We start from the raw sequence: 110,387 nt of genomic DNA on the forward strand, positions 1-110,387 counted from the left end.
GGACTCCGCGACAGTCGGTTTGATCCAGTACGGCGAAGAGACCGACCCGATGTACCGGCACGCGTCGATCGACATCTTCCTCGATCCGGCTGTACACGGCCGCGGCGTCGGACAGGACGCGGTAGGCACACTGGTGCGCTACCTGACAGTCGATCTCGGTCATCACCGCCTGGTGATCGATCCGGCCGCCGACAACGCGGCAGCGATAGCCTGTTACAGCGCAGTCGGTTACGAGCCGGTCGGGATCATGCGCAAGTACGAGAAGGGACCGGACGGCTGGCACGACAGCCTGCTGATGGACTTGATCGTCGAATAGCCGACATGTTCGGGGTTTCAGTGCTTCAGGTGTTCACGCGTTCAGGGGGAGAGTCAACCGGAATCGCGCGCCCGAAGGCCCTGCGAGGCAGACGAGTTCGCCGCCGTGGGCGCGCGCCAGTGTTCGAGCGATCGACAGCCCCAGCCCGACGCCACCGGATGCTCGGTCACGGGCGGAGTTCAGCCTGACGAGTCGTTCGAAGATGCGCTCACGGTCTGCCTCTGCGACACCGGGTCCTTCGTCGTCCACGGTGACGAATGCGTGGGTGTCCCGGCCGACCGCTACCCGAATCGTGCCGTCGGACGGGGTGAAACGACCGGCATTGTCCAGCACGTTCGACAGGATTTGTTCGATGCGTCCGACATCGATATGAACCATAATCGGTTGCGCGGCAGCGACATCGAACCGAATATCCGGCATGACCAGAGCTGCTCGCTCCACGGTGCGGCGGGTGATGTCGGCAAGGTCGGTATCGGTTGCGTCGAGATCCGACGTGTTCTCCGCACGGACGGAATCGAGCATGTCGCCCACCAAGCGTGACGCCCTGCTCGATTCCCCGACCAGCAGCTCGCTCCAGCGCGCGACTCGATCGGGGCGATGCTCGGCGTCGCGCTGCAGCGACTGCGCCAACGCCGAGATCCCGGCGACGGGAGTGCGCAGCTCGTGTGCGGCGTCGGCCAGAAAGCGCCGCATGTCCTCCTCGGCGAGGCGGGCTGTGCGCGCCGCTGCGGCCTCGCGGCGCTCGGCGTCCTCGAGGGCGTCGAGCATCTCGTCCACGGCCGAGGCGGTGCGGCCGAGGTCGGTGTTCGGTTTGGTGGGAAGCAGCCGTCTGCCCCTGTCGCCGTTGGTTATTCGGCGCGCGACCGATGTCATCGAGTCCAGCGGGGACAGTGCTCGCCGTACGGCAAAGGTGAGTGCTGCGGCGGCCAGTAGCAGCGTCACAGCACCCGCTCCCAGCATGAGGATGCGTAGTTGTCGCCGAACATCGGCGATGGCGGTGGTATCGCCGAGGAGAGACAGCGTCGAACCGTCGGGCAACGGTTCGGTGATCTCGAACGAATCGGACGGGGGCGCAGGAGGATCCGGCGGACCAGGGGGACTCGGAGTTCGCGACTGGCCCGCAGGCGGAGCCGGGGTGGCAGGCCGGATGTCCGGGCCAGGCGGTCCGCTGCCGGGAGCGCCGTACACCGTGCCGTCCGCAGCGGTGACACGAACTCGGATGGCGTCGCCCTGCAGGGCCTGGACCAGATCCCCGGGCCCGACGCCGCTCTCCACGAGCTCGACAGCCCGAGTTGCCCGGTCCGACAACCGCGCCTCCAGATCACGCCGAAGCTGTTGACCCAGAACGACATCCACCGACGAGCCGACAATCACCAGCAGTGCCGCGAACAATACGACGACGGTGGCGACCACCCGCATCCGAAGCGACGGAGTCGGCGTCCGCTTCACTGCGGAGCCCGCAATGCATAACCCAAGCCGCGGACGGTATGGATCAACCGCGGCCCATGCGCTTCCATCTTGCGACGCAACGCACTGATGTGAACTTCCACCAGGTTACCGTCGTACGCGCCGTAGCCCCAGACCGATTCCAGGATAGAGGTTTTGGAGACAGTACGTCCGCGTTGTGCGACGAGGAACGTGGCCAAGCGGAGCTCCGTTGCCGTCAGATCGAGAATCTGACCTGCCCGAGTGACCACTCCGGCGGGCTCGTCGACCAGTAGATCACCGACCTGGACCGCGTCGGACGAACGACCGCGACGCCGCAGCACGGATTTTGCGCGGGCGACCACCTCGTCGAGTTGGAAGGGCTTGACCACGTAGTCGTCAGCGCCGTCGCCTAGGCCCCGCAACCGGTCGGCCAGCTGATCTTTCGCGGTGACCATGATGATGCCCGCGTCGCTGCTCTGCCGGACGACGTCGATGAGATCGAACCCGTCCCGTGCACCGGGCAGCATGACGTCGAGGATCACCACATCGGGACGAAAGCCTGCCATCGTGGGCTCGAAGTCGTCCCCGTCGGGCAGGGACACGGCGGTGAACCCCGCGTCCTCGAACGCGGCCACCAGCGCTTCCCTGATGGGTAACGAATCCTCCACCACCATCACCCGGGGAGCGGAACTATAAGTCATGCCTCGATTGTCACCCACCAGCTGAAGTGATCCTGAAGATGCGCTCGGCTTCAGGGTGACTTCAGCTAACGGCGGCAGTGTCGGTGACAGACCGAAACGAACGACGCAGTCCGAACAAGGAGTGAACGTGAACGATCAGACCCAACCGATTCCCGCCGCATCGAACCCCGAGCCCACCCCGAGCGCCCAGGCAACTCGGGAGAGCAAGCCCAAGCGGTGGAAGGGACGGGTACCGCTGGCCGCGACCGCAGCAGCGGGACTTGCCATCGGAGCCCTGGTGACCGCGGCTGTGTTCGCAGCCGCCGGACCCGACGTCTCGCCAGGCGTGTCGACCGTGGCGTCGTCGTCTGCCCTCGGACAGCGAACCGACGGTGGTGGCGGTGTGGATGCATCGGAGGTGCCTGCGGCTCCTGCGGCACCCGATTCCGGTGACGGATCGACGGTTCCCGCAGTTCCGACCCCACCGGGTGATGGCGCAACACCACCGGCACCGGATAACGGCGCAACTCCGCCTGCCCCGCCCGCGGGTGGTCCGGGCAAGGACGGACCGGCCGATGGTGGTCCGGGTAAGGGTGGGCCGGGCGCAGGTGGCCCGGGAGCGGTGTGCGCACCAGAAGACGGAGCGACGCCGCCCGCGCCGCCGGCACCGGCCGATGGCACAACTCCGCCCGCGCCGCCGGCACCCGCTGATGGTGCGACGCCTCCCGTACCGCCGGCAGCGCCGTCCGGTTCCTGAACGCAAGCTAGGTCGGTCCCCGCACCGGATCGGTGCGGGGACCGGTGTGGGTGGACGCGCGACTTCCGAACGCGCCCAGGGTTTTATCTCCCGCGGTACGCGGACGCCAGCGCGGCGTACTCGTCGAGGATTTTCAACGATTCGTCGTGCGGCGCGGTGGGCAGCATGAGCGCAAGCTGCCCGAATCCCAACTCTTCGCAGGCGTGCCAGTACTCGGGATCCGCGGGGGTGCCGAACTGTAGCAACGGAACGTCGTGCCCGAGTCCTTCGCGCATCGCATCGATGCGCGCGGACATGACATCGACGGGCTGTGGGTTGGCTATCCACCCGGCGTCGTGCCGGATGACGCGCTTCACCGTCGCATCGGAGGCACCGCCGATGAATATCGGGGGGTGCGGTGTCTGCACCGGCTTGGGACGGAGGTAGGAGGGTTCGATATCGACGTGCTTGCCGTGATACTCGGCCGGCTCGTTCGTCCACAGGGCTTTGATTGCTTCGATCTGCTCGTCCAACAGTGCACCCCGTGTCTTCGGGTCGGTGCCGTGGTTGCGGATCTCCTCGAGGAGCCAACCCGCTCCCACGCCGAATACGAACCGGCCCCGTGAGATCAGGTCGATACTGGCGGATTCTTTTGCAGTGGTGATGGGATCACGCTGAATGAGCAAGGTGATACCGGTGACCAGCTCGATCTTCGATGTCACCGCTGCGGCCGCTGCCAGAGTGACGAAGGGGTCGAGCGTCCGATAGTAGAAGTCGGGCATCTCTTCGCCGGTGGGAAACGCCGTCTCCCTACTGGCTGGGATGTGAGTGTGCTCGGCAACAACCAGCGAGTCGAATCCACGCTCCTCGATGGCGCGAGCCAGCGACACCGGGTCGATCCCGTCGTCGGTGACGAAGGTGGAGATTCCGATTTTCAAGGCTGTTCCTAACGTCGGGTGTCGCCCGTGCACGGGGCGTGAAGTGGGATCACAGCCGGGGGCACTCCAGGATGAAGACGGGGAGTTGCCGGTCTGTCTGGGACTGGAATTCGGCGTACTGAGCGAAGGACTCGACGGCTAGCGTCCACCATTTCTCGCGCTCGGCCCCGTCGAGCTCGCGGGCCTGGAGGGTGAGAACCTTCGTCCCGTCTTGCACCGTGACGGTGGGGTTTGCCTTGATGTTGTAGTACCACGACGGGTTCGTGGCACCGGCACCGTTGGAACCGACCATGGCGTACTTGCCGTCGGCTTCGACGCGCATCAAGGGCACGTACCGCTTCTTGCCGGACTTCGCCCCGGTGATCGTGAACAGCACGACAGGCAGACCCTGATACTCGGCCCCCTCGGTGGTGCCCTGCTCGAGAATCTGCTCGGTCAGCTCGCGGACCCAGGACTTGGGGCTCAGCTCGGTTTCGGTGGCGGTCTCGTTGTTAAGCACGTGGGCGCCAACAATCGCCATGGCCGGAAATTCCTGACACGTCTCGCTCACCGAAACTTTGCCCCTCTCCTGGTAATTCCACCCCCTTCCACACCGGGGATCGTGGCATCGATGCGTGGGCAACGCGTGGTTGGCCGCGGGCGCAGATTATTGCCGAAGACATTTTGGGGTAAATCCGTGTCGGACGTGCATCCGATGCGCGATCGGGCAGGCTGGGGTCTTCGCTTCGATAGCAGGGGCGACACCGGTATCGAAGCTGCGCTCCGGGAAGGCCGTGAGAATCGAGAAAAAGAACGGTAGACGGACAGTGATCACTGCCCGGGATTTCCGCGCAGGCTGTCGTCGCGCTGAATCGGGTCATCGATCGCGGTTGGACAGGTACACCGCGAAAATAGCCGTCGAGCCGAAAATTGCTCAGTCGGCGGGACGGGCTTGATCAGCCTCTAGAGCAACGGTTTCCAACTCGGATCGGTACTCTGCCCACCATGCTGCGTCGCCGTCGGCCATGTTCTCGTTGCCGAGGCGCAGTCCGACGGAGTTGTCGATCAATTCGCGCAGTATGTCTGCGTGTCCGGCATGTCGATTCGTTTCGATGCACAGATGCACCAGTACGCGATGCAACGTCACTTCTTGTTTGTCCGCAGGCCAGTGCAGGACGCGTCCCGCTGCATCCAGGTCGAGTGAATCGATGGTCTTGTCGGCATACGTCCACGCCTCGCGGTACAGGGCGACAATGGATTCCGACGATTCTTCGGCGGTGGCCCACATGTCGGAATTCAGCCGGGCCATGCCCTCTGCTTCCAATTCCGCGAAACGAGCTGGAAACTCACGACCGAACGTGAGGCCGAAGTAGCCGTATTCGACGATGGCGAGGTGTTTGACCAACCCCAAGAGGTTGGTTCCCGTCGGCGTCATCGGTCGTCGCTTCTGGTATTCGGTGAGGCCGTCGAGCTTCCACAGCATGTTCTGGCGAGCGATCCGAAGGTATTGGTGCAGCTCGTCTTTCATGTCGCTCAGCTCGTCGATGCGTGCCACACGAGGGCTGCGGCCAGTGCGCCGAGTCCGTTCAACGACCAGTGCAGGGCGATGGGTGCGATGAGACTCCCGCTTCGACTGCGCAGCCAGGTGAAGACGACCCCGGCTGCTGCGGTCGCGACGACTGCGAGCGCGATCCCGACGATTTGCCCGAACAGCCCGCCGCCGAGAAATCCGCTGAGTCCCACGTTCCCGGCGGTCAGGCCGAGCGAGGACGCGATGTGCCACAGACCGAACAGTAGGGATCCCGCCGCGAAGACTCCGCGGGCACCGTAGATGCGGCCCAACGTGCCGTGCAGCACCCCACGGAACGCAAGTTCTTCCGGGATGACCGTCTGCAGCGGAATGACGATCATCGAGGCGACCAGCGCCGCAGAGATGGTGGCATAGCGATCGGCCATGAAGAAGGGCCGCGTCATCGGTAGCAATGCACCGATGGCGATGACCGTCAGGACGATGCCGACGGCACCGAGTGCGTAGAGCGAACCCGTCTTCCACTGCTTGGGTGACAGTCCCAGCTCGGCCCATCCGAGTCCGCGACGGTTCGACAGGATCACCAGGAGAACGGCGGCGATCGGAACCGTCGCGATACTCGCCCACACCGTGGTGAAGTGTGCGATGAGGTTGGTGCCCACGAGGACGAGAACGACGATGGCGACGTCGAGATAGGCGCGGACGGCCCGTCGGGGTGCCACGCTCCCGGCTGGATTGACGGCAAGCATTGGATCGAGTGTACCGGCGTCAGCTGATGACACCCGGAGAATCGAGGCTTCTGTCGAGGCCCTTACGGTCGTAGAGAAGGGTGAACACCAGGCCGAACACGAGCCCGATGAGCAGCCCGAGGGACGTCATACCCACCGAATGCAGCAGGCCGGCGTCGGGCGAGGCGTTGAAGTACAGGATCGATCGGGTGCCGAGGAAAATCTGATGCATCGGCTCGAACTGGGCCAGCCACGTGAAAATCGGCGGGCTTGCCTCGAGAGGAATCGTGCCACCCGAGGACGGCAGGGCCAGGATGATGAAGACGACCAAGTTGACCAGCAACCCTGCTGTGCCGAATGCGGACATCACCGCCAGCGCAGTGAATCCGACGGCGGTGATCGCGAACGCGCCGTACATCCACAGGGTCCACGCATGGGTGATGGGCATACCCAGTAGATGGCTGATCAGTAGGTACAGGGCAGATACGAGCATGGCCAGAACGAACATCACCAGCCACTTGACCAACAGCGTCTGGAACCGGCTGATCCGGGTGGGTCCGCGGTGGATGTACTTCGGGCCGATTTCGGTTGGAGTGAACCCCAACAAGCCGTCGACGAGGGTGCTGACGATGGTCGCACCGGTGAATCCCGCCAGGACGAGCAGTAGCGCGTAGTAGAACGCAGACAGGCCACCGCCGGTACCGTCGGGCAGTGGATCGTGCTGGGCAACAATCACATTGATCGGCTGCGCCAACGTCAGAGCGCTCGCGCCCGCCAGGGGAGTGTCGCCGAGCTGCTGGCGAACCTGATCGGTGATCTGTTGGCCCACGGTCTGATTCACCGATTCGAATGCAGGAGTGGCCACTCCGGTCACGAGCGACATTCCGAAGCTACCCGCCCGCGGATTGGTGTAGACGGTGATGATCGGCTTCTCGATATCACCGGGAACGATGCTGCCCTCGGCCAGGATTCCCATTCTCTTGGTGAAATCACTGGGGATGACGATGGAGCCGTAGACCTCGGCCGTGGACAGCAACGATTCGGCCTGCGCCGGGCCTACCTCGCGGAAAGCGACCTTCTCGGAGTCGACGTTCTGAATCAATCCGTCGACGATGTCGTTGCCGATATTGCGTTGCTCACCCGCAAGGGTGTCGCCCTCGTCCTGGTTGACGATCGCAATGGGCAGATCGTGCAAGTTACCCCGTGGATCGAGAACGCCGCCCAGATACAGGGCCGCGAGAAACGACATGAGGGTCGAGACGACAAGGATCGGAGCGAGCCAGAAGCGCGGCGAACGAAGGACGTCGGCCATCGACCGAGGGGTTCTGTCGGAGGTCACCGGATCAGTGTCGCAAGTTCGGCTGCTACGTGCGCGGTAGTTCTACCTGTGGACCGTCGGCCGTCCGGAATGGGCGTTACGCCCACCCATGTGAGTGGAACTTCGTAGCAGGCTACGAAGTTCCACGCACATGCGGCGCAGCCGCTCCTAGGCGGTTGCGCGACGCGGCAGCTTCCAGTCCGGGCGAACCCAGTGGCAGGTGTAGCCCTCGGGGTACTTCTGCAGGTAGTCCTGGTGCTCGGGCTCGGCTTCCCAGAAATCTCCTGCCGGGGTCACCTCGGTGACGACCTTGCCCGGCCACAGGCCCGACGCGTCGACATCGGCGATCGTGTCCTCGGCCACGCGCTTCTGCTCGTCGTTCAGGTAAAAGATGGCCGAGCGGTAGCTGGCTCCGATGTCGTTGCCCTGACGATTCTTCGTGCTGGGATCGTGAATCTGGAAGAAGAACTCCAGCAGATCCCGGTACGACGTCTGGGTGGGGTCATAGATCACTTCGAGGCCCTCGGCATGGTTGCCGTGGTTGCGGTACGTCGCGTTGGGGATTTCGCCGCCGGTGTAGCCGACGCGAGTGGAGACCACCCCGGGCAGCTTGCGGACGAGCTCCTCGGCTCCCCAGAAGCATCCTCCGGCGAGAATGGCGGTTTCGGTGGCTGCAGACATGTGCTCTCCTAGTTCTCTATCGAGCGATACGTGGGGTTCAACGAACGAGTTGTCCTCATAATTCCGAATCGTGGGTGCGTTCGCCGACCTCCAGGACGAGTTTGCCGGTATTGGCACCGTCGAACAACAGATTCAGCGTCGATCCGAACGCCGTGATTCCGCCGATCTCGATCTGCTCGCGCGCGGTCATCTTGCCGCTGGTGAGCAGCTCCGACAGAGCGTCGACGCCTTCCTGGTAGCGATCGAGATAGTCGAAGATGATGAACCCGGTCATCGACGCACGGTTGATCAGCAGGGACAGGTAGTGCGCGGGTCCGGGCTGCGGTTCGGTGGCGTTGTAGCCGGAGATGGCCCCGCACAACACCACTCGCGCACCCTTACGCAGGCGCGAGAGCGCCGCATCGAGAATCTCGCCGCCGACGTTGTCGAAGTAGACGTCGATGCCCTTCGGTGCAGCAGCCTTCAGAGCCTTGTACACCGACTCGTTCTTGTAGTCGATCGCCGCGTCGAAGCCCAGCTCCTCGGTGAGCCAGGCGCATTTCTCGGGTCCGCCGGCAATTCCGATCACGGTGGCTCCCTTGGCTTTCGCGATCTGACCCGCGATGCTGCCGACGGCACCAGCCGCCCCGGAGATGACGACGGTATCGCCCTCGGCCAGCTTGCCGACGTCCATCAACCCGAAGTAGGCCGTCAATCCCGGGAAGCCGAGGGCACCGAGCCAGGTGGGTGCCGGTGCGATCGATTCGTCGACCTTCTGCACTCCCGACCCGTCCGAGATCGCATGCTCGGTGACGCCGAACGAGCCCGAAACGACTTCGCCGACAGCGTAATCCGGATGCCGGGACTCGAGGACGCGGCCGACGGCATGAGCACGCATCACCTCACCGATGCCGACGGGAGGCACGTACGAGCGCGCATCGTTGAGCCAACCGCGCATGGCGGGATCGAGGGAGACGTAGTCGACGGTGACGACGAATTCCCCGTCGCCCGGGGTGGGGATGGGTTCCTCGGTGAGATCCCACGTCGACTCGTCGGGACGCCCCACGGGCCGCTGAGCCAAGCGGATCTGACGGTTCACGGATGTCATCTACCGTTCCTTCCACATCGAAGACGTGCATGTCGAAAACAGGGTCCTTCGACACTAGGGCAGAATGACGTCACGATGACCAACGCGCCGAACACCACCCGCCTCGCCCCTCGCCTCGTCGCCAGCGATGTCGACGGGACCCTGCTCGACCAGCACGAACGTGTCAGTGAACGCACCAAGCGAGCTGTCGCAGCCGTCGTAGCGGACGGAGTGCCGTTCGTGCTGTCCACCGGCAGGCCGCCGCGGTGGATCCACCCCGTCGTCGACGGTCTCGGATACGCGCCGATGTCGGTGTGCGCCAACGGTGCGGTCATCTACGACGCGGCCACCGATCGCGTGCTCAGTGCGGAGACCCTCGATGTCGAGACGTTGCAGTGGCTGGCCGACGTCGCGTACCGCGCGCTACCCGGCTGCGGTCTCGCCGCCGAGCGCGTCGGTCGATCGGCGCACGACGCGGCCACGCCGCAGTTCGTCAGCTCGCCCGGCTACGAGCACGCGTGGCTCAATCCCGACAACGTCGAGATGTCCGAGGACGACGTCGTCGACGTCCCCGCGGTGAAGCTGCTGATACGGCTGTCGGGATCGACCAGCGGCCACATGGCGAACATTCTCTCGCCGCTGATCTCCGGCCGCGCCGACCTGACCTTCTCCACCGACAACGGGCTCATCGAACTGTCGGCGCCGGGCGTCACGAAGGCGTCGGGCCTGGCGAAGGTCGCCGAGACGCTGTCCGTGGACGTCGCCGACATCGTCGCCTTCGGGGACATGCCCAACGACGTCCCGATGCTGTCGATGGTCGGCCTCGGCGTCGCCATGGGCAACGCGCATCCGGCCGCCGTCGCCGCCGCGGACGAAGTGACCGTCACCAACGCAGACGACGGAGTGGCGCAGGTACTCGAACGCTGGTGGTGATTCGCTGGTAGAGCGGCGCATCGAACACGACAAGGGCCGAGTCACCACGGTGACTCGGCCCTTGTCGTCTGTCGAAACTCAACCCGCCGGAGCGGGCTCGGCAACAGGTGCCGGCTCCACCGGCGCGGCGACCGGCTTCTGCATTTCTGCGTTGTAGGTGTCGTTGTACGTCTTGATCACCGTGGTCACGATGCCGGTGAGCTCGTTGAAGATGAGCGAACCGTTCTCGAAGTCCGTTCGGAAGCCCTCCGGCACCTTGAACTCGTCGGTGAGCGGCAGACCGAGGACGCCGTCGACGCCACCCTGCTGCAGGTACTGCTGGAAGATCTTGCCGATGACGGCCACGGCCTGGCCGGCCATGTTGGTGATGATCTCGCCGTTCTGGAACTGAGCCTTCTCGCGGCCTCCGCTGACCTGAACCAGGCCGCTGACCGGTACGCCGAGAGCGCCGGTTTCGCCGCCCGAGGACAACCACTTCTGCGCGACGGGGCTCGTCGACGCCAGGCGCTGCAATTCTGCGACCAGGGCCGGGATGTTCTCGCCCAGAGTCGAACTGACGTCCGTGCCCGGGCGTGACGGTGCCGGGTCGGTCACCGCGGTATCCGGTGCGGTGGCATCGGGCGCGGTCTCGGGTGCTGCCGGTGTGACGTCGCCGCCACCGCCGAGGTTCGCGGCCGCGATGTCGCGGATCTCCCCGAGCCTGGCGTATCCGGCGTCACCGGGGCATTCGGTGTTGCCGACGTCGCGGTGACCGAAGATCACCGGCAGGTCGACGGTCTTGCCTTTGCCGATGAACGTGAAATCCGTTCCCTCGGAGGTCATCGTCGTGGTCCCCTTGGGATCCAGACCTGCCTTGCCGAGTCGCCAGCCGAGGAACTTGCCGACCGAATCGACGGTCTCCTGCGACGGATCCTGAGTGGAGTAGTCGCCCATCATGGCCACTCCGACGGTGTTCTCGTTGAATCCACCGGCGTGCGCACCCTGGACCGGCTTGTCCAAGCCGCCGGCGCGACCCTCGAAGATCTGGCCGTACTTGTCGACGAGTGCGTTGTAGCCGATGTCGCACCAGCCCAGAGTCTGGGCGTGGTACGCGTAGATGGCGCGGACGATCTCGGCCGATTCGGACTTCGAGTAGTCGTTGCTGCCTGCGGTGTGGTGCACGGTGGCACCGCCGATGAAATCGTCGATTGTCGGGTTGGCACAACGGATCGACTCGTCGGCACCCCACTGGGCGCGGGTGATGACGTTGGGACCTGCATCGCCTGCCACCGGAGTAGCGAGGTCGCTCAACGCCGAATCGGCGGGGGACGTGCCGGGGGTGATGAGCACGGCGCTGATGTCGCTCACTGCCGACGCCAACTGCTCGGCCGACACCTCAGGAGCGGCTTCGGGCGCAGCGGGCTCTATCGGTGCCGGATCCTGTTGGCGCAGCGGCTTGCTCGACGACGCGGGTGTGTAGCCCAATGGCTGCTCCGCAACGGCGGGAGCAGGTGCAGTGGCATCGGAAGGCAGCGGAACAACCGGGACCTCCGGAACCGGCGGCGTTGCAAAGCTTTCGGGAGCAGCGCTGCTCGTCAGCGGAGTCAACAGCACCTGCACGGCCTTGGTGAGTCCCACGAAGATCGGTTCGGTGCCCTGCTTTTCCGCAGCGGGAACGGCGTCGCTCGCAGTGGTATCCACCGGTGCGGTCTGCAGCCACGGGCCCCAGGATCCGTCCTCGAGCTGACGTCGAACCTGTGCGCTCGCGCCGTTCAGCTGCTCGGAGGTCAACGCCACCATGCTGAACGGGGTGTCCTGCGAGATTTCCTTGACTGCCGCTCCGAGCGGCGGCCCGGTGGGGTCGGCAGCTTCAGGATTGACCGGTGCCGAGGCGTCCACCCTGGGGATCGGGGCCTGCGCGGTTGCGCCACCCGGAGCCGGCGTCGTGAGACCGGGGATGTCGGGGATTTCGATCGGCGGGATCACGATGGAATCCGGCAGCGGCAGGTATTTCAGATCGGAGAGCCGCAGATCGGGCAGCGGCAGGCCGGTGAGCTCCTGCAGCGGAACGACGATGTCCGGTGCTGCGCTCAGCGCGGTCTCGACGATCTTCGTCGGCACGGTGACCGGGGTTGTCTCGTTGGCCGGTCGAACTCCGGTGGTCGTGCTGTCTGTCAGCCCTGCGACCGCAAACGGGGTCGCGACGGCGAGTAGTGCGACAGCACCGAGAACGATCGACGGCTTCGTTCGACGGTTCGGCAAGGCGGTACTCCCTGGTTGGTGGTAGGTACGCGTCGTAGAATCTCCCACTGCTGAACAACAACATTCACATCAGCAACATGAGTCCCATCAGACACAAGGCTAAACCTTAGCTTGACAGTTAGCCACAGCCGGGAAGTTCCAATGGCGCGGCGCGTCGGGGCTTGCATTCCTGGGTCGTTCCGCAGGCTCCACTCCCGCCTTCATGGGTCATTCCGCAGGCTCCACTCCCGCCCCCCTACGCTTTCCACCTGTGACTGTGCACTTCATCGGAGCCGGACCCGGAGCGGCAGACCTGCTCACGTTGCGGGCCGTCGAGTTCCTGCGATCCAGTCCGGTGTGTGTCTACGCCGGTACCTACATCGACGACGCGATCCTCGAACATTGCTCGGCCGGTACTCGCCTGGTGGACACCGCGAAGCTCGACCTCGATGCCATCACCGCCGAACTCGTCGCCGCCGACCAGCGCGGGGACGACGTCGCACGCCTGTGCTCGGGTGATCCGTCCCTCTACTCCGCGATCGCAGAACAGTCGGCTCGACTCGACGCCGCGGGTGTGCCGTGGGACATCACGCCGGGCGTGCCCGCCTACGCGGCCGCTGCGGCCACGTTGGGCGTCGAGCTGACCGTTCCCGAGGTGACGCAATCGGTGGTCCTCACTCGCGCGCAGGCCCGCTCGACGGCGATGCCGGACACCGAGGCGCTGGCCAACTTCGCCGCCACTCGCGCGACGTTGGCACTGCATCTGGCCATCACTCGCACCCGCATCATCGCCGACGAGTTGGCGCAGTTCTACGGCTCGGACTGCCCCGCCGCGGTCGTCTTCCATGCCAGCAAGCCCGACGAGATGGTTCTGCGCGGCACTCTGGCCGACATCGCCGATCAGGTCGAGGCCGCCGGGCTGCGGCAAGCTGCGGTGATCCTCGTCGGTCCTGCTCTGGCTCGTCGCGTCGTCGCCGAATCCCACCTGTACGACGCGTGCCGGGACCGCTCGTGAAAATCCATCTGATCGGCATCGGCGGTGGACATCCGGACCAGGTGACCGTCCAGGCCGTCGAGAAGCTGCGGGCCGTGGACGTGTTCATCGTGGCCGACAAGGGCGCGTCCGTCGGGGATCTGGCAGCAGCCAGGCAGGAGATTCTCGAGCGCCACCACGGTGGCAGCTACCAGGTCATCGAGGTGCCCGACCCGCCACGCGACCGGTCTCCCCGGCAGTACGAGACCGCCGTCCTCGACTGGCACGACGCCCGCGCCCGGGCGTACGCCGACGTGCTCGACGGTCTCGCCGACGGCACCGTCGTCGGATTTCTCGTCTGGGGAGACCCCGCGCTCTACGACAGCACCATCCGCGTCGTCGAGCGGATCGCCCAACTGCGCGGCGACATCGAGTTCGATGTCACACCCGGCATCTCCAGCGTGTCCATGCTGGCGGCGAGTCATCGACTCGTGCTCAATCGCATCGGGGGCCCGATCGTCATCACCACCGGCAGGAACCTGGCCGGCGACGTCGCAGCCGGGCTGGACAACCTCGTCGTCATGCTCGACGGCAACCTGGCCTGCAGTGCGCTGACCGGCGCAGGGTGGGGCATCCACTGGGGAGCCAACCTGGGTACGACCGACGAGAAGCTCGTGGCCGGGCCGCTCGACGCCGTGCTCGACGACATTCGCCGCGCCCGCGCCGAGGTCAAAGAGGCACACGGCTGGGTGATGGATACCTACCTGCTCCGACGCCTGCCAGGTTGACACCGGACCGGCCGGGCGGTGCCTGGCGGGGTGGAGCCGTCACGATCGTCGGATACCCTGGTTGCCCGTGACTGCTGTAAGCCCCGAGACCACCTCTTCCGACGCCACCGCGACCGGCCGCTACGACCTCATCGTCGTCGGATCCGGGTTCTTCGGTCTGACCGTGGCAGAACGGGCGGCGTCCCAGCTGGGCAAGCGTGTTCTCGTTCTCGACCGGCGGCACCACCTGGGCGGCAACGCGTACTCGGAAGCCGAGCCCGAGACGGGTATCGAGATCCACAAGTACGGTGCGCACCTGTTCCACACGTCCAACAAGCGCGTGTGGGACTACGTCAACCAGTTCACCGACTTCACCGGCTACCAGCACCGCGTCTTCGCGCTGCACAACGGTCAGTCGTACCAGTTCCCGATGGGCCTGGGGCTGATCTCGCAGTTCTTCGGAAAGTTCTTCTCTCCGGCCGAGGCACGGGCCCTGATCGAGGATCAGTCCAGTGAGTTCGACTCCAAGGACGCGCAGAACTTCGAGGAGAAGGCGATCTCGCTGATCGGACGTCCGCTCTACGAGGCGTTCATCCGGGACTACACGGCCAAGCAGTGGCAGACCGATCCGAAGGAACTGCCCGCGGGCAACATCACCCGGTTGCCGGTGCGCTACACCTTCGACAACCGCTACTTCAACGACACCTACGAGGGGCTGCCGGTCGACGGCTACACCGCGTGGCTCGAGAACATGACACGCGACGAGAAGATCGACGTCCGCCTGAACACCGACTGGTTCGATGTTCGCGACGAGTTGGTCGCCGAGAGCCCGAACGCCCCGATCGTCTACACCGGGCCGCTGGACCGCTACTTCGACTATTCCGAGGGCGAACTGGGCTGGCGCACCATCGATTTCGAGACCGAGGTGCTCCCGGTCGGCGACTTCCAGGGAACGCCGGTGATGAACTACAACGACGGCGACGTGCCGTTCATTCGGATCCACGAGTTCCGCCACTTCCATCCCGAGCGTGAGTACCCGACCGACAAGACGGTCATCATGCGCGAGTTCTCGCGTTTCGCCGAGAGCGGCGACGAGCCGTACTACCCCATCAACACCCCCGACGATCGGCAGAAGCTCGAGGCGTACCGCAACCGCGCGAAGGCCGAGACGGCCTCCAACGGTGTGCTGTTCGGTGGTCGACTCGGGACGTACCAGTACCTCGACATGCACATGGCCATCGCGAGCGCACTGAACATGTACGACAACACCCTGGCCCCGCACTTCGAGACCGGCACCGCCCTGGCGGGGGACAAATGACCGCCAAGCATCTGCTCGAGGACGGGGTGGCAGACGTCGCGCCGGTCCTCGGAATATCGCTGTTGCAGCGTGTACTGCTGCCCCGTTCGGGTGAGCCGCTCGACGTGCGCACGCTGTACCTCGAAGAAGCGACCACCAATGCCAAACGCGCGCACTCGCTCTCGCGTACCTCGCTCACCATCGGCGGCGAGTCCGAGGTGTCGTTCTGTACCTACTTCAACGCATTCCCGGCGAGCTACTGGCGGCGCTACAGCATCCTGAAGTCCGTGGTGCTGCGCGTCGAGGTGTCCGGCCACTGCCGGATCGACGTCTACCGGTCCAAGGCCGATGCGTCGCGCATCCACGTCGAGGGCCGCGAGGCCGTGGACGGCGATGCGGCGCAAGAGTTTCTGATCGACCTCGGCCCGTTCGAGGACGGCGGGTGGATCTGGTTCGACATCACCTCCGACTCCGAGGTGGTCCTCGAGAGCGCGGGTTGGTACGCGCCGATCGAGGCTCCCGGCGAGGCGACCGTCGCCGTCGGCATCCCCACGTTCAATCGACCCACCGACGCCGTCAAAGCGCTTGTCGCCCTTGGCTCGGACCCGTTGGTGCTCGACGTGATCCAGGCCGTGATCATGCCGGATCAGGGCACCCGCAAGGCGAAGGACGAACCCGGCTTCGACGAGGCCGCAGCTGCGCTCGGTGGCCGTCTCGCGATCCACGATCAGGCGAACCTCGGTGGGTCCGGCGGCTACAGCCGCATCATGTACGAGGCGCTGAACAACACTGCCTGCCAACACATTCTATTCATGGACGACGACATCGAGATCGAGCCCGACTCGATTCTGCGGGCGTTGGCGATGTCGCGATTCGCCAAGGTGCCCACGCTCGTCGGCGGCCAGATGCTGAATCTGCAGGCGCGTAGTCACCTGCACGTCATGGGTGAAGTGATCGACCGCGGGAACTTCATGTGGACCGGCGCGCAGAACGTCGAATACGACCACGACTTCTCCGAGGATCCGCTGCGCACCAGCAAGCTGCTGCACCGCCGCATCGACGTCGATTACAACGGCTGGTGGATGTGCATGATCCCGCGCGTCGTCGCCGAGGAACTCGGGCAGCCACTGCCCCTGTTCATCAAGTGGGACGACGCCGAATACGGCTTGCGTGCACGCGAAGCCGGCTACCCGACGGTGACGCTGCCGGGTGCCGCGATCTGGCACATGGCGTGGAGCGACAAGGACGACGCCATCGACTGGCAGGCGTACTTCCACCTGCGCAACCGTCTCGTTGTTGCGTCGCTGCACATGCCCGGCGACGGCAAGGGCCTGGTGCTGGACACCATCAAGGCCACCGTCAAGCACTTGCTGTGCCTCGAGTACTCGACGGTCGCCATCCAGAACCTCGCGATTCGTGACTTCCTGGCCGGTCCCGAGCACATCCTCGAGATCCTGCCCACCGCACTTCCGACGGTGCATGCACTGCGCAAGGAATTCCCCGACGCCGTCGTTGTCGGCAGTTCCACGGAGTTGCCGCTCGCATCGGGTGAGGAAGTCGGAGCGGTCGGTCTGCCGACCAACCCGATCTCCAAGGTCCGTCGTTTGGCCAAGGGCTTGCTGCACAACGTCAAGCCTGCGCACGAGCAGCACCACGAGCGTCCGCAGCTCAACGTGCCGACTCTCGACGCACGCTGGTTCCTGCTGTCCCAGGTCGACGGCGTCACCGTCACGACCGCCGACGGCCGAGGCGTCGTCTACCGCAAGCGCGACCGCGCGCAGGCGGCGGCGTTGCTGAAGGAAGCGCTGTCGTTGCGCAAGCAGTTGGCAGCCGAATTCCCTGCGCTCAAGGCTCGATACCGTGATGCCGTGCCGCACCTGACCAGTAAGGAAACGTGGGAACGTGTCTTTCGTTACCAGGCGTAAAGGCCAGACCGAGGTGCCGACCGAAGTGCGCATCCTCGAAAAGGTGCAGGCCACGGTCGGCAGCGCCCCCGGTGCGATCACCGTTGCGCGCGGGATGTCGCATTTCGGCGAACATGCCCTCGGCTGGGTGGCGATCGCAGGTATCGGCGCTGCTGTGGACGCGCCGCGGCGACGCCAGTGGGCGTCGGTGGCCGTCGGTGCCGTCGGATCGCATGCCGCGTCCATCGTCATCAAGCGCATCGTGCGCAGGCCGCGTCCCCACGATCCGGCCGTCCTGATCAATGTCTCGACGCCGAGCAAGCTGAGTTTCCCGTCGTCGCATGCGACATCCACCACAGCGGCTGCGGTTCTCCTCGGCCGCGTGACCGGGCTACCGTTACCGGCGGTCCTCGTCCCACCCATGTTGCTCTCGCGCTTGGTGCTCGGAGTCCATTACCCCACCGACGTGCTGGCCGGATCTGCACTCGGCGCGTTGACGGCTGCTGCCGTCGTGAAGTTCGAAGGAGACAAATGAGCGAGGATGCCGCACCCGTAGGCGCACCGCCGAAGAATCTGGCGGACGGCATCGTCAAGGCGCTTCGCCCGCGGCAGTGGGTCAAGAACGTGCTGGTCCTGGCCGCGCCGTTGGCGGCAGGCTCGGTCACCGATCGCGACGTGCTGCTGTCCGTCGCGCTCGCGTTCATCGTGTTCTGCTTCGCCGCCTCCGGTGTCTACCTGGTCAACGACGCCATGGACGTCGAGGCCGACCGCGCGCACCCCACCAAGCGGTTCCGGCCGATCGCTGCAGGAGTCCTGCCCGTCACGATCGCCTACGCGATGGCCGTGGTGTCGCTCGGACTCGCCGTCGGCCTGTCGTTCTTCGCGAACTGGAAGCTCGCGCTGGTCATCGGCGTCTACATCGTCATCCAGCTGGCGTACTGCTTCGGCCTCAAGCACCAGGCCGTTCTCGACATCTGCATCGTCTCCTCGGGCTTCCTGCTCCGCGCGATCGCCGGTGGCGTCGCTGCCTCGATCCCGCTCTCGCAGTGGTTCCTGCTGATCATGGCGTTCGGCTCGCTGTTCATGGCGGCAGGCAAGCGCTACGCCGAGCTGCAACTGGCCGAACGCACCGGGGCGAAGATCCGTAAGTCGCTCGAGAACTACACCACGACATATCTGCGCTTCGTGTGGACGCTGTCCGCGACGGCCGTCGTCATCTGCTACGGCTTGTGGGCTTTTCAGCAGGACGCCGAAACGGACTCCAACTGGTTCGCCATCTCGATGATTCCGTTTACTATCGCAATCCTGCGATACGCAGTGGACGTAGACGGCGGCGAGGCAGGCGAACCCGAAGAGATCGCGTTGGGAGACAGGGTTCTCCAGCTACTCGCCATAGCGTGGATCGGAGTGGTTGGTGTCGCTGTCTACCTCGCCTGACCAGCGAGACACGCGAGAAGACACCCCGGCACCGGCGGTCTCGACCAGGGCGGTCTTCTGGGTCGGGACCGTCGTCACCGGTGCCCTGTTTCTGTGGGGTGCCTGGGAACGTCGCTGGATCGCCGACGACGGCCTGATCGTCCTGCGCACCGTCCGCAACCTGTTGGCCGGCAACGGCCCGGTGTTCAACGCGGGCGAGCGGGTCGAGACCAACACGAGCACCATCTGGACGTACCTCGTCTACGCGGGTAGCTGGCTCAGCGACGGCCGGCTCGAGTACGTGGTCCTGACGATCGCGCTCGTGCTGTCCACAGCGGCCGTCGTCATCGCGATGATCGGCACGTTCGCCCTGCGTGGGCGCACTGCGTCACGCACTCTCTTCCTCCCCGCCGGTGTACTGGTGTACATCGCGGTACCGCCGGCCCGTGACTTCGCCACGTCCGGACTCGAGACCTGCCTGGTCATCTTCTGGCTGGCGGTTTTGTGGCTGCTGATGGTTCGCTGGGGGCAGCGCCGCGGAGGTGGCGTCGAGCTGCTGCTGCTGGCCTTCTTCGCGGGCCTGGGCCCGCTGGTGCGCCCCGAGTTGTCCATCGTGTCGGTTCTGGCACTGGCGATGATCTTCCTCGCCCCACAGACGTGGTTGTCGAGGCTGCGCGTGTTCGCATTCGCGGGCGCGGTTCCCGTGCTGTACCAAATCTGGCGCATGGGCTACTACGGCCTTCCGTACCCCAACACCGCAGTGTCCAAGGACGCCGGCGGTGCCAAGTGGTCGCAAGGGTGGGCGTATCTGACCAACCTGATGGGACCGTACCTACTGTGGCTCCCGCTGGTGCTGCTCCTGCTCGGTGCCGCCCTGTCGATGACGCGCGTGCGCCCGACGCTGCCCAGAACAGTGGGCGGCCTGCTCGCCGCGTTGCGCACGCCGACCGCTGTCGTCGTATTCGTGCTCGTCAGTGGATTGTTGCTCGCGATCTACGCAATTCGAGTCGGTGGCGATTTCATGCACGGGCGAACATTGTTGCCCGCCCTGTTCACGCTGCTGTTGCCCATTTCGATATTGCCCGTCGCGCTCCCGCAACGATGGTCCGGTAATCGTGCGACTGCTGTTTTCGTCGCGGATGTATTCGTCTGGGGTGGGATCGTCGTCTGGGCTGTGATTGCGGCGAACACGACGGGAATGCCCCAGGGCTCGATCGTCGGACGAAGCGGAATCGTCGACGAACGAGCGTTCTATTCGCTCAACACCGGGCACGCTCATCCGATCCTGGCGTCGGACTATCTCGACTATCCGCGGATGCGGGCGATGGTTCAGGCGATCGACGACACCCCGGACGGCGGATTGCTGCTGCCGTCCGCGCAGTTCACCTACTGGGATGTCGTCCCGCCGCCCCTCCCGATCCCCGAGGGTGGATTCGGTCACACCGTCTACTTCCTCAACCTGGGGATGACGAGCATGAACGTCGGCCTCGACGTGCGGGTCATCGATCAGATGGGGCTCGCGTACCCGTTGGCATCGCACACCGAACGCCTCGAGAACGGCCGCATCGGTCACGACAAGAACCTCTACCCGGACTGGGTCGTCGCCGATCTGGGACTGGTCGGCGTCCATCCGTACCTGCCCTGGTACATGGACGAGGACTGGGTGACCGAAGCTCAGGTGGCGTTGACCTGCCCGGACACCCAGGAAATTCTGACGTCCTACCGAGCACCGTTGACGAAGGATCTGTTCGTCCGGAATGTGAAACGTTCGTTGTTCTATGCCGGTTATCGATTCGACCGGGTGCCGAGATACGAAATACAGCGATGTGATCTTCCGGCGCCTGTATTGAAGGCCGATAATTAGCTGACAGAACACGAGAAGATCACCGGGTTGCGCCGATTCGGTCTCGACGCGAAGATGAGCTGTCTCGATCCTGTAACGGACGACGTACTTCGTGCGATAAGTGCGGAGGATATGTATGCGCCAGACCCTGGGTCGGGCGCATACATGATGAACTTGCGAGATCAATCGTTGATTGCGTAACCGATGTGACGAAGCTGCTGAGAGGTCGAGTGCATGCTGGGTAGATGGAAGAGCCGGTCCGGGGACAAGCGAGCGGGCTCCTGGGGACGCCGCGCCGCAACATCCATGCTGATGGCAGTGGTGCTACCACTGGGATTGGCCGTGGCGGGCGGTGGCGCAACTGCCAACGCAGCGTTCGACGGCAACGCCATCGACGTCTGGACGGACTCGAGCATGGGCCCGATCAAGAGCCGGGTGTGGCGGGCAGCGGACGGTAACACCAACCGCGTCGTCTACCTGCTCGACGGCCTGCGCGCCACGACGGACATCTCGGGCTGGGAGCACGAAACCGACGCCGGAGCAGTTCTCGCCTCGTGGAACATCAACGTTGTCGAGCCGGTCGGTGGACAGTCGAGCTTCTACTCCGACTGGTACGCACCGTCCAACTTCAACGGTCAGAAGACCACCTACAAGTGGGAAACCTTCCTGACGCAGAACCTCCGCGAGAACCTGCGCGCGAACTACGGCTTCAACCCGAACCGCAACGGTGTCATCGGCATCTCGATGGGCGGCTCCGCAGCCCTCACGCTGGCTGCATACCACCCGGACCAGTTCAGCTACGCCGGTTCGCTGTCGGGCTACCTGAACATCTCCGCACCCGGCATGCGCGAGGCGATGCGCCTGGCACTGCTGGACTCCGGCCGCTACAACATCGACGCGATGTGGGGCCCGCCGTGGGATCCGGCGTGGCTGCGCAACGACCCGTTCGTCTTCGCGCCTCGCTTGCGTGACAACGGCACGCGCGTGTGGGTCTTCGCAGGCAGCGGTCTGCCCGGCGGTCTCGATCGCCCACAGAGCTTCATCGATTACTACAACACCGCGAACGGTATGGGCCTCGAGGCCATCGCCCTGGCGAACAGCCGTGCCTTCCAGATCCGCATGGCGAGCATCGGTGCCAACAACGTCACGTATGCGTTCCCGGCCGTCGGTACCCACCAGTGGGGCTACTGGGGCGAGCAGATCCGCGTCATGGCACCGGACCTGAGCGCCAACATCGGTAACTGATCCACCCGGCAGCGTTTGTTGTCGCAGTCCCCGCTTTCGGCCCTGTAGTGATATTTCACGACTTTTCAGGGCTGTTCAGCGGGGACCGCGCAGGATAGTCTCCTGTTTCAGAAACTCGCAGAGGCGAAACTGGGACGCTGATCACAGTTTTGCCTTGGAACCGCTCGATGGAATAACCTCCATCGAGCGGTTCGCCTGTTATGCAGCAGAACCTCAACGTTTCGACACACCACAGCTTCACCCCGGCCTCATGGGCCGTCAGTCAGCCCTGTTCGATTGCCGGGGGCCGCTACGACAGCGGAGACCGCGTAGATGAGAGAGAGCACGATTCATGCGATTTGCCGGCCTCAGCAGTAACCCGAAGGCGTCATCACGCTGGCGTCAGCGCCTGCTCGGCGTGGGTGCTGCCGCACTCGTTCTGCCGATCGCAGCCGGTGCCGTCGGCGGCGCAGTCGCAGTCGCTGCCCCCACTGCCGTCGTCCATCAGACTCCGGCCGGTGGCCGCGAGGACCTGATCGTCCCGTCCGAGATGGGTCCGATCAAGGTCCAGGTCCAGTGGGCGGCACGCGGCGGAAACGCTGCTCTCTACCTGCTCGACGGCCTGCGTGCCCGCGACGATCGCAACGCCTGGACCTTCGAGACCAACGCGCAGGATCAGTTCGCAAACGACGACGTGACGCTGGTCATGCCCGTCGGCGGACAGTCCAGCTTCTACAGCGACTGGTACACCTCGTCGAACTTCAACGGCCAGGAAGTCACCTACAAGTGGGAGACGTTCCTGACGCAGGAGCTCCCGGCGTTCCTGGAGAACTACGGCGTCTCGCGCAACAACAACGGTGTTCTCGGACTGTCGATGGGTGGTTCGGCTGCCCTGACGCTCGCCGCGTACCACCGCGACCAGTTCAAGTTCGCCGGCTCGCTCTCGGGTTACCTGAACATCTCGGCCCCGGGCATGCGTGAGGCGATTCGTATCGCGATGCTCGATGCCGGCCGCTTCAACGTCGACTCCATGTGGGGACCGCCCTGGAACCCGGCGTGGCTGCGCAACGACCCGTTCGTCTTCGCACCCAGGTTGCAGGGTCTGTCGCTGTACATCTCCGCAGCCAGTGGCCTGCCCGGCCAGTTCGACCGCCCGGCCGCTCCGATCGATTTCTACAACACCGCCAACGGCATGGCGCTCGAGGCACTCTCGCTCGCCAACACCCGTGCATTCCAGATCCGCATGGGCACCCTCGGTATCCCGGCAACCTACAGCTTCCCGGCCAACGGAATCCACGCCTGGCCGTACTGGGGTGCCGAGCTGTGGAAGGCACGCACCCAGATCCTGGACGCGCTGAACGCCTGATTCGGTTCCGTAACGTGCTCTCCGACAATGCCGCCCCACGCTCTCGCGTCGGGCGGCATTGTCGGTTCGAGCGCCGGCTCTTCGAGCCTCCCCAATTCACATTCGCACCACCAGTCACAGCGAGTCTGCTGTTCGTGGCCATCGGGCACGTGTAGAAAGACATACGAAGCATGTCTCGAGACGAGACCTTCGGTCGTCACAGGAAAGAGAGTCACCATCATGCGCACTGGGCTTGTTCGGTTCGGTCGTACCCCATCGGCCGGCACACGGGCTCGGCGAGCGGCAGCAGCAGTGACTGTTGCCTCCGCGCTGATGATTCCCTTCGCGACGACGACGTTGGCCACTGCAGCCCCGGTTGCTCATGCCGCCCCGATGGCGCAGACCGGCCCCGCCTACACCCAGACCGGTGGAGCAACCGTCACCTCGGTGGACTGGCTCTCCGATCGCCGCGTCGCGCTGTGGATCCAGTCGCCCTCGATGGGAACGCCCATCCAGGTGCAGCTGCTGCTCGCGCGTGACTGGAACATCAACCCGCAGGCCACGTTCCCGCAGGTGTACATGTTGGACGGCCTCCGGGCGACCGACCAGGAGAACGGCTGGACGGCCGAGACCGACGCCGAGGCCTACTTCGCCGACAAGAACGTCAACGTCGTGCTGCCGATCGGCGGACAGTCCAGCTTCTACTCCGACTGGGTCGATCAGGACAACGGCAAGAACTACCAGTGGGAGACGTTCCTGACCAAGGAGCTGCCGCCCATCCTGGCCAAGGACTGGCGCAGCACCGACAACCGTGGCGTCGTCGGGTTGTCGATGGGTGGCACGTCGGCGATGTTCCTCGCGGCCCGCAACCCCGGCTTCTTCAAGTTCGCCGGTTCGCTGTCGGGCATCCTGACCACCACCTCGCTCGGCATGCCGCAGGCCATCCAGTACGCGATGACCGACGCCGGCGGCTACAACTCCAAGGCCATGTGGGGCGCACCGTCCAACTCGCTGTGGGCTCAGCACGATCCGTACCTGCTGGCCGACAAGCTCAAGGGCGTCAGCCTCTACATCTCGAGTGGCAACGGCTCGACCGGCCCGTACGATCAGCCGTCGCCGATTCCGGGCGTCAGCACCAACTACGCGGGCATGGGGCTCGAGATCCTCTCGCGACTCACTTCCCAGACCTTCGCCACCAAGCTCAACCAGCTCGGAATCCCCGCGCAGGTCAACTACCGCCCGTCGGGCACGCACTCGTGGCCGTACTGGCAGTTCGAGTTGCACCAGCTGTGGCCGCAGCTCGCCACGGCACTCGGCGTCGAGGTCGACAAGCCCACCTGCAGTGTCGCGGGCATGATCGGCAATGCGAGCGGCGCGAACTCGTGGTTGGGTCCCTGCCTCACCGCGGAGTACAACGTGGCAGGCGGACGAGCTCAGGACTTCACGTTCGGTCGGGTCTTCTTCACTCCCGACACCGGGGCGCAGGTGGTTGCCGGCGCTATCGGCGGCATCTACCAGGGCAACAAGGGCCCCGAGGGTGCGCTCGGCTTCCCGAAGACCGGCGAGATCGCCACTCCCGACGGCCGCGGCCGCTTCAACGCCTTCCAGAACGGCATGGTCTACTTCACGCCGCAGACCGGAGCCCATGTGGTCAAGGGTGCCGTGCTCGACGAGTGGGCAGCCCAGGGGTACGAGGGCGGTCCTCTGGGATACCCGGTGCTCGACGAGGTGGCAACACCCAACAAGCCCGGCTCGGTGCAGGGCTTCGAGATCGGCGCGATCTACACCTCTCCCGACGCGGGCGTGCATTCTGTGCAGGGCATGATTCTCGGCAAGTACGGTGAATTGGGTTGGGAGAGTGGACCTCTCGGGTTCCCCAAGTCCAACGAGATCGGCCCCATCCGGGACGGCGGACGGTTCAATCAGTTCGAGACCGGCAACATCTACTGGAGCCCGGTCAGCGGAGCCTGGTCCATGCCGTACGGCCCGATCTTCGACGCCTGGGGATCGGTGGGCTACGAAGGTGGCCGCCTCGGCTACCCCACCAGCGATCAGTTCGACATCGACGGTGGCGGTAAGCAACAGAACTTCCAGTTCGGCATCATCACCGTCAAGGACGGCAAGGCCACGATCGCTCCGTGACCGGAGGCAGTCACGGCTTCAGAGTTCTCTCAGAGCGTGGCTGTACTCTCGCCTGCGACCCGACGACCGAAGGATTTCGATCGATGACGCGTAACTCTCTGGCCAGAACTCTGTCACTCGGCGTGCTCGCCGTGGCGGCGAGCTCGATGCTGGTGGCGTGTGGAAGTGACGACTCGACGGCCACCGGCGCGCCGACGAGCACCACCACGGCAGCTGCGACGACGACCGAGGCGAGTTCGTCGACGTCGGCGGCCGAGAGCACCACCACTACTGTCGCTCCTACCACCAGCCCGGGCGAGGCTGCGACGGCACCGCCGGAGCAACCCCAGGCCGTGCCGGACGACTTCCCGGGGCCGACGGAGAGCCAGATCGACAACCGCGGCCAGCGTTTCCTCGACGAGCTGAAGAGCAAGGGCGTCACTCCGGCGGGCAACGGCGACATCGCGGTGTCGACGGCCAACTACATCTGTGCCGCGCAGGCGCAGGGCGTCGCAGCCGACGAAATCACGACCTACGTCACCGCGAACGTCGGCGTCGAGGCGAGTGCAGCCGGAACGCAGATGAACGAGACGCAGGCCCAGCAGGCTGCCCAGACCTACATCGCCGCCGCGCAGGCGACGTACTGCACGCCGTAGTTCGCGCTGATGGCCAAACGTAAACGCAGAGTTCTACCGGTGATCGCCTTCGCGGTGATAATCGGGCTCGTCATCGTGGCCCTGTGGTACCTCCTCGCCGGGCGTCTCGGACCCGGACCGGGACCGGTACCGCCGCCGGGGCCCGAGCAGCCGACCTCGCAACCGGCGGACTGCCCGGACGTCCAGGTCATTGCCATCCCCGGTACGTGGGAGTCGTCGTCGACCGACGACCCGTACAACCCGACCGCCAATCCGGTGTCGCTGATGCTCAACGTCACCCGGCCGCTGCAGGAGCAGTTCCCCGGATCTCGCGCGGACGTCTACACGGTGCCCTACGTCGCACAGTTCTCGAACCCCATCGCGCTGCCGCCGGACGGCCAACAGTCGTACAACAACAGCCGTACCGAGGGTAAAAACGTTGCGGTACAGAAGATGTCGGACGTCGCGGCGCGATGCCCACTGACCAACTTCGTCATGGCCGGCTTCTCTCAGGGCGCAGTCATCTCCGGCGACATCGCGGCCGACATCGGCGCGGGTAACGGACCCATCTCCGCCGATCGTGTCCTCGGTGTCACCCTCATCGCCGACGGTCGCCGCGACGGAGTGTCGGGTACCGACGTGCCGGGACCGCTCGACGGCGTCGGAGCCGAGGTCGCCCTCGGGGGACTCGACCTCCCCGGCATCACCATGACGGGGCGTCGGGACGGCGGATTCGGCGCGCTCGACGACCGGACCAATCAGATCTGTGCACCCGGCGACCTGATCTGTGCGTCCCCGTCGGATGGACTGTCGCTGCGCAACATCCCGCAGAGCATCCAAATTCTGATCGGGGCGGCGGGCAATCCGGTGCACGCGTCGTACAACAGTTTCGTTGTCGACGGTTCCGGCACGACGGCCACCCAGTGGACGGCGGCATGGGCGGCCGATCTGATCGAGAATGCGCCGACGCCTCCGCACTCGTGATCGGGTCGTGTGGACGACGGCGTGATCGGGGTCGTGGGTAGCGCAGTGACCGGTGTCATCGATAACGGACAGGTCACAACGCGGCGTGTCGCCAACTGGTGCAGGGCACAAACCTGTGGTCTGCGACCCCCAGTCGGTGGGATCCGCTCCCGCGAGCGGCTAGAGTGACGCCTTGGACCTGCGCGGATCGGCCCCGGCCGACTCCCTCGCACGGTGTGCCCAGACCCCCGGTACCGACCACCTCAGACCCCAGGTGCCGGCCGCTCCAGACCCCAGAGGAGAGCAATAGATGAGTTCCGCCGAGGCCGCGACCCCCGGGCCGCGCAAATTCCGCTTCGCTGCAGGCGGAGAGGGAAACGCGGAGGAGGGCGGGGCTCGGAAGTTCATCAAGCTGGCTCAGCAGGCCGAGGAACTGGGTTACGACAGCTTCATGATTCCCGATCATCTCGGTAATCAGGTCGGGCCGATCGCGGCGCTCGGAGCTCTCGCCGTCGCCACCGACAAGATTCGGCTCGGCACGGCGGTGCTCGCCAACGGCTTCCGCCATCCCGCGGTGCTCGCCAAGGACGCGGCAACCATCGATGTGCTCTCCGGCGGACGGCTCGAACTCGGACTCGGCGCGGGCTGGATGCGCGAGGAATACGACAAGGCCGGCATCACCTACGACCGTCCCGGCGTCCGCATCGAGAAGCTCGCGGAGACCCTCGACATTCTCGACGTGTTGCTGCGCGGCCAGGAATGCAATTACGAGGGCAAGCACTACACGATCACCGGTCTCAAGGGCAGCCCTCGTCCGCGTCAGGGACCGCGTCCGCCGATCTGCATCGGCGGCGGCGGCCCCAAGATGCTCGCGCTGGCCGCCAAGCACGCCGACATCATCTCCGTGGTGCCGAGCACCTCGAAGGAAGGTAAGTTGCTGCTCTCGGGCATGACCATCGAGAAGACTCTCGAGCGCGTCGAGCTCATCCGGGCTGCCGCAGGGGATCGGTTCGACGACATCGAGCTGAACTGGGCGATCACCACCATCGTGGTCACCGACGATCGCGAGCAGATGGCCGAGATGGCATTGGCCGCGCTGGACAACGGTTATCCGCCCAACGTGGACGTCGATGTCAAGCTCACAGTCGAGGACATTCTGTCGTCGCCGTACCTCGCCTTCGGAACGTACGAGGAAATCGCCGATCAGATCCGTAACGTTCGCGCGCGGACGACGATGTCCTATGTCGGGGTTTTCCCCACACAAATGGAAGCATTCGCTCCGGTTGTCGACTTGCTGAAAGGCGAGTGACGCAGGCGCGTGTCGGTAGCATGGAGTCGGCCTCGAGGTCGACCGAAACCGCCACCGCTGGAGTTACCACTTAGTAACATAAAACGCTGTTCGGGGTCTGCATCGATGAACGTCGTCGATGCAAGGCCAGGTCACGCACGATGTGTGGCAGCGATTCGTGTCGGAGGAGATTGAAGCAAATGAGCCACACGTTCGATGATTTCATCGATGAGAACGGCCACATCACCATCGGTGAAGGGCAGACACTCGTCCGCCACGTCGAGGCGAACGTCGAAGAGAACGCCGACACGCTCGCGTACCGGTTCATGGACTACTCCCGGGAACGGGACGGTGAAGCGCACGAGTTGACCTGGTCACAGTTCGGCAAGCGGCTGCGCGCTGTCGCCGCCCGTCTGCAGCAGGTCACCGAGCCCGGTGACCGCGTGGCGATCCTCGCTCCCCAGGGCCTCGAGTACGTCATCGCGTTCTTCGGTGCGATCTACGCGGGCACCATCGCGGTGCCGTTGTTCGATCCCGACGAGCCCGGCCACACCGACCGCCTGCATGCCGTCCTCGGCGACTGCAAGCCCAGCGCGATCCTCACCGCCAGCAACTCCGCGGCGGGCGTTCGGGCGTTCTTCCGCGCGCTCCCCGCTGCCGAGCGGCCCCGCATCATCGCCGTCGACGCCGTTCCCGACAGCGTCGGCGAGACGTGGGTCGAGCCCAATGCAGGGTTGGACGACATCGCCTACCTGCAGTACACGTCCGGTTCGACGCGAACCCCGGCCGGCGTCGAGATCACGCACCGCGCGGTCGGCGTCAACGCGCTGCAGATGGTCGACAGCATGGAGATCAACTACGACTCGCGCGGCGTCACCTGGCTGCCGATGTTCCACGACATGGGTCTGCTCACCGTCATCCTCCCGGCCCTCGGTGGCAAATACATCACGATCATGAGCCCGCGCGCGTTCGTGCAGCGGCCGTGGCGCTGGATCAAGGAACTCGCCGCTGTCTCCGACGGAGCAGGCACGTTCGCCGCGGCACCGAACTTCGCGTTCGAGCACGCCGCCCAGCGCGGACTGCCCAAGAACGGTGAAAGTCTCGACCTGTCGAACGTCATCGGCCTGATCAACGGCAGCGAGCCCGTCACCACGTCGTCGATGAAGAAGTTCAACGAGGCCTTCGGTCCGTACGGTCTGCCGAAGTCCGCGATCAAGCCGTCGTACGGCATGGCCGAGGCCACGCTGTTCGTCTCGACGAGCAAGCACGCCGACGAGGCCAAGGTCGTCTACGTCGACCGTGTCGAGCTGAACGCAGGCAACTTCGTCGTCGTCGCACCCGACGCTCCCGGAGCCATCCCGCAGGTATCGACCGGAACCGTCGCCCGGAGTCAGTGGGCCGCGATCGTCGACTCCGAAACCGCCACCGAGGTGCCCGACGAACACGTCGGCGAGATCTGGCTGCACGGCGAGAACATCGGCAAGGGCTACTGGGGTCGAGAGACCGAGACCAGCGAAACCTTCCACAACAAGCTCGTCCACCGCGTCGCCGACGGTTCGCACGCCACCGGGGCCCCCGAGGGCGCCAACTGGATGCGCACCGGAGACTTCGGCGTCTATCACGACGGCGAGCTCTACATCACCGGCCGCGTGAAGGACCTCGTCATCGTCGACGGCCGCAATCACTACCCCCAGGACATCGAGTTCTCGGCGCAGGAAGCAAGCAAGGCTCTGCGGCCGGGCTTCGTGGCGGCGTTCGCGGTGCCGCTCAACCAGCTGCCGGACGTCGTGTTCGAGTTCAGTGGTGCCGCGTTGACCAAGGATTCGGACGACAGCTCCGAGCAGCTCGTCATCGTTGCCGAGCGCGCTCCCGGCTCGGGCAAGGCAGACCCGGCTCCGATCGCCGACGAGGTGCGCACCGCAGTCTCGGCGCGGCACGGCGTCACGGTCCGCGACGTCCTGCTCGTCCCGGCCGGTTCCATCCCGCGTACGTCGAGCGGCAAGATCGCCCGACGCGCGTGCAAGGCCGCCTACATCGAGGGCACCCTGCGCGGCGGTTACCAGCAGACGGCATTCCCGGACGCCGAACTACCCGACTGATCTCTGGGCCTCCCGTTCCTTCGATACATAGCTTGGTGAGTAATGGCTGAACAAGAGACAGACAAGATTCAGAGTGCCGACGGGACGGACCTCACGGTCGCCCAACTGCGGGATTGGCTACGCAACTGGGTTGCAGACGCGACGGGTCAACCCGCGTCGGCCATCTCCGACGACCGTCCGATGGAGGAATTCGGTCTGTCCTCTCGCGATGCCGTCGCACTGAGCGGTGAGATCGAGGAGCTGGTGGGGGTCACGCTGACCGCGACCGTCGTCTACCAGCACCCCACCATCGCGTCTCTGGCCAAGATCATCATCGAGGGCGAACCCGACGAGCCGGTGGGTACCGTCGACGACGCGTTCTACACCAGCGGAGTGCAGTCGGGCGACGCCCACGACATCGCGATCGTCGGACTGTCGTCGCGCTTCCCCGGCACCGGTCACACCCCCGAGGAGATGTGGTCGCTGCTCATCGAGGGCCGCGACGGCATCACCGACCTGCCCGAGGGCCGGTGGAAGGAATTCACCTCCGATCCCGTCATCGCCGCAGCCGTCGATGCGACGGTCACCAAGGGTGGCTACCTCGACGACGTCAAGACCTTCGACGCCGAGTTCTTCGCGATGTCGCCCAACGAGGTCGTCAACGTCGACCCGCAGCAGCGCCTCGCGCTGGAACTGACCTGGGAAGCGCTCGAGCACGCGCACATCCCGGCGAGCTCGGTCAAGGGCAGCCAGGTCGGCGTCTTCATCGGCAGCTCGTCCAACGACTACCAGCTCATCGCCGTCAGCGACCCGGCCGTGCACCCCTACGCACTCACCGGCACCTCCACCGCCATCGTCGCCAACCGCGTGTCGTACTTCTACGACTTCCGCGGGCCGTCGATCGCCGTCGACACCGCCTGCTCGTCGTCTCTCGTGGCCGTTCACCAGGCAGTGCGCAGCCTGCGTACCGGCGAATCCGATCTGGCCGTGGCGGGTGGCGTCAACATGCTGCTCGCCCCGCCGATCACCGTGGGCTTCGGCCAGACCGGTGTGCTGGCACCCGACGGCAAGATCAAGGCGTTCTCGTCCGACGCGAACGGCATGATTCGCTCCGAGGGCGGCGGACTCGTCGTGCTCAAGCGACTCGAGGACGCCGAGCGAGACGGCGATCAGGTGCTCGCCGTCATCGCCGGATCCGCCATCAACCAGGACGGCCGCTCCAACGGACTGCTCGCGCCGAACCCCGATGCACAGGCCGACGCACTGCGATTCGCGTACCGCGACGCCGGCATCAACCCGTCGGGCGTGGACTACATCGAAGCGCACGGCACCGGAACCATTCTGGGCGATCCCATCGAGGCCGATGCGCTCGGCCGCGTGGTCGGCCGTGGCCGCGACGCGGACAAGCCGGCACTGCTCGGCTCGGCGAAGACGAACTTCGGACACCTCGAATCTGCCGCAGGCGCAGCAGGTTTGATCAAGGTCGTGCTGGCGATGCAGGAGAACAAACTCCCGGCGTCACTGAACTACGTGGGCCCCAACCCGTACATCGACTTCGACAAGGCGCACCTGAAGGTCATCCCGGAGGCCACCGACTGGCCGCGGTACACCGGCAAGGCCGTCGCCGGCATCTCCGGTTTCGGCTTCGGCGGCACCAACGCCCACGTCGTCGTACGCGAGTACGTACCGGGTGAGACCTCGGCCGAATTCGACCCCGCTGCCGTGGATCCCGAAGCCGCGGTGGTGGAGGGCGTCTACGAGGAGCAGCTCGACGCCGAGACGACCAGCCCGGTCGCCGAGGCCGAGACCATCCTGGCGGAGTCCGACAGTGCGCCGGAGACAGTGATTCTCGCGGTATCGGCCGCGTTGCCGTCGCGTCGTAAGCGCGCGGCGTCGGAACTGGCCGACTGGCTCGAGACCGAAGAAGGCAGCACGACGCCTCTCGTCGATGTCGGCCGTACATTGGCTCGGCGTAACCACGGGCGTTCGCGCGCAGTGGTTCTCGCGTCCACCACAGCCGAGGCCATCGCCGGATTGCGCGCCATCGCGGCAGGCAAGCCCGGACCGGGCGTGTTCTCCGCGGACTCGCCTGCGTCCAACGGCGCAGTGTGGGTGTTCTCCGGATTCGGCTCGCAGCACCGCAAGATGGCATCGCGGCTGTACCGAACCAACGCCGTGTTCGCCGCCGAGGTGGACAAGGTGGACGAGCTGCTCGTCGACGAAGCCGGCTACTCCATCCGCGAGATCATCCTCGACGACTCGCAGACCTACGAGTTCGAGAACTCCCAGGTCGCTATCTTCGTCATCCAGATCGCCTTGGCCGCAACGCTTCGCGCACACGGTGCGGAGCCGTCGGCCGTCATCGGCCACTCGATGGGTGAGGTCGCCGCCGCGTACGTTGCCGGAGGCCTGAACCTCGAAGACGCCGTCCGCATCATCTACGCCCGCTCGCGGCTGCTGGCCGAGGGCCAGGACGGCCTCGGTGCCGCCTCGCAGGGTGCCATGGCACTCGTCGAGTACACCCCCGACGAGGTCAAGACCCTCACCGATCAGTTCCCGAACGTGGAGCCCTGCGTGTACGCCGCGCCCACGCACACCACGGTTGGCGGGCCCCGCGCCGAGGTCGAAGCCCTCGTCGAAAAGGCCGAGGCCGCAGGCAAAATGGCCCGGCTGCTCGACGTCAAGGGAGCAGGACACACCGCGGCAGTCGACGTACTGCTCGGTGAGCTCGCAGCCGAGCTCGCCGGAATCGAACCGAGCAAGCTCACCGCCGGGGTCTACTCCTCGGTCGATCGTGAGGCGCACTACCGCGTCGGACATGCGGCGATTCACGGCGTCGACTACTGGACCAAGGGAATGCGTCACCCGGTCTGGTTCACCCAGGCCGTCAATGTTGCTGTGGGAGACGGGCATACGACGTTCGTGGAGCTCGCCCCCAATCCCGTCGCGCTGATGTCGGTTGCCGCTACCGCGTGGGCTGCCGGCCTGGCCGACGCCACGTTGATTCCGACGCTCAAGCGCAAGGAAGACGAGGCAGACACGTTCCTCGCCGCGCTGGCGCAGCTGTACGTGCACGGTCACGCGCTGGAACTGGCGACGCTGTTCGAGTCGGGTCCGTACGCTGCAATTCCGCGAACGGCGTACTTGCGCAAGGAGTTCTGGCTCAACTCGCAGGTCAGCTCCAGCGGTAACTCTCGCGTTCCCGGTGCCCGGGTGGCGTTGCCCGACGGCCGCCACGTCTGGGAAGTTCAGGCCTCGGCCGTCTCGGGATTCGATGCGTTGGTCACCGCCGCTGCCTCGCAGGTGTTCTCCGATGTGGCTCTGGGTGCTTCGGTCTCGCATGCATCGGTGCCCGCGGGCGGCACGGTCGTCACCACATTGACCTCGCACCTCGGTGGGGCGTCGGTCCAGGTCCATGCACACGAGGGCTCGGCGTTCACCCTGCTGCACGAGGCTGTCGTCACCTCGGGCGATGTGCGGCCGGAACCCGTTGTGGCGGTGGAAGAGCGATCCTCGTCTCCGATGGAAGAGTTGCCCGAGGTCGTCGAGACGTTCGGTGACCGCTGGGATCCCAACGGCAATCAGAAGCTCGAAGATCGGTTGGCGATCATTGTCGCCGAGTCGATGGGCTACGCACCCGAGGACCTGCCTCCCGAGGTGCCGCTGATCGAACTGGGGCTGGATTCGCTCAGCGCCGTTCGGATCAAGAACCGCGTCGAGTACGAATTCGACATCCCCACAGTGCAATTGCAGGCCGTGCGTGATGCGAACCTGCGTGAGGTGGAGAAGTACCTGCGCTACGCGATCGAGAACCGCGACGAGGTGCAGGCGCTGGCAGACAAGCAGGCCGCCGAAAAGGCTGCCGAGCAGGCTGCCGAGAGTGGCGCGACTGCACGCGACGAAGCGTTGGAGACGGCCGTCGCCGCACCGGAGACCGCGGTGCCGAGTGCGGAATACCAACCCGCACCGGTGGTCGCAGCGCAGACCGACCTGGGCGGCAAGGAAGCGTTCGCCGAGGCCGCCGGATCCGATGTGCCCCCACGTGACAACGCCGAGCGGATGACGTTCGCAACGTGGGCAGTGGTGACGAAGGAATCGGCCAAGGGCATCTTCAACACCCTGCCGATCCTCGACGACGAGACGGCCGAGAAGTTGGCCGCGCGCCTGACCGAGCGGGCCGGCGGCGAGATCACCTTCGACGACGTACTGGACTCGGAGACCATCGAGCAGCTCGCCGACAAGGTACGCCCGCATCTCGAGGACGGCGAGATCGACGGTGTCGTGCGCAATCTTCGGGCCCGTCCCGAGGGCTCCACGGCCACACCGGTATTCGCGTTCCACTCGGCCGGTAGCTCCACCGTCGCCTACGAGCCGTTGCTGCGGAAGCTGCCGGCAGGCACGCCCATGTACGGCCTCGAGCGCGTCGAAGGACCCATTGCCAAGCGCGCCGCGGAGTACGTGCCGTTGATCAAGGCGATCCAGCCCGAGGGACCGTACGTGTTCGTCGGATGGTCGCTCGGCGGCATCCTCGCCTACGAGGTGGCGCGTCAGATGGAAGAGGAAGGCATCGAGGTCGCCTACGTGGGGCTGCTCGATACCGTCATGCCCGGCACCAAGATCCCCGACACCAAGGACGAAGTCCGCAAGCGTTGGGAGCGGTACGCGGCGTTCGCGAAGAAGACGTACAACGTCGACTACCCGATCCCGTACGACAAGTTGGTCGACTCCGACGACGAGGGCCAGATTCGGATCATCACCGATCTGGTCAAGCTCAGTGGGGCAAAGATCCCCGGCGGAATCATCGAGCATCAGCGGACGTCGTGGCTCGACAATCGGGCTATCCAGACGGCCGAGCTCAAGGAGTACGGCGGGCACGTCACGCTGTACCTCGCCGACAAGTACCACGACGACGCGATCGCCCTCGAGCCCGCATACGCCACCCGCGAAGAGCACGGTGGTTGGGGACCGGTGGTCAAGGACCTCGAGATCGTCTACGTCGGAGGCGACCACCTCGCGGTCGTCGACGAGCCGTACATTGGAAAAATTGCGGCCCATCTGTCGAAGACGCTCGAGAACATCGAGTCTGCAAGAACCGGAGCGTAGATTTTGAGTGGCACCACTGCGGAGAAGCTGGCCGAGCTACGGGCGAGGCTGGAACTGGCCAAGGAACCGGCCGGCGAGATCGGCATCGCCAAGCGCGCCAAGAAGGGCATACCCAGCGCCCGAGATCGCGTGAACTCGCTGCTCGACCCCGGCAGTTTCGTCGAGATCGGCGCGCTGGTGAAGGCCCCGAACGATCCGGGTGCCCTCTACAGCGACGGCGTCGTCACCGGGCACGGAACCGTCGACGGCCGTCCGATCGCAGTGTTCTCACACGATCAGACCGTGTTCGGCGGAACCGTCGGCGAGATGTTCGGCCGCAAGGTCGCCGGCATCATGGACTTCGCGATCAAGATGGGCTGCCCGGTCGTCGGCATCAACGACTCCGGTGGAGCTCGCGTGCAGGACGCCGTCACCTCCCTCGCGTGGTACGCCGAACTGGGTCGACGCCATGAGGCGCTCTCCGGCCTGTGCCCGCAGATCTCGCTGATCCTCGGCAAATGCGCCGGTGGCGCGGTGTACGCACCGATCAACACCGACATCGTCGTCGCCACCGAAGAGGCGTACATGTTCGTCACCGGACCGGACGTCATCAAGTCCGTCACCGGCGAGGACGTCAGCCTCGACGAACTCGGCAGTGCCCGCGTCCAGGCCATCAACGGCAACGTGCACCACGTCGCTGCCGACGAGAAGGCCGCATTCGACTGGATTCGGAACTACCTGAGCTACCTGCCGTCGAGCTGCCAGGAAGAGGCACCGGTGATCAACCCGGGGCTCGAGCCGGAGATCACCGAATCCGATCGCACGCTCGACTCGTTCATGCCCGACGCCGACAACGCCGGTTACGACATGCACGACATCATCCTGCGCATCTTCGACGACGGCGAGTTCCACGAGATCGCCGCCCAGACTGCACAGAACGTCATCACCGGCTTCGCCCGCGTCGACGGTCGTCCGGTGGGAATCGTCGCCAATCAGCCGATGCACCTGTCCGGGGCACTCGACGCGAAGGCAGCGGACAAATGTGCGCGGTTCATCCGCCTCAGCGACGCCTACAACATTCCGATCATCTTCCTCGTCGACACACCCGGCTTCCTGCCCGGCGTCGACCAGGAAACCCTCGGCGTCATCCATCGCGGTGGCCGCTTCATCTTCTCGTTCGTCGAAGCGACGGTGCCGAAACTGACTGTCGTCATTCGTAAGTCGTACGGCGGCGGATACGCGGTGATGGGCTCGAAGCAGCTCGGATCCGACATCAACCTCGCCTGGCCGACCGCCCGCATCGCCGTCATGGGTGCCGAAGGTGCCATCAACATCATGAGTCGCAAGCAACTCGCCGAAGCAGGCGAGAACGCTCCGGCGCTGCGCAAGCAACTGATCAACTTCTACAACGAGCATGTCGCAACGCCGTGGATCGCCGCCGAGCGTGGCTACATCGACGCCGTCATCGAGCCCTCGCAGACGCGCCTCGAAATTCGCAAGGCTCTGCACATCTTGAAAGACAAGGAAGTACACAAGAGTCCGCGTAAGCACTCTTTGCTGCCGATCTAGCCAAGCGCGCCCGTCCTGCGTCGGGGTCGCTTCGCTTCCTTTTGGGATCAATGTGGGTTTCAGTCGCTCTGACTGCAACAAAGCCGCATTCATTCGTTGGTCTCCCCGAGCCAGTAGCGAATGAATGTGGCTTTGTTGCAGTTGGAGTGCTTGCAAGAGACATTCATCCGGTCGACGTCGCGCTCCGTCGAAGAACGAGGTTCGGACGGGGCCGCGCCAGAGCCTGTTGATAGCCGGCCCGAAGATCCGCGAGCACGCGCTGGGGGTCGTCCCGAATGTCTTGCGGCAGATGTGACACCACGATTGCGCCGTGGCGTTGCAGGAGAGCTCGGCGAGCCATCGTGTTCGCATGATCGATCGGCGAGAGGTGATGAGCGAGGGAGTCGATCTCCCACCCGAAGCAGACTGTGTCGAGGAAGCCGTCGGGGCTACCGAGGAATATACCGTCCGAGGTGAACAGCCGGGCATTGTGAATCATTGGTGGGAGTCCGCTCGATCGGTAGAGCCGTTGAGCGTCCGCCTCGGCGACGGAGTGAGCGTTTCCTTCCAGATCCCGGATAGCCAACCGTGTCGATGCGCTGTAGCGTCTCGGCCCCTCCGCCAATTCGATTGCCAGCTCTTCGAGTGATGCCGCACCCCGTCTGATGATCTCCGCAATCAGAGCCGTGCACTGAGATCGTCCGCGTACTGCGCGGGTCGCGTCGACGACACTCCGGGATACCGGAGCGCAGCGCGGACCGTGGTCGAACACGGCTTCGGGCATGCGCCAGGTGCGTTCGGATCGGACGAATTTGACGGATGCTCGCTGCATCTCGTTCGGGACGAGAATGTGAACTTCATTCGACGGTGGATTCGGCCCCAAGCCATGCACACTCAATGCCGCGTTCCCAGTGAGGATGCTGTGTGGACCGCCGTACGCCAGGGCAGCAGCCATTCGCTGTCGGTGAGATGGGAAGCCGTTGTGCAGCAGCACCACCCCTGGCAGCAAGTGCTGCCAGGGTCCGCCGGCTGCGCATCGGCCGGCTACCGTCCCGTCCGCGACACCGGCCGAGCGAAGCTGTGCCCTTGTCACGACGCCGTGATCGGCGACGTCCTCGAGCATTGATAGGTCTGTGGCCCAAACTCCCCGTTTCATGCCTCGACTGTCGAACGCGACACTGACACTTCGACGTCGAAAACGGCCGTTCAGGGGTTCCCTGTGGATGGTCGACGAGGTTGTGCACAAATGTCTCGAGGGCGTGTCTTGTGCAGCGAAGACTGTCGGGGGTCGGTGGTAAGCCCCCGATCCATCGATCGTGCGCCAAACCCCGCTCCATCGGCCGTACGCCAACCCCCGTCCGAATGAATGCGGGATTCAGTCAGTCAGAGTGCAACAAAGGGACATTGATCCCAAAAAGGAGCGGGCGACACCACGCGGAGGGGCGGGCGAGGCTGGGTGGACTATTTCTCGAAGACTCGCAGCTTTCCGTCTTCGTAGAATCCCGATCGCGTGGTTTCTCCGGTTTGTAGGTCTGCGGGCACGGCGTTGGGGTAGTACTGCTCGTAGCGCTCGAGTGAGCCCCAGTCCCTGGCCCAGTCGTTTTTGAGGTAGGTGGGGACGGCAACTGGCTTGGCGAGTAGTTCGGACCATCCGAGCGGTCCGCCGTTCTCGCCGGATTGCCAGGTGTCGGTGGAGCTGACGGCCAGTGGGCGGTCGGGGAGGATGCGGTAGCCCGGTACCTCGGCGACGCCGTAGCGGTGGTCGAACGGCCGTTGGCACGGGAACTGGAGTCCGACGGCCCAGTCGAGCAGAACGGGCTGCTCACTGCCGATCATGGTGTTCAGATTCTCCATCACCGGTACTCGCGGCGGGGTGAATGCGAGCCACTGGTCGCCGGTGAGGTTGGGGTCGTTGGCGACGATGCGGACGGCGTCGGCGTCGGGTGCGATGTCTGCCAACGGAACTCGCAGGTTGCGCCACGAGGGTGCGGGTCCGATGTCCCGAGGCAGGTAGGTGCCCTGTGCCTGGACGCTTCCGTCGGGCTGGCGCTTGCCGTATTCGAGCAGCAGCGACTGGCCGTAGGTGAGGGCACCGGTGTCGTCGTAGGACCAGATACGTCCGGCTGCGGAGAACACGACAAGTGGTGCGTCGTCGCTGCGGGCGGGTAGCTGGTACCAGCTCGAGGTGGCCTCGGCCGGTTCCTGAATTCCTTCTTGGTAGGAGCCGAGGACGGGTGTGGTGGCGGGGTCGAGTCCGAAGGGCAGGGCGGCGGTGGAGCCGTTGACGCCCAGTGCGCCGGTGCCTCCTGCTGTGCCCGAGCTCTGGCCTTCCTCGAAGGCGGGGCCGACGGCTTGTTGGTCGGTATTGCCTTGTCCTGGTTTGACTTCCACGGCGTCGGCGCTGAGGTCGCTGGGGATTCCGTTGGCGGTGAAGTTGCGCAGGGTGTCGCTGGCTCCGCCGAGGGGGCCTGCGACGGGATCGAATTCACCTGGGAGGGGGCTCAATACGTCCGCGTTGGGATCGGCTTCGACGAGCACGTCGTTGGCGAGTCCGCACGAATTGCCCAGTACCGATTGCACATTGGAGCGTGCGAGCGAGTAGGCGGGATATTGGGAGACGGCACCCTTGACGAGGGAGAGGACCTCGAACAGCACCATGATTCCGGCGATGACGGTCAGTGGTGCGGCAGCGAACGTGCGAATGCGTCTACCGCGGGCCGACGTCGGTTTCGGTTGTGGCGGTGCGTATCCCTCACGTAGGTATTGGAATGCCGCGACGGCGAGAACCAGTCCGAAGAGGACGAGGAACAGCGAGCCGGATTCGTTGCCGCCGAGCGAGACCGTCTTGTCGAACCACGGCACGCCGTAGCTCGAGACGTACCAGTACCCGTTGATGCCCGAGAACGACAGTGCGAGTACGAACATCAGGCCGGCCGTGAACAGGGATCGGTTTCGGCGTGAGCGCAGTGCACTGGCCGAGACGGCCACTGCGGTCAGCGCGGCGAGCCCACCGGCGATTCCGGCGTAGGAACCGAAGTGGTGAGTCCACTTGGTGGGGTTGAACATCATGAAGAAGATGGTTCCGAGGACGACGCCGAGCAGTCGCCAGGCAGGCCCGTTCGCGATGCCGGGAATGCGCCGGCGGCGCAGGAGCACGAACAGCGTGGTGAACAGGCACAGGAGCATCGCGAGGAACGCGAAGCGGCGGGCCACGGAACCGTCGACGGTCTGGACGAAGAGGTAGTAGTACCGCAGGAAGTCTTGGTACCACGCCTCGTTGGGGCCGATGATGGTGCGCACTCGGGTGGATTCGATGACCGTCGCGAAGGTCTGGTCGGCGAACACGACGACGAGGACGAGTACCCCGGCAGCGGCCAACGGTGCCAGCATGGCGAGGGTGCCGACCTGCCGGTGACGTCGGACCACGATGCGAGCGATGGGCCGGGCTCCGGCGAGAAGCGCTGCCACACACATCAATCCGGTGGGTGCGGCGGCCAGGGTGAAGGCACCGATGAGGCAGGCCGCTGCGGCTGGGAGCAGTCTGCCGGTGGCGATGGAGCGTTCGATCGAGCACCAGGTCAGCAATGCGCCGAGGGCGACGATCGGCTCGGGACGCAGTCCGTTGTTGTACGGGAGCCAGAAGGCGAGGAACACCAATCCGCCGGTCCACAGCGCCACGTTCGATTTGCGCACCGCGCGTCCGAGTCGCGGCACCACCTCGCGGCTGATCACCATCCAGCACAGGACTCCGGCGATCAGGGCGGGCAGGCGCATCCACGGGCTTGCGGTCGAGATCTTGGCGAAGACGGCCAGGACGTCGTAGTACCAGCCGAACGGTGCCTCGGGGACGCCGAACCAGCGGAAGTAGTTGGCCATGTAGCCGGAATGTTCGGCCGCGCGGGCCATGGTGAGCAGGTAGCCGTCGTCGGAGGTGTTGGCTCCGACGAAGTGCCAGCCGACGAGGACTCCGAGAACCGTGACGTCGACGCCGGTGAACTTCCACCAGTGCGACGGGAAGAAGCGGCGGTGCGCGCGGCGGTCGGTGCCGTCGAGCCGTGCGAGCGCGCCCATGGCCAGCAACGTGCAGGCGATCGCCAGCACCATGATCAACGACTTCAGGATGGTCGGAGTCGACGAGAAGCGGGAGTCGACGTCGACTGTGACCGACATGTCGGCCGGGGCCGCGCCACTGAGATCACTGAAGATGCCGACGACCTGCGGACGGAGATCGCCGTCGAGCCGACCCTGGACGGGTTGGCCGCTCTCGTCGGTCAGTCCGGTAAAGGCCGCGGAGGTGTACTGGTCGTTCGAGGTGATCTCGATGGCGGCGCAGCGCGTGCTCTGGACGTCGGCGCGCGGTGCCGTCGCGACGACGACGTTGCGGTCGAGGACATCGACGTTCGACTCGCCGACGCGAACGAACAGGCTGTTGAGGGCGGCACCCTCACCTTGCGGGGGTGCGGTCGCCAGCAACAGCCCGCCCGACGCGGGTAGTGCGGCCACAGCAGAGCACGGGAGGGTTGCGGACAGTCGCAGGGGTGCCTGGGACACCAGTGGGGCGTCCACGTCCTGTAGGAGCCCGTTCTGCGGCCACTCGATACTCGCGGTGGTCTGCGTGACGGGTGCGAACGGAGTGATCAGTGCGAACAGCACGCCGAGTATGCCGGCCACCATCGCGATCAGCCGGGGAATCCGTACCTGAGCACGAAGTTCGTCCGAGGCTCCGAGCGGAGCGGGGACGGGGGGACCAGCTGATGAATCTGTCACGACGTCGGGCACGATTGTCGATGTTATGCGAGCGTGACTTCGAGGTCACACAGGCGCCGTCCCCGGATCCGATGGAGAAACAGGGAATCAGCCGGTCTTCATCGGTCCGTCGCTGGACAGTCCCGACCGAGACTGTTGCTCGACGGTGATCCGGGCGGTCGCGGCAGCCGGATCGAGTGGCGTGTATCTCTCGATCGACCCCCAATCGCGGGCGTAGTCGTCGGCCAGATACGACGGCAGAGTCTGGGCACCGAGCAGCAGTTCGGTCCACCCCAGCGGGCCGCCACCGAAAGAATCCTGCCAGGCGTTGGTGGATTCGGCTCCGGTTCGGTCGGGCAGGATGCGGTACTGCGGCACCTCGGCGACGCCGTCGCGATGATCGAACGGACGCTGGCACGGGAACGCCAGCCCGACCGCCCAGTCGAGCAGAACGGGGTCGGTGGACCCGACCAGAGAATTCAGCGTCTGAGTTTTCGGGACACGTGGGGGAGTGACGGCGAGCCACTGATCTCCGGCCAGGTCGTTGTCCTCGGCGACGATGCGAACGGCGTTCGCATCGTCGGGTAGGTCGCTCATCGGTACCCGCAGGTTGCGCCACGACGGGGCGGGGCCGATGTCGAGAGGCGTGACACGGCCGAGTGCCTGGACGTCGCCGCCGTCGCGGCGTCCGTATTCCAGTTCGACGCGTTGGCCCGGGGTGACGATGCCGTCCTTGTCCACCGAGCGAATTCGGCCTGCGGCGGCGATGGCGATCAGGTCGCCCTCTCCAGGCAGCGAATACCAACCGGAGGTCAGTGACGCGGGCTCGGTGGCTCCGAAGCTGCCGAGGACCGGGGTCGTTTCGGGGTTCAGTCCGAACGGCAGAGCGACTGTGCTGCCGTTGATTCCGACGTTCTCGTTGGTTCCGCCCGAGGTGCCTGCGGAGTTCGACGAGGTGGCCGACGCGCTCTCTTCGGAGTCCTCGGGGCGGATGGAGTTGGCACTGCCCTGGGCGGTGTCCTCGGAGTCGGCCGTGAGGTCTTCGGCGACGCCGTCCGGGGTGAATCCGGTGCTGCCACCTGCTCCCAGCGCGTCCGCGGCGGGGTCGATCGGCTGCAGGACGGACCCGTTGACGTCGGTCTCCACCTGCACGTCACCGGCGAGTCCGCACGAGTTGCCGGCGAGTGCGGAGAAGTTGGATCGCGCGATGGAGTACGCAGGGTATTGGGCCACAGCGCCTTTGGCGAACGAGAGCACTTCGAATGCGACGACACCGCCGGCGACGATGGTCAATGCGGAGGGGGCGAAGCGTCGACGCGTGGTGGTTTCTGCTGTGCGATAAGGCAATCGGACATGTTGGTACGCCGCATACAGCAGGGTCAGCACGGTCAGGCCGAGCAGGATGGTCGAGAAGCCCTTGCCGGCAATGGACGGCGGCTTGTCGAACCACGGAATGCCGTAGCTCGAGACGTACCACCAACCGTTCGAGCTGGTGAACGCCACCGCCGTCAGGAACAGCACTGCGGCGGTGAACAGCGTTCTGTTACGCGGGGATCGGACGGTGGCCGCCGTGACGGCCACCGCTGCCAGTGCGCCGAGAGACGCGGCGAGACCGGCGTACACACCGAAGTGGTGGGTCCACTTGGTGGGGGTGAACATCATCAAAGCCAGTGCGCCCAGCACGATTCCGAGTATCCGACGCGATGGCCCGGTGGCGGTACCGGGGATGCGTCCGTTCTTGCGGAGCATCACCGCTATGCAGACGACGATGCACAGCAGCATCGCGAACATGCCGAATCGTCGGGCGAGCGAGCCGTCGGGGGAGATGGTCATCAACGCGTCCCAGCGCACTCGTTCCTCGAACCACGGCACGTTGGGTCCGAGAGCCGAGCGCACCCGGGTCGCTTCGAGCACGGTGCTCAGAGTTTGGTCGGCGAAGATCGCGATCACCACGGCCAGTCCCGACGCGATCAGCGGCGCGAGGACCGCGAGCAACCCCACTTGCCGGGCTCGTTTGACGACGATCATCACGATCGGGCGGAGGCCTGCGAGCAGCGCGGCGACGGCGATCAGTCCGGTGGGTCCGGCGGCGAGCGAGAAGGCGGCGATCAGTGTGCCGACCGCGGCGGGCAACAGTCGTCCGGTGGCGATCGCACGCTCGATCGAGCACCACGTCAGCAGCGCGCCCAGGGCGATGACGGGTTCCGGGCGCAGTCCGTTGTCGTAGGGCAGCCAGAAGGCGAGGAACACCAGGCCTGCGGTCCACAGCGCGACGCGGTTGGTCAGTACCGCGCGCCCGAGGCGGGGGATGACCTCGCGGCTGATGACGAGCCAGCACAGCAGTGCGGCGATCGTGGCGGGTAGGCGCATCCAGATGCTGGCGGTGCTGACTTTGGCGAGGGCGGCCAGCATGTCGTAGTACGGCATGCCGAACGGTGCTTCGGGAACGCCGAACCAGCGGAAGTAGTTGGCCATGTATCCGGCGTGCTCGGAGACGCGTGCCATGTTGAGCAGGTAGCCGTCGTCGGAGGTGTTGGCACCGATGAAGTGCCACAACACCAGCACTCCGACGACGACGGCGTCGACGCCGGTCACCGTCTTCCAGCGCGACGGCAGGAAGCGGCGGTGACGCCGACCGTCCACGCTGTCGAGGCGATGCAATGCGAACAGGGAGGCGACGACGGCCAGCGCGCCGACGATCATCGCCAGCAGCTTGAACGTCGTCGGGGTCGAGGAGTAGCGGGAGTCGATGTCCACGCGCACGTTCAGACCGTCGACCGGCGCGGTGAGGTCGGTGAAGATGCCGACGACCTGAGGTCGGACGTCGCCGTCGACAGTGGTGGCCGCGCCGCCGAGGTCGACCACCGTGCGAGCGGCGTTCGAGGAGATGGTCAGCGCGCAATCGGAGGCCAGGTCGGACACGGGAGCCTCGGCGAGAACGCGATCGCGCAGCAGCACCTGCAGTCGATCGTCGTCGACCCGCACGGTCAATGCTCGCTGCTCGGTTTTCGCCGCCGCGATCGGAGCGGTGGACATCACCGTGCCGCCGCCGTCGAGCCGAGTGGCAGTACTGCACGGGATTGTCGCGTCCAGATCGAGCGGGGAGTAGCTCACCAGCGGAGCGTTGACACTGCCGAACGAGCTCTGCGGCCACGACAGCGTGGAGACGTCCTGCTGCACCGGCAGCAGCGGAGTGGCGATGGCCAGGACGGCACCGATGATGCCGGTGACGATCGCTATCAGCCGGGCGGTCGTGATGTTCGGAGCGGTCGCAGGCACACCGGCGATGCTATTGGACGAGCGAGCGCACATCCCACACCCATACGCCGCCGGTGTATTGCGGCTGGACGTCGAGCAGCTCGGTGACCGTGCTGCGCAAAGCGACGGTGTTCTTGCTCGGCGGAAGTACCACGACGTCGGCTTCCCAGAAGCTCATGTCCTGCGCCGCCTGGCTGCGCTGATCGGCGGTGATCTCGGGGACGGTGCCGGAGTCGTAGACCGAGCCGAGCAGCAGCGCAGTCGGGCGATCGACGGCGCCGTACTTGGCGACCTTCTCTTCCTGATCGCTCGGTCCGACGAAGTATCCGGCGGCCAGCGTGAAGCCCATGTCCGCGTCCATCTGCCAACGCAGCGGCCGGGCGTCCTCGGGCCGTGGGAGAGGGACGGTGACGACGGAACCGTCGTCGACGTAGTTCTGCCAATCGCCGTCGGCGAAGAACCGGGGTGTGGGGGATTTGTCGACGGTGACCAGCGGCGTCGGGATCAGCGGAACGAGGGCGAGGGCGAGTCCGGCGATCCAGAATGCAGGCAACGGCCGTAGTCCGTTGCGGAACGTCCGATCGGTGGCCAGGACGAGCAACAGAGCCAGTGCGGGGACCGCGCCGAGGGCGAAGCGGGTCTCGAGGACGGATTCGACGAGTGGGTATTCGGCAAGTTTCGTCCACGGCAGGGTGATGCCGGTGTCGTTCTTGCCGATCATCAGCGTTGCGCCGAGCGAGAGCACGCTCATGACAGTGGCCGTGGCAGCCGCGGCCCTGGCGCAGGCAACACGCCACATGCACACTGCCGCCACGAGGCACAGCACGAGCAGCGGCCAACCGAAGTAGGCGTTCTCCTCGGTGGCGTTGATCCGTACGTTCTGTCCCGGGGTGGCGACGCCACCGATGGATTGCGTCGGGAACTGGAAGAGGGCTTTGGCGTCGTTGCCCATCGGGCCGTGTTCGAGGAAGGAATACGACTGCGGTCCGAAGAACTGCCACCACAGCGGCAAGGCCACGATGACCAGCGCGATGCTCGCCGATACCGCGAGCCGGGGTACGGCATTGCGGACGGCCGGCCACAGCGATCGCGGCCGGGACAGGTAGTAGACGACGGCGAAGATGGCGAACGACATCGCGAAGATCAGCAGCGGTTCTTCGCCGAGCAGAATCTGCAGCGCGACGATCAGGCCGAGCCCGACGGTGTTCTTGGTGGTTCCGCCGCCGTGTGCGATGCGGGTGACCAGCATCGCGATGACCGGGAGCAGGAACAGCACCACGAAGTTGGGGTGGCCGTTGGCATGGGAGATGGCACCGGGCGCGAAGCCGCACAGTGCGCCGCCCATTGCGGCGGCACCCTTGGACGCGTTCAGCTGACGCGAGAACAGCCAGTACCAGGCGAACGAGGTGCCTGCGAGGCCGATTGTGAGGGCAATTGCCCAGGTCACCGTTGGTCCGAAAAGTAACGTGATCGGGGCCAGCGGAATGGAGATGCCGAACATCGCCGTGTTCGCCATCAGATTCACCCCGAGTGGGTAATTCTGCAGGTCACTGGACAGTGGATTGTCCAGATGCGCGACGGCATGGGCGGCGACGGAGAAGAACCACTCCCACATCGTCTGGTCCTGGCCGCTGTTGTAGAGGTAGCCACCGTTGAGATTGCGCCACTGACCCTGCAGGACGTACACGGCGGCGATCAGAAACCCGACGGCCGCCACGATGTCGCCTTGCCCGACGCCGGAGTGTCGAGCCGGTGCCGTGGTCGGCTGCCGCTCGAGAACGCTCTGGTCGTGGGTGGTCATCGCGTCGAGGTTACAGAAAGATCACGGTGGGCGAAAACTCGAACGTGCTGGGTCACACCGGCTGGAGTGCGACGCCGCCCCACCCCTATGTACGGATCAGTCACCGATCCAGGTGGCCACATTCGTCACGTCCGCCCGTTCGGTTCGGAACGAGTTGATCGGGTGCTCCAGGTCCGCGTATCCGAACGAGATGCCGAGCACGATGCGCCGGTGCTCCGGTATGTCGAAGTAGTCGTGCAGAAAATCGGAGTACGACGCGAGGGCGGCCTGTGGGGCGGTTGCGATGCCGAGGCTGTGTGCGCTGAGCAGAAAGGTGTTGACGTACAGACCGCAGTCGATCGCTCCGTACTCGCCGAGATCGGCCTCGGTGGTGATCACGGCGACGTGTGGCGCATCGAAGAAGTCGAAGTTGCGGAGCATCTGAGCAAGGGCGCGCGGATCCCCCTTCTCGATGCCGACACTGTCGTAGAGCTGCAGTCCGCACGCACGGCGACGGTCGCGATAGTCGCCGGCGTACTGGGTGGGGAAGGGGATGTCACTCTGCACGGGGCCGCCGCCGCGGACGTGGTCCTGGAGTGTCCGGCGGAAGCGGTCTGTCCCTTCCCCTTCCGTCACGATGACCTGCCACGGCTGGGTGTTGCACCACGACGGTGTGCGCTGGCTCAGCGCGAGCACACGCTCGATATCGCCGCGTGGCACTGCATCCGGCCGGAACTGTCGGCACGTCCAGCGTTCTTCGAGAATTCCGGCGAGTGCCGAGAATTGCTGCCCTCGATCGTCTGTCACAGCGTCCATGTACACCCCTGGTCTCATTTCGAGACTACAAAGTAGCAGCAATAGTCTCGTTTCGAGACTGCTGGGTAAGGTCGACGGTATGCGTCATGCGGAGCTGGCCGATGTGCCCTGCTCGATTTCGAGGTCTCTGTCCGTTCTGGGTGACCGGTGGACGCTGGTGATTCTGAAGTGGTCGTTCGCAGGGGTTCGCCGTTTCAACCACTTCCAGAGCGCCATGGGGATCTCACGAAGTCGGCTGCAGGATCGACTCGACCGCCTCGTCGAGCACGACATTCTCGCCAAGGTGCAGACCGATTCCACCTACGCGGAATACCGGCTGACCCGCAAGGGCCACGACATCTATCCGATTCTGATGGCCTTCAAGGACTGGGGCGACGCGTACATGGCACCCGACGGTGCCCCCGTGCACTACACGCACCGCGACTGTGGGGGCAACGCACATGTGAGGCTCGAGTGTGACTCGTGCGGCGATGAGATCACGGCTCGCCAGGTGCTGCCGACGCCTGCCGTGGGTAACCCGCTTGCGCCGTGACGTACTCGGCCTGCGGCCGCGGTCTCGATCCGGCGCGCGCAGCGATTATGCAGTGCGTACGACCAGTGCGAAGGGCCCGATATCGGTCACCGTGAAGCGTGGATCCTCGAACAGTGACTCGGGGAAGGTGACGGTGTAGCGCCGCACATTCGGATCGTTCGGGTAGACGTCCTCCGCCAGTCTCAAGGTGTAGCCGTCGGCACCGCGGCGGAACAGGAAGGCGTCGGGGGCGCGCCACTGGCTGGTGTCGAGTGCCTCGATCATCTGGTCGGGAGTCTCGAGCTCGGTCCACCGCTCGATGGCGTCGGCCCGCTGATCGAACTGCGCCAGCGGGTTGGCGTAGTGCGAGGTCAGTCCTTGGAACCCGAAGTACGGGTAGTAGCTCAGGAACGAGGTGTCCGCGGTGAGCAGGACGGTTTCGTCGCGTGGGCGCTGAGTCTGTTCGGTCAGGGCGTCGTCGACCTCGCGGTAGTACGAGACGGCGCTCGGCGGACGCATATCGGCACGGTTGCCGTCACCGTCGGTGTCGGAGTACGCGACGGTGATCTCGCTCTGCAGTACCTGGGGGATGTTCTGCGCGAAGGCCATTGCGCCGATGGCCGCGACGACGACGGCAGCGATGCGGAACTTCGGTGGCTCGTTGATGGCCTGGTAGATCGCGTGGCTGCCTTCGAGGAATCCGAAAACGCCTGCGCTGCCGAGCAATACGATGAGAACCGCTTCGAGTCGGAACGAGAGCAGTGTGGTGCCCGCAGCCGTGGCCGCCATCGACAGCAACGTCCACAGGTAGACCGCGACGACGCCGACTCCGAGTGCCTGTGCTCGACGCGACGACGAGAAACGTACTGCGACCCATACCGTTCCGATGAGGCACAGAATGCCCATCATCGAGAACTCGAACATCGGGAACGGAAGCGTTGCACCGGCCTCGGGCAGGTAGTGCAGTGCGGTGCCCGATGTGGACGGTGCGCCGCGGAGGAAGTCGACGAGATACGGCAGCCATACCGTCGCCGCTATGAGGCCCGAGATGACAGCGATCGCAGCCACTTTGAGTGCAATGGGAATCAAGGCCCGCCAGGTCTTGCGCTCGCGGTAGGAGAGAACGGCGGCGAACAAGGCCATCAGCACGACGGTGAAGGCGGCCAGACCCAGGTACAGGGTGTAGAACGTCGCGGCCAGACCGAGGAACAGGCCGGTACCGATTACCGCTCCCCAGCCGCCTGCTGCGCGTCCCCCCGTGGGGATGAATGTCCCATTCTTGCCGTCTGACCGACTGGATGCCACATTGATCCCGACGGGGGTGGCCGCTCCAGCCCCGTCGGAGACAGGAGTGACGGGGCGATGCAACGCGCCCAAGGCCAGGAGCAATGCCGGGGCGAACAGCAGCACGATGACGGCGCTGTAGGCCTCGGGGGAGGCGTAGGCGACAACCAATGCAGTCGTGACAGCGCTGACGGCGACGGCCCAGTCGCTGCGGATCAGGGCCTTCCACAGTACGAAAGCGACCACCGACGTGACGGCAAGCAGTCCGATTGCGTACGGCTTGAACACTTCCCAGCCGTCCATACCCAGCAGGTTGCCGACCCGTCCACCGAGCCAGAACCAACCGGCGGGGTAGAACGGTGGGATGTCGGCGTACGTCATGTCGCGCAACGACGCCGAATCCGTCAGCCGCGTCAGGTATTCGGTGCGAAACTCCTGGTCGACGGAGATGCCGAACAGGTACAGCTTGGTTGCCGCCAAGGGCATTCCGAGGGTGACGGTGACGAAACCGGAGAGCCCGACCCACGCCGAGAGTCGAGCGATCCACGGCCACTTGCGAATTCGGTACAGGTAGATCGACGACGCGAACAGTGCCGCGGCTACCACCTGGCCCAGAGTTGTCAGAGCGCGAGTGACGTTGGACGAGTTGAACGCCGGCCACTGAACCAGTGAGAAGGCGTACAGCCCGACCGTCGCCACCACGACTGCGACGAGCGCACCGAGAACGATCTCCCCGACGGCAGAGGCGGTTCTGCGAGCCGGTGCAACCCCGTCAGTCATCGAGATCAGATGGGCAGCTTGCGGAAGATCGGCCGCGGCACGTGTCGCAGCACCATCATCACCAGACGCCACGGTGCGGGAGTCCAGATGAGCGGGGTGCCCTTGCGCGATGCATTCACCGCGAGCTTCGCGATGACCTCCTTGTCGACGGTCATCGGCGCTTCCTTGACGTGGGCGCTGAACTTGGTGCGCACCATGCCCGGACGAACGACGGTGACCCGAGGACCGAACTCGCGCAACGCTTCTCCGAGTCCGAGGTAGAAACCGTCGAGACCGGCCTTGGTGGAGCCGTAGACGAAGTTCGAGCGACGGACCCGCTCGCCTGCCACCGAGGACATGACGATGATGCGGCCGTACGCCTGCGCCTTCATCTTCTCGCCCAGCAGAACGCCGACCGACACGGATGCGGTGTAGTTGATGTTCGCGGCGAGGACGGCCTTGCGCTGGTCCTGCCAGAGCTGCTCGGCATCGAAGTCGACGGCGAAGGCAACGATCGCCACGTCGACGTCACCCTTGGCCCAGGCCGCGTCGATGACCTTCGGATGCGACGCGGTGTCGAGTGCGTCGAAGTCGATGACGTCCACGGACTTCGCGCCCTTGGCGGTGAGCTGTGCAACGGCACTCTCACGCAGCGGATCGTTGGGCAGCGCAGCGAGAACGACGCGTGCCGGAGACTTCGACAGGTACTCCTCGGTGATCGCGAGACCGATCTCGCTGGTGCCACCCAGAACGAGAATCGTCTGTGGGTTACCTACGGCGTCTATCGTCACAGCAGTTCCAGCCTTCTAGCCATATCGGAGGCGAAAACGCCTGTAGGGTCAACAGATCGACGAACCTTGATCCATTCGTCGATCCGCGGGTACATCGAGTGGAACGTCTCGGCGTCGGTGCGCGAATCCTTCGCGGTGTACAGACGACCGCCGAACTCGAGCACACGCTTGTCGAGTTCGCGGACGAACTCGTTCAGGCCCGGCTTGATCGGGAAGTCCACGCAGATGTTCCAGCCTGGAATCGGAAAGCTCAGCGGCGCTTTGTTTCCCGGCCCGAACAGCTTGAACACGTTGAGGAACGAGTAGTGCCCCGACTTCTGGATGTCGACGATGATCTTCTTGAACTCGTCGACGGCCTCCGGCGGCACCACGAACTGGTACTGCAGAAATCCCTTGGAGCCGTAGGCGCGGTTCCACTCACTGAACATGTCGAGTGGGTGGTAGAACGCTGTCAGGGACTGAACCTTGTTCCGATAGTTGCCGGCCTTGCGGTACCAGGCCTCGCCGACGGCGGAGAACGTGTACTTGTTGGCGAGCCCGTTCGGAAAGATGTCGGGGAACTTCACGAGCGGCTTGGCGTTGAAGCGCAGCGGATCCTTCTGCAGCTTTTCGGGAAGCTGGTCGAGGCGCGCCAGCGATCCACGTGAGAGAGCTGCGCGGCCGAGCTTGGGGGGCGGAGCCACGGCGTCGAACCAGGCGCTCGAGTAGTCGTAGTTGTTCTCACTGCCGTCGCTGTGCAGGGCAATGGTCTCGTCGAGGGTGCTGGTGACGTCGCCGTCGGCGATGAAGTAGGCCGTTTCCGTGGGCGTCATCTCGATCGTCGCGCGCAGGATGATGCCGGTCAGGCCGTTGCCGCCGACCGTCGCCCAGAAGAGCTTGGCGTTCTTGCCGGTAGGCGTCAGGTGGCGGATCTGGCCATCGGCGGTGAGCAGTTCCATCGAGCGGACGTGGTTGCCGAAGCTGCCCGCGCTGTGGTGGTTCTTGCCGTGGATGTCCGTGCCAATGGCTCCGCCGATGGTGACCTGACGGGTACCCGGAAGCACTGGAACCCACAGGCCGAACGGCAGCGCTGCGCGCATCAGTTGGTCGAGGTTGACGCCACCGTCGACGTCGACGATGCGCGTCGACGCGTCGATGCTGTGAATGCCGTTGAGGGCATTCATGTCGATGACGAGTCCGCCGGAGTTCTGCGCGTTGTCACCGTAGGAGCGGCCGAGGCCGCGGGCGATGACGCCGCGTCGGAGGTAGGCCGGCTTGGAGTCGTTCTGCTCGGCGACCTGCTTGACCGCGTTCGCGATGAGCTCGGGGTCGGAGGTCGAGAGCACCTCGCCGGTGGAGGGCGCAGTGCGGCCCCAACCAGTGAGTGTGCGGGTCTGCGTGGGTAGCGGCGCAGTGTTCCCGGCCTGTGGTTCCAGGGGGAAGAGTGCGTCGTCGGCTGTCGTGGACATCGCTCAAGAGGGTACCCGCATTGCGGTAGCAGCTAATGTCAGTCCTCGTGTCCACCCCTGATCGCTCCATCGAAGACGGCTCCGGGAACGACGACTGGTCGCCCGAGGACGACGAGCTGCAGCATCACGTCCCGCTGCCCGTCGAGCTGCCACTGACCGAGAACATCGCCGACGCGGCCCTCGATCTCAAGACGCAGGTAGTGCGGTTCTTGGCGACGGGTGTGCTGTCGGCAATCGTCGACCAGGGCGTCAATCTGATCCTGCATTTCGTGTTCGGCGTCGGGGTGACTCTGGCCAAGGCGATCGGGTTCGTGCTCGGCACCACCACGGCGTATCTGATCAACCGTCGGTGGACGTTCAACGCGGCACCGTCCCGGGCCCGGTTCCTCGCCGTCGTCGCACTGTACGGGGTCACCTTCGCCGTCCAGGTCGGCATCTACACCTGGCTCTACCAGGTTCTTCCCGACGGCTTCTGGTACGCCAACGTGGCTTTCGTCGTCGCGCAGGGAACGGCGACGGTCATCAACTTCCTGGTGCAGCGGTTCGTGATCTTCAAAATTCGGTAACTGTTGTGGGGCGCTGAGTTTCCTTGATCCCGGGCCGATGTCCTGGTTCAATATGGCCTCAGGAGGGGAGTATCCCCCAGCAGCTTCGTCGTCACCACGGCCCGGCAATCCGGGCCCGGCGAGCGGCCCACGTCGGGCGGGAGAGACCTCCAGTTCACAGAACTGGAGGTTGTCATGTCCGTTCCATTCTGGGCTTGGGTGGCAGTACTCGGCTTCATCGTCGCCATGCTCGCGGTCGATTTGTTCGCCCATCGGCGAGCACACGTCATCGGAGTGCGCGAAGCGGCTGTCTGGTCAGGTATCTGGGTCGCTTTCGGCGTCGGATTCGGAGTACTGATCTGGGCCACTGCCGGTGCGGAGTTCGGCCAGCAATACTTTGCCGGCTACCTGATCGAGAAGTCGCTGGCGGTCGACAACGTGTTCGTGTGGGCCATCATCTTCACGTATTTCGCGGTGCCCAGGGAGTTGCAACACCGCGTCCTGTTCTTCGGCGTACTCGGTGCGCTGGTCTTTCGTGGCATCTTCATCGCCGGGGGATCTGCCCTCATCGCCAGCTTCAGCGCGGTGCTCTACCTCTTCGCTGCCTTCTTGATCTTCACCGGATACCGAATGGTGCGTCAGCGCAACGAGCATCTCGATCCCGAACAGTCTCGTACGCTGCGGTTGTTCCGTCGCTACGTTCCCATGACCGACGCGTTCTACGGGCAGAAGTTCGTGGTGCGCATCGGGGGCGTCGCGTTGGCCACTCCGCTGTTGGCGGTGCTGGTCCTCGTCGAAGTCACCGACATCGTCTTCGCTGTCGATTCCATCCCGGCCATCTTCGCCGTCACCGACATCCCCTTCCTGGTGTTCACCGCCAACGCATTCGCCATTCTCGGACTGCGCGCGATGTACTTTCTACTCGCGGACCTGATGCACCGATTCGTGTATCTGAAGGTGGGACTGGCGTTGGTCCTCATCTGGGTCGGCATCAAGATGGCACTCAAGGTCGACGTGTTCTACATCCCCACCGCCGTCTCGCTCGGTGTCATCTCGTCGATTCTCGCGGTCTCCGTGATCCTCAGTTTGCGAGCCACCCGAGGGCAGGATGCGCACCCGCAGGTCGACCAGTCGGCGTCTCCGTTCCGGACGGCGACGGAAACGGAACTTGCTGCGGCTCAACCTTTGTGGAGCACGCGCGGTCGACGGAAAGACCGTCTGTAGCCTTCGCATCGGGTGTTGGGGCGACGCCGCACGACCGCGGTGTCGCCCCAGCAACGACTTACTCAGAAGGTGGGCAGGTTTCCTGCTTCGAGGGCTTCGGTGAGGGTGGGGGCGGCTTTGTCTTTGGCGGAGAGCTCGTAGGTCAGGGGCGATCCGTCGCGGCCGGTGGTGGGCCAGTCGATGCCCAGGGCGGGGTCGAGGGGGTTGATGTCGCGGTCCAGTGCCGGGGTGTATTCGAGGCCGCACAGGTACATGACGGTGGAGTTGTCTTCCAACGACAAGATGGCGTGCCCGAGGCCTTCGGAGAGGAACACTGCTCTGCGGTCGATGTCGTCGATCAGCACGCTGTCCCATTGCCCGAACGTCGGGGAGCCGACGCGTAGGTCGACGATGACGTCGAGGAACGCTCCGCGGGCGCAGGTGACGTATTTCGCTTGCCCGGGTGGGTTGGTGGTGAAGTGGATTCCGCGCAGTACTCCGGCGGCGGAGACCGAGCAGTTCGCCTGCTTCAGGTCCAGGGCTCGCCCGGTGGTTTCCTCGAAGAGGCTCGCTTTGAACCATTCGAAGAACACGCCGCGGTCGTCGCCGAATTGGCGTGGGGTGTATTCGTAGGCGCCGGATATTGTCAGTTCACGAAAGGTCATCGGTTTCCTCGGTCGATCAGGTCCAGCAGGTAGCGGCCGTAGCCGGATTTGACGAGTGTCTCGGCGCGGGCGCGGAGTTCGTCGTCGGTGATGAATCCTCGTCGCCAGGCGACTTCTTCGGGGGATCCGATCTTGAGTCCTTGGCGTTGTTCGATGGTGCGCACGTAGTTGGAGGCGTCGAGGAGGGAGTCGAAGGTGCCGGTGTCGAGCCAGGCGGTGCCGCGGGGGAGGACTTCGACCTGTAGGCGGCCGGCGTCGAGGTAGTGGCGGTTGACGTCGGTGATCTCGTATTCCCCGCGGGCGGAGGGGGCGAGGTCGCGGGCGATGGCGATGACGTCGTTGTCGTAGAAGTACAGGCCGGGGACGGCGTAGTTCGATTTCGGGGCGGTGGGTTTTTCTTCCAACGAGATGGCTTTTCGGTTGTCGTCGAATTCGATGACGCCGTAGGCGGTGGGGTCGGAGACCTCGTAGGCGAAGACGGCGCCGCCGTCGATGGTGTCGAAGCGTGAGAGTTGGGTGCCCAGGCCGGGGCCGTAGAAGATGTTGTCGCCGAGCACCAGGGCGGCGGAGTCGGTGCCGATGTGTTCGGCTCCGAGGACGAAGGCTTGGGCGAGGCCGTTGGGTTCGTGTTGGACCTGGTAGGTCAGGGAGATGCCGAATTGGGAGCCGTCGCCGAGCAGGCGTGCGAACTGGTCGGCGTCCTGGGGTGTGGTGATGATGAGGATCTCGCGGATGCCGGCGAGGATCAGGGTCGAGAGGGGGTAGTAGATCATCGGTTTGTCGTAGACCGGGACCAGCTGTTTGCTCACTCCCATCGTGATCGGATGAAGCCGTGAGCCCGTGCCGCCCGCCAGAATGATTCCCCGCATGAGCCCGAAGTCTTCCAGACCCTCCGATCACCCGCTCGGTCGTGCACCTTCGTTTCCGGCGCGCGAGGTGGCAACTGCCCATAGACTCCGGCCAGCCCTGCCCCGTTCCGACGGAACCGCCCGTCGACCGAACAAAGGACAAGCCACGTGACGACGAGTAGCCAGATCGCCACCGGTGCCACTCAGATCACCGAATTGATGGCCGGAATGACCGACGCCGAACGCGCGTCGGCCACGCCCTGCACGGAGTGGACAGTCGCTGACCTGACGGACCACCTGGTGCACACCGCGGCCAACCTGGTGACGATGGCGCGAGGTGGGGAGATCGACTGGTCGGCCGCACCCGAGCCCTCCTCGGATCCGGTTCCGCTGTGGACCGCCCGGACCCGCGAACTGCTGACCGAGCTCGACGCAGGTTCACCGCTGCCGGCCGGCATGGTCGCTGCTGAACTTTCGGTGCACGCGTGGGACCTTGCGACCGCGCTCGGGCGTGGTACCGACGACTTCGACCAGACCGTGGCGGAGGAGGGGATGGTGTTCATGTCGGCCAATATGACCGATGAGCGCAGGGGTGGTGCCTTCGATCCCGAGCAGCCTGCACCCGACGGAGCAAACGCGTACGAGCGCATCGCGGCTTTTGCCGGGCGTACTGTTCGACGGTCCTACACGTCCAGCGGCGCTCACTCCCACGGGATTCGATAGGGCTGAGACAGGGCTTCGGTCGTCGATGTCGGCCATTCCGACGGCCACACGATCAGCGGATCGGCTGTGAGCTCGTCCACCTCCGGAGGCAGCGGATTCGCGTCCACCTGGATTCGTTCCCAACTGCATTCACCCGACGCGACGCGGCGTGCGTAGTGGATCAGGTCGGCCGACGCTCGCGGTGAGGACGCCACGCGGGCCAGTAGTTCCGTTGTGACGGTCCGGGTTTTCAGGTCTGCGTTCGAGGCGCGTGTACGCGTGGCTTCGAGCTCTCCGCAGGATGCCATCAGTCGGTCGTAGGCAGCGCGGGCGTGCGGAGGCAGTGACTCGATCATGCGTCCCGCCATGGTTCGTCGCCGGTGCCGACGGAGAAGTCCTCGTCCGGTGTGTCGAGTACCGGTCGGATATCCGCGGTCTTGCCCGCTTCGACGGCTTGCGTGCCGTGGTCGAGGAGGTCGTTCAGCGGTCGCAGTGTGTCGTCGATCTTCTGGCCCACCTGGCCTTCGGGGTCGCCGAGCGCGTCGAGGAACCCGCCGAAGTCGTCGACCACCTGCTCGATCTTCACAATGAGATCCTTGGTCAGATCCATTGCCGTCAAGCATATTTCGATGATGCTCTCCACCTGCCATGCAGTGCCGACCACCGGCACTTTCTTGAGCACGACCTTCAGCGCACCGCGGGCGTTGTCGAGGGCCACTTCGGACTCGAGCAATTCGACGATCTTGCGGACCACTGCCAGCGCTGCGCCACGAAGTTGCTCGGCGATGGCTGTACAGATTGCGGCGATCGTTCGGCCGGCATGCCCTTCCCATCGCATTGCGGCGAGTTGTCGGTCGGCATAGTCGGTGAATGCCTGTGCGGCTGCACCGTTCCAGTGACCGTCGACGCGGCGTACTCCTGCAGCCAACGACTCGGCTGCGGCTTCCATGGCGTCGCCCGCAATCTGGTAAGCCTGACCGATTCGACGGATTTCGTTCCAGTTGCCGGTGATAGGAATGGTCGCTTCGCGTAGCGGACTCCACCCGGAGAGTTCGAAGATCGTTCGGTCGATCTCGCCGAGCCACTCGGAGGCATCGGCGAGCACGTCGCGGATGTCGTCGATGACGGGATTGGTTGGAGGATAATCGATTCCGTGAGGATGACCGTAGTCAGCGGCACCGTCGAATTCGTCTACATGCCCGGCCGCGGCGTGATCCGAACTCCCGCGGTCGCTGCCGGGGAGCGGTGGCACAGATGTGTGGGCGTTGAGCAGGTCGTAATTCTTTCGATCTTGATCGGCATACAACCAGGCAGCTTTGTTCAGCTCGGCCCCCATCTCGCCGCAGTTGGCCGACAGGTGAATGTGTCGGGTGCGGGTCATCTCTTGGAAGCGCGCGATATACGGACTCAGCTTCTTCAGAATTTCTCCGACCACGTTCTCGCCGAGGCCCGCGTTGTCGAGTAGATAGTGGTGACTGGCCAGGGTATCGGCACCGATGCGATCGAGAAGATTACCGAGACCGGCGATTTCGGATGTTTTCGCCGCGAGCTGTTCGGTCATTCCGTCGAGCTCTTCCGTAGTGAGGAGATGAGGTCTTCGACGTCTTCGTCGGTCAGTGCGTTCTCGACATCACGGTCGGCAAGCACGACGAAGACCGCGACCTCTGCGGTGGCGAAACCGGTAGTCGTGACGACGTCGAATGTCGCGCGGGGAGGAGGGCAGTACGGCGAATCCGGTATGTCTTCCACCAGGGCTGTGTAGTGGACAGCCGGAGCTCCGTCGATCTGCAGATACTTGGGGTCCCCGATCCGAACGGTGGGTTCCAGAGACCCATCTTCGTTGGTGAAGATCATCGACGCTTTCTGCACTTCTCGATAGGCGAGGACAGTCAAGTCACCGGCACGACGACCGGTCATTCCGCTGATTGCCGAAGACTCGAACTCACCGCCTTCGCAATCGAATCGTCCGTGGAGACCCATTGCGCCGTATGTTGCGGTCGATCCGTCCTCGCCGACCCACTCCGAGAATCCGTCGTTCCAATTCTCCCAGTCAGCCGGAATGTCGTAAGTCCAGCCGAATTTGGTGGCGATGGGCTGCGGCTGCCCGTCGGGTACCTCGATTTGCGGTGGCGGGCGTTCCATCGACGGAAAACCCGGCGGCAGGGGCGGCGGCACTGTCGTCGAGCCCGTGGGTCTGGGTGACACCGGTGGAAGAGTCCGTACACCCTCGTACGGTTCCGGCACTTGCGGAGCCAGCTGCGGAATAGCCCACATGAACCCGAACAGCAGCGTTGTCAGTGCCGCGAGACGGACAAGAATTTTTCCCAGACCCATTGACGTACTCCCCCCGAAGTCGAACAGAAGCTAGCACGCGTGCCCGACAAGAACGGCCCACACGAGCATCCCCCGGTAAAGTGCCTGTTCATGAGAATTCTCGTCACGGGTGGGGCCGGGTTCATCGGCGCGAACTTCGTACATCAGACCCTCGCGCAGCGCCCCGACTCCCAGGTCACCGTGCTCGACAAGCTCACCTACGCCGGCAACAAGGCCTCCCTGGCCCCCGTCGCCGATCGCATCGACTTCGTGCAAGGCGACATCGCCGACGCCGATCTCGTCGACCGCCTCGTTCGCGAGACGGATCTCGTCGTCCACTTCGCCGCCGAATCCCACAACGACAACTCGTTGACCGACCCGTGGCCGTTCGTGCACACCAACGTCATCGGAACCACCACGTTGCTCAACGCGGTCCGCGAGCACGACGTCCGCTACCACCACATCTCCACCGACGAGGTCTACGGCGACCTCGAACTCGACGATCCGGCGAGATTCACCGAATCGACCCCGTACAACCCGTCGAGCCCGTACTCGTCGACCAAGGCGTCGAGTGATCTGCTGGTGCGCGCGTGGACCCGATCGTTCGGGGTCCGCTCCACCATCTCGAACTGCTCCAACAACTACGGCCCGTATCAGCACGTGGAGAAGTTCATCCCGCGTCAGATCACCAATATCCTCAGCGGCTCACGCCCCAAGCTCTACGGTGCCGGGCAGAACGTGCGCGACTGGATCCACGTCGATGACCACAACAGCGCCGTCTGGGCCATCATCGACGGTGGCCGCATCGGCGAGACCTACCTCATCGGAGCCGACGGCGAAGCCAACAACCGCACCGTCCTCGAAGCGATCCTCGAAGAGACCGGCAACGCACCCGACGCCTTCGATTTCGTCACCGACCGCCCCGGCCACGACCTGCGCTACGCCATCGACTCGACCAAACTCCGCACCGAATTGGGTTGGACACCAACCTATGTCGACTTCCGCGCAGGATTGAAAGCGACCGTCGACTGGTACCGCGACAACGAGCAGTGGTGGCGACCGCAGAAGGACGCCACCGAGGCCGTCTATGCGACGAAGGAATCCGTACTGCCCTGAAAATCCGAAACGCTAGCTGCTGCGCGACATCCGATGTCGCAGCAGCAGGTACACGGCTCGCCGCATGAACGAGGTCATGAGTGCCTTGGCGTTGCCGATGCGAACGTCACTGTCGGACAACAACGTCGGGTCGCTCGCCTGGAGGGAGCGGTGGAAGTCGGCGGCCTGACGGGCCTGCTGGGTGGCGAGTTCGACGCTCCACTGTCCCGAGTTGATGCGAAACGACGCCAGCGGCTGGGGAATGGCAACGATGTCGCCGCGCAGCGCTACGGCGATGAAGGTGGCCTGGTCGATCAGATACGGATGATTGTTGTCCCACAGTCCGACTGCGTGCAGTTCCGACAGCTTCATCATGACGCCACCGGGTTCACCGAAGATGTTGGCTCCGGCCCGAACTGCCGTTCTCGCGGCCACTCGACCCGACGTCTTTCCCTGTAGTCCGCCGAGTCCGCGCGCGGCGATGACGGTTTTGCTGTTGGCGTCGATCAACGTGCGTTGCGCGGCGACGAGTACCGCGGTCGGATGGGCGTCGAAAGCCTGTACCTGGGCGGCGAGAGCGGTGCGGTGGATGGTGTCGTCACCGCACACGAGTTTGATCAGCTCGCCCGATGCTTCCTCGGTGACGCGATTCCAGTTGGCCTGTGCCCCGCCGCCCGCGGGTGTGGTGAGGAGGCGAATGCGTGGATCGTCGTACTTCTGGGCAACGGCCAGGGTGCCGTCGGTCGACGAGTGGTCGGCAATGACCAGCTCGAAGTCCGTGAACGTCTGGGCGAGAATCGAATCGATGGTCTCGGCCAGGTATTCGGCGTTGTTGTACGCCGGGACGACGACGGAAACTCGGGGTGTCATGGTGTGGGGTCCTGGCTCTTTCTGCGAAACGAGAAGTCGCGGTAGCCGAAGAAGCTGACGACTGCCATCACTGCTGTGACGACCAATTGGGAAGGGATGGGCGGGAAGTGGAACACCGAGACGGCGAGGGTCATCAGTGAGATGTTGGCGAGGAACGCTCCGAAGTTGACCACGAAGAACCGGAGCAGATCTCTGAAGAAGTGCCCGCGAACGCGAAACACGAGGTAGCGATACATCGCGAACGCGCACAGTACGTTGCAGAGATACCCGAGCACGATGGCGGCGTGGTAGCCGTATCGCTCGCCGATCAGCAACTGCCACACGATGAACCATGCGGTGCCCAGTGCGGTGTTGACGCCGCCGACGAGCAGAAATGCGATCTTCTGATTCTTGACGATGCGCATCAGTGGTCCCGGTGCACCGTTCATGCCGGCCGGAGGCGCGGGAGTCTGCGGTTCGGTCATCGGCCCACCGCCAGTGCCTGACGCGTCGCGAACAGGGTCGAGGCGATACCCGCAGGCAGTGTGCGGTGGGTGCGTCGATCGATCTGCGGCCAGACGGTCGACCGCAGTCGTAGGTCGCGTCCTTGGAACGCCGCGAGGGGAGAGGCCGCAAGCACTACGTTGGGGCGTCGACGAAAGACCGTTCGGCAGGCACCGAGAATGGAACCGATGGTGACGGCCTCACCCGAGGCGAAGATCTTGACGGTCGGAGCGATACGTCGTTCGGCGGAGACGGCGAGGGCGTCGGCCACCATTTCGGCGGCGTCGCTGACGTAGAGGTAATCGCGCAGGGTGTCCATGGGGACGTAGATCGACACCGGTGAGGCCATCAGGTATCCGCGGCACAGGTGCGAGATCAACCCCTGAGGTTTCGCGAGATTCTGTCCCGGGCCGTAGAGGTTGGCGAATCGGCCGACGACAACGTTGACCCCGGTGCGGACGCCGAATTCGGTCGCGACCGACTCGGACTGTAGTTTCGCGAAACCGTAGTCACCCAACGGGATCGGCGGTGTTTCTTCGTCGTGTGGGGCTCCCGGTGCGCCGGCGTAGACGCCTCCGGCAGACGAGGCGAGAAACACCGTTCCGGTGTCCGCGCGGTCCGCAGCGACGGACTCGACCCGGGCCAGTACGGTCCGGATCAGATCGTTCTCTTCGGCGAATTGTGCTGCGCTGGTGCCGTTCACGCCGGCTCCGGCGGCCCAGACGACGTTCCACGCGCCGGTCCGGAACGAGTCGAAGAAGGCCGAACAGCGTTGCAGCAGAGTTTCTTCGGCCAGTGATCGGTCGGACCACGGGATTGCACTGGTGTGCACGTGATGTCCGCGTCGTCGAGCTTCCCGCGTCACCGATGCGCCGAGCAGTCCGCCGCTGCCGACGACCCAGGTGTGCGTCGCGTTCACGCCGGCGGTGCGGGATCGGTCGACGGTTCGGTGCGTCCGAGCGGCCCGTTTCCAGGGTCGGTCACGATCAGGTAGGGCGGCTTGCCCATGGCGGTCTTGACGTTGACGCCGACGTACTCGGCCACCACTCCGAGTGAGAACAGGGTGGCTCCGAAGCCGAACAGCAGGATCACCATCGTCGATGCCCAGCCTCGCACTTCGGCACCGGAATCGAAGACGAAGTACGACACCAGCACGTAGGCGACGAGAACGAGGCCCAGTAGCGCGAACGCGATGCCGATGAAGGACACCAGTCGCAGACCTTTGGTGCCGCTGGAGAGCACCATTCGCCAGAAGTGCGACAGAAGCGTCCGCAGCCGGTATCCCGATCGACGGTCCACTTCTTCTCGCAGGGCTACCGGGCTCGTCGTGACGTCGCCTGCAATCCACCCGAGTGCGATGTCGAGGTATGCCTCGGAGCCGGCGTAGGCGGCAACGGATCGACCGACTTCGCCGAGGACCAGGCGGTAGCTCTGGTAGTCGACGGTGTTGTCTCCGGCCAGAGCCTTGGCGATGAGCCACTTCGCTCCGCGTGAGGCGGCGTTGCGCCAGAGTCCGTGCGGTGCGACGTTCGTCGGCTTGGCGTAGACGACGGTGGACTGCCGGTCGAGGGCGGTATCGAGCATGCCGCCGATCGCGGCCGGGTCATGCTGGCCGTCCTCGTCCATCGTGACGATCCACTCGCCGCCGCTCGAAGCCATGCCGGCGAGGGTGGCGGGGTGTTGGCCGAAGTTACGACTGAGCCACACGCCACGAACGAACGTATGCGCCTCGGTCAGCTGCCGGATCACGGCTGCGGAGTTGTCGGGTCCGTGATCGAACACGAGGAGAACTTCTTCGACGATCATCGGCCGCCCGAGGGGCGTGTGGGTGACCTGCGTCAACGGGATGATCTCGTCCATCAGCGCGCTGAGCGTCCGTTCGCCCTGGTAGACCGGAACCACGATGGAGATGCGGTGCGGAGCAGCAGCGTCGGACGTCACGAGGTCTGACCCTATCTGCTAGACGTCGTACTGCCGAACTCCGGCGCGGAGGGGCGTCGACGTCGTCGAACATCGAGTACGACCAGGCCGATCAGCACCATCACCCCACCGGCCATGGCAGCGAGTCCCAGTCGTTCCCCGGGCGGCCGGAAGGTGAGTTCGAGGTCCGCTGCGTCGGTGCCGGGCGGCAGGTCGACGTACAGGAAGATATCGGCCAGGCCTTTCGTTTGCAGCGGCTCGCCGTTCAGAGTGGCGGTGTAGCCGGGCCAGGCCAACCGCGAGAAGACGACGCTGCCGCCGGCGGGGGCGGAGACGGTGACGTGCTCGGAGTCCGCGTCGGACGAGATCGGGTCGGCGGAGGCGTTCACCGTCGCTACGACGCGTCCCGACGCGGCAGGAATCAATCCATCGACGCGTTCGAGGACGTAGACCTGCCGAGCGGAGTCGGGGGTGGGCGCGGTGACCCACTGCCAGCCTGCGGGCGCGGCCTCCCTCTCGGCCAGCGGATACTGCAGTTTCTGCAGCACGACGCGGTCGAGCTGCATCAGATCGGCATAGGTCTTGCCGGTGTACGGCTCGATCTCGAAGAGCCGGTCGAAGGCGTCGGTGCAGGTCGAACCCTCGTGCTCGAAGCACAGCAGGTTTGCGAAATCGAGGTAGCCGACGGGGGTGTAGGCGTTGACGTAGTCCAGGCCCATCACCTTGGCGGAGTTGCCGTAGACCTGCGAGTGCCACGGCAACTGCGGGTCGTCGGGCCCGTCGGCTTCGGTCTCGGTCAGCGCACGACTGCCGAGCTGCAGCGTCGAGCCCTGCCACTGCGGGAACTGCGCCTTGGCCTCGGACTGCGAGGTGGGGAGCCACCATTTGGCGAACGGCGGTTGGTATCCGGCCACCTGGTACATCGCGATCGGCGCGATCGTGACCAGGATCAGCGCGGCGGTGGCCCGGGTGGAGAAGCGGTGGGCGAGCAGCAGGGCAAGTGCGCCGACCAGCAGGATCGCGAGCGCAGCAACGATGTGGCGGCCGAAGAACTCCGGACCCGACGAGCCGGCACGCAGCAGCAACACCAGCGTCAGCAGGCCGGCGGCGAGCAGTCGGGGCCGCAGCTTGTCCAGAGTTCCGTATCGGCTGATCAGGGTGACGACGAGGATCAACGCGACGATGGCGACGAAGGGGAGGATGCGCGCGGGCCAGCGGATGGGGCCGATGTCGCTGGGGCCCGCGGTGAAGATCAGCGCGAACGCTAACAGAATCAGTGGTGCGGCCAGCTCACGCAACGCCGTGGGCACCCGACGCCACGCGATGAACGCGAGCGCAGGGACGAGGAACCAGGCGATGTAGGTGACCGGGGCTTCGGTGGTCTCGCCTGCCCACGATTCGATGCTGGTCACGGCCGTCGGGATACTGGCGGTCAACGATTCCGACCACGGTGCCGTCAGGAAGTTGTCGTTGAACGTTCCCTCGTCACCGCTGCGCCACGTGACCGCGGAGGTCAGTACTCCCGGCAGGAAGGTGACGGCCCCGCAGGCGGCCGCGGCGATGCCGACGCTGCACACCTTCAGCGCCGGACGCCACAGGCGCTGGAACAACCGTTCGCCGATCGCGACCGAGCCGATCATGACGCCGGCCATGACCGCGGCGTGGACGTATCCCACGCTGATGGCCAGGTAGAGGAACACGAACGGCACGACGGGGCCGCTGTGGCCGCGGGCGTACTTCACCGAGCTCGCCCATGCGTTGGTGATGTACGCGGTGCCGATGAGGGCCGTCACCCACGAGGTGTTCTCGAAGAACAGGGTGAAGCCGACGAACGGTGCGCTTGCGCCTGCGACGGCGGCCCAGTTGGCGCGTGCCCCGTAGACGAGCGCGACGCGGTACACACCCCAGGCCAGCAGGATCGAGAAGCCCAGTTTGACGACCGTCGCGAGCAGGACCAGGTTGTCGATCGAGGGCGAGACGTAGTTGATCGCCATCTGCACCGGGTTCCACAGTCCGCCCTGGCCTTCGACGGGATAGTTGCCCGCCATCCACTGATCGAGCACGAGGGACGGGAAGTGACCGTCGCGCATGATGCGCCCGAGTTGAAGCCAGTTGGGGATGGCACCGGATTCGGTGTCGTCGATGTAGAAGAAGCGAGGGTCGACGCTGAGCACCAAGAGATAGCCCAACACGACGACGGCAGCAATTGCCGCTCCCCATACGAGGCGCTCTCGTCTGCTGTCGGGCAGGGAGCTGCTCGCGATCTGGGTATCCGTGGTGGGCAAGGGTCAACTCCGTGAGTTCGGGCAAAGACACCCGACTGTAGCTGTCGTCTTGCTCCCGAGCCGAAACGCCGACGCATGCATCACGCAGATGTCCGCAGGAAAGCGGCTATTGCGAGTGACCACTCTCTAAGTTACTGTTTCGTCATTCTATGACGGAGGTCACATGAACCCGAACATTCTTTTCGATGTCGTCATCATTGGCGGAACCGTGTACGACGGATCCGGCGGTCCTGGAGTTCGAGCGGATGTGGGCATCGTCGACGGCGTCGTGCGGGCCGTGTCGTCCACTCCTCTCGAGCCGAGCGCGACGACCGAGGTGGTCGATGCCACCGGCAAGTGGGTCACGCCGGGCTTCGTGGACGTACACACCCATTACGACGCAGAGGTGTTGGTCGGGCCGGGTCTCGAAGAGTCCGTCCGGCACGGGGTCACGACGGTTCTCCTGGGCAACTGTTCGTTGTCGACGCTCTATTCCACTCCGGTCGACATCGCGGACCTGTTCAGTCGGGTCGAGGCGCTGCCGCGAGATCATGTCCTCAAAGCCGTCGATGCGCACAAAAATTGGAACAGTCCCGACGAGTACATCGCAGCCCTCGAGCGCCTGCCTCTCGGGCCCAATATTGCTGCGTTGGTCGGTCATTCGGATCTGCGCGCGCACGTGATGGGGTTGGATCGCTCAACCGATCGCAGTCAGAAGCCCACTCGCGAGGAATGGCATGCCATGTCCGACGCGCTCGAGAAGGCGCTCGATGCCGGGCTGCTCGGAATGTCGACCATGACGAACCCGTGGGACAAGTTGGACGGCGATCGATACCGGTCTCGTTCGTTACCGTCCTCGTATGCGCGGTGGAGCGAATTCCGTTCTCTGCACAAGATTCTGCGTCGACGCGGTCGGTTGTTGCAGAGCATTCCGAACCTGAACACCAAGTACGACATGTTGTTCTTCCTCGCCTCGGCCACCGGGGTCGGCCGCACTCCGCTCAAGATCTCGTTGCTGGCGGCGGCCGATGCCAAGGCGTCGCCGTGGATCCATCGCGTCTTCGGCCCGCTCGCCCGGATGGTCAACGGCCCGGGCAAGGGCCAGTTCCGCTGGCAGCACCTCCCCACCACGTTCGACGTGTATTCCGACGGCATCGATCTCGTGGTGTTCGAGGAGTTCGGCTCCGGCCGCGCCGCGCTACATCTGCGAGAAGAGTTGGGACGCAACGAGTTGCTGTCCGACGAGGCCTACCGACGCTGGTTCCGTGCCGACTTCGAGAAGAAGTTCAGCTCGCGCGTCTGGCATCGTGACTTCGCCGACGCCGAGATCACCGAATGCCCCGACGCGTCGGTCGTCGGAAAGAACATCGCGGAGGTCGCAGCCGAACGTGGTGTGCACGTGGTCGACGCATTCCTCGATCTGGTGGTCGAGCACGGCCGAAAGTTGCGCTGGCACACGACGGTTGCCAATCACCGCAAGCGGCAGATGGACAAGCTGATCAATCAGCCCGGGGTGACCGTGGGTTTCTCCGATGCCGGCGCTCATCTGCGCAACATGGCGTTCTACAACTTCGGCATTCGGTTGCTGCACCGCGTGCACGACGCGCGAAACGATCGCCGGCCGTTCATGACCGTGGAGAAGGCCGTGCACAAGCTCAGCGGCGAACTGGCCGACTTCTACGGTGTCGACGCCGGTCACCTGCGGGTGGGGGACCGTGCCGATATCGTCGTGATCGACCCGGAGGGCCTGAACGAGGATGTCCTGGCCTATCGCGAGGAGACCATGCCGGAATTCGGTGGCCTGAGCCGCATGGTCAATCGCAACGACCGAGCAGTCACCGCCACTCTGGTCGCGGGCCGAGTGGTGTTCTCCGGCGGCACCTTTGCGCCCTGGTTCGGTGTGTCGGAGCGGGCCGGTAGCTTCCTGCGGGCAGGCACTCCCACGGCCCCGCGACGCCGGGAGCGTGTGTGAGTGGCGAGTCAACACCAGCGCCGAACCGAGACCATCGGAAAACTGCTCGACGCGACTATCGCATCGTTGTGCGAGAAGGGTTACGCCGCAACCAGTGTCAGTGAAATCGTCAGCCGGGCCGGGGTGTCGTCCGGTGCCATGTTTCGGCATTTCGACACCAGGCTCGACCTGATCGTCGCCGCAGCCGACGAGGTTCGTCGACGTCAGTTCGAGGAGTTTCGCCGCGGCCTGTCCGGTTTCGGTAGTGCGTCCATCGAGCACTGTCTCGAACTGCTCAGAGCAGCGTGCCGCGCCCCGATCAACGGGGCCTGGTACGAGCTGTTGACCGCCGCCCGCAGCGACGACGAGCTGCGAGAGAGACTGCAGCCGTTCACCGTTCGATATCACGAGCAGATCGCCGAACTTGCTCGTGCGCTTCCCGTTGCCGGCGTGATCGATCCGCAGCATCTGGAAACGGTGGTCTTCAGCGTCGTCCACCTGCTCGACGGCGAGGCGTTGGCAGCCGTGGTCCATCCGCAGCCCGAGCAGGAAGCCATGCGGCTGAAGATGATTGCTCACCTGTTGCGTGGCGGCGCACTGCATGCCCTGACCGACGCGGGATGACCCACTGGACGGTGCGCATCGCCGGTGCCGAGCTTCCCGTTTTCGAGTACGGGAACCCGACAGCCCGCTCGACGGTGTTGCTGGTGCACGGCTATCCCGATAACCATCACGTGTTCGATCCGCTGATCACCGCGCTCGGCGACACGGTCCGGGTGATCGCCTACGACACACGAGGCAGCGGAGCGTCCGTGCTGGAGCCTGCGGCAGACGTCGCCATCGAGCAGCTGGCGCGGGACGCCTTCGCGGTGGTCGAGTCGATTCCGGGCCTGACCGGCAAGGTCCACGTCTTCGCCCACGACTGGGGGTCGGTCCAGATGTGGGAGGCGATGGCCTCGCCTCGGGCGAGCACCGCATTCGCGTCGTACACGTCGGTGTCGGGGCCGAGTCTGGATCATCTGCGGCAGGTGGCACGGGCGCGGTCGGTTCGGCCGCATCGGTGGCCGTCACTGGTGGGGCAGTTGGCCAGGTCCTGGTACGTCTTCGGGTTTCACGTGCCCGTCCTGCGATCGCGAATACCGGCTCTGCTGGCCCGACTGCAGGCCGAGGGCGAGCCGACCCCGACGGCGGCCGACCAGCAGCGCGGCATCGCGCTGTACCGGGCCAACGTGCTGCGGCGGGTGTTCCGTGGACCCGATCCGCGGTGCTTCGTCCCGACCACCGTGGTGGTCCCGACACACGACCCGATGCTGTCGACGAACCTTACCGAGGGTCTCGATCGGTGGATCCCCGACCTGCGCGTCGTTCACGTCGAGGCGGGCCACTGGTGGCCGTACACGCACCCGGCCGATGCCGCTCGTGTGCTGCTGGAGAGGGTGCGGGAAGGGGAGTAGGTGGCGGGCAGTGCGGCGAGCGTCGGACGGATCGGCCTCGGGCTGTGCAACCATGGTCAGTGGTCTTCTTCTCGGTACGGCCACACCTGTGATCGCTCGAACTGTCACTACTCGAACTGGATGGGGTATTTCTCGGTATGGACGGCACTGCTCTCGATCGTCTCGGTTCCTCGGACGTGCCGGCTGCCGCCGGCGGTGACGACACGGCCGAACTGACAGTTCAGAGGCTTCTGTTCGACGGCCCGTCGCCCCTGGTCAGCGCAGACATGTACAGCGAGGTCAGGAAGGGCAACGCCGAGCGCACCCGCACCGGTATCCGGATCGCCAAGCGCAGCGTCGTACATACCAACAGCTACTTCGGACGGTTCCCGGCCAGCTACTGGCAGCGGTGGACGACGGTCACCGAGGTGGTGTTCCGGGCGACCGTCGCCGGTGCCGGCCGGATCGATCTGGTGGCCACGGACTACAAGGGTCACGAGCGCACGATGGCCAGCACAACGGTCGATTCCGCGAACGCGTCGACGCGATTGGCCGTTCCCGTCGCCACCACGCAGTTCCTCGACGGCGGCGCGCTGTACGTCCGCTTCACCACCACATCGAGCGAGTTGTCTGTGCAGGACGCGGAGTGGACCGTCGCCGCACCGGAGAAGTTGCGCCCCACCTCGGTGGTGATCTGCACGTTCAACCGCGCCGACGACTGCGCCAACACAGTCGCAGCCATGGCCGACGATCCCATCGCTCTCCTCGGTGTCGACAACGTCTACGTCGTCGATCAGGGCACCGATCAGGTGCAGACGCGGGAGAAGTTCCAGCGCGTGGCGGCCGAGCTCGGCGACAAGCTCGTCTACATCACGCAGCCCAACCTCGGCGGCGCGGGCGGATTCACTCGCGGGCTCTACGAGGTGCAGGGCAAGGGCGGCGATCCGGCCAACGTGATCTTCATGGACGACGACGTGCTGTGCGAGCCCGAGGCGATCGTGCGCATGAACTCGTTCGCCAACATGACCGTCGAGCCGGCGATCATCGGCGCCCAGATGCTGTACCTGCTGCACCCCGACCGCGTGCACGTCGGTGCCGAGGTGGCCAACCTGCAGAAGCTCGAGGCCGGAGTCCACGTCAAGAACGCGGTATCGGACAAGAGCGCATTCAAGCGCAAGCGTCAGCAGGACGTCCGCGTGGACGCCGGATACAACGGCTGGTGGTCGTGCCTCATCCCGTCGGAGATCGTCGGGCAGGTCGGCTACCCGTTGCCGCTGTTCTTCCAGTGGGACGACATCGAGTACGGATATCGTTCGCGCGCAAACGGATTCGCCACCGTCACGCTGCCGGGCGCAGCGGTGTGGCACGCCGACTTCGCGTGGAAGGACTGGGACGAGTGGCACCGCTACTTCAACCTGCGCAACGGCATGATCACCGCCGCCCTGCACATCGAACTCGACGGTAAGACGCTCGCCAAGCAGCTGTTCACCGACCTGCTTCGCTACCTGGTGTCGATGCAGTACGGCATGGCGTACACGCTGATCAAGTCCGTCGAGGACTTCCTGGCCGGTCCGGAACATCTGCTCGACGGCGGCATGGACGCGGCCGGTTCCATCCGGCGTGAGCGCGCGGCGTACGGAGAAACCAAGCGACACAACGCCAACGACGTTCCGGGGGTGCGTCCGGCCGATATGTTCATCACCCCGGCCGGCCCGCACCCGAAGAAGAGCATGGAGTTCGCCGTGCTCGCCAAGCGCGTCCTCAACCAGTGGCGCGGCACGGTCGATCCGGGCCCCGTTTCCATCTCCGCCGACGACGCGCACTGGTGGCACGTCTCGCTGTTCTCCCACGCGATCGTCACCGACCGCTCGCAAGAGGGCGTCCGAGTTCGCAAGCGCAACAAGGCACATGCCGTCGAGCTGCTCAAGCGCGGTGTGTCGGCACTCAAGCGTCTGCGCACCGAGACACCCGCAGTGGCGGCGTCGTACCGCGCCGCCGTCCCACAGCTGACGAGCCGCGAGAACTGGGCTCGTCTCTACGGGCAGTAGCTAGTTCGACCGGACCTTGGGTGCCGTGCGAATCCGTACGACGACCTGTTCGTTGTCGGCGGTGTACCCGAGGTAGTCGAATTCGGTGCCGGTGCGTGCGACGAATTCCGTCCACGCCCGGTACTCGTGGTTGCGCCAGCCGGGGAAGTTGAAGTACTCGTCGAACACGATGACGGTGCCCACTGCGAGTCGATCGGCCACGAGGTCCAGCACGGTGACCGTCGACGAGTACAGGTCGGCGTCGAGGTGCAGGAAGGCCAACTTCTCGTGGTGGCCCTTCAGGAATCCCGGCAGCGAATCCTCGAACAGCCCCGGGACGATCTGTGCGCCGGGCACTTCGGGGATGGTGTCCTGCTCGAACAGTCCCTTCGGGAAGCCCGTACGCCAGGTTTCGGGTAGGCCGGAGAACACGTCGAATCCGGCGACGACGGTGATGTCCTTACGCGACGCCAATTCCTCGGCGATGATCTCGAGCGTCGTCCCGCTGGCCACTCCGAACTCGAGCGCCATGCCGCGGATGGAGACCTCGCCGAGGGCGAATCGCAGCGTGGCGTGCGGCCGTAGGAAGGTCGGTGCCTCCGGCATCATCTCTTCGGCGAACTCTGCGCTCTGAGCGGCGGCCTCGACATCGGAGGCGTACGGAATGTCGCGACGCATCCGCATCTCGAGACCGCGAATGAAGGCGTGCAGATCGTCGATCTCACGTCGTTGACGTTCGAGGACGTCGAGCAATTTCGCTTGCTGATCGCTGGTCTGCTCGGCCAGCTGCGCGGTCTGCTGCGCCAGAACCTCACCTATTGCTCGTTGAAGTTTTTCTCGAGCCGACGACTTGATGCGATCCGCGAGCTTCCGAGGTTCCGTCATGGGCACACGGTAGCCGGTGAGGGCGCGTTCGCAAACACATCAGGGCTTGCGAAAGTGCTCTCGACGGCCGAGTCCGCGCAACCGGAACCACTCCGCCAGACCGCGAGGATTCCTGGTGGTGATCAAGAAGAACCAGGTGAAGCGAATCCACTCCTGCGGCAACAGCTTTCGCATACCAGGCTGCGACATCAAGTAACCGCGGTTGCGGTAGGTGAAGTACCGCTTGGTCGCATCCTCCGGGTACTGCGTGTGCATCCGGCCACCGAGGATCGGCTTGAACTCCTCGGCCCCGTTCGGGTGCACGTACGCGGCCGTGAGGCACGTGCCGAACTTCAGGCCCGAGCGCTGCAATCGGCGGTGTACTTCCACCTCGTCACCGCGCACGAACAGGCGCAGATCGGGCACGCCCACCGCATCGATCGTCGACGCCTTGAACAGGGCACCGTTGAACAACGATGCGATGCCTTCGAGCAGATCGTCTTTGGGATTCTCCGGGTCGATCAACTCCGAGCGAAGACGACGCCACTCGACGCCGCGTCGCAGCGGAAACGCCAAACGATCCGGATCCTCGATGTCACAGACGACCGGCGAGACCTCGTCCAGACCGTGCGCGAGCGCGCAGTCGTAGAGGGTTTCGAGAACCTTCGGGCCCTCGGGTCGGCCGTCGTCGTCGGCGAGAAACACCCAATCCGCACCGAGCGACAGCGCATACAGAATGCCGAGCGCGAATCCGCCTGCGCCGCCCAGATTGTGCTGCGAGCCGAGGTACGTCGTCGGCAGGGCCGTCGACTCCACCAACTCACGGACGTCCGGCTCGTTCGCATTGTCGACGACGACCAGATGATCGAGCGGACGCGTCTGGGCACCGATCACGTCCAACGACAGAGCCAACAACTCACGCCGCTTGTGCGTGACGATGACCCCGACAATCTTGTCAGGCACCGGTTTGCCCATCAGGTCCGTCTTCCCGCTCGATCTCTTTCAGGATCTGCGCGACGTGGTCACCGGCGTCGTCGCCGTCGTATGCCCGCACTACGTCCTCGATGCCGCCCTGCTGGCGAATCTGGCCGTGATCGATCCACATCGCGGTATCGCACAACTGAGCCAGGAATTCGTTGGAGTGGCTGGCGAACACCAGGATTCCCGAGCGCTTCACCAACTCCTGCAGCCGGTGCCGGGCCTTCTTCATGAACTCTGCGTCGACAGCCCCGATGCCCTCGTCGAGCAGCAGGATCTCCGGGTCGATACTGGTGACGACGCCCATCGCGACGCGCACCCGCATACCTGTGGAGTAGGTGCGCAGCGGCATGTCGAGGTAGTCGCCGAGTTCGGTGAAGTCGGCGATCTCATCCATCTTCGCGAGCATCTGCTTGCGCGTCTGGCCGAGGAACAGGCCGCGGATGATGATGTTCTCGTAACCGGAGATCTCCGGGTCCATACCGACGCCCAGATCGAACACCGGCGCGACGCGGCCGCGGATGGTGGCGCTGCCACGCGTCGGCTCGTAGATGCCCGAGAGCAGCCGCAGCAGCGTCGACTTGCCGGCTCCGTTGTGTCCCACCAGGCCGACGCGATCGCCGTCCTTCAGGTTCATCGTGATGTTCTTGAGGGCTTCGACGACGACGACGTCGGAGGAGTTTCGGTCGATGGCACCGCCGGCTTTACCGAGGAATGCCTTCTTCAAAGACCGCGTCTTGGCGTCGAAGATCGGGAAGTCGACGCATGCGTCATGGGTACTGATGCTGATGGACAACTGCTGACCCCTAAACCCAGTAGGGCACGCGGGCCCGGTACTTCTTGAGAGCGACGATGGCCAGCGCCCACCCGACGACGGTGAACCCGAGCACGATGTACCAGTGGTACGCCTGCTGGTCCTCGCCGATCAGAGGGGCCCGGATGATGTCCAGGTAGTGGAAGAGCGGGTTGATCTCGACGAGCTTGGCGCGTTTCGCGGCCTCGCCGCCCATCTGCACGAGTCCCGATGTGGTCCACACGATCGGCGTCATGAAGAACATCAGCGTGACGAAGCTGCCGAGGATCGGGGCGATGTCGCGGTAGCGGGTGGCGATGATGCCGAAGAGGATCGACACCCACACCGCGTTGAGCAGAATCAGGACCAGCGCCGGAATCGCGAAAATCACGGTCCAGTGCAGTCCGCCGGGCGGCCAGAAGATCGCGATGATGATCACGTAGATCAGCAGGTTGTGGCCGAGCAGCAGGAGCTGACGCCACACCAGGCGATACACGTGCACGCTGAGCGCACTGGGCAGCTGCTTGATCAGACCCTCGTTGGCGACGAAGACGTCTCCGCCCTCGAGAATCGCGGCACTGATGAGGTTCCAGATGATCAGGCCGACCGTGACGTGCGGCAGGAACTCGCGCAGATCGATGTCGAGAAGCACCGAATACAGCAGGCCCATCGCAATGGCCTGCACGCCGGTGGCGATGGTGATCCAGAACGGGCCGATCACCGACCGTCGATAGCGCTGCTTGATGTCCTGCCAGCCGAGATGCAGCCACAGCTCACGCTGGTTGAAACCGGTCCGCAGATCGCCGAACGCGCGCCGATAAGTCTGTGAGTCCGAAACCGGAGCAGGCATCTGTTCTCCTGCCTCGCTCTCGGGATCCTTCGCTGGTGCCGACACGACGGTCGACACTACCTGCAATCGACCATGCAGCTCATTTTGCAAGCGTGTGTGTGGTGTTACAGGTACTGGCCGGTACCGCTGCCGTGGCCGCCGCCCGGTGTGGGCATGACACCGGGAGGCAATGCGCCCTGACGCATCTGCTCGAGCTGGGCCCGTGCGGCCATCTGCTGAGCGAACAGTGCCGTCTGGATGCCGTGGAACAGTCCTTCGAGCCAGCCGACGAGCTGAGCTTGTGCGATCCGCAGTTCGGCGTCGGTGGGCACGACGTCGTCGCCGAACGGCAGCACCAGACGCTCGAGCTCGTCGCGCAGCTCCGGGGCCAAGCCCTGCTCGAGCTCCTGGATGGACGATTTGTGGATTTCCTTGAGCCGATTGCGGCTGGCGTCGTCGAGAGGGGCCGCGCGCACTTCTTCGAGCAGTTGCTTGATCATCGTGCCGATGCGCATCACCTTGGCGGGCTGTTCCACCATCTCCGAGAGGTCCGATCCGTCGGACGACTCCTCGTTGGCCGCCGAACCCGAAGCGCGGGCCGCGGCAGCGGTGGCTTCCTCGCGGCTCAGTGCGAGTGGCTCTCCGTTGGGGCCGATCACGACGACGTGATCGCCGGGTGCATTGTTCGACTCGGATTGCGTCATGCATCCATCTTTACGCGTCGCCTGCCGTTGCGCGATCGACAGGGGCGATTATCCTGGTTCGGTCGTTCGCAACCGGGGTGTCAGGAGGATCGAAGCGTGCGTTGTTGGCTGCCGTTCCCTGGGGAAACGGGACGTGAAACACACCCTCGGCGGGTCGGCGCTTAGAGTGTCCGGCATGGGGTACGACGTCGCACGGGTCAGAGGGTCCATTCCCTCCCTCGGCGACGGGTGGATTCATTTGGACCCTCAGCTGGGAATGCTGATTCCGGATCGCGTGTCGACGGCCGTCTCCACGGCGTTCCGGCACAGTGCGTCCAATCATTCGGCCGGCAACATCGCCGCCAAGCGGAGTGCTGCTCTGCTCGAATCCGCCCGCGTCGCAATCGCAGATCTGGTCGGTGCGTATCCGTCCGGGGTGGTCATCGGACCGGATCGGGCGACGCTGCTGTCGTGGCTCGCCGATTCTCTGAGCTCCCGGCTCGGGCTGGGAACCGGCCTGGTGCTCTCGCGTCTGGACGAGGAAGCCAACGTCGCGCCGTGGCTGCGGGTCGCCAGCCGAACCGGCGCACACGTGCGCTGGGCCGAGGTCGAGATCGATACGTGCGAGCTGCCCACGTGGCAGTTCGAGGAACTCATCACCTCCACCACCCGGCTCGTCGCGGTCACCGCGGCGTCGCCGATCGTGGGTAGCGCTCCCGACGTTCGCGTCGCGGCCGATCTGGTCCACGAGGTCGGTGGACTCATCGTCGTCGATGCCGCCGGAGCAGCCCCCTACGCACACGTCGACATCAAGGAACTCGGAGCCGACGTCGTCGCGATCGACGCGGCCGCGTGGGGTGGGCCGTCGGTGGGTGCGCTGATCTTCCGCGATCCGACACTGCTCGACCAGTTGCCGTCGATGTCGCTGAACCCGTCGGCGAAGGGGCCGGAACGGCTCGAGGTCAGTGGTCATCAGTACGCGCTGCTGGCCGGTGTCGTGTCGTCCATCGACTACCTGGCGAACCTCGACGACGCAGCGACGGGCACCCGTCGTGAGCGGCTCGAGCTGTCGATCGGGTCGCTGCAGCACTATCAGGATCGGCTCTTCGAGCATCTGATGGCTGCGCTCGCCACCCTCGATCACGTCATGGTGCTCGGCACTGCGCCCACGCGTATCCCGACCGTCAGCTTCACCGTCGACGGTATGCCCGCGGTGAAGGTGTCCGAGCAACTCGCGCAGGCTCGAATCGGCAGCGTCAGCGGGGTCCACGGTGGCAGTCGTCTGCTCGACGCCCTGGGCGTCAACGACGAAGGTGGTGCCGTCACCATCGGACTCGCTCCCTACACCACCCGGTACGAGATCGATCAGCTCGTGAAAGCTCTCGCTGCGCTCGCTCTATGAGAGCGGCTGCGCCGCACGTGCACGGAACTTCGTAGCCCACTACGAAGTTCCACTCACGACCCTTGGACGCACATCACTGCACGCGCAGGATGACCTTCCCGATCGTCTCGGCGTCATCGAGCATTCGATGCCCTTGTGCTGCTTCGGTTATCGGGATTTCGGCATGCACGACGGCGGTGACCCGGCCCTCGGAGATCATCGGCCACAGGTGTGCGGTCATGTCGGCGACGATGTCGGCTTTGCTCGACGGTCCGGTCTCGGGGCGTCCCCGCAATCCGGCCGCGTGTACCGAGCCACGCTTGGCGATGAGCTTGCCGAAGTTCAGCTCACCCTTCACTCCTCCCTGCATTCCGATGGTGACGACGGTGCCGTCCATGGCGAGGGCATCGAGGTTTCGGTCGAGGTATTTTGCGCCCATGTTGTCCAGGATCAGGTCGGCTCCGTGATCGTTTGTCTGTGAACGGATTTCGGTGACGAAGTCTTGGTTCTTGTAGTCGATGAGGATGTCGGCACCGAGGTCCGCGCACATGTCCAGCTTGTACTTGGATCCGGCGGTCACGGCGACGGTGACGCCTAGTTGTTTCGCGACTTGGATTGCGTGCGTACCGATTCCACTGCCGCCGCCGTGGATCAGCAGTACTTGGCCCGAACGCATGTGCGCATCCATCACCAGGTTGGACCATACCGTGGACGCGACCTCCGGAAGTGCCGCCGCCACATGGAGATCGAGACCCGCAGGGATCGGGAACAACTGGGTGGCAGGCACGGCGACCTGCTCGGCGTACCCGCCACCGGCCAGAAGCGCGCAGACCCTGTCGCCGACGTTCCAACCGCTGACGCCGTCACCGAGCTCGGAAATGATTCCCGAGCACTCGAGACCGAGGATCTCGCTGGCACCCGGGGGCGGCGGGTAGTTGCCCTGACGCTGCATCAGATCGGCACGGTTGACGGCGGTGGCCGAGACGTCGACGATCACCTGTCCGCGGGCCGGTCGTGGATCGGGAACCTCGGTCCACTCCATGACGTCGGGATCGCCGAATTCTTTCAGTGTGATTGCACGCATGCATCCATGATGCGCCACCACTGTCGCAGGCGCTTTACAGGTCCCAGAGGTTGATGCCGAAGTCGCCGGCGTGACTGTCGATCTGTTCGAGTTCGGCGTCGGAGAAGTCCAGATTGTCCAGCGCCGCGACGTTGTTCTCGAGCTGCTCGACGCTCGATGCGCCGATCAGTACCGACGTCACTCGTCGGTCGCGCAGCGCCCAACTCAGCGCGAGCTGAGCCAGTGACTGACCGCGGGCCGACGCGATGTCGTTCAGTGCGCGAAGGTGCCCGATGTGGTCGTCGGTGAGCCAGTCCGGGTTCAGCGACTTACCCTGTGCTGCGCGCGAATCCGCGGGAATACCGTCGAGGTACTTGTCGGTGAGCATGCCTTGGGCGAGGGGAGAGAATGCGATGACGCCTGCGCCGATCGCGTCGAGTGTGCCCAACAGTTCGGGTTCGATCCACCGGTTGACCATGGAGTAGCTGGGCTGATGGATCAGCAAAGGAACACCGGCGTCGGCGAGTAGGTCCGCCATCTTCTGCGTGCCCTCGGGCTTGTACGAGCTGATGCCCGCGTACAGGGCCTTCCCCTGTTGGACGGCGCTGATCAGCGCGCCGGCTGTCTCTTCGATGGGGGTGTCGTGGTCGGGGCGGTGGCTGTAGAAGATGTCGACGTGGTCGAGTCGCATGCGCGTCAACGATTGGTCGAGTGACGACAGCAGGTACTTGCGGGAGCCGCCGAAGCCGTACGGGCCGGGCCACATGTCCCATCCCGCTTTGCTGGAGATGATCAGTTCGTCGCGGTAGCCGGCGAAGTCCTCGGAGAAGATGCGGCCGAAGTTCTTCTCGGCGCTTCCGTACGGCGGACCGTAGTTGTTCGCCAAGTCGAAATGGTTGATTCCCAGATCGAAGGCGCGACGAAGAATTGCGCGCTGCTTCATCAGTGGAACGTCGTCGCCGAAGTTGTGCCACAGGCCCAGCGACACCGCCGGCAGTACCGGCCCACGCGATCCCACTCGGCGATACGACATGGATTCGTAGCGATCGGCGGCGGCAACGTACGGAGGGTCGATGTAGGGATCTGTCATAACTCGACCCTAGGTCGCATCGGCGAATCGGGCCCCGAACCACGGCAAGCTACTCGTGAGTAGATTTCCTGCCTAAGATGACTCGCGTGACGGCCGAATTAGCCATTGGTCCCGGGGGGGACCCGCAGTGGCTCGACACTGCGGAAATGAGAGCTTGGCGTGCCTATGTCGACGGCGGTCAACGATTGATGGAGGTATTGAACAGGGATCTACAGGACAGGCACGACCTGTCGATGGCGGAGTACCGCATCCTGGTGATGCTGTCCGAGGCGGACGACGGCTCCATCCGCATGAGCGAGTTGGCCGACGGGGTCCTGTCCTCCCGAAGTCGCCTCACCCACCAGATCAGGCGAATGGAAGTCCAGGACATGGTGCGCCGCAGTACCTGCGCGCACGACGGCCGTGGCGTCCTCGCCGTCATCACCGAGGAAGGTCGACGACGACTGACGGAGGCAGCACCCACGCACGTCCGCAGCGTCCGGCAACATCTGGTCGATCTCCTCACCCCGGCCGAACTCGAGGTCCTGGGCGACATCTTCCAGAAGGTGGACGCCGCAATGGATGCATCGGCAGCCCGACCCCGACGCTGACAGACCGGCAACGAGGGGCGATTGGGCCGGTGCCGCCCCGGCCGTTAAGATCGCACACGGAAGCGTGGCAGAGCGGCCCAATGCACTCGCCTTGAAAGCGAGAGACGTGTAAAAGCGTCCGGGGGTTCAAATCCCTCCGCTTCCGCCATATGTCGATTGATCGAGCCCGGTCCGCCCGCGAGGGTGGACCGGGTTTGTTCGTTTGCGAAGCAGCGAATTCTCGGCTGGCATCAATACCGGTTCAGTGGGTACTACCTGCCAATGAGCGAAGAAGCGCGGCGCAACGACGGCGACAACGAGGGACCTCTGGAAGAGGAGCTCGAGGAGAGTTTCGACGCTGTCGTCACCGAAGGCGGTGAGCGATTGCACCGCACCGTACGCACCGTGCTGATCACCGGACTCTTCGGCGGACTCGAGGTCGCTCTGGGGGTGATGGCGTACCTGGCGGTGCTGGACGAGACCGGCAGTCACCTGCTGGCAGGCCTGGCGTTCGGAATCGGCCTCGTGGCCATCTATCTCGCGCACGGTGAGCTGTTCACCGAGGATTTCCTGATGCCGATCGCCGCGATTGTGGCCCGCAACGGCACGCCTGCGCAGCTCGCGAAGTTGTGGGTCGGGACGCTGCTCGCGAATCTGCTCGGCGGTTGGTTCGTGATGTGGTTGATCGCGCACGCGTTTCCGCAGTGGCTCGAAGTGTTGTCCGAGTCGGCGCATCATTTCGTCTACGCACCTTTGGATCTTCAGTCGATCTGCCTCGCTGTTCTCGGCGGCAGCACGATGACACTGCTGACCCGCATGCAGCAGGGAACCGAATCCGACGTGGCGCGGATCATCGCCGCCATGGCGGCGGGTTTTCTGTTGGCCGGCTTACAGTTGTTCCACTCGGTCCTGGATTCCCTGCTGATCTTCGGGGCCATCCACGCAGGAGCAGATGTGAGCTACCGCGAGTGGATCGAATGGTTCGGCTACACAGTGCTGTTCAACATCATCGGCGGCGTCGTGTTGGTCACGGCGCTGCGCTTGGTGCGTACGAAGGAACTGGTGAAGTCCGAGCGTGACCAGAATTCTGAATAGCCAGCGGAGCCCGGGGTCACGGACCTCTGTTCTACACCCAACGCTCCAGGCTTCGCTGAGTCTCGAAGCGTCGTACAGCTTTCGAGATCGGGTCGATGAATTCGATTGCACTGGCCAGTAATTGGAGTGGAGCTGTGAAATCGTCGACGGCTCGGCCGGTTGCCGTCGGGTAGAGATCGTCACCCAGGATGGGGATGCCCAACGAGTTCATGTGCAGACGTAGCTGGTGGGTTCGTCCCGTCGACGGTGTCAGCCGGTACCGTCCGATACCCTCGCGGTGTTCCAGAAGTTCGACGACGGTGTGCGCGTTGGGTTCTCCGGCCACCTCGCGTGCAGTGAACTGGCCCTTGTCCGAGGCGATTCGACTGCGTACCTCGGTAGGCAGGGCGAGGGACGGTTCGTAAGCCGCGATGGCCTCGTACTCCTTGCGGACCTTTCGATCCTGAAACAACGTCTGATACGCCCCGCGGAGGGCAGGGTCGACGACGAACAGCACCAGGCCAGCGGTGACGCGGTCGAGTCGATGAGCGGGCACCAGTTGCGGCAGATCGAGTTCGAGGCGCAGTCGCACCAGAGCGGTCTGCAGAATGTGGCCGCCGCGCGGGATCGTCGGTAGAAAATGCGGCTTGTCGATCACCAGTACGGCGTCGTCTCGGTGCACGATCGAGATATCGAATGGCACAACGGTTTCCGTCGGCAGGTCGCGGTGAAACCAGACAGCCTCACCGGGGACATAAGAAGCATCCGCGGATAGAGGCCCGCCCATGTCGACGACCTCGCCCGCAGCGAGCATCTCGTCGATGCGTCTCGGCGAGATCCGTTGCTCGGTCGCCGTCAAGAACTCGCGGACGGTGTGCCATGTCCCGTCCTCGGGCATTCGGACGCGTGCGGGGTCGAGGCCGTAGCGCTTCGCCAGGGGCGGTTGCTGGCGTCGTCTCACCGAGCGAGCGTATCCGCCCGCCGAGATCGCACTTGTGCAGACGATCGATAGCGATTCACCTACACAAGTGCGAACTCGCTACTCGCAGCCGATGCCGTCGTTGTCGCGGTCGAGGTGGGGGCCGTAGCCATACTCGTCGCGGTAGACCGGTGCAGCTCCGGCGTCGCGGGCGGCATCGCAGTTCTGGTACTGGAACCCACCGTTGGGCCGGGGTGCGGGAGCCGGCGCACCCTGCGGTGCGGGCGGGGGAGCGAAAGCAGGCGGCGGCGGAAGGATGCAGAACTGAGCCGAGCCGGCACCGCACAGGAAATCGGTGATCGGATCAGCCGAAGCGAGGGCGGGGGTGGTGACCATGGCTGCCGCAGTGATCGCGCTTCCGATGCCGATTCTGACCAGCAGATTCTTCGTCTTCATGTTGCTCCAATTCGAGGGGGTGCGATGGAGCCTCCTCGCCGGATCCTTGAACTGTCAACGAAGTCATTCGCGCGACCGACAGCCGTGCTGAGCAGGGCGGCACCGAAATGCGCAGGGTCGATGCGTTTGGAAACCGGCAATAGAGCGTATTTACGAACGTATGAGCGAAAACGAGCAGGTCAACCAGAACCCCGAGAAGGATCCCGACGACTGGGTCACCGGCGACGAGCCGATGACCGGTCCGCAGAAGAGCTACCTGAGCACCCTCGCGCAGGAAGCAGGGGAGGAAGTTCCCGACGGCCTGAACAAGGCGCAGGCGTCGGAAATGATCGACAAGTTGCAGGGCGAAACCGGCCGCGGTTGAGCCTGCTCCGTCAGAAGTCCACTCGATGTGACATTGACCCCCAAAAAGTCCACCGAATGTCACATTGAGTGCCTTCCGAAGCACCTTCCGGTGGCAGCATCCGACCAGGTAGACCGTTATTTCTTCGGTACATGTAACAAAGGATTACGCAGACTTTTGTACCCGGGATTTCGCGGCTACTGTGAGCGGACCCACAGCCCTCGGCGTGTCTGCGTCGCGGTGGGTACGTTGTGGAACGGATGTTGTTTGTGTTGCGCCCGCGAGGGTGCGCCTGGGGAGGATGGCAAATCAGATGCACCGTCGTGTGTTTGCAGTAGCGGGGGCTGCGCTGGCTGTGTCCTTGCTGTCGTCGGGTATCGCCGGAGCGCAGCCGCTTCCGGGTACCGGCAGTGCCGATGGGGGCGGGGCGGCACCTGGCATACAGGCGCAATCGTTGCCGACGGCAGCGGCTCGTATCGACCGAGTCGACATGTTGACTCCGCGTCGTGCGGCCGTGTGGGTCGATTCGCCGGCGATGGGTCGGGCGATTCAGGTGCAGGTTCTTCTTCCGGCCGCGCAGGCCGTGTCCCGTCCGACGCTCTACATGCTCGACGGGGTCAGTGCCGGCAAGGAATCCGATTACAAGGAAAGCACCTGGACGCAGAAGACCGACATCGTCGATTTCTTCGCGGACAAGCCGGTCAATGTCGTGTTGCCGGTCGGTGGATCGAGTAGCTACTACACCGACTGGAATGTGCCCGACCCCGTCCTGGGCGTCAACAAGTGGGAGACGTTCCTGACGGCGGAGTTGCCGCCGCTGATCGATGCGCGGTTCTCCGGTAACGGCACCAATGCCATCGGCGGTGTGTCGATGGGTGCCCAGGCCGCGATGGATCTGATCACGCGCCACCCCGATCTCTACACCGGAGTAGCCGGTTTGAGCGGGTGCTACGACAACTCGCAGAACAACCTCAAGGACGCTGTGCGCGCCACGGTCGCCACCAACGGCGGCAACGCCACCAACATGTGGGGCGAGAACGCCGACGCGAAGTGGATCGAACACGATCCGTCACGCAACGCAGAAGCCTTGCGCGGCAAGGACGTCTACGTGTCCGTCGGCACCGGCCTACCCGGCCCGTACGAGCTGGGCCCCGGCGGCGGTGGTGTGCAGGAGGCTGCGATGGGCGGACCGCTCGAAGCTGCAGCGCTGTACTGCACCACGCTCTTCGACACACGCCTGCGCTCGATCGACATACCGGCCACCTTCACCTACCGCCCGTACGGCATTCATCAGTGGCCGTACTGGCAGGACGATCTCCGGGAATCCTGGCCGACGCTCGAGCGCGCGCTAGGACTGTAGAGCGAACTTCAGAAACGCGTCGTTCTCGTGCGGGTCGCCGATGGTGACCCGCACTCCGTCGTTTCCGTAGGAACGCAACAGCACGCCCTGTTCGGCTGCGCCCGAGGCGAATTCACCCGAACGCTCGCCCAGCGGCAGCCAGATGAAATTGGACTGGGATACGCCCACGTCGTAGCCACCCGAGACCAGGGCGTCGCGCACTCGATCACGTTCGGCGATTAGCGCATCGGTACGAGCCAGTAGCTCGGCCGAGGCTTCGAGCGACGCCAGAGCCGCCTGCTGAGCAATGGTGCTGACTGCGAACGCAATACGAACCTTGGACAGCGCAGTGATCACCTCGGGATCGGCCACCGCGTAGCCCACCCGCAGACCCGCGAGGCCGTACGCCTTCGAGAACGTCCGCAGCACGATCACGTTGCGCCGACCGCGAGCGATCTCCACCCCATCGGTGTGATTGCCTGCCGCGTCGGGGCGGGTGTACTCGAAGTAGGCCTCGTCGAGGACGACGAGGACGTTGGGCGGCACCGCGTCGAGAAAGGCCACGAGCTTGTCGCGCTGAACGACGGTTCCGCTCGGGTTGTTCGGGTTGCAGACGAAGATAAGTCGGGTGCGCTCGGTGATGGCGTCGAGCATTGCGTCGAGATCGTGCACGTGGTCCGAGGTCAGCGGCACCTGAACGGGCGTCGCTCCCGTCACCCGGACGATGATCGGGTAGGCCTCGAACGAGCGCCACGCGAAGATGACTTCGTCACCGGGGCCACAGGTGATCTGGACGACCTCCTGGCACAACGCGACCGAGCCGTTTCCGGCGGCCACGTTCTCCGGGGCCACTCCCAGCTTTTTCGCCAACGACTCGACGAGCGCCGTCGCGCGGATGTCGGGGTAGCGATTGACGCCGCCGGCCGCTTCCGCGATCGCTTCACGGACACTCGGCAGAGGGCCCTGTGTCGTTTCGTTACTCGCCAGCTTGATCGCACCGGGAAAGCTGCGGCCGGGTACGTAAGCGGGGATGGCGTCGAGGTCGGGGCGGATGTGCACGGTCACGCCCGTCATTATGCGCCGACCCTGTCGGCAGTCGACTTCTGCCTGTCCGTGTCAAAGCTGTGCAGGACGGCCGGAATCGTCCTATCTTCGTACAGTATGTCGGGAACTTTCAGCGACTTCGCAGTCCTTCGGTCCGCCCCCGCGCCCACAGTCGGCGCGGACGACGAGGTGGATACGGCCGCATCGAAACCCGTCTCGCAGGAGAAAGTGCCGTTGACGGCCGTCGAGCCCGAGGGGTCCCCGCGCGGCGGCATCGTCGTGTTGCACGAGGCCAGGGAAATACCTGAGTCCCTGAAAGATCTCCTGCGCGCGCTTGCGTTGGAAGGATGGCTGGCGGTAGCGCCCGACCTGTTCCATCGGGGGCACGGCGACGACAAGGAAGTGTTCGGCGACGACCTCTTCGCCGATTTCGACGCCACCTCCGACTGGCTCGTCCAGCGCGGGGTGTACTCCGATTGCATCGGCGTCATCGGATTCGACGATGCCGGAACGGCCGCGTTGATCGTGGCCACCAGCCGTCCGGTCGGAGCGGCGGTCAGTGTCGCCGCAGCAGGGATCGTGGAGCCGCTCAATGCGGACGCCATCGCATTGGTCGACGCCGCGCCGAAGCTGCAGGCGCCGTGGCTCGGCCTCTACGGCGAGAACGACCCCCACACCCCACCCGAACACATCGAAGCCCTTCGCGATGCCGCCACGCGCGCCTCAGTGGCCACGAACGTCGTCAGCTACTCCGGTGTGGAGCATCGCGCCGATCATCCTCGGGAACAGCCGGGCAGCAGCGACGACACCGACCCCGCCGAGGCCGCTCTCGTCGATGCGCAGACGCGCATCTTCGACTGGTTCGACAGCTTCATGCGTTGACGAGCAACAAGCATCTTTTACGCGAACGCCGCGCGAACCTGGGGCGTCGACCAGCCGTTTTGCCTTCTGGCCTCAGCCGTGTGTAATCTCTTTCCTCGGCGGTCCGAGAGGGCCGGCAGCCTAGGAGGCGTGCCAGAGCGGCCGAATGGGAGTCACTGCTAATGACTTGACCCTTCACCGGGTCCGGAGGTTCAAATCCTCTCGCCTCCGCCACGCTGATCCGCAAGGATCGGCACGTCGGTTCTTCGGAACCGACACAACTGAACATGCGCCCGTAGCTCAACGGATAGAGCACTTGACTACGGATCAAGAGGTTAGGGGTTCGAATCCCTTCGGGCGCACAGAAGAAAAAGCCCCGAACTGCAGCGATGCGGTTCGGGGCTTTTTCGTCGAGCATCCGACCTGCGGCCGGCTCGGCATCTGGTCTGTCTAGAACTCGATCCCGAATTCTCGGATTTTTCGGTAGATCGTGGCCCGTGACATTCCGAGGGCATCGGCGGCGGCCTGCTTGTTGCCTCCGTTTTCCTCGAGGCTGCGGACTATTGCGTCTCGGTTCATTGCCTCTATCGGGGTGAGGGTTCTGCGGCTCACCGCCCGGACGGACGGTGGCAGCTTGTCTGCCTCGACGACCCCTGAACGTTGACTCTGCACGACCTCCTGGAGCACGTCGCGGAGCTGTCCGACATTGCCGGGCCAGCTGTATTTGGTCAGCTGACGGACCGCAGCCGCCGACAGTGACAGCTCCTGACCGCGACTGACTTGGCGCAGTAGGTAGGGAATCAATTTGTGGAGGTCTTCGATGCGGTGTCGAAGGGCGGGTACGTGCACGGTGTGGCCGAAGAAGGGGAGTATCAGTGCCTCGCTTCCGGCGCTCTGCGTACCGGTTCCGATGGTGGCTCCCATCCATCCGGCGTGTTCGCGCCCTTGAATCAGGCTCGCGATCTCTTGCTGGACGGAGTTCGGAACGAGGTCGAGGTCGCGAATGATGACGCTGAATTCGTCCTGTTCGATCTCGGTTTCGAGCGCCCGCATCCCTGCGTCCCCGTCGGCGAGTTCGGTTGCGGTGACGAAGTGTGTGCGACTGGAAATATGCTGTTGCGCCGCAGCTTTGAGGACCGCGAATCGGCCCGAGCCGGATTCGCCTGCCACCACGGCCCATTCGTGCCTGCGGACGCACTGCGACACGTCTCGGGTCGCGCGCCTCCACGATGCGCTGTCTCCCACGATGCCGGGCAGCGACCTGATGCCCTCGATGGCTATCGCCGCCGGACCGGCTGTGTCGTTGAGGTAGGCGTGGTACACCGCCACACCGTGTCGAGGTGCAAGGGCGTCGTCGTGGAACGGCGACAACCTGACGGTCTGCCCACCGGGCAGGGTCAGCAGATACTTGCTGTTGTCGGTGTGGACGCTCAGATCGACTGCGTGCTCGAGCAAGGCGGCTTGGTCTTGCGGGGTGAGGGCATTGCGTAGCTTGCGATTGAGCAGGACGATGTCGTCGCCGAGTGCCAGAACTCCGACCTGTTGGGATCGCCGGCACGCTTTGAGATAGGTGTTGAGCAGAGCGGTCTGCTCCTGACTCGATTGGGACAGCAGTCGACCTTCGATCTGTGCCGTCGCCGATTGCGCAAGTGTCACCAGGAGTGGAGCTCCGTCGTCGATCCACCCGGTCACGTCGAGAACGCCGACGACGAGTCCGGATATGGGATGAACGATGGGGACGCCGGCGCACACCAACCCGCCCAAGCTCTCGACGTAGTGTTCGGCTCCGTAGACCAGAGTCGGTTTGCGAGTCTCGAGCGCTGTGCCGATGCCGTTGGTGCCGGCATATTCTTCCGAGTAGCTGAAGCCCGGTGCGAGATTGACGTTGTCCAAATTATCCAGCAGTGGCTTGCTACCGGCCACGCGGTCCAACACCACACCGTCGGCCGAGGTGAGGATCACCGAAATCGGCTCGTCCACCAAACCTGTTGCGAGCTGGCGAAGTACGGGCGCTGCGGCGACGACGAGAGGGCTGTCCAAGTCGGGTTCGCGAACGAAGGGCAGGTGCAGAATGTCGGGTTGGATGTTCAGTGCGCGCGATCGTTCCCACGAGAACGAGATCTGGTCTCGGACCGCGTCGTCGAACTCGTTCTCTACGAAGAACTTGTCACGCGCTTTCAAGAGATCGCGTGCGCCCTGTCTTGCCAAAGCCGCCACCTACCCACAACAATCGAGGAAACTCAATTACCGCCTGCGCGTGAATGATTCGGCGTAGGTGTTCTGCGGGGGTCGAGTCTACCCGTCGGAAAGCGTGGCGTCTGCGGTTTTTGGGACTCGGCTGCGACAGGTACCTCGGGACCGATATGAATGCCGGTCAGAACTCGCAGCACGACTCGAAGGTCGTGATCGGTCAGCTCGCGTCGCGGCTTCGATGAGGACATCGTGGTTGGCTCCTTGGTGCGGCTCGGGGATCGGCGTCCTCACTGCGATGCCGACCCCCGAGTAGCGCGAAACTCGTTGGGTTTCAGTAGATGTTCGAGGGGCGGACCATTCCTTCGGCGAGATCGCCGAATCCGGGGGCCACGATCGCGCCCGGGTTGCCGAATACCTCTTCCACCACTGCGGTTTCGGTGGTGATCAGCAGCGCTGCAATGGAAGCCGCACTTTCGAGCGCCGCACGCGTCACTTTGAAGGGATCGATCACTCCGTCGTCGAACATGTCTCCGTATTCGCCGGTGAGCGCATTGAAGCCATGGCCCAGTGGCAGTCCGGACACGATCTCCACGACGTCGTCGCCTTCGTAGCCGGCGTTGATGGCGATCCATCGAAGCGGTTCGGTGAGCGCTTTGCGGACCACTTCGGCACCGATCGCCTGGTCTCCGGTCAGCTCCAACTCGCCGAGGGCGCGATGGGACTGCGCCAACGCGGTACCCCCGCCGGAGACGATCCCGGATTCCAGAGCTGCTCGAGACGCCGCCAGGGCGTCCTCGACACGCAGCATGCGTTCCTTGAGCTCGACACTGGTGGCCCCGCCTACCTTGACCACGGCCACCCGGCCGGTCAGTCGTGCGATCCTCTGCTCGAGGCTGTCCCGGTCACCGTCGATCTTGGAGCGCTCGAATTGCGACTCGAGCTGAGCCACGCGCGCGTCGAGCAGCTTGGGATCGCCCCGGCCACCGACAATGGTGGTCGAGTGCTCGGTGACGGTGATGCGGTCGCACGAGCCCAGTTGGTCGAGCGAGACCTCGAACAATTCGAGGCCGGTGTCCTTGGCGATGACCTGACCCCCGAGCGACACGGCGAGGTCCTGGAGTTCTGCGACGCGGCGATGTCCGAAGCCCGGTGCTCGCACCACGACGGACTGCATCGTGTTGTGCATGTTTCCACCGACCAACAGCTGCAGCGCCGGTCCATCGACGTCCTCGGCGATGACCACCAGGGGACGATCTGCTCGCTTCGCGGCTTCGATGCTCGGCATGATGTCCTGGACTTGGTTGATCTTCTTGTTGGTCAACAGAATGACCGGATTTTCGTGGACGGCTTCTGCTCGCTCGTGATCGGTGATCATGTAGCCGGAGATGAACCCGTGATCGAACTCGATGCCGTCGACCACGTCGACCGACATCCCGAGAGTGTCGCTTTCCTCGGTGGTGACGATGCCCGACTTGCCCACGTACTCGACGGCTTTGGCCACGCACTGGCCGATGGCGTCGTCGTCGCTGGCCGCCAGTGTCGCGATGCGTTCGAGGTCTGCATTGCCGACCACCTCGACGGCTTGAACGCGCAAGGAATCGACGACGGCCGAGACGGCGGTCTCGATGCCTCGGCGCAGACGCATCGGGTTGGCACCGGCGTCCACTGCTCGCAGCCCCTCCCGCACCATCGCTTGGGCGAGCACGGTGGCAGTGGTGGTTCCGTCGCCGACCACTCCGTTTGTCTTCATCGCAACCTCTTTGACCAGCTGCGCACCCATGTTCGCAAACGGGTTGCTGAGCTGAATCTCTTTTGCGATGGTGACGCCGTCGTTGGTGATAGTCGGTGGGCCCGTGAGCTTCTCGAGCACGGCGTTGCGCCCCTTCGGGCCCAGAGTCACCTTGACCGCGTCGGCGAGTGCGTTGACGCCTTGCTCCAGTAAAGCGCGCGCCTCAGTGTTGAACCGCAGTTCTTTGGCCATGACGTATTCCCTTCGAGTGGTGTGATGTGCGGTCGGTTCGGTTCACGGGGTCGAGAGCGTGGACTGTCCGGACGAAAGTCGAAGCCCTCTTCGGTCGTCCGGCATCATGGGTTTGCCGCTCTCGTCCACGAAGACGCGACTGTTGGGACAGATGCTCAGCCCGAGCGCGCTCCGCCGTCGCAACAATGCTGTGGTGTGTCTTTCGCCCCTGATATCGCGGAGTGTCAGGGAACGAACACGATCGGTACCTTCTCCGGTGCGCGCCAGATGCTCCTCGATGGAACGCTCCAGAACCGCGAAATATGCTTCGAGACAGGCAGTCTCGTCGACCTCTTCGGTGTCCACCGCACCGAAGAGGTCTTGGTCGACGTCGGTTTTGTACATCTTCGAATCTCCCACTCGTGTCGGTTCGGGGCTGCGCATCGATGGCCGGCGCTCGATCGGCCGAAGCGAGGTCAGGGCCGTTCGGCGAGATCGAACCCGATGTACTTGGCGGCGTCCTCGGGGCTGGCGAAGAGCATCGTCTTGTCGTCGAGGTGCACCATGCGGCCGTAATGCGTCGAGCTGATCTCCTCGAAGACCGACCCGTCGAATTCCTGGCCGAGTGCATCGGTCAGCTCGTCGTAGTCGAACGAGAGAAGTTTGGTGCCGTCGACGCGGATCATCGAGGGATACTCGGTGAGCTCGACGCCGTCCTTGTCACCCATGACCTCGGCAACCACACGTCCGACCGGCGTGTTCATCAGCGTCACGCCGCACTTGTTGGAGAACTCCGTGTCCGATCCGAAATGCATGGTCATAGTGCCAACTCCTGCGGGATGTCGAGGCCGAGTGATTCGAGCAGAACGGTGAATTTGGCGATCGCCGCGTCCAAGCTGGTCGCGAACGTCACGGCCTTGTCCGCGGGCTGCGACCAGATGGGTTGCAATGCGCGTGCGGCGGCGAGGCATCTCGGTACCCACAGCGCCATCCATTCGCCGAACAGTGCGCGATTGGCTTCGCCGTGTTCCGGGTCGTGTGTGAGCAGCTGGAACAGCGTCCGGGTGTAGTTGAGGTCGCGGTCGTAGTCGTGCTCGCCGGTACCGACGATGGTCGGGGTGATGTAGTCGCCGTTGCGGGCGGAAATCTGCATCACCAGTTCGGTGCGGAACAGGGAGCCGACGAGCTGCTCGAAGACGATGTTGGTTGCGAAGAGCAATTCGCACCAATCCGGCACAGCCGTCAGCTGTTCCACGACCTCACGTGTCGGCTGCCACTCGGGTGCGCTCTTCCACACCTCCATGTGGGCCGAACCGTCGAAGGAGACATCGGCTTCGGACAGATCGAGATTGAACAATGCGAGATCCTGTGCGAACCGCATCTTGTGGGCGGCGTTCACCGCAACGGCCGTGTTGATCATGTTCGTCGGCCCCGAACGCTGAATGGACGTGAACACATGCAGTGCCAGTCCATTTTCCGCGTGCATCCAGGCCCCGACGTTCCGCTCGATGAACTTCAGCCACGGGGTGTTCCAGCCGGCGTAGGCACGGGCCCGCTTGGCGTTGCTCAGACACAGCTCGACTTGATGCACGACCGCGGAGTTGTTGCGGAAGATCGTCTGGTCCCATTCTTCGTTGGGATCGAGAAATTGGTGCCAGTTCGAGGATTTCGCGACCGTCCACTCCTGTGGGTAACCGCCCGGGCCGTCGCCGAAGCCGTAGATCCACCCTTGCGTGAGGTGCCGATCCGGGTCCGGCTGAACGTCGACGGTCACGTCCTCGTACATCGTGGCCCGACGTTTTGCCGGTGTGTAGTAGCTGTACGTACGGCTTCTCGAACTGGGGAACTCCTTTGCTCCGGCCTCGGAGTCGGTGAATTCGATTGTGGGGAAGCTGCGTTGCTTCGGCTCCGTCGTGGCAGTCGAGTCTGTGGTGGCAGTCATGTCTGGCCTCTCGGTTGAGGTAGGGGCTGGTGTTCGTGGTGCGCGTGCCCGGTCTCGGCGGTGAACTAGTCGAAGGCAGGGCTGGTGAACTTGTCGAAGAAGATCTGGTCCGTCGGCGTTCCGCACACGTCGAGGAGGTCCAACGCAGCGTCGACCATCGGGGGAGGTCCGCACAGGTAGACCTCGGCTTTGGCGATGTAGGGCTCGAGACGACGTACGACGTCGGTGACGTTTCCCTCTTCGATCGACAAGGATCCCGAGGATGCGACTCCCGCTGCGTCGGATACGCACGCCACGAAGGTGAAGTCGACCAAACCTGCACCGAGGGAGATGATCTCGTCGACGTAGAACAGGTCGGCCGGGGTTCTCGCGCCGTAGTAGAAGTGCACGGGACGGGTGTTGCCGGACTCGCTCATGTGCCGGACCAGCGACAGGACGGGTGCCATGCCGGCACCACCGCCGATGCAGACCACGGGCAGGACGTGACCGTCCTTGAGGGTCGAGGAGCCGTACGGGCCGGTCAGGGAAATGCTGTCGCCGACCGAAATTCCGTCGTCCAGCAAGGCTGCGAATACGCCGCCCGGATATTTCTTGATGAGGAACTCGACCTGGTTCGGCGTCGACGGTGTCGACGCCATAGAGAAGGATCTGAACTCGTCGGTGCCGGGGATCTGCAGATCGGCGTATTGGCCGGGTTTGAACTCGAACACCTCGGGCTCGATCGGTTCGAGGCGTAGGGCCACGATGTCGGCGGTGACCGACTCGACCGAGACTACGCGGGTGGTGACGTTCTGAATTGGAATTCCACCGAGTAGTTCGTCTTCGTCGAAATTGAGCAGCTCGATGGTGCAATCACTATAAGCCTTTGTGCGACAGAGTAGTACGAAACCCTCGTCCTGTTCTGCCTCGTTGCACGCGAAAGTGGAGTGGCCCTCCATCTGAATGTCTCCGTCGAGAACGAACGACTTGCACGCCGAGCAACGTCCTTCGCGACAGCCGTGCATCAGGTGGATTCCTTGTCGGAAGGCCGCGTCGAGAATGTGTTCGTCCTCTCGGACTTCCATCTCGATGTCGACCGGGTCGAACGTGATTCGGTGTGTGTCGGCCACGAGGGGTTCTCCTGAATCGAAAGAAAGTGATCGTGCTGGATGCGGTGGGCAGCGCCCGTGATCGGCCGCTGCCCACCGAGTCTGTGATCAGGCAGGCATGGTCGCGCCGGCTCGGTACGCGGCGATGTGTGCGTTCCGCTCCGATTCGGTCATCTGGTTCAGCAACACGTTCGGGCTCTGGAAGGTGTTCCCGCGGACATCGTCGAGTGTCCACATCTTCTTCGGATCCAGATCGAGATGTGGCTGACCGACGAGCGTCTTGCCGTCGTCGCGGACGTAGCCGAGATCGGAGACGATGTCGGCGAGATCCTTGCCGTGGTGCAGTGTCTCCCATTCACGGAAACCGGTGAGACGACCCATGTTCGGCGTCTCCTTGCCCTCGTACTCGCCGCGGAAGGCAACTGCGTCGGTCCAGTAGCACGTCTCCGAACAGTAAGTGCGCCACTGGTTGTCGACCTTCTCGAGCACCATGTCCTCGCGGATGAGGGCCGGCACCATGCACGTCCAGCAGCGGTGCGGGTACTGGTAGCCGACGTCCTCGAATGCGATCGGCTTGTTGATCCCCGGGTACGCGAGCCGGTTGTACTCCTCCCACCACTTGCCGTACTTGCTGTACCAGCCGGGGTACTTGTGCTCGAACCACTCGAAGTCCGTGTCGGTCATGGTGTCGATGCGCCAGTAGTTGACCGGCCAACCGGTGGCGAAGAATCGCGCAACCTCGTGCACGTAGCCCTTGTTCGTGATCCGGTTCCACGCTTCTTCGACCAAGTCGTGGGGGATTGTCAGGCCGTATTTCTCGAGCGGGATCAGGTAGCTGCGGTAGTAGTCGTCGTAGATCCACCGCTGCCACATCTCGGCGTAGCTTTCGCGGTCCTTGCGTCGATCCTTGGTGCCGTACTCGATGAACGTGCCGATGGCCGCGTCGACGACGCAGTGGTTGTTCCACCAGGCGTAACGCAGATCGCGTTCCAGGAGAGGACGATTCCGCTCGTCAGCGAGGGCCATGAGCAGAATCGAGTACCCGTTCGAGATGTGCCGTGATTCGTCGGACTGCACCGAGTGGAACACCGTCGGCAACAGGTAGTCGCCGTTGGCGGCGGCCTCGTCCGGCATGGCCACGAACAAGGTGTTGGTGAACGCCGTCTCCGCCACCACCGTCAGATAGATATTTGCCGCCGTGATGGCATCACCGGTGATGAAGCCCTCGCCGAACTGCCTGCCGATTGTGCCCGCATAGTTGTTCGCGAACGCCTTCTCGGTCATATCGAAGCCGGCCGGGTCGATGTAGTTGTTCATGTACAGCTTCTTGAGATTCATCTGAATCGTCGAGTGACGCACCTCGTCGATCATCTGAACGGCAAGACCGTTGTGGATCTCGGGGTTCGGCACGGCGTCGATCGCCATCGGCATCGCACGTGCCGCCGAAATCTCGGGGAACGGAATGATCGAGAGGAACAACTTCTGCCACTCGAGCCAGCGTTGCTGGACCTGGCGGAACATGTTGCCGCGAATGGCACCGTCCATCGCGCCGTACACGCGGTTGTCCTTCTCCTCCTCCATGGGGAAGTAGGACCGCATGATCTGCTTGAGTGGGTCCTTCTTGGGTGCTTTCTCGAACGTGTAGTCCGTGCCGAAGCGAGTAGCAGGGGTAGCGAACGTGGGTTCCCACGTCAGCTCCGAAATCTTCGCGTGTGCCTTGGTAAGGCTTTGCCTACTCAATGTGCGCCTCCTGGATGCGAGGTCGGCAGGGGTTGTCGACCTTCTCGGGAAGATGTGCACATGATTGAACACCGTGATCTACGTCTCATCTGTCTCAGTTTGAGATTTGTGGCACTCAATGTGCGGCCTGGTAGACGGCGTACAGATCGGTCGAAAGTGCACCCAATGGAAACAAACCGAACGTAAGGTGTGATTGTCTCGCCGAGGAGGGCACGTGAGTTTTAGATCAGGCAGAACGGCGACTGTGAGCGAGTCGGATGCTCAGGCTTCGCCGTTGTTCATCCCGCTGTTGTTCATCTCGGTGCTCTTCGTCGGTGCGTTGCCGTTCTACGTTCGGCAACCGGTCGTCAGCGGTGAGTCGGTGTCGGGTCCGGCGTGGTTCGGCGGTGCGCACCTCGGAGAACCAGCAGCCGGTGTGTACTGGCTGTGCGCTCTGCCGGTGTGCATCGGGGCCGTCGCGGTCTACTGCGTGTGGAGCGAACGTCGATCGGGCGTCGCCTTGCATGTTCGGCTGTGTCTCGTTGCGAGTCTCGGATTGTCTAGTGCAACAGCAGTTTTCGTGCAGAACGGAATGATGTTCTACGTGGGTAACATGACGATTCGAGGATTGTTGCCCTTACTGGCGATATCGATCGCGGTCCTGGTGTGGGGTGTCGGCCTGCGGTCGCGGTTGCTGGTGGCAATCGGTGTTGTCGCCGTTGCTGCGAGTCTGGTGTCCAACCTCTACAACGTCGAGAATCTCGTGCCGCGGGAGTGGGCACTGGACCCCCGCTTCGGTCTGTGGCCGAACATCGTGCTGACCGCAGCGGTGTTCGCGGTCGGAGCAGTGGGGTCGGGGTTTGCCGAACGGTCCCGGCGGTAAAGCCTGCAACGCAGCGTGACCCGGGCGATGGGGGTCGTCGCCGGCGGTGGACACTGGCAGGATGGCCAGCCCAGGTGACCCGAAGTCGGTGTGGACGACAGTCTCGGTGATCGTCGGCACCGTGGCAGCAGGCGTCGTAGTCGCCGGTCTTCTCCACGATCCGCAACCCGACGCCGTGTCGATACCCGGCTGTGCGGAGGTCGTCCAGCCCGAGGACATGCAGAGAATCAACTACGCCATTGTCGGACCGGATTCCGCCCCGGCGGGGTTCGCCGCAGCAGCCAAGTCGGCCGCTTTGGCGCGAGCCCTTCCCGCCGGGACCACGGTAGAACCCGATGCCATGTTCCCGCCGCTGACATTCGACTCCAGCGCCTCTGCGTATGGGCGTATCTCGCTGGGCGGAGCCGTGGGTGACCTGAACGTGAGGCTGTCGACATCCGACCAATCTGCCGGTCCATGTTTGGCCGGCTACGTCGATGAGCGTCGGACACTGAGTGACGGCACAGTCGTCGATCTGAGATCATCCGAAAGAGGCAGTCGCGTAGAGGTATACGGGACCGACGGCAGCATCGTCGATGTATCCGCCGACCCTGTGTTGACGGTCCAGCAAGTGACCGACATCGCGATGACGCCCTGTCTTCGCTGGAATCCTAGGCCCCCTTGACCGCCGTACCTTGCACGCCGGTGTCGGCACTGCCCCAACATGTCCGACCCCGCCGCAATGTCTGCGACGGGGTAGGGCACATCCGCGTGTTTCTACGCGCGGGCGACCAGCTTTCCTGCGATTCCCGACAAGATTTCGGTCGGCCTCTGCTGCTCACCCTGCTGAGCACCCAGCACCACGAGGGTTCCGGTCAGAACCGGCAATGCCCACTGGAGGTACTTCAATTGCTTCTGTGCTGCGGCGGCCTCGCGTGGGGTACCTGCTGACGGCTCGGTGGCCGAATCGATCGAATGGCCCTGAGCCTTGGTCGTTTTCGCGCCGAGAACGCCGCTGTACGCGGTGGCGGCGAGGGCGGCCCCGGTAACGGCGATCTTCAAGTTGGTGTTGGCGGTGACACCCTGCTGATGACGAGCACGACCGCGGTTGGCCATGAGTATGCCTGCGCCGCCGATGAGATGTGCACCGATGGCCGCGGCGTTGACCGGAGCCCATTTCGCCCACCCTGCCGCGGCAACCTGTGCGCGGTCTCGCGGATCCTGCACCGCAGTGGCAGCACCGTTGACGCCCACGGCACCCATGAGCGAGCCGCCGAACCAGGCAGCAGCACCGAGATCGTGTAGCGAACGGATGAGGGTATTTCTGTTGGACATCTGAGGATCCTTCGGTTGTGTGCGCTGCTCCGATCGCGAAACACGCGATATAACAGAGGTTTTGGCGGCCGCGTGAACGGCTCCTTCTACATCGGTTACCCGCGTGAGCGGTTTCCACACCTGGGCCCCACGCCGACTCGAACCGGAACGCCACGGATGCGCCCTCGCTCCTCGAACCCCGTCAGGCGTTCAGAGCAGTGAGCCGACCAGAACGAGGCTGCTCCCCGTGCACCACGACGACTGTTGCGATGCGAAGAACGCGACAGCTGCTGCTACTTCCTCCGGTGTGCCGTAGCGCCCTTGTTTGTCGGCGATGAGGGTGTCGAACCCTCCTTCCGGTAGCCCCAGAGCTGCCTCGAATTCGGGGGCTGCCGTGGTGACCAGTGCGGTGTCGATGAACCCCGGCAGCACAGCGTTGACTCGAACACCCTGCGTTCTGAACTCCGTTGCGGCGGTTTCGGTCAGATTTCTCACCGCGGCCTTGCTGGCGGCGTAGGGCGCGAGCAGCGCCGAACCTGCCGTCGCGGTGATCGAGCTGATGGTGACGATGGAGCCGCCGCCGGATGCTGCGATCGCGGGTGCGGCGTAGCGGATGGTCAGGAACACGCCGTCCAGGTTGACTGCGGTGGTACGCCGCCAATCGGCGTACGACATCTGTGCGATCGCTCTGACCTCGCCGACGCCGGCGTTGGGAATTGCTATGTGCAGGTTGCCGAAGTGTTCGACCGTCTGCTCGACGAGAGATCGAACCTGATGCTCGTCGGTGACGTCTGTCGCGACAGCGATCGCACCGTCGATCGACGACGCCACCTGGCGAGCGGCGTCGAGATCGATGTCGGAGACGACCACCTGTGCGCCGTCGGAGGCCAGTCGCCGCGCTATGGCGGCGCCGAGGCCTGCCCCGGCACCGGTGACGAGTGCGACCTTGCCGTGGAGAGATTCGTCGATTGGCATTGTGTTCGGTCCTTCCGTGGGAAAGCAGAGGTAGTGCCTTCTCGCTGACGACAGAGAAGACGAAAGATATTGCTGTGTCGCTGTTTCAGCGCTTCAGGAGGTCATCCAGAGCTCGTCGCGCTGCATTCAGTCCCGCCATGCCGTGTGCACCGGGTCCGGGGGGAGTTGCCGCAGAGCAGAGATAGAACCCCGGCGTACCCGTGCGGTACGGGTCTCGGCCGGGCCGTGGTCCGAGGAGCAATTGTGTCGGTGACGACGTACCGCACAGAATGTCGCCGCCGACGAAATTTGCGTTTCCTTCGGCGAAGCTCTGCGGAGACGTGCTGACTGTCTCCACAATTCGCGAACGCAGGCCCGGTGCGAACTGTTCGATGCGGTCGATCACGACGTCGGTGACATCGTGGTCGAGGCCGGCGGGAACATGGGCGTATGCGTACAGCGGTACGACGTCTCCGTCCGCGCGCTGAGGATCTGCGACGAACTGCTGCCCGACGAGGACGAACGGCCGATCGGGCATTCGTCCTGCAGCAACGGCCGCCTCGGCTGCGATGGTGTCCTCGGCGCTACCTCCCACGTGCACAGTGCCGGCCTGCGCGACCCGGGAGTCGGTCCACGGGACTCCGCCGCGCACCGCGAGGTCGACCTTGAACGCAGCCGGACCGTGCCGAAACCTGTTGTAGGAGCGACGTGTACGCGTCGTGAGTTCCTGGCCGAGTACGTCGGCCACCACGGCCGGCGTCGTGTCGAAGATCGTGATGTCCGACGACGGCAGATCGGCTCGCGAGGCAACCCGCGTCGAGGTCTGCACGGTTGCTCCCAGTTCGATGAGCGCGGAGTGCATCGCCCGTGAGATCGCCGCGGTTCCGCCCTCCGCCACCGGCCATCCGTTGTGGTGTCCGGCGGTCAGGATTCCCACCCCGATGGCGGAGGAGAACACTTCGGTCAACGGCCGCATCGCGTGTGCCGCTGCTCCGACGAACAGTGCCCGCGCCTGCGGCGTGGTGAACACCCGTGACAACATCGCAGCGGGCAGAGCAGTCGGCGCACCGAATCTCGCCAGCAGCAGTGGATGTCGGGGCAGGTGCACGACCGGTCCGAGTAGGTCTGCGGACAGTCTGTCGTACGACGACGACGGTTGCCCGAACAGTGCCTTCCATCGTTTGCCGTCCGCACCCAGGCCCACAGCAGTCTCGTTTATCGATCGATGGAGCAGCGCTGCCGCGTCGTCGAGAAGCGGATGTGCACAATCGATCTCGGGCCACCGCCACGTCAGTCCGTGTTGCTCGAGACCGGCGAGGGCGGGTGAACCCACCGCCATCGGATGGAAACCGGCACAGTGATCGACGAGCAGATCGACGGTGGTGAAAGGCCGGTGGCTACGGGTGCCGCCGCCGATCTCGCTCTCCGCCTCCAGCACGGTGACGTGTATGCCGTCGCGTGCCAGAGCAAGTGCAGCGGCAAGCCCGTTCGGGCCGCTGCCCACTATCGTCGCGGATCGCGTCATGATGTCGATTCTCCAGCACCGGCCGTCGCTGACGACGCCTCTGGTGCCGAGTGTCGAGCGGTTGTCGAGTCTGCGCGACGCCGCCACGTCACCGACATGGGGATGGGGCCGTCGGGTAGCCACGGCTGGGCGGACACCGCGTCGTCGACGTTCCACGTACCGGTTTCGATCACGCCGAGGGCGGCATCGATGAGCTTGTAGGACTGCGTCTTTCGATGGATGGGCTGCGATTCGACCCACGCCACCACGAACTCGCCCGGCTCGAAGTTGCAGCGTCGCTGAATCGCTGCGATGAGGGAGGCGTCGTGCAGGTGGCCGTCGCCGAAGTTGAAGCCGAGAATCGAGTTGCAGGCGAATTCGCCTTCACGCACCGTCCATCGATCGATGTCGGGAACGTTGCGGATCAGAAGCGAGAACAATCCGCGACCCTGACTGTGCATCGAGCGCCATGCGATGGTCTGTTGCATCGTGATCTCGGCGACGGCAGGCGGGTAACCCATGGCTTCGAGCTGTCGTACCTGATTGCGGGTGGGGCGCACGATCTGATCGAGCTTGTCCTCGGCACCCGGTGCGAACGCCCACAGACCGGAGGCCCAGTTGCCCGCGTACTGGCGCATCGAGGGCGTGAAGGCGACGAGGTCCGGTCGGAGGTTGCCCAGAACCGGGAAGAAGAACAAGCACACCAGCGCTGTCGCCACGAACCACGGGGAGGCGTCGAAGATCGAGAATCCCTGTCCTGCAGGATGTCCGACGAAGAGGAACACCGCTGCGTAGGCGAACAACAGATTCCACTCGAGCGGCACCGCCAGCGGGAACGTCGAGATGATGAACAGGTGGAATGCCACCATGAGAAGTGCTCCGACGAGTGCGACGGTCGTGTTGGTGGTGAGCAGCAACACGACCGGTACCGCGATCTCGACGGTGGTGCCCAATACGTGCGCGATCAACTTGGCCGTTGCCGAGGGGCGAATGTCGTCCGGGAAATTCCGGTAGTGCTTGCGCCTGGCCCAGCGCGTGGGAATGCAGGGGCTGTTCGAGACCATGGGCGGAACGACGTTGGCGAAATGTGCACCGAATTTCGAGATGCCGGCCCCGACCCACACCGAGAAGATGAGCAGCTTCAGTCCGACGACGAGGTCGACGATGGCGTTGTCACCGAGAATTCCCACGAGACCGAACAGGACTATCGCAGGACCGTACTGCTCGGCGCGGGCAGCGATGAAGATCGTCTTGTCACGAAGGCCCACAACGATGGTGAGCAAGACCGGCGCGATCGCCCAGCGTGGATCGACGAGGTTGCCGATGCCCTCGGGCAGGATCGAGGCAAATGCACCGGGCGGTGTTCCGGGCGCGATGACGGGGACGAACAGACTCACCAGGAGCGCGAGATACAGCACGACGTCCAGCGGCGTCCTGGTGTCACCCGAGGTGAACGGCACCTTGCCCGGCCACGGAGGCATCCGAACGGTCCCCGGTTTCGCCCAGAACAGGATTCCGCCTGTCATCGGCTTGAACTTGCCGGCGATCGGTCCCCATGACCCCGCGAGTCCGACGGTTTCGAGCAGCATCGTCCAGTAGACCAACTTCTGGTAGACGATCATGTCGTCCCACCACGAGCCGACGTCCCACGGCATCCCGACGCCGGAAGTCAGTGTCGCCAGAGTCAGGCCGATCCCGATGTAGAGCACCAGGAGCTTGACGACGTAGGTGGTGGGGATGACCTTCGGCGAGCCGAAGCCGTAGTCGACCCAATGCAGTGCAAGGGTTTTCACTCGTTCCAGCAGGGGCCGGTCGAGGAAGGTTTCGAGGTCGACAGGTGGAAACTGTCCGTTCTTGAATCCCATGAGTGAGCTTTCTGTAGCGAGCGCTGAGGATGAAGGAGCAGGAGTCAGCCCTGTCGCCCGAGGCTCGGGTCGCGGTGACGCAACCATCGGACTGTGTCCTGCACCACAGAAAGCTACGGGGTTCCTATCGGCGGTCCCAATGGTTCGCCGACCCGAGGCTCACCTTCGTTTTTGTGACGCCGACACAAAGTGCACTCTCAGGAGAGGATCCGAGCCCCGAGCCACTGACATGCGGTGAGGGCAACCTCGACGGCGAGTCGGTCGTCGGACAGTGGCCGGGGGAGCAGCTTCTCGGCATTGTCGACGCGGTAGCGAATCGAGTTCTTGTGCATCGTCATCACCGCAGCCGCCGCGGAGAGGCTCCGTTCGCACGCGAGGTAGATCCGCAACGTGGTGCGCAATCGTTCGGCATGTGTGGTGTCGGCGGCCAACTGCGGTCCCAGCACGGTCAGGACCCAGGCCTGTAGTGCCGACGGGTCGCGAGCGCACAGGTCCACCACGGCCAACCCGGGGTCGTCGTAGCGTTCGATCGTTCGGCCTCGGCCACCCAGAACGGCCACGTGATGGGCGCGCTGAGCCTGCCGGTGGGATGTGACGAACCCGGCCGCGTCGAGTCCGATGGCCCCGGCCGCCAACAGAGGTGCGTCCTCGGTCCGCGGTCGAGTGTTGATGCGATCGAGAACGACGGCGAGATCTGTGTCGTTCGATGGAACCTGAATCCATCCCCACGCGGTAGCGCCGTCGCGTCCGACCACCAGGGGAGGGGCCGGACTGTCCAAGTCCGCCGCCAGAGCGCGGATGGTGGTGGTGAACCTGCGCATCCGGTCGCCGCGAACGGCGGACTCGCCGACCCAGGCCACGACAGCCAGGTGTCGTCCGCGCAGTCGATACCCGGTCACTCGCTCGACGACATCCACCGACCCCTTGCCGTTCAGGAGATCGAGTACCGCATCGAGTCGAGCATTCTCGCGGTCCGCCAGCCAGGACTCCCGCTCGGTCTCGTACACCGCGGCCACCCGTTGCGAGATCCAGTCGATGTAGTCGAACACCGAATCGACGATCACGCGGTGCGCTTCCATCCGGACCGGGTCCGGCGCGGCCAGCGACATCGAGGTCTCGAACGCTCGATCGAGCAGAAATTGCTGTCCGAGTCGATAGGCGCGAACCAAGGCATTGACCGGCACGCCCCACTGAGCCAGCCGGCGCGCATATTCGATGGCCGCCGCCGGCGGCTCGAATCCGGCACCGCCGATGTCGTGCTGCAGAGCGTGCAGGATCGTGTCGACGTTGCCCTCGATACTCGATCCCAGCAGCTCGATCAGCGATGGTTCGTTGTTCAGTTCCGTGATGCGCGACGCGAGTGTCGTGCGCATCTGCGCCACGACATCTGCCAGCCGGGCATTGAGGTGCGCGGCAACCGCAGCCACGTGAGTGCGCACCGCCTCGGCGGAGGCGGGCGAGATGTCGGCAGGTGTCGGCACGGGTGTTCCTTTACGTTTCGGGCTACAAATAATCCGCGGTTTTTGTGCTGCTGGACCGAAGTCTTTCAAACGGGCAATCCGTAACCTACGTCACATGCTGCCAATTCTCGACGCCTCCTCGCCGGTTCTGCAGGCCATGTACCGCCGTATCGACAACGACCCGGACGGCGCGTGTCTGTCCGACGACTCCACTCGGTTGAGCAATGCCGAGTTCGGGCTCGACGTCGACGCGGTTGCTGCCGAACTCGTCGACGCGGGGGTGGGAGCGGGTGATGTGGTTGCAGTCTTGCTTCCGAATCGCATCGACATCATCACCACGATGTTCGCGGCATGGGTGCTGGGAGCAACGTTGACTCCCGTCAATCCCGCACTCACCGACGACGAGGTGCGCTATCAACTCGAGGACTCGACCGCCCGCGTGCTCGTCGGTAGCGAGCGAGCCTGCACTCTCGGCCGCGCGCAGGGTATTTCGTTCATCGACGTGGACTCCCGCGATCGTCGTCCCCGCACGCCGCAGTTGGACGGCACGCATCGTGGAGCGGGGCCTGCCGACAGCTCGGCCCCCGCCTTGATCGTCTACACCTCGGGAACGACGGGGCGGCCGAAAGGCTGTGTGCTGACTCATCGCAACGTCGACCGGATGAGCGCCGCGATCGTGACGGCCTGCGAATTGACCGATGCCGATACGAGCCTGCTGGTGCTTCCACTCTTCCACTGCAACGGACTCGTCGTCGGCTCGGTCGCTCCGCTACGAGCAGGCGGACGTGTGCACATCGCGCCTCGTTTCTCGCCGGACACGTTCTGGCACAACGTGGAGACCGTCCGGCCCACCTACTTCTCCGCAGTGCCCACCATGTACTCACTGTTGGCGGACCGCGGCTCGACCGACCGCGACATCTCGTCGCTTCGATTCGTCATCTGTGGAGCAGCGCCCATGCCTGCCGGCCTGATCGCGTCGTTCGAATCGATCTTCGGCGTGCCGGTCGTCGAAGGGTACGGCCTGTCGGAATGCACTGTGGCGGCAACGATCAACCCGCCGAACGGGATTCGCAAGCCGGGTACGGTCGGCATCGCGCTACCCGGTATCGACATTGCGATCGATACACCCGACGGTCCGAGCTCCCTTCCTGGCCGGACCGGTGAAGTGTTGGTGAGCGGAGAGACGGTCATGCAGGGATATCTGGGTCTGCCGGACGTGACCGCTAAGACCATTCGAGAGGGGTGGTTGCACACCGGCGACATCGGAGTCCTCGACGAGGACGGCTATCTCGTCTTGGTGGATCGACTCAAGGACATGATCATTCGCGGCGGCGAGAACATCGCGCCGAGCGAAATCGAACATGTCCTGCAATCCCATCCCGACGTCCTGGAAGTGGCCGTCGTGGGCGAAGCGCATCCGGTCTACGGGGAGGTGCCCGTCGCGCACGTCGTGGCACGAGCCGGTCGCAGTATCTCGGTCGACGAGCTGGACGCGCACTGCGCGCGGAGCCTGGCCAAGTTCAAGCGACCGACTCGGACAGTCGTCCACGACGCTCTACCGAAGAACTCCGTCGGAAAGATCGTGAAGAAGGAGCTCGGCGCGTAGTCCGATCCGACCTGCCCTGTCGCTACCGGGTCAGGACGGTCGCGGTCACATGGACGAGGCCGCGAAGGTCAGGAACACGACGAACAATCCGATGCCACCGAGCGCCGCACCGATCACGGCGTCGCGACCGTTGGACGCGTCGCCCTCGACTGCGCGGCCGAGACCGATCCAGCCACTGACCACCGCGATCACTCCGGCCGGGATGGTCACGAAGTCTCCGACGAACGGCACGAATGCGCAGACGACCGCGACGATGCCCGCAATCAACGCCAGGTTCCCGGCACCGTCTCGGAACATCGACCGAGAAGGGGACTTGCGCATCACCGGCACTCCTTCTCGCATGCAGTGCGGCAGCACCGCCCCGACCTGTTCTTCTGCAGGTAACCGGCAACGACGCCTCCATAGTAGAGACTCGATCATCTCTTCATCGGCGACGGTCAGTCGGATTTCATCGGAACGGGGTGGGAGTCGCGGCCAGTTGTATGCGCTGTGCCGTCGGGCAATCGCCGTCGAGCCTCGCACATACCCGAATGGTCAGGGCGTGGGCGTGCTTCTGCGAACGCGGTAGTTGTGCCATGCCTGCGCCGCCAGAGGCATCCCGACAGCGCCGATGCAGACGACCGGCAACGCGAAAAACCACGGTACGGATGCGCTCTTCGCGGCCACTGCAACACCGAAGACGACCATCGGAAATCCGAAGGTGTCCAGTAGGTCTACCTGCCGGGGTTCGATCGGCGGCCGACCGTTCCAGGGAATTCGGCGGCCCGCGTTCTCGCGCATCCTTCGGCGCGTCGACGCAACGGTCAGCGCCGCGCCTATCGCTGTCGTGCATATCCCTGCGACGACCATCCATGACTGTCCGTCCTCGACCAGAACCGCCGTCAGAACAAGTTCTACAAGGACGATGCGCGCACCCCACACCTCTTCCATCGAGGTGCAGCCTCGCGCTCGTCCCGTTGCACGTCGACCGGCCGCATCGGCTGCAGGGGCTCCATGTCTCGACCCTCCCATACCGCGGCTCTTGACCGGTCCCTGCGACTCACCGTACCCTGACCGACAGTTGATATATCAGAAACGCAGCGGCCCGCCGAACCGAGGAATCGAAAGTATGACCACAGCGCTCAAGATCGACGGAACCGCGGTCAGCGCGATCGTCAAGGACGATCTGCGATACCGCGTCGAACGACTCGCCCAGCAGAGGATTCGGCCCGGCCTGGGCACGATTCTGGTGGGCGACGATCCGGGGAGCCGTTCCTATGTCGCGGCGAAGCATCGCGACTGCGCCGAGGTGGGACTGCACTCGATTCAGGTCCGGTTGCCTGCGCCCGCGAGTCAGCAGGAGATCGAAGATGCCGTGCACGCTCTCAACGAGGATCCCGAGTGCACCGGGTTCATCGTTCAGTTGCCGCTGCCCTCGCACATCGACACCCATCGGGTGATCGAGCTGATCGATCCTCGTAAAGATGCCGACGGGCTGCATCCGACCAATTTGGGCCGGCTCGTACTCGGCATGGACGGGCCGCTGCCCTGCACCCCACGGGGGATATTGGAACTGCTTCGGCACCACGATGTTCCGATCACCGGTGCTCGCTTCTGCATCATCGGATGTGGAATCACGGTGGGTCGTCCGCTCGGCTTGATGCTGACGCGTCGCAGCGAACACGCCACCGTGACCATGTGTCACGAGGCGACGGTGGACACCGCCGCGCACACTCGGGCCGCCGACGTGGTCATCGCGGCAGCGGGTGTTGCGCATCTGGTGCAACCGGACTGGATCAGTGCCGGAGCCACGGTGTTGTCGGTGGGAATCACCCGTACCGTCGAGGGCATTCTCGGCGACGTGCACCCCGGCGTCGAGCACATTGCGGGGCGGCTCAGTGGAGCGACCGGCGGGGTCGGGCCGATGACCAGGGCGATGCTGCTGACGAACGTGGTGGAGTGCGCGGAGGCCGCTCAGGCCGAGGGGATGAAGGACTCCCGGTAGCACATCTTCTCGCTGATCTCTGCGGCGGCGGCCAGTACGTCGGGGACGATGGCCCGCATTCTGGTTTCGTCGAAGCGGTATACCGGTCCCGAGATGCTCAGCGCGGCGGTCGTCTTGCCGGTGTAGTCGAGAATCGGGGCTGCGATGGCGTTGAGTCCGGTCTCGAACTCTTCGACGACGACGGCATATCCGAGGGATACCGCGGCATCGAGTTCGGCAGTGAGACCGGCTTTGGTGGTGAGCGTGTGCTCGGTGTACCGGTGGAGGTCGAGTCCGTCCACAACGTCCTGACGCGTATCCGAGTCGAGGGCAGCCAGCAACACCTTGCCGCTCGCGGTGGCGTGCAGCGGTGTCTGCTCCCCGATCCAGTTATGAGTTCCCACCGAACTCGGCCCGCGGGCCTGGTCCAGGTGGACCGCTGTATTGGACCGCAGCACAGCGATATTGACCGTTTCGCCGAGCTTGCCGGCGAGGCGTTCACAGACCGCGTGGCCGTATTCGGTGATCTCCAGACGCTCGGGCACGGCCGCCGCGAGCCGGAGGACTCCGAGGCTGAGCCGGTACTTGCCGCGATTGTGCGTCTGCATCACCATGTCGTGTTCTTCGAGCGACGCCAGCAGCCTCGACACCGTGGATTTGTGCACACCGATCTCGGTGGCAATGGCGCTCACGCCGGCCTCTCCGAGCCGTGCCACGACCTCGAGCACCCGAAATGCGCGGTCGACGGACTGGACGCCACCCTCGGGGGCACGTGTCGAATCGTCGCTGGCCACCCCCGCGACTATACGTAACAGGCACTTGGCCGTGGTGTTGCCCCTCGGAGCGTGGCCCGAGCCGGCGATCTAGATGACAGCGCGCACCGCGTCGTCGAACTCGGTCACGTGTGCTCGGGCGATGGTCGCGGCCTTCTCGGCATCCCCGGCCGCGATGGCGCGCAGCAGCTCGGTGTGCGTTCCCACGTGGTCGGCCAGCGGAGGCAGACGATCCATGAACAACCAGAATATTCGCGTCGCGAGATTGTTGTAGCGAATCAATGCGTCTTCGAGAACCGGGTTGGCCGCCAGCCGGTAGACGGTGCGATGCACTTCGGCGTCCCAGTTGATCAGGTCGTGTTGGCTCGGCGGGGTCGCCTCGAACTTCTCGGTGCGGTCGGCCATGCCCAGCAGAACTTGGCGTTGGGTTGCGGTGGCCGCGGTGGCTGCCTTGGCGGCGGCCAGGGGCTCGAGCCGCTGGCGGATTTCGGAGATGTCGCCCAGATCGGCGACGTCGATGGCCGTGGCAAAAGTGCCGCGGCGTGCGTGCGAGATGACGAGGCGCTCGTACTCGAGCCGTTTGAGAGCTTCCCGCACCGGCGTGCGTCCCACCCCCAGCTCGGCGGACAACGCCGATTCGACGACGGCCTCACCCGGCTTGATGGTCAGCATGATCAGTTTGTCGCGGATAGCCGAGTAAGCGACGTCGGCCATCGTCGCTCCGGGTTCGCCCGGCACCCCCGACGATCCGGGGGCGCCCGGCGATGCGACCTCGACACTCATGGTTACCGATCCTATCGGCACCGAGTGCGGGGCAGCGTGCGGTCAGGCCTCGATGCGGTTCTTCAGCCAGTCGTGGAAGATGCCGATGTGGTGTTCGCTGCCCACCAGCACTCCGCCGTCGCGGTACTTCCGTGAGCTCATGGCGGGCTGGCAGCGTTCGCACGCCTCGAAGTCCTGCAGATTGACGCGGTGGAACAACTCCACCGATTTCTGCAGATCCCGTCCCGATGCGACGACGCCGGGCAGGTACAGCCAATCGCATTCCACCAGAGTGCGATCGGCGGCAAGTGGATACATCCGATGGATGATCACGTGATCCGGGACGAGGTTGACGAACACCTGTGGCCGGACGGTGATGGCGTAGTAGCGCCGGTCCTGTTCGGGTGCGATTCCGGGAATGGAGTCGTGTCCCTCGGAACCGTCGAGCGTGAATCCCTTGACGGATTCCCCGAATTCGGCCCCGTGGCCCACGTAGTACTGGGCGGCGTAACCGTCGGCGAATTCGGGAAGTACCTCGGTCAGCTCGGGGTGGATGGTGGCGCAGTGGTAGCACTCCATGAAGTTCTCGATGATGAGCTTCCAGTTGGCCTTGACGTCGTAGCTCACGCGGCGGCCGAGACCGAGGTCTTCGATCTTGTAGCGGTCGATCGACTCGACGTCGCCGAGTCGATCACGGATGTCCTGCACGACAGTGGTGTCGAAGGAGGCCGGATTGTCGCTGAGATTGACCCAGACGTACCCGAGCCATTCCTCGACCGACACCGACGCCAGGCCGTAGCGAACTCGGTCGATATCGGGCATCTTGGTGAGATTCGGTGCTGCGATGAGCTTTCCATCGAGATCGTAGGTCCAGGCGTGGTACGGACACTGGAACGATCGCTTGACTTCGCCCTTGTCCTCCATGCAGATTCGAGCACCGCGGTGCGCGCACACGTTCAGGTAGGCCTTGATCGCCCCGGTTCGGGTGCGCGTCACGATGACGCTTTCGCGGCCGATCTGCACGGTGCGAAAGGCGCCGGGCTTGTCCAGATCGGCGGCACGGACCGCGCAGATCCACAGTTCCTCGAAGATCTTCTCCTGCTCGAGCTCGAAGATGGCCGGATCGGTGTAGTAGCGACCGGGAAGGGTGGAGATGAGGCTTTCGGGCAGGGGAAGGGAGGTTGCGGGCGGCGTGGTGTCGGGAATGGTGGTCAAGGGGTCCTCCGTACGTGGCCGATCTTGTGGATCGGTGACGAGACGTCAACTGGGGTAATGGAATACGACGGGTGGAGCAGCGGCCTGGGTGATTTCAGACCGCGCGAGCGGGAGCCGAGAGCTGTCGGCGCCAGCGGGTGAACAATCGAACTTGATTGACACCGAGTACACCGACGGGAAGTCCGTCGGATCGATACACGGCGAGGAAACTCCCGAGTTCGGGCGAACCCTCTTCGATGGTGCATTCACTGTCCGGTCCGGCGGTGCCGGCGAACTGAATACGTGACCCGTACTGGTCGGACCAGAAATACGGAGGTTTGACGTGTTGGCCGCCGTAACTGCCCGAGAGCAGGGTGGCCACTGCAACGGTGGGCCGTTCGGACGCCCCGGCCCAATGCTCGACGCGTCGGTGGACACCGGTCGAATCCAGCCATGCGGCGCAGTCGCCGACCGCGACCACTCCGGGTACGGCGGTCGCGCCGCCGCCGTCGCACAGGATTCCGTTGCCCAGCGCGAGTCCGCTGGTGCCGAGCCAGTCTATGTTCGGACTGCCGCCGATGCCGACAACCACGACGTCGGCGTCGAGGAGTCGGCCGTCCGCGAGGCGAACGCCTGTCACTCGGTCGGTGCCGGTCAGGCCGTCGACGGCGATTCCGCAGATCAACGTGGTGCCGTTGTCGCGGTGCAGATTGCCCACCGCGCTACCCAATCGTGCACCGAGTGGCCCGGCGAGCGGTGACGGGGCGGCTTCGACGACGGTGACGTCGAGGCCCAACTTCCTTGCGGTGGAAGCTACTTCGGCTCCGATGAAGCCTGCGCCGATGACGACGAGACGTGCGCCGGGCGTGAGATCTGCACGCAGCCGGTCGGCGTCGTCGATCGTACGCAAAACGTGCACACCGGCGAGGTGATCGGTACCGGGAAGCGATCGCGCGCGTGAGCCGGTGGCGAGGACGACGCCGTCGGAGGTCAGCTCGGCACCGTCGTCGAGAGTGACGGTGCGACGCGATGGATCGAGGGCGGTGGCCGTGCGGCCCAGAATCCAGGTGGCGTCGAGGTTTTCGTCGTCGGGTTCGAGGGCGAGAGTGCTCACGTCCACGTCGCCGGCGAGGTATTCCTTCGACAGGGGAGGGCGGTCGTAGGGTCGATGGCTCTCGGCACCGACGATGGTGACGGAGCCGTCGAACCCGGCCGCCCGCAGTGCACGCGCGGAGCACAGGCCTGCCAGGGAGGCTCCGACGATGGTGACGCTCTTCATGAATGTCCCTCGGCGGCCAACCGGCTGCGAACGTCGGGCGGAAGATTGGGGGCCGCGGTGCTCAGCTCGACGTAGACGACGCCGTCCTCGACGACGACGGTGTGCGTGCGGACAGGCAACTTGGCGGGCGGAGCGTCGACAGCACCGGTACGCAGGTCGAAGGTGGACGCGTGGAGCGGGCATTCGACCGCGCACCCTTCGAGCCAGCCGTCGGCGAGCGACGCGTCCTGATGCGTACAGGTGTCATCGATCGCGAACAGCTCACCGTCCTCGGTGTGGAACACCGCCACGGGAGGGGTGGTGTCGACACGCAGAGCTTCGCCGCCGGGGAGATCGGCCAAGGAACACACCTTGAGCATTCGGATCCTTTCTGTATCGCTATGCGGAACACGTCTTACTTCCCGCAACAACAGTGTGAACATCGCCACAAGAGTGTGTCAATAGGTGACGGCACTTTTCATACATGCGAAACACGGCGTAACCGGAACCGGACAAACCACGCGTTGCACCAGCTGAGCAGGTGGTTAGCCCGTGCAAGGACATGCGTGGCCGGTGCCACATCCGCCCGACTCGATGATGCCCCCGACGTCGGAATACGTCGAGGGCACCATGAAGCAAAACGCTACCGACGGGTAAAAAGGCCCACTTTGATATATCAGAGGTGTCGAGCCGCAGCGCACGGGCTCGAGTCACCGGAAGCGGCCACCTTCTCGACCCGGAACTGCCCGCTCACAGGACCACCACCGAACGCAGCACCGTGCCCTGATGCATCTTCTCGAACGCCGCCTCGATATCACCGAGACCGATCCGTTCGGTGACGAACTTCTCGAGCGGCAACCGACCCTGCTCGTACAGATCGACCAACATCGGAAAATCCCGCTCCGGCAGGCAATCGCCGTACCACGACGACTTCAAC

At 64.5% G+C, this 110,387-nt stretch carries 95 protein-coding genes, 3 tRNA genes and 1 pseudogene (1 of these 99 cut by a window edge); 41 read left to right on the forward strand and 58 right to left on the reverse strand.

Going from position 1 to position 110,387, the window contains the following annotated elements; genetic code table 11:
- Window positions 1-316, forward strand: partial view of a GNAT family N-acetyltransferase gene (locus CH285_RS26595; protein ID WP_032388109.1) — the 3' portion only. It extends 170 nt beyond the left edge of the window; the window shows 316 of its 486 coding nt (coding positions 171-486); its start codon lies beyond the left edge, outside the window; its stop codon occupies window positions 314-316.
- 33 nt (window positions 317-349) lie between these two features.
- Here the strand turns inward: CH285_RS26595 and CH285_RS26600 are convergent, their stop codons facing one another.
- Together CH285_RS26600 and CH285_RS26605 are read right to left on the reverse strand one after the other, a co-directional pair.
- Window positions 350-1,765 (reverse strand): sensor histidine kinase, encoded by a 1,416-nt coding sequence (locus CH285_RS26600; RefSeq protein WP_237606128.1) that lies wholly within the window; start codon window positions 1,763-1,765, stop codon window positions 350-352.
- Window positions 1,762-2,445, reverse strand: coding sequence for a response regulator transcription factor (locus CH285_RS26605; protein WP_094643122.1), 684 nt, complete (start codon window positions 2,443-2,445; stop codon window positions 1,762-1,764). Before CH285_RS26605 ends, CH285_RS26600 begins: the two co-directional genes overlap by 4 nt.
- Before the next feature lie 127 nt (window positions 2,446-2,572).
- Here CH285_RS26605 and CH285_RS26610 point away from each other — a divergent pair, with 127 nt between their 5' ends.
- Window positions 2,573-3,181: a hypothetical protein gene (locus tag CH285_RS26610; protein ID WP_141215003.1), complete on the forward strand. Its 609-nt coding sequence runs from the start codon at window positions 2,573-2,575 to the stop codon at window positions 3,179-3,181.
- A gap of 83 nt (window positions 3,182-3,264) precedes the next feature.
- Here CH285_RS26610 and CH285_RS26615 read toward each other — a convergent pair whose 3' ends face one another.
- The 7 genes from CH285_RS26615 to CH285_RS26645 form a co-directional block, all read right to left on the reverse strand.
- Window positions 3,265-4,098, reverse strand: coding sequence for an LLM class F420-dependent oxidoreductase (locus CH285_RS26615; RefSeq protein ID WP_027494828.1), 834 nt, complete (start codon window positions 4,096-4,098; stop codon window positions 3,265-3,267).
- Window positions 4,099-4,147: 49 nt separating this feature from the next.
- Entirely contained in the window at window positions 4,148-4,618 is a 471-nt protein-coding gene (locus tag CH285_RS26620) for a nitroreductase family deazaflavin-dependent oxidoreductase (protein ID WP_094643120.1), read from the reverse strand.
- A gap of 393 nt (window positions 4,619-5,011) precedes the next feature.
- Window positions 5,012-5,605 (reverse strand): DinB family protein, encoded by a 594-nt coding sequence (locus tag CH285_RS26625; RefSeq protein WP_051365305.1) that lies wholly within the window; start codon window positions 5,603-5,605, stop codon window positions 5,012-5,014.
- Between the two features lie 5 nt (window positions 5,606-5,610).
- Window positions 5,611-6,354, reverse strand: coding sequence for a CPBP family intramembrane glutamic endopeptidase (locus tag CH285_RS26630; protein ID WP_027494825.1), 744 nt, complete (start codon window positions 6,352-6,354; stop codon window positions 5,611-5,613).
- A gap of 19 nt (window positions 6,355-6,373) precedes the next feature.
- The gene (locus tag CH285_RS26635) at window positions 6,374-7,672 is read right to left on the reverse strand and encodes a YhgE/Pip domain-containing protein (RefSeq protein ID WP_371829086.1); all 1,299 of its coding nucleotides are present in this window, start codon (window positions 7,670-7,672) and stop codon (window positions 6,374-6,376) included.
- A gap of 147 nt (window positions 7,673-7,819) precedes the next feature.
- A complete protein-coding gene (gene msrA / locus CH285_RS26640) occupies window positions 7,820-8,332 on the reverse strand; it encodes a peptide-methionine (S)-S-oxide reductase MsrA (protein WP_057473086.1) in 513 nt (170 codons plus the stop codon).
- A gap of 55 nt (window positions 8,333-8,387) precedes the next feature.
- A complete protein-coding gene (locus CH285_RS26645) occupies window positions 8,388-9,419 on the reverse strand; it encodes an NADP-dependent oxidoreductase (protein WP_032374181.1) in 1,032 nt (343 codons plus the stop codon).
- A 75-nt stretch (window positions 9,420-9,494) separates the two neighbouring features.
- Between CH285_RS26645 and CH285_RS26650 the strand changes: the two genes are divergently transcribed.
- Complete coding sequence (locus CH285_RS26650) at window positions 9,495-10,331, forward strand: Cof-type HAD-IIB family hydrolase (RefSeq protein WP_027494821.1); 837 nt, start codon at window positions 9,495-9,497, stop codon at window positions 10,329-10,331.
- A 78-nt stretch (window positions 10,332-10,409) separates the two neighbouring features.
- On the opposite strand, the gene CH285_RS26655 is transcribed toward CH285_RS26650, so the two are convergent.
- Window positions 10,410-12,572: an N-acetylmuramoyl-L-alanine amidase gene (locus CH285_RS26655; protein WP_094643119.1), complete on the reverse strand. Its 2,163-nt coding sequence runs from the start codon at window positions 12,570-12,572 to the stop codon at window positions 10,410-10,412.
- Window positions 12,573-12,822: 250 nt separating this feature from the next.
- Between CH285_RS26655 and cobM the strand changes: the two genes are divergently transcribed.
- The 16 genes from cobM to CH285_RS26735 all read left to right on the forward strand — a co-directional run bounded on the left by cobM (window position 12,823) and on the right by CH285_RS26735 (window position 37,056).
- Window positions 12,823-13,566, forward strand: a complete 744-nt coding sequence (gene cobM, locus CH285_RS26660) for a precorrin-4 C(11)-methyltransferase (protein WP_057473083.1) — start codon at window positions 12,823-12,825, stop codon at window positions 13,564-13,566.
- On the forward strand, window positions 13,563-14,312 hold the full coding sequence (gene cobF / locus CH285_RS26665; RefSeq protein WP_176458593.1) for a precorrin-6A synthase (deacetylating): 750 nt from the start codon (window positions 13,563-13,565) through the stop codon (window positions 14,310-14,312). Before cobM ends, cobF begins: the two co-directional genes overlap by 4 nt.
- Before the next feature lie 67 nt (window positions 14,313-14,379).
- A complete protein-coding gene (gene glf, locus CH285_RS26670) occupies window positions 14,380-15,609 on the forward strand; it encodes a UDP-galactopyranose mutase (protein WP_032366753.1) in 1,230 nt (409 codons plus the stop codon).
- Window positions 15,606-17,513, forward strand: a complete 1,908-nt coding sequence (locus CH285_RS26675; RefSeq protein WP_094643117.1) for a glycosyltransferase — start codon at window positions 15,606-15,608, stop codon at window positions 17,511-17,513. Before glf ends, CH285_RS26675 begins: the two co-directional genes overlap by 4 nt.
- Entirely contained in the window at window positions 17,491-18,027 is a 537-nt protein-coding gene (locus CH285_RS26680) for a phosphatase PAP2 family protein (protein ID WP_176458592.1), read from the forward strand. The genes CH285_RS26675 and CH285_RS26680 overlap by 23 nt, the downstream gene beginning before the upstream one ends.
- Window positions 18,024-18,929 carry a decaprenyl-phosphate phosphoribosyltransferase gene (locus CH285_RS26685; protein ID WP_027494814.1) on the forward strand — a complete coding sequence of 302 codons (906 nt, stop codon included), beginning with the start codon at window positions 18,024-18,026 and terminating at the stop codon, window positions 18,927-18,929. The genes CH285_RS26680 and CH285_RS26685 overlap by 4 nt, the downstream gene beginning before the upstream one ends.
- Window positions 18,907-20,772 carry a flagellar motor control protein ZomB gene (zomB, locus tag CH285_RS26690; RefSeq protein ID WP_303396226.1) on the forward strand — a complete coding sequence of 622 codons (1,866 nt, stop codon included), beginning with the start codon at window positions 18,907-18,909 and terminating at the stop codon, window positions 20,770-20,772. The genes CH285_RS26685 and zomB overlap by 23 nt, the downstream gene beginning before the upstream one ends.
- A 213-nt stretch (window positions 20,773-20,985) precedes the next feature.
- Window positions 20,986-21,996 (forward strand): alpha/beta hydrolase, encoded by a 1,011-nt coding sequence (locus CH285_RS26695; protein ID WP_174557192.1) that lies wholly within the window; start codon window positions 20,986-20,988, stop codon window positions 21,994-21,996.
- Between the two features lie 331 nt (window positions 21,997-22,327).
- Window positions 22,328-23,341, forward strand: a complete 1,014-nt coding sequence (locus CH285_RS26700; protein WP_094643116.1) for an alpha/beta hydrolase — start codon at window positions 22,328-22,330, stop codon at window positions 23,339-23,341.
- Between the two features lie 219 nt (window positions 23,342-23,560).
- The gene (locus CH285_RS26705) at window positions 23,561-25,462 is read left to right on the forward strand and encodes an alpha/beta hydrolase-fold protein (protein ID WP_094643115.1); all 1,902 of its coding nucleotides are present in this window, start codon (window positions 23,561-23,563) and stop codon (window positions 25,460-25,462) included.
- Window positions 25,463-25,545: 83 nt separating this feature from the next.
- Window positions 25,546-26,097 carry a DUF732 domain-containing protein gene (locus CH285_RS26710; RefSeq protein WP_032374174.1) on the forward strand — a complete coding sequence of 184 codons (552 nt, stop codon included), beginning with the start codon at window positions 25,546-25,548 and terminating at the stop codon, window positions 26,095-26,097.
- Between the two features lie 9 nt (window positions 26,098-26,106).
- On the forward strand, window positions 26,107-27,060 hold the full coding sequence (locus CH285_RS26715; protein WP_027494808.1) for a cutinase family protein: 954 nt from the start codon (window positions 26,107-26,109) through the stop codon (window positions 27,058-27,060).
- Window positions 27,061-27,349: 289 nt separating this feature from the next.
- Window positions 27,350-28,348, forward strand: coding sequence for an LLM class F420-dependent oxidoreductase (locus CH285_RS26720; RefSeq protein ID WP_027494807.1), 999 nt, complete (start codon window positions 27,350-27,352; stop codon window positions 28,346-28,348).
- A gap of 179 nt (window positions 28,349-28,527) precedes the next feature.
- Entirely contained in the window at window positions 28,528-30,426 is a 1,899-nt protein-coding gene (gene fadD32 / locus CH285_RS26725) for a long-chain-fatty-acid--AMP ligase FadD32 (protein ID WP_032382997.1), read from the forward strand.
- A gap of 42 nt (window positions 30,427-30,468) precedes the next feature.
- Entirely contained in the window at window positions 30,469-35,508 is a 5,040-nt protein-coding gene (gene pks13, locus CH285_RS26730; protein ID WP_094643114.1) for a polyketide synthase Pks13, read from the forward strand.
- Between the two features lie 3 nt (window positions 35,509-35,511).
- Window positions 35,512-37,056, forward strand: a complete 1,545-nt coding sequence (locus CH285_RS26735; protein ID WP_027494804.1) for an acyl-CoA carboxylase subunit beta — start codon at window positions 35,512-35,514, stop codon at window positions 37,054-37,056.
- A gap of 163 nt (window positions 37,057-37,219) precedes the next feature.
- Here CH285_RS26735 and CH285_RS26740 read toward each other — a convergent pair whose 3' ends face one another.
- From CH285_RS26740 to CH285_RS26760, 5 genes are all read right to left on the reverse strand, one after another.
- Window positions 37,220-38,191: a hypothetical protein gene (locus CH285_RS26740; RefSeq protein ID WP_094643113.1), complete on the reverse strand. Its 972-nt coding sequence runs from the start codon at window positions 38,189-38,191 to the stop codon at window positions 37,220-37,222.
- A 305-nt stretch (window positions 38,192-38,496) separates the two neighbouring features.
- Window positions 38,497-41,814 (reverse strand): arabinosyltransferase domain-containing protein, encoded by a 3,318-nt coding sequence (locus CH285_RS26745; protein WP_094643112.1) that lies wholly within the window; start codon window positions 41,812-41,814, stop codon window positions 38,497-38,499.
- 75 nt (window positions 41,815-41,889) lie between these two features.
- Complete coding sequence (locus tag CH285_RS26750; RefSeq protein WP_255032242.1) at window positions 41,890-45,060, reverse strand: arabinosyltransferase domain-containing protein; 3,171 nt, start codon at window positions 45,058-45,060, stop codon at window positions 41,890-41,892.
- Between the two features lie 10 nt (window positions 45,061-45,070).
- Window positions 45,071-46,840 carry a glycosyl transferase gene (locus CH285_RS26755; RefSeq protein ID WP_094643110.1) on the reverse strand — a complete coding sequence of 590 codons (1,770 nt, stop codon included), beginning with the start codon at window positions 46,838-46,840 and terminating at the stop codon, window positions 45,071-45,073.
- A gap of 96 nt (window positions 46,841-46,936) precedes the next feature.
- Window positions 46,937-47,635, reverse strand: a complete 699-nt coding sequence (locus CH285_RS26760; RefSeq protein WP_052053690.1) for a nitroreductase — start codon at window positions 47,633-47,635, stop codon at window positions 46,937-46,939.
- 79 nt (window positions 47,636-47,714) lie between these two features.
- Here CH285_RS26760 and CH285_RS26765 point away from each other — a divergent pair, with 79 nt between their 5' ends.
- Window positions 47,715-48,167 carry a winged helix-turn-helix transcriptional regulator gene (locus tag CH285_RS26765; RefSeq protein WP_094643109.1) on the forward strand — a complete coding sequence of 151 codons (453 nt, stop codon included), beginning with the start codon at window positions 47,715-47,717 and terminating at the stop codon, window positions 48,165-48,167.
- Between the two features lie 45 nt (window positions 48,168-48,212).
- Here CH285_RS26765 and CH285_RS26770 read toward each other — a convergent pair whose 3' ends face one another.
- From CH285_RS26770 to CH285_RS26780, 3 genes are read right to left on the reverse strand one after another with little or no spacing between them, the layout of a single operon-like run.
- Window positions 48,213-50,210, reverse strand: coding sequence for a galactan 5-O-arabinofuranosyltransferase (locus CH285_RS26770; RefSeq protein WP_094643108.1), 1,998 nt, complete (start codon window positions 50,208-50,210; stop codon window positions 48,213-48,215).
- Between the two features lie 5 nt (window positions 50,211-50,215).
- Window positions 50,216-50,980 carry a decaprenylphospho-beta-D-erythro-pentofuranosid-2-ulose 2-reductase gene (locus CH285_RS26775; protein WP_027494796.1) on the reverse strand — a complete coding sequence of 255 codons (765 nt, stop codon included), beginning with the start codon at window positions 50,978-50,980 and terminating at the stop codon, window positions 50,216-50,218.
- A complete protein-coding gene (locus CH285_RS26780) occupies window positions 50,977-52,428 on the reverse strand; it encodes an FAD-binding oxidoreductase (protein WP_027494795.1) in 1,452 nt (483 codons plus the stop codon). Before CH285_RS26780 ends, CH285_RS26775 begins: the two co-directional genes overlap by 4 nt.
- A 47-nt stretch (window positions 52,429-52,475) precedes the next feature.
- Between CH285_RS26780 and CH285_RS26785 the strand changes: the two genes are divergently transcribed.
- Together CH285_RS26785 and CH285_RS26790 are read left to right on the forward strand one after the other, a co-directional pair.
- On the forward strand, window positions 52,476-52,994 hold the full coding sequence (locus CH285_RS26785) for a GtrA family protein (protein WP_080729430.1): 519 nt from the start codon (window positions 52,476-52,478) through the stop codon (window positions 52,992-52,994).
- A 174-nt stretch (window positions 52,995-53,168) separates the two neighbouring features.
- The gene (locus CH285_RS26790) at window positions 53,169-54,197 is read left to right on the forward strand and encodes a TerC family protein (protein ID WP_032385366.1); all 1,029 of its coding nucleotides are present in this window, start codon (window positions 53,169-53,171) and stop codon (window positions 54,195-54,197) included.
- A gap of 62 nt (window positions 54,198-54,259) precedes the next feature.
- Here CH285_RS26790 and CH285_RS26795 read toward each other — a convergent pair whose 3' ends face one another.
- Entirely contained in the window at window positions 54,260-54,841 is a 582-nt protein-coding gene (locus CH285_RS26795) for a dTDP-4-dehydrorhamnose 3,5-epimerase family protein (protein WP_032388096.1), read from the reverse strand.
- Window positions 54,838-55,710: a glucose-1-phosphate thymidylyltransferase RfbA gene (gene rfbA / locus CH285_RS26800; RefSeq protein WP_032388095.1), complete on the reverse strand. Its 873-nt coding sequence runs from the start codon at window positions 55,708-55,710 to the stop codon at window positions 54,838-54,840. The genes CH285_RS26795 and rfbA overlap by 4 nt, the downstream gene beginning before the upstream one ends.
- A 147-nt stretch (window positions 55,711-55,857) precedes the next feature.
- On the opposite strand from rfbA, the gene CH285_RS26805 reads away from it, so the two are divergent.
- Entirely contained in the window at window positions 55,858-56,412 is a 555-nt protein-coding gene (locus tag CH285_RS26805; RefSeq protein WP_052066145.1) for a maleylpyruvate isomerase family mycothiol-dependent enzyme, read from the forward strand.
- Here the strand turns inward: CH285_RS26805 and CH285_RS26810 are convergent.
- Genes CH285_RS26810 through CH285_RS28115 form a run of 3 tightly spaced genes read right to left on the reverse strand, consistent with a single transcriptional unit; the run spans window position 56,391 to window position 58,725 of the window.
- Window positions 56,391-56,747 carry a hypothetical protein gene (locus CH285_RS26810; protein WP_032388164.1) on the reverse strand — a complete coding sequence of 119 codons (357 nt, stop codon included), beginning with the start codon at window positions 56,745-56,747 and terminating at the stop codon, window positions 56,391-56,393. The genes CH285_RS26805 and CH285_RS26810 overlap by 22 nt on opposite strands.
- The gene (locus tag CH285_RS26815; protein ID WP_094643107.1) at window positions 56,744-57,952 is read right to left on the reverse strand and encodes a WXG100 family type VII secretion target; all 1,209 of its coding nucleotides are present in this window, start codon (window positions 57,950-57,952) and stop codon (window positions 56,744-56,746) included. The genes CH285_RS26810 and CH285_RS26815 overlap by 4 nt, the downstream gene beginning before the upstream one ends.
- The gene (locus tag CH285_RS28115) at window positions 57,949-58,725 is read right to left on the reverse strand and encodes a hypothetical protein (protein ID WP_052066143.1); all 777 of its coding nucleotides are present in this window, start codon (window positions 58,723-58,725) and stop codon (window positions 57,949-57,951) included. The genes CH285_RS26815 and CH285_RS28115 overlap by 4 nt, the downstream gene beginning before the upstream one ends.
- A 90-nt stretch (window positions 58,726-58,815) precedes the next feature.
- Between CH285_RS28115 and rfbB the strand changes: the two genes are divergently transcribed.
- Window positions 58,816-59,820, forward strand: coding sequence for a dTDP-glucose 4,6-dehydratase (gene rfbB, locus CH285_RS26830; protein ID WP_032388162.1), 1,005 nt, complete (start codon window positions 58,816-58,818; stop codon window positions 59,818-59,820).
- 12 nt (window positions 59,821-59,832) lie between these two features.
- Here the strand turns inward: rfbB and CH285_RS26835 are convergent, their stop codons facing one another.
- The 5 genes from CH285_RS26835 to CH285_RS26855 are packed head-to-tail and all read right to left on the reverse strand — an operon-like array spanning window position 59,833 to window position 65,357.
- Entirely contained in the window at window positions 59,833-60,669 is an 837-nt protein-coding gene (locus tag CH285_RS26835) for a glycosyltransferase family 2 protein (protein WP_032388093.1), read from the reverse strand.
- A complete protein-coding gene (locus CH285_RS26840; RefSeq protein WP_032374162.1) occupies window positions 60,666-61,133 on the reverse strand; it encodes a GtrA family protein in 468 nt (155 codons plus the stop codon). The genes CH285_RS26835 and CH285_RS26840 overlap by 4 nt, the downstream gene beginning before the upstream one ends.
- Window positions 61,130-62,071, reverse strand: a complete 942-nt coding sequence (locus CH285_RS26845; protein WP_032388092.1) for an NAD-dependent epimerase/dehydratase family protein — start codon at window positions 62,069-62,071, stop codon at window positions 61,130-61,132. The genes CH285_RS26840 and CH285_RS26845 overlap by 4 nt, the downstream gene beginning before the upstream one ends.
- Entirely contained in the window at window positions 62,068-63,063 is a 996-nt protein-coding gene (locus CH285_RS26850; RefSeq protein WP_032367283.1) for a glycosyltransferase, read from the reverse strand. Before CH285_RS26850 ends, CH285_RS26845 begins: the two co-directional genes overlap by 4 nt.
- A gap of 41 nt (window positions 63,064-63,104) precedes the next feature.
- The gene (locus tag CH285_RS26855; protein WP_094643104.1) at window positions 63,105-65,357 is read right to left on the reverse strand and encodes a hypothetical protein; all 2,253 of its coding nucleotides are present in this window, start codon (window positions 65,355-65,357) and stop codon (window positions 63,105-63,107) included.
- 163 nt (window positions 65,358-65,520) lie between these two features.
- On the opposite strand from CH285_RS26855, the gene CH285_RS26860 reads away from it, so the two are divergent.
- The 4 genes from CH285_RS26860 (at window position 65,521) to CH285_RS26875 (ending at window position 70,768) form a co-directional block, all read left to right on the forward strand.
- The gene (locus CH285_RS26860) at window positions 65,521-67,308 is read left to right on the forward strand and encodes an N-acyl-D-amino-acid deacylase family protein (RefSeq protein ID WP_032388091.1); all 1,788 of its coding nucleotides are present in this window, start codon (window positions 65,521-65,523) and stop codon (window positions 67,306-67,308) included.
- Entirely contained in the window at window positions 67,309-67,911 is a 603-nt protein-coding gene (locus CH285_RS26865; RefSeq protein WP_032388090.1) for a TetR/AcrR family transcriptional regulator, read from the forward strand.
- Window positions 67,908-68,741, forward strand: coding sequence for an alpha/beta fold hydrolase (locus CH285_RS26870; RefSeq protein WP_032388089.1), 834 nt, complete (start codon window positions 67,908-67,910; stop codon window positions 68,739-68,741). Before CH285_RS26865 ends, CH285_RS26870 begins: the two co-directional genes overlap by 4 nt.
- Before the next feature lie 137 nt (window positions 68,742-68,878).
- A complete protein-coding gene (locus CH285_RS26875) occupies window positions 68,879-70,768 on the forward strand; it encodes a glycosyltransferase (protein WP_094643103.1) in 1,890 nt (629 codons plus the stop codon).
- Here the strand turns inward: CH285_RS26875 and CH285_RS26880 are convergent, their stop codons facing one another.
- Genes CH285_RS26880 through CH285_RS26900 form a run of 5 tightly spaced genes read right to left on the reverse strand, consistent with a single transcriptional unit; the run spans window position 70,769 to window position 74,915 of the window.
- The gene (locus tag CH285_RS26880; protein ID WP_032366779.1) at window positions 70,769-71,632 is read right to left on the reverse strand and encodes a TylF/MycF/NovP-related O-methyltransferase; all 864 of its coding nucleotides are present in this window, start codon (window positions 71,630-71,632) and stop codon (window positions 70,769-70,771) included.
- 39 nt (window positions 71,633-71,671) lie between these two features.
- The gene (glfT1, locus tag CH285_RS26885) at window positions 71,672-72,586 is read right to left on the reverse strand and encodes a galactofuranosyltransferase GlfT1 (RefSeq protein ID WP_032388086.1); all 915 of its coding nucleotides are present in this window, start codon (window positions 72,584-72,586) and stop codon (window positions 71,672-71,674) included.
- Window positions 72,567-73,379 carry a galactan export ABC transporter ATP-binding subunit Wzt/RfbE gene (wzt, locus tag CH285_RS26890; protein ID WP_176458595.1) on the reverse strand — a complete coding sequence of 271 codons (813 nt, stop codon included), beginning with the start codon at window positions 73,377-73,379 and terminating at the stop codon, window positions 72,567-72,569. Before wzt ends, glfT1 begins: the two co-directional genes overlap by 20 nt.
- A 16-nt stretch (window positions 73,380-73,395) precedes the next feature.
- Window positions 73,396-74,277 (reverse strand): galactan export ABC transporter permease subunit Wzm/RfbD, encoded by an 882-nt coding sequence (gene wzm, locus CH285_RS26895; RefSeq protein ID WP_027494775.1) that lies wholly within the window; start codon window positions 74,275-74,277, stop codon window positions 73,396-73,398.
- 59 nt (window positions 74,278-74,336) lie between these two features.
- Window positions 74,337-74,915 carry a bacterial proteasome activator family protein gene (locus tag CH285_RS26900; protein ID WP_027494774.1) on the reverse strand — a complete coding sequence of 193 codons (579 nt, stop codon included), beginning with the start codon at window positions 74,913-74,915 and terminating at the stop codon, window positions 74,337-74,339.
- Window positions 74,916-75,090: 175 nt separating this feature from the next.
- Here CH285_RS26900 and CH285_RS26905 point away from each other — a divergent pair, with 175 nt between their 5' ends.
- On the forward strand, window positions 75,091-76,296 hold the full coding sequence (locus CH285_RS26905) for a cysteine desulfurase-like protein (protein ID WP_032366782.1): 1,206 nt from the start codon (window positions 75,091-75,093) through the stop codon (window positions 76,294-76,296).
- A gap of 73 nt (window positions 76,297-76,369) precedes the next feature.
- Here CH285_RS26905 and CH285_RS26910 read toward each other — a convergent pair whose 3' ends face one another.
- Window positions 76,370-77,359 carry an NAD(P)H-quinone oxidoreductase gene (locus CH285_RS26910; RefSeq protein ID WP_048319190.1) on the reverse strand — a complete coding sequence of 330 codons (990 nt, stop codon included), beginning with the start codon at window positions 77,357-77,359 and terminating at the stop codon, window positions 76,370-76,372.
- A 34-nt stretch (window positions 77,360-77,393) separates the two neighbouring features.
- A complete protein-coding gene (gene mgrA, locus CH285_RS26915; protein ID WP_032366524.1) occupies window positions 77,394-78,428 on the reverse strand; it encodes an L-glyceraldehyde 3-phosphate reductase in 1,035 nt (344 codons plus the stop codon).
- Between the two features lie 77 nt (window positions 78,429-78,505).
- Here mgrA and CH285_RS26920 point away from each other — a divergent pair, with 77 nt between their 5' ends.
- The 3 genes from CH285_RS26920 to CH285_RS26930 all read left to right on the forward strand — a co-directional run bounded on the left by CH285_RS26920 (window position 78,506) and on the right by CH285_RS26930 (window position 80,092).
- On the forward strand, window positions 78,506-79,018 hold the full coding sequence (locus CH285_RS26920; RefSeq protein ID WP_052068638.1) for a MarR family winged helix-turn-helix transcriptional regulator: 513 nt from the start codon (window positions 78,506-78,508) through the stop codon (window positions 79,016-79,018).
- Window positions 79,019-79,076: 58 nt separating this feature from the next.
- Window positions 79,077-79,166 (forward strand) — tRNA-Ser (locus tag CH285_RS26925).
- 113 nt (window positions 79,167-79,279) lie between these two features.
- Window positions 79,280-80,092: a formate/nitrite transporter family protein gene (locus CH285_RS26930; RefSeq protein ID WP_027494769.1), complete on the forward strand. Its 813-nt coding sequence runs from the start codon at window positions 79,280-79,282 to the stop codon at window positions 80,090-80,092.
- A 31-nt stretch (window positions 80,093-80,123) separates the two neighbouring features.
- On the opposite strand, the gene CH285_RS26935 is transcribed toward CH285_RS26930, so the two are convergent.
- On the reverse strand, window positions 80,124-81,032 hold the full coding sequence (locus tag CH285_RS26935) for a pseudouridine synthase (protein WP_176458591.1): 909 nt from the start codon (window positions 81,030-81,032) through the stop codon (window positions 80,124-80,126).
- Window positions 81,033-81,110: 78 nt separating this feature from the next.
- A complete protein-coding gene (locus tag CH285_RS26940) occupies window positions 81,111-81,446 on the reverse strand; it encodes an excalibur calcium-binding domain-containing protein (RefSeq protein WP_032368911.1) in 336 nt (111 codons plus the stop codon).
- Between the two features lie 160 nt (window positions 81,447-81,606).
- Between CH285_RS26940 and CH285_RS26945 the strand changes: the two genes are divergently transcribed.
- Window positions 81,607-81,810 carry a DUF3072 domain-containing protein gene (locus CH285_RS26945; RefSeq protein ID WP_032368910.1) on the forward strand — a complete coding sequence of 68 codons (204 nt, stop codon included), beginning with the start codon at window positions 81,607-81,609 and terminating at the stop codon, window positions 81,808-81,810.
- A 292-nt stretch (window positions 81,811-82,102) separates the two neighbouring features.
- Window positions 82,103-83,149 (forward strand): alpha/beta hydrolase, encoded by a 1,047-nt coding sequence (locus tag CH285_RS26950; protein WP_032368922.1) that lies wholly within the window; start codon window positions 82,103-82,105, stop codon window positions 83,147-83,149.
- Here the strand turns inward: CH285_RS26950 and hisC are convergent.
- Entirely contained in the window at window positions 83,138-84,193 is a 1,056-nt protein-coding gene (gene hisC, locus CH285_RS26955; protein WP_032368921.1) for a histidinol-phosphate transaminase, read from the reverse strand. The two genes, CH285_RS26950 and hisC, sit on opposite strands and share 12 nt — an antisense overlap.
- A 96-nt stretch (window positions 84,194-84,289) precedes the next feature.
- Between hisC and CH285_RS26960 the strand changes: the two genes are divergently transcribed.
- From CH285_RS26960 to CH285_RS26970, 3 genes are all read left to right on the forward strand, one after another.
- Window positions 84,290-85,054, forward strand: a complete 765-nt coding sequence (locus CH285_RS26960; RefSeq protein WP_032368909.1) for a dienelactone hydrolase family protein — start codon at window positions 84,290-84,292, stop codon at window positions 85,052-85,054.
- 123 nt (window positions 85,055-85,177) lie between these two features.
- Window positions 85,178-85,267: transfer RNA gene (locus CH285_RS26965), tRNA-Ser, on the forward strand.
- A 55-nt stretch (window positions 85,268-85,322) separates the two neighbouring features.
- Window positions 85,323-85,395, forward strand: a tRNA-Arg gene (locus CH285_RS26970).
- A gap of 88 nt (window positions 85,396-85,483) precedes the next feature.
- Here the strand turns inward: CH285_RS26970 and CH285_RS26975 are convergent.
- The 7 genes from CH285_RS26975 to CH285_RS27005 all read right to left on the reverse strand — a co-directional run bounded on the left by CH285_RS26975 (window position 85,484) and on the right by CH285_RS27005 (window position 93,956).
- Window positions 85,484-87,250: a sigma-54-dependent Fis family transcriptional regulator gene (locus CH285_RS26975; protein WP_032368908.1), complete on the reverse strand. Its 1,767-nt coding sequence runs from the start codon at window positions 87,248-87,250 to the stop codon at window positions 85,484-85,486.
- A 307-nt stretch (window positions 87,251-87,557) separates the two neighbouring features.
- Window positions 87,558-89,207: a chaperonin GroEL gene (groL, locus tag CH285_RS26980; protein WP_032368907.1), complete on the reverse strand. Its 1,650-nt coding sequence runs from the start codon at window positions 89,205-89,207 to the stop codon at window positions 87,558-87,560.
- Window positions 89,208-89,249: 42 nt separating this feature from the next.
- Window positions 89,250-89,591, reverse strand: a complete 342-nt coding sequence (locus CH285_RS26985; protein ID WP_141215001.1) for a hypothetical protein — start codon at window positions 89,589-89,591, stop codon at window positions 89,250-89,252.
- Between the two features lie 71 nt (window positions 89,592-89,662).
- Window positions 89,663-90,007, reverse strand: a complete 345-nt coding sequence (mimD, locus tag CH285_RS26990) for a propane 2-monooxygenase effector subunit MimD (protein ID WP_027494759.1) — start codon at window positions 90,005-90,007, stop codon at window positions 89,663-89,665.
- Entirely contained in the window at window positions 90,004-91,128 is a 1,125-nt protein-coding gene (locus tag CH285_RS26995) for an aromatic/alkene monooxygenase hydroxylase subunit beta (protein WP_027494758.1), read from the reverse strand. The genes mimD and CH285_RS26995 overlap by 4 nt, the downstream gene beginning before the upstream one ends.
- A gap of 65 nt (window positions 91,129-91,193) precedes the next feature.
- The gene (locus CH285_RS27000) at window positions 91,194-92,237 is read right to left on the reverse strand and encodes an FAD-binding oxidoreductase (RefSeq protein WP_032368906.1); all 1,044 of its coding nucleotides are present in this window, start codon (window positions 92,235-92,237) and stop codon (window positions 91,194-91,196) included.
- Between the two features lie 87 nt (window positions 92,238-92,324).
- Window positions 92,325-93,956 carry a methane monooxygenase gene (locus CH285_RS27005; RefSeq protein ID WP_032368905.1) on the reverse strand — a complete coding sequence of 544 codons (1,632 nt, stop codon included), beginning with the start codon at window positions 93,954-93,956 and terminating at the stop codon, window positions 92,325-92,327.
- Window positions 93,957-94,200: 244 nt separating this feature from the next.
- Between CH285_RS27005 and CH285_RS27010 the strand changes: the two genes are divergently transcribed.
- Window positions 94,201-94,818, forward strand: a complete 618-nt coding sequence (locus CH285_RS27010) for a hypothetical protein (RefSeq protein ID WP_032368904.1) — start codon at window positions 94,201-94,203, stop codon at window positions 94,816-94,818.
- Window positions 94,819-94,879: 61 nt separating this feature from the next.
- The gene (locus CH285_RS27015) at window positions 94,880-95,482 is read left to right on the forward strand and encodes a hypothetical protein (RefSeq protein ID WP_052068636.1); all 603 of its coding nucleotides are present in this window, start codon (window positions 94,880-94,882) and stop codon (window positions 95,480-95,482) included.
- Between the two features lie 92 nt (window positions 95,483-95,574).
- On the opposite strand, the gene CH285_RS27020 is transcribed toward CH285_RS27015, so the two are convergent.
- The 5 genes from CH285_RS27020 to CH285_RS27040 all read right to left on the reverse strand — a co-directional run bounded on the left by CH285_RS27020 (window position 95,575) and on the right by CH285_RS27040 (window position 101,915).
- A complete protein-coding gene (locus CH285_RS27020) occupies window positions 95,575-96,132 on the reverse strand; it encodes a hypothetical protein (protein ID WP_032368903.1) in 558 nt (185 codons plus the stop codon).
- Window positions 96,133-96,321: 189 nt separating this feature from the next.
- A complete protein-coding gene (locus tag CH285_RS27025; RefSeq protein WP_094643102.1) occupies window positions 96,322-97,086 on the reverse strand; it encodes an SDR family oxidoreductase in 765 nt (254 codons plus the stop codon).
- An 85-nt stretch (window positions 97,087-97,171) separates the two neighbouring features.
- On the reverse strand, window positions 97,172-98,590 hold the full coding sequence (locus CH285_RS27030; RefSeq protein WP_032368902.1) for a phytoene desaturase family protein: 1,419 nt from the start codon (window positions 98,588-98,590) through the stop codon (window positions 97,172-97,174).
- The gene (locus CH285_RS27035) at window positions 98,587-100,434 is read right to left on the reverse strand and encodes a DUF3556 domain-containing protein (protein WP_032384759.1); all 1,848 of its coding nucleotides are present in this window, start codon (window positions 100,432-100,434) and stop codon (window positions 98,587-98,589) included. The genes CH285_RS27030 and CH285_RS27035 overlap by 4 nt, the downstream gene beginning before the upstream one ends.
- Before the next feature lie 197 nt (window positions 100,435-100,631).
- Window positions 100,632-101,915 carry a PucR family transcriptional regulator gene (locus CH285_RS27040; protein WP_051364922.1) on the reverse strand — a complete coding sequence of 428 codons (1,284 nt, stop codon included), beginning with the start codon at window positions 101,913-101,915 and terminating at the stop codon, window positions 100,632-100,634.
- A 94-nt stretch (window positions 101,916-102,009) separates the two neighbouring features.
- Here CH285_RS27040 and CH285_RS27045 point away from each other — a divergent pair, with 94 nt between their 5' ends.
- Window positions 102,010-103,500, forward strand: coding sequence for a class I adenylate-forming enzyme family protein (locus CH285_RS27045; protein WP_094643101.1), 1,491 nt, complete (start codon window positions 102,010-102,012; stop codon window positions 103,498-103,500).
- 45 nt (window positions 103,501-103,545) lie between these two features.
- Here CH285_RS27045 and CH285_RS27050 read toward each other — a convergent pair whose 3' ends face one another.
- Complete coding sequence (locus CH285_RS27050; protein WP_032366628.1) at window positions 103,546-103,821, reverse strand: hypothetical protein; 276 nt, start codon at window positions 103,819-103,821, stop codon at window positions 103,546-103,548.
- 213 nt (window positions 103,822-104,034) lie between these two features.
- The gene (locus CH285_RS27055) at window positions 104,035-104,430 is read right to left on the reverse strand and encodes a hypothetical protein (RefSeq protein ID WP_094643100.1); all 396 of its coding nucleotides are present in this window, start codon (window positions 104,428-104,430) and stop codon (window positions 104,035-104,037) included.
- 178 nt (window positions 104,431-104,608) lie between these two features.
- Here CH285_RS27055 and CH285_RS27060 point away from each other — a divergent pair, with 178 nt between their 5' ends.
- The gene (locus CH285_RS27060) at window positions 104,609-105,484 is read left to right on the forward strand and encodes a bifunctional methylenetetrahydrofolate dehydrogenase/methenyltetrahydrofolate cyclohydrolase (protein WP_094643099.1); all 876 of its coding nucleotides are present in this window, start codon (window positions 104,609-104,611) and stop codon (window positions 105,482-105,484) included.
- On the opposite strand, the gene CH285_RS27065 is transcribed toward CH285_RS27060, so the two are convergent.
- The 6 genes and pseudogenes from CH285_RS27065 to CH285_RS27090 form a co-directional block, all read right to left on the reverse strand.
- Window positions 105,454-106,257 (reverse strand): IclR family transcriptional regulator, encoded by an 804-nt coding sequence (locus tag CH285_RS27065; protein WP_217900675.1) that lies wholly within the window; start codon window positions 106,255-106,257, stop codon window positions 105,454-105,456. The genes CH285_RS27060 and CH285_RS27065 overlap by 31 nt on opposite strands.
- Before the next feature lie 69 nt (window positions 106,258-106,326).
- The gene (locus CH285_RS27070; RefSeq protein ID WP_201010485.1) at window positions 106,327-107,019 is read right to left on the reverse strand and encodes a GntR family transcriptional regulator; all 693 of its coding nucleotides are present in this window, start codon (window positions 107,017-107,019) and stop codon (window positions 106,327-106,329) included.
- A 42-nt stretch (window positions 107,020-107,061) separates the two neighbouring features.
- Window positions 107,062-108,213 (reverse strand): aromatic ring-hydroxylating oxygenase subunit alpha, encoded by a 1,152-nt coding sequence (locus CH285_RS27075; RefSeq protein WP_027494741.1) that lies wholly within the window; start codon window positions 108,211-108,213, stop codon window positions 107,062-107,064.
- Between the two features lie 94 nt (window positions 108,214-108,307).
- A complete protein-coding gene (locus CH285_RS27080) occupies window positions 108,308-109,471 on the reverse strand; it encodes an NAD(P)/FAD-dependent oxidoreductase (RefSeq protein WP_176458590.1) in 1,164 nt (387 codons plus the stop codon).
- The gene (locus tag CH285_RS27085; protein ID WP_027494739.1) at window positions 109,468-109,830 is read right to left on the reverse strand and encodes a bifunctional 3-phenylpropionate/cinnamic acid dioxygenase ferredoxin subunit; all 363 of its coding nucleotides are present in this window, start codon (window positions 109,828-109,830) and stop codon (window positions 109,468-109,470) included. Before CH285_RS27085 ends, CH285_RS27080 begins: the two co-directional genes overlap by 4 nt.
- Before the next feature lie 370 nt (window positions 109,831-110,200).
- Window positions 110,201-110,387: pseudogene (locus tag CH285_RS27090) on the reverse strand (S-(hydroxymethyl)mycothiol dehydrogenase); the annotation flags it as partial.

It is taken from the genome of Rhodococcus sp. 05-2256-B1, assembly GCF_002258465.1.
GTDB lineage: Bacteria > Actinomycetota > Actinomycetes > Mycobacteriales > Mycobacteriaceae > Rhodococcoides > Rhodococcoides fascians.

Bases quoted from the DNA above. Each gene is read 5' to 3' on its own strand.
- CH285_RS26605 (WP_094643122.1), bottom strand. From the start codon at position 2,445: ATGACTTATAGTTCCGCTCCCCGGGTGATGGTGGTGGAGGATTCGTTA.
- CH285_RS26620 (WP_094643120.1), bottom strand. From the start codon at position 4,618: ATGGCGATTGTTGGCGCCCACGTGCTTAACAACGAGACCGCCACCGAA.
- CH285_RS26625 (WP_051365305.1), bottom strand. From the start codon at position 5,605: ATGAAAGACGAGCTGCACCAATACCTTCGGATCGCTCGCCAGAACATG.
- CH285_RS26630 (WP_027494825.1), bottom strand. From the start codon at position 6,354: ATGCTTGCCGTCAATCCAGCCGGGAGCGTGGCACCCCGACGGGCCGTC.
- msrA (WP_057473086.1), bottom strand. From the start codon at position 8,332: ATGTCTGCAGCCACCGAAACCGCCATTCTCGCCGGAGGATGCTTCTGG.
- CH285_RS26645 (WP_032374181.1), bottom strand. From the start codon at position 9,419: ATGACATCCGTGAACCGTCAGATCCGCTTGGCTCAGCGGCCCGTGGGG.
- CH285_RS26650 (WP_027494821.1), top strand. From the start codon at position 9,495: ATGACCAACGCGCCGAACACCACCCGCCTCGCCCCTCGCCTCGTCGCC.
- CH285_RS26675 (WP_094643117.1), top strand. From the start codon at position 15,606: ATGACCGCCAAGCATCTGCTCGAGGACGGGGTGGCAGACGTCGCGCCG.
- CH285_RS26685 (WP_027494814.1), top strand. From the start codon at position 18,024: ATGAGCGAGGATGCCGCACCCGTAGGCGCACCGCCGAAGAATCTGGCG.
- CH285_RS26695 (WP_174557192.1), top strand. From the start codon at position 20,986: ATGCTGGGTAGATGGAAGAGCCGGTCCGGGGACAAGCGAGCGGGCTCC.
- CH285_RS26700 (WP_094643116.1), top strand. From the start codon at position 22,328: ATGCGATTTGCCGGCCTCAGCAGTAACCCGAAGGCGTCATCACGCTGG.
- CH285_RS26705 (WP_094643115.1), top strand. From the start codon at position 23,561: ATGCGCACTGGGCTTGTTCGGTTCGGTCGTACCCCATCGGCCGGCACA.
- CH285_RS26710 (WP_032374174.1), top strand. From the start codon at position 25,546: ATGACGCGTAACTCTCTGGCCAGAACTCTGTCACTCGGCGTGCTCGCC.
- CH285_RS26715 (WP_027494808.1), top strand. From the start codon at position 26,107: ATGGCCAAACGTAAACGCAGAGTTCTACCGGTGATCGCCTTCGCGGTG.
- CH285_RS26720 (WP_027494807.1), top strand. From the start codon at position 27,350: ATGAGTTCCGCCGAGGCCGCGACCCCCGGGCCGCGCAAATTCCGCTTC.
- fadD32 (WP_032382997.1), top strand. From the start codon at position 28,528: ATGAGCCACACGTTCGATGATTTCATCGATGAGAACGGCCACATCACC.
- pks13 (WP_094643114.1), top strand. From the start codon at position 30,469: ATGGCTGAACAAGAGACAGACAAGATTCAGAGTGCCGACGGGACGGAC.
- CH285_RS26740 (WP_094643113.1), bottom strand. From the start codon at position 38,191: ATGAAACGGGGAGTTTGGGCCACAGACCTATCAATGCTCGAGGACGTC.
- CH285_RS26755 (WP_094643110.1), bottom strand. From the start codon at position 46,840: ATGACCACCCACGACCAGAGCGTTCTCGAGCGGCAGCCGACCACGGCA.
- CH285_RS26760 (WP_052053690.1), bottom strand. From the start codon at position 47,635: ATGGACGCTGTGACAGACGATCGAGGGCAGCAATTCTCGGCACTCGCC.
- CH285_RS26765 (WP_094643109.1), top strand. From the start codon at position 47,715: ATGCGTCATGCGGAGCTGGCCGATGTGCCCTGCTCGATTTCGAGGTCT.
- CH285_RS26770 (WP_094643108.1), bottom strand. From the start codon at position 50,210: ATGACTGACGGGGTTGCACCGGCTCGCAGAACCGCCTCTGCCGTCGGG.
- CH285_RS26780 (WP_027494795.1), bottom strand. From the start codon at position 52,428: ATGTCCACGACAGCCGACGACGCACTCTTCCCCCTGGAACCACAGGCC.
- CH285_RS26790 (WP_032385366.1), top strand. From the start codon at position 53,169: ATGTCCGTTCCATTCTGGGCTTGGGTGGCAGTACTCGGCTTCATCGTC.
- CH285_RS26795 (WP_032388096.1), bottom strand. From the start codon at position 54,841: ATGACCTTTCGTGAACTGACAATATCCGGCGCCTACGAATACACCCCA.
- rfbA (WP_032388095.1), bottom strand. From the start codon at position 55,710: ATGCGGGGAATCATTCTGGCGGGCGGCACGGGCTCACGGCTTCATCCG.
- CH285_RS26810 (WP_032388164.1), bottom strand. From the start codon at position 56,747: ATGATCGAGTCACTGCCTCCGCACGCCCGCGCTGCCTACGACCGACTG.
- CH285_RS26815 (WP_094643107.1), bottom strand. From the start codon at position 57,952: ATGACCGAACAGCTCGCGGCGAAAACATCCGAAATCGCCGGTCTCGGT.
- CH285_RS28115 (WP_052066143.1), bottom strand. From the start codon at position 58,725: ATGGGTCTGGGAAAAATTCTTGTCCGTCTCGCGGCACTGACAACGCTG.
- rfbB (WP_032388162.1), top strand. From the start codon at position 58,816: ATGAGAATTCTCGTCACGGGTGGGGCCGGGTTCATCGGCGCGAACTTC.
- CH285_RS26835 (WP_032388093.1), bottom strand. From the start codon at position 60,669: ATGACACCCCGAGTTTCCGTCGTCGTCCCGGCGTACAACAACGCCGAA.
- CH285_RS26840 (WP_032374162.1), bottom strand. From the start codon at position 61,133: ATGACCGAACCGCAGACTCCCGCGCCTCCGGCCGGCATGAACGGTGCA.
- CH285_RS26860 (WP_032388091.1), top strand. From the start codon at position 65,521: ATGAACCCGAACATTCTTTTCGATGTCGTCATCATTGGCGGAACCGTG.
- CH285_RS26870 (WP_032388089.1), top strand. From the start codon at position 67,908: ATGACCCACTGGACGGTGCGCATCGCCGGTGCCGAGCTTCCCGTTTTC.
- CH285_RS26875 (WP_094643103.1), top strand. From the start codon at position 68,879: ATGGACGGCACTGCTCTCGATCGTCTCGGTTCCTCGGACGTGCCGGCT.
- CH285_RS26880 (WP_032366779.1), bottom strand. From the start codon at position 71,632: ATGACGGAACCTCGGAAGCTCGCGGATCGCATCAAGTCGTCGGCTCGA.
- glfT1 (WP_032388086.1), bottom strand. From the start codon at position 72,586: ATGGGCAAACCGGTGCCTGACAAGATTGTCGGGGTCATCGTCACGCAC.
- CH285_RS26900 (WP_027494774.1), bottom strand. From the start codon at position 74,915: ATGACGCAATCCGAGTCGAACAATGCACCCGGCGATCACGTCGTCGTG.
- CH285_RS26905 (WP_032366782.1), top strand. From the start codon at position 75,091: ATGGGGTACGACGTCGCACGGGTCAGAGGGTCCATTCCCTCCCTCGGC.
- CH285_RS26910 (WP_048319190.1), bottom strand. From the start codon at position 77,359: ATGCGTGCAATCACACTGAAAGAATTCGGCGATCCCGACGTCATGGAG.
- mgrA (WP_032366524.1), bottom strand. From the start codon at position 78,428: ATGACAGATCCCTACATCGACCCTCCGTACGTTGCCGCCGCCGATCGC.
- CH285_RS26920 (WP_052068638.1), top strand. From the start codon at position 78,506: ATGACTCGCGTGACGGCCGAATTAGCCATTGGTCCCGGGGGGGACCCG.
- CH285_RS26930 (WP_027494769.1), top strand. From the start codon at position 79,280: ATGAGCGAAGAAGCGCGGCGCAACGACGGCGACAACGAGGGACCTCTG.
- CH285_RS26940 (WP_032368911.1), bottom strand. From the start codon at position 81,446: ATGAAGACGAAGAATCTGCTGGTCAGAATCGGCATCGGAAGCGCGATC.
- CH285_RS26945 (WP_032368910.1), top strand. From the start codon at position 81,607: ATGAGCGAAAACGAGCAGGTCAACCAGAACCCCGAGAAGGATCCCGAC.
- CH285_RS26950 (WP_032368922.1), top strand. From the start codon at position 82,103: ATGCACCGTCGTGTGTTTGCAGTAGCGGGGGCTGCGCTGGCTGTGTCC.
- CH285_RS26960 (WP_032368909.1), top strand. From the start codon at position 84,290: ATGTCGGGAACTTTCAGCGACTTCGCAGTCCTTCGGTCCGCCCCCGCG.
- groL (WP_032368907.1), bottom strand. From the start codon at position 89,207: ATGGCCAAAGAACTGCGGTTCAACACTGAGGCGCGCGCTTTACTGGAG.
- CH285_RS26985 (WP_141215001.1), bottom strand. From the start codon at position 89,591: ATGTACAAAACCGACGTCGACCAAGACCTCTTCGGTGCGGTGGACACC.
- mimD (WP_027494759.1), bottom strand. From the start codon at position 90,007: ATGACCATGCATTTCGGATCGGACACGGAGTTCTCCAACAAGTGCGGC.
- CH285_RS26995 (WP_027494758.1), bottom strand. From the start codon at position 91,128: ATGACTGCCACCACAGACTCGACTGCCACGACGGAGCCGAAGCAACGC.
- CH285_RS27015 (WP_052068636.1), top strand. From the start codon at position 94,880: ATGGCCAGCCCAGGTGACCCGAAGTCGGTGTGGACGACAGTCTCGGTG.
- CH285_RS27020 (WP_032368903.1), bottom strand. From the start codon at position 96,132: ATGTCCAACAGAAATACCCTCATCCGTTCGCTACACGATCTCGGTGCT.
- CH285_RS27025 (WP_094643102.1), bottom strand. From the start codon at position 97,086: ATGCCAATCGACGAATCTCTCCACGGCAAGGTCGCACTCGTCACCGGT.
- CH285_RS27030 (WP_032368902.1), bottom strand. From the start codon at position 98,590: ATGACGCGATCCGCGACGATAGTGGGCAGCGGCCCGAACGGGCTTGCC.
- CH285_RS27035 (WP_032384759.1), bottom strand. From the start codon at position 100,434: ATGGGATTCAAGAACGGACAGTTTCCACCTGTCGACCTCGAAACCTTC.
- CH285_RS27045 (WP_094643101.1), top strand. From the start codon at position 102,010: ATGCTGCCAATTCTCGACGCCTCCTCGCCGGTTCTGCAGGCCATGTAC.
- CH285_RS27050 (WP_032366628.1), bottom strand. From the start codon at position 103,821: ATGCGCAAGTCCCCTTCTCGGTCGATGTTCCGAGACGGTGCCGGGAAC.
- CH285_RS27055 (WP_094643100.1), bottom strand. From the start codon at position 104,430: ATGGAAGAGGTGTGGGGTGCGCGCATCGTCCTTGTAGAACTTGTTCTG.
- CH285_RS27060 (WP_094643099.1), top strand. From the start codon at position 104,609: ATGACCACAGCGCTCAAGATCGACGGAACCGCGGTCAGCGCGATCGTC.
- CH285_RS27070 (WP_201010485.1), bottom strand. From the start codon at position 107,019: ATGAGTGTCGAGGTCGCATCGCCGGGCGCCCCCGGATCGTCGGGGGTG.
- CH285_RS27080 (WP_176458590.1), bottom strand. From the start codon at position 109,471: ATGAAGAGCGTCACCATCGTCGGAGCCTCCCTGGCAGGCCTGTGCTCC.
- CH285_RS27085 (WP_027494739.1), bottom strand. From the start codon at position 109,830: ATGCTCAAGGTGTGTTCCTTGGCCGATCTCCCCGGCGGCGAAGCTCTG.